Genomic DNA, 115,343 nt, shown 5'->3' on the forward strand with positions numbered 1-115,343 from the left:
ATTTTCCGTGAGTGCTTTTTTGATGAAGCCTGGTAACTTTTGGAGAACTGTACTGCTAACTATCCGGCAATTGAGACGTGTGTTGGTTGGTGCTCAATAATCGGCATCCACTGCGACACAATGTTTTCCGGGCTAAAGTGGCTGGCGCGTTCCAAACTTTGATGGGCATAGTGCCGGCGCAAATCGGTTTGGTTAATCATTTTCTTGAGGTTAGCCACAAAATCCGGGACATCCTGCGCTTTGGTCAGCAGGCCATAGTCGTTGTTGCCAAGGTATTCGCGGGAACCGGTATTTTCCATGGCAACAACCGGTAACCCTGAGGCCATAGCTTCGCCGATAACCAGCGGCATGCCTTCCCAACGCGATGTGGACACGAAGATTGAAGCGGCACGGTAATGATCACGCAAAGCCTGATCTTTTAGCGGTCCTTGATAAATAAGCTTGTCACTGACGTTAAAGTAGTCGATCAGGTCATAGAAGTTTTTCATGTCTTCATCGGTACCAGCGCCGGCAATTGCGATCTTCCAGTCGTCCGGAAGTGAAGCGGCTGCCTCAAGCAAAAAGTCGATTCCTTTGTGGGCGATGGCGATTCGGCCGGTGAAGGCGATGCGGTGGGCGTTTAGATCAGCTTCACCAGTAGGAACAAGGGTGAGCGGATTGTAGATTTTAACGGTACGCGGATTGAAACGCTTATAGGAATTCAAATCGCTTTCGGTTAACGTAACGAGTGTATCGACAGCTTGCAAGCCACCTTCGAACTCAGCTTGCATCTGGACATAGTAATCTTCCATGTAAGTAGCGTAGTTATTGTGCATCCAGCCAATGAGATTAACGTCTGGCAAAGCCCGTTTAATCAGCGGAGCAAAACTCGTTGTTAAACCTGCTGGTAAGATAACTGTTTGAAAATGCTGATCCCGAATCGTCGTGATCAAATCCGCAATTTGGTCATGATAGTGGGTGTATGGGTCACTACCAAAAAAGTTTAAAAGTTTAGGATCGGTTGGGCGCGGTGCGATGAGCAGAGGTGCGTCCAACTCAAAGTAGGCAGGGGCATCTGCTAAAGTATAAAAACTAACATCGTAGTGCTTGACGAGGTCGTTACCTAAAACGGTTGAAGCGCGTTTAACGCCATCCATGACGATATTTTCTAGAACGATCATAACTTTCATAAGTGTTCGCCGCTAAGATCAGCGGCTCCCCCCTTTCTTCTGAGTACGTTACGAGCTGACTGCAGCGTCCAGTCGAAGTGGCACAACTACTAAAAAAATAGTAGCGGGGTCATAACAGTTTTTGGTTCTTTTGAGAAACTGTTTATATTATCATACGCGCTTTTTATTAGTAAGTGCAAGTTTTTCTCACAACCGTTGATTTATCAAGGGCTTCGAGCGCTTGTTTCATTTAGAAAAAAGGGATTATGATAAGTGGCTGAATTGTTTGCGTTCTGTTTCACGTGTAACTGCAACGTAAGCTAAGGCGTTACTTATCTATCTTATAACCTAAATTGAAAATTCACAAGAAAATTTTTTTGCTTTTCGACTGTAACCGGCAATTTAGTGAGCGCGAGCCAGCGTGTTTAGAAACCGGAGTGTAAGCGGCCTTAAGCGTGATGGCCGGGTTTTGGCCATTGCGCTTAAGGTCCTTACACGCAGGTTTCTGCGCCGGGGAGCGCGTTATGGCCGTAAGCTAGAACATAAGCGGCCTCAGACGTAATAGCCCAGTTTTAGCCATTGCGTCTAAGTCCCTTACATGCAGTTTCTGCATCGGGCTCGCGCTTTATGGTGAGATGCTGTCATCGGAAGCGGGCTTTTATGCTGATTTTCCAAAATGGCGCAAAGGATGCTCTAGGACTTGTGTTGTTAAAGATCAAGTCCAGTGTTCCACGTGAAACAGCCTCGTGCTATGATTTATGTTTTTTCGAGCGCTGCCACCAGTAACGATCATGTACAAGTTGCTTAGTGAGTGCTTTCCAATGAGGTCGCAATATGGCTGTGTTAACCTGCAGATTGCCAAAAACCTTTTCTTCATAAGCCTTCGTTAAGTTAAACATATGCGCTTGCTGGCCTAATCGTTTATCGATGGTCTGAGCATAATCATCAAGCGACTGGTTCACGGGTCGTTTCTTGACCCAACGTAACGCCCGAAGAAGTATGCGATAACGCGCCGAAAAGTTTGTCGATCCCAGTCCGATTCCTAATATCAGCATGACGAGCGCTGGTAACTGCCAGACACTTATCAACAGTAGAGCTAATAGGATGATGAACAATGATTTTTTTAGCCAATTTAGGCGGCTGAGAGACGGCCGAGATTGTCGTTTCGTTTGTTTGGACACTGTACTGGCGGACACACGCGAACTGGACGAGGATGAATTGCTAGTGCTGGACGGTTGAACGCTTTCAGTGCCGCTGTTACTAGGACTTGGAGGCGTAACATTTTCATCGGGAGTTGCCGGGTCACTGAAGCCTGGTGTTGGTTCAAATGGCAGCCAGCCTAAGTTGTCGAAATAAACTTCCGGCCATGAATGGGCATTACTGTTGCGAATCACGTATCTTTTCTGATTTCCGGAACCACCGAGCAATGTGCCAGTGTTGAATCCCTTAGCCCAGCGCGCTGGCAAGCCGATACTGCGACATAGTACGACCATTGCCGAGGAGAAGTTATCACAGTAACCGATGGGGGAATCAAAAAGAAAATAATCCACATAGTCTCGGGTTGGCGGGGTGCGGCGTGCATCGGTTTTTGAATACGTGAAGCGCGGATCTGACTTGAGATAATTTTGGATAGCCAGTACCTTTTCGTATGGGGTCGTGGCCTTGGCGGTGATTTTCTTGGCAAGTGTTCTGACCCTTTTTGGCAAGGTGCGTGGCAATTGTAGATAACGGGACGCAACCTTTTGACGGGAACTGGTCGCCGCGGCCAATTGTGCTGCTGAGATCTGTTTTGGTTGCACCTGAATGTCCAATCGCTGAAAACGTGCTTGGTCGGTTGTTTGCATGCGGCGGGTTTCCGGATTGAGCAAAAAATCGGTCGTGGGATCGGGTTGGCCGCCGGTGAAGGTCAATTGACCATAAGGAAGCGGTAAATAGGTTTTACCACCGTTGAAAGTTAAGGTTGTACTTGTGGCAGGCCCGTAATCGATAGTGGCCGCCGAGTCGCGCATGGTGGCACCGTCTAATGGCATACGCTGGTTTTGATCAGCGCCAGCCTGCCAACCAGTACCGGTATATTCTGCATCAACGGCAACGCGATAATAACTGGCTTTAGCACTGGTTGCCGTGAAAACCGGAGTGGGGTCATCGTAGACCGGTCCTCCCAAAACGCGGCTATTTTCCGTAAAGCCCGTTCGTCCGGGACCGTTGATATAAGTCTCAATACCGGCATAAAAACCACGCTGATTTAACCGGTCACGAAAAGGAATCGACACATTTGCCAGCTGATCATTTAGTGGGGTCGCTGATGAAAGCCAAGCGAGGCCAAGCGTTAGTCCGCTTATGAAGACACATCCCAGTAAGAACGGGCGCCAATGATCAGCATAAAGGTGGAGGATCGCCAATAAACCGGTTACTAGAGCGAGCTGAATGAATTGAATGGTTAATTTGCTGCCGTTAAAAATGTGCACGGCCACCAGATAACTAAGAACGATGGCAATAGCGCCAGGATAGAAACGAACCACAACCGTTAACAGCAACAGAAAAGCCACCAACGTGATCACCAGCGTCATGCTGAGGACGGTTGGAACATCGACGCCGCCAGCCTGCACGAATTTTCCGGTTGCACTGGTAAAGGTGTGTAAATACGCCGTGAACCACGAAACGCCAAATGGCTGCTTCAGCGGCAGTACGCCCCAAAGCCCACCGATTGTCGTGCCGCAGCCCAATAGCAGCCACCATGGCCATTGGCGCGGTAGTAGCACGGCCAAAAAGTCAATCAGACTCATCATCAGGATATAGACGATTAATGCGCGTGGGTGGGCGATTGGATTGATAGCAGCAAAAGGTTCTAAGAAAAGCGCAAGCAGCCACCATGATAACAAAACTGCTAAAAGTCGTTGCAGCCACTTAGGCATGGTCGCCACCTCCTGACAGTGTTGCCACGGTTGTCACCGCCGGAGCAAGTGCTTGTTGAAACGGGATAGCGGTTGCAGTGTCGGCAGCGAGAATTAGGTAGGCGCGTTGGTGACCCGGGGTGGATAAGTCATGCAGCCATTCGATATTGGCACTGCCCTTAGGTTCAAACCCTGCAAGCAAAGCATCTTGTTGGCCACGAAAAATACGCGTGAGCCGCTGATCCAGCAAAAAGCCACCCCACTAAAGATTCCGGTATCCATTAAGCTTGCAAACAAACTTAGTCCCGCTTCAACAGATAGCGAAGGACTGATGATGAGCAGCAAGGTCCAAGCGGTCTGGCTTTCATGTTCATCATCGTGCACGATTAATGAATCAGCGTGGGCACTGATTTTCCAAGCAATTTGCTGAATGTTATCACCCGGGAAATAATCACGGAAATTTTTGATCCGATCACTCGGCAGACCTGCTTCCGAAGCGGCCATTTTTTGAACAAAATGGTCGGCCATCCGCGCAGCAGCTTCAGGCTGACGGGCAGGGCCCACTGTTAGCGGCGCTGTGAGCTGTAAGGGTAGTGTTTTGCGGAACCAACCAAACCAATCGGTCACGGTCACGCTGAAAGGAAGTTGGCGATAAACACCGCGGGGTAATTGTAACGTGATTCTGGCTGTTCGCTGACCGCTGGGAAGGTGCCAAGTGCTGGTTTTAGCAGCATCTAATAAAATTAAATTAGGCAGCCATTTGCCTTGGGTCAGAGTAAAGAAACGCCGAGCTGGCCGGTTGGCAATTAAAGTGGGATTGTCAGCGGTAAACTTAAGGCGCCGGCGCAATGGCAGTAATAAGGGAAGAACGAGGAGCAGCAACAACACGAACACAAACTCGCTGACAAACCAACTTGTCGGCGAATTAAACGCCATGCCAAAACAGATTAGGCAGGCAAAAATGGCGATAAGGGCACTGTTCAGAAAAACGTTACGCCAATGCATGGGTTCACCTCCGAATTGGAGCGGCGGTATGCTGAAGAATCTCGGTTAACAGATCGGCTGATTTTAAAGTCGGGTCTTTAAGAATCAAGCGGTGGCCAAAGACGGGAATGATCAAATGCTGAATGTCAGAGGGCTTGACGAAGGATCGTCCGTTGAGCAGGGCAAACGCTTTTGCTGCTGACACTAAAGCAATCCCACCACGCGGACTGATGCCTAGTCGAATTCGCTGATCGGCGCGGGTGGCTTGAACCAGCTTCAGGACATAATCGGCAATGGCGTCAGTGACTGTGATGGTTGGTACGATTTGTTTAGTTGCAGCCAAGCTAGCCGCATCAAGGACGGGTTTCAAATTTGCAATCATGGTTTGCCGATCAGGACTGACAAAGAGACTTTTTTCTGCGGCCGCATCGGGATATCCCAGGGATAGGCGTAACATGAAACGGTCTAATTGCGCCTCTGGTAACGGATAGGTGCCGGCGTAATCGGTGGGATTCTCCGTTGCCATGACGAAAAAGTCAGGCGGAAGCGGATAAGTGCGACCATCGACAGTAACTCGGCCTTCACCCATGGCTTCCAGTAAAGCGGCTTGGGTTCTTGGTGTGGCGCGATTGATCTCATCGGCCAGCAAAACGCTTGTGAAGATTGGCCCGCGTTGAAATTCAAATGCATTGGTGGCCCGATTGAAGATTGAGGTACCCAGAACATCGCTAGGCAGCATATCAGGCGTAAATTGAATCCGGGAAAAGGGTATGTCCAAGGTTTTGGCGATGGTTTGAACGAGGGTGGTTTTACCAACCCCGGGAATATCTTCAAATAAGACATGGCCGCCAGCTAATAAAGCGGTAAATGCCAGCAAAATCGGCATCGGTTTACCAACGACGACTTGTTCGACCTGTTTGCGCGCTGCGTTAAAAGTTGCTTGTGCTTCGCTGATTTCCATCACGATCACGACACCTCCATGCGGCCATTATTCAGTAAAATTGTAGAAACAGCAAGTCACAAGCTGAGTCCGTCAGGGGCAACCTTTTTGCTTCTTTCTGCAGTGTGGGCAATCAGTCAAACCCATGCTGATGTTGTTGGCGGTAATCTTCTCAATAGCGCCTTATTTCAGCGTAGGGTATACTATAGCCTGACCCCATAAGCAGACTGATTGGAGGGGACCATATGAAAAAACGGTTGACGTATCACTTGGATGTTATCGGGCATTATTTGTTAGTAGGCTGGCTCTTGTTTATTGCGATTACCATTATGGTGAGCTTACTTACCTACATTGTGATGGACGCGAACCCGGCGTTTATTCACCAAATTGTGACCGGATTGTCAGACAAATTTGCAGAACCAAAAGACAATCTCCATGCTTTTTGGATGATCTTGCTTAATAATGAACGCGTTGCTTTGGGCCTGATGCTAATAAGCATGATCCCGATTCCATTTCTTTATTGGCTTTCGTATGTGGTGACATGTGCGTCAGTCGGCTTAGTCATGGGCGTTTATGCAGCCAAGATGGGTCTCAGCGGAGCACTAGCCGCATTTGCTTTGGGGATTCTACCACACGGCATTCTTGAAATGAGTGCTTTGATCATTGGTGTGACCCTTGCAGCACAAGTCAATCGTGCACTGCGCCAGTCGATCAAGCGTTTCTTTTCTGATGCTCATTATGAAAAGTCACCGCTGGATGTCAAAGCCATTGCCTTACAATATGTTTGCATCGTCGTACCAATGATTGCAGTGGCAGCGTTGATTGAAGGTTTTGTGACCCCGGTACTTTTGCGACTGATTGTTCATTGATAGCTGATGGATGTTTGTCTTGAACCGAGTGTCAATCTTTTTTGGCAACATAAACTAAAGCGAATGAGTTCTCCTAAAGTTTAAGGAGACTCATTCGCTTTTTAAATGATTCGTGGGCCACTTTTCAATAAGTGCCCGTTTTGAAAAATAAGTACTTAATGTTTCTCGTGGAACATTAAGACCATTCTGATCGAAGCAAGGAGTAGGTGTTCACGTCAAGAAAGTCGCCATTGTGATGCGGATCTTCCTGACGTAAAATGCCATCCAAATGAAACCCGGCTTTTTCGGCGACGTGATTGCTGGCGTCGTTGGTGACGGCTGCATTCAGTGTCAGCTTATTAAGATCGTAGTCATGAAAAGCAATATCAGCCATGGCTTCGACTGACTTATGCATGATACCTTTGCCACGTGCAGATGATGTCAGCCAGTAACCGATATCGGCCTTATGATGAAGGGTGTGATCAATGGTATTGAGACTGATAATACCAACCGGGGTATCAGCTTGGTGAATGACCAAATGCAGCGCTCGTTGTTCACCGAAGCTTTTCAAGGTGGCAGTTAAGAAATTGATTTCATCATCGGCAGTTAGCGTTGTGGCGACCCACGGCAGGTAAGCCATTAACGAATCGCGACTAGTTTCGATTTGCTCGAATAAAAGCGGACCATCAATTTCCGGACGAGGTAGTGCTAGTTTCAGGTCATAATCAATTAGGTAGCTAAACATGGCTTCATCCCATTTTCTTATTAGTTTCTCTTAGTATAAAACAATCTTCTTCTCAGTGCGCATGGACAAGCTTTCAGAAAATCGGTAGACTTGGTAGCTGTGAATACGGCAAAATGTTTTTGGGACTCAGTCATAAAGGGCCACTGCCGGATCACGATGGTTGATTTGTCGTGGTGTTAAGTAAATATGAGAAAGATGGTGTTTTCATGAAACGAGTTTGGAAGTGGTGCGTAGCCGGGGTGGCTGCGTTGATACTGACACTGAGCTTGGCGATGCCGGTATCAACGCAGGCGGCGAAGAAAACATATGTGATTGGAACGGATGTCACTTATGCCCCATTTGAGTTTGCCGATAAGCATAATCAGTATGTCGGGATCGATATTGATCTCATGCAGGCAATTGCCAAAGCAGAAGGATTTCGTGTCGACATTAAGCCATTAGGATTCAACGCAGCGGTGCAGGCATTAGAAGCCCATCAGATTGACGGGGTGATTGCCGGCATGCAGATCACGCCGGAACGTAAGCAGAAGTTTGCGATGAGTGATCCATATTATAAAACGGCCGTCGCAATGGCAGTCGCGAAAAACAGCGGGGTTAACCAGCTTAAAGATTTACGCGGTAAACGCGTTGCCTTAAAGACTGGAACCGCAGCCGCGGACTTTGCGATGAGCCTGAAGTCTAAGTATGGCTTCAGCACAGTGACATTTGATGATTCCAATAATATGTATCAAGACGTCATCACCGGCAATTCAGTGGCCTGTTTTGATGATAAGCCGGTTTTGCAATATGCCATTGCGACTGGTTTGAAGCTCAAACTTGCCGGACCTGAAAGTAAGGCCAGCTATTACGGCTTTGCCACTCAAAAAGGTCGCAGTGACGAACTTGATCAAAAGTTTAACGCCGGCTTGAAAAAGGTCAAGGCTGATGGTACTTATGCCAAGATTGTTGCCAAGTATCTTGGCAATGGTACACAAGCAGCGCAAAAGCAGACAAGCGCCAAGACCCAAGACACTGATCGGAGTTTTCTAGGTTTATTGCGGGAAAACTGGGGCACCTTGATGAACGGGCTGCGGGAAACCATGGTCGTGACCATTGTGGCTATTTTCTTTGCGACTGCCGTTGGGATCTTGGTTGGGTTGTTAGGTGTTTTACCGAATCGGTTTGCTCGCGGGGTGGCGACGACATTTATTTATATTTTCCGCGGTTTACCGTTGCTGGTGCTAGCGCTGTTCATTTACACCGGCGTACCAAGTTTAATCGGTTCCAAGATACCGGCGTTTGTTGCCGGGATCATCACGCTGACGCTGAATGAAGGGGCGTACACGGCAGCTTTTGTCAAAGGTGGTATTCAGGCAGTGGATGTCGGCCAAATGGAAGCAGCCCGCAGCTTAGGCTTACCATTTGGAAAAGCGATGCGGAAGGTCATCCTGCCACAAGGGATCAAGATTATGATTCCGAGTTTCATCAATCAATTCATTATTACGCTCAAGGATACTTCGATTCTGTCTATTATTGGTATTCTGGAATTGACGCAAACCGGGAAGATTATCATTGCCCGCAACATGGAAGGGTTCAAGATTTGGACCATGGTTGCGCTGATTTATCTGATTATCATCACCGTGCTGACATGGCTTAGCAACTGGGTACAACAACGTATGGAGGCCTAGACCGGCTACGTAAAATAATGTGACAAATGTAAGAAAAGCTAACATCAACGCTGGACAGCAACTATTTAGTTCCGCTAGCATAGGATAGTAAGTTTAAAAATCGAACTAGTACGAGGAGATGAGCTGCGCTTGGCCGCATACTTAAACAAGTAGGTGGCAGAACCAGACTCGGGCAGCAATGTACTGAGTGACGGTGGTTGGCGCACAACCAGTTATTTTTAAACTGGCGCATGCAATAACGGCCTAATGGGCTGGTAATCATTAGAAAGCGTGGTGTTTGGGTTGAAGCGGAAATGGCTGCTAAGTCTGCTAATCGCCTTACCTTTAATGCTCGGGGCATTAATCCCCGGCAAGACGGTGGCGGCAGCACAGAAAACATATACGATTGGAACGGATGTCACTTTTGCACCGTTTGAATTTGCCAATCAGGATAACAAGTATGTCGGGATTGACCTTGATTTGATTAAGGCCATTGCCAAAGAGGAAGGATTCAAGGTCGAAATCAAACCGCTGGGCTTCAATGCAGCGGTGCAGGCGCTTGAAGCAAAACAGATTGACGGTGTGATTGCCGGTATGTCCATCACACCAGAACGTAAGCAAAAGTTTTTGATGAGTGATCCGTACTATAAATCCGGCGTGGTCATGGCCGTTGCCAAGAAGAGTACGATCAAGTCGTTAAAAGATTTACGCGGCAAACGTGTTGCCATCAAGACCGGAACGGATTCGGCCGATTATGCCAATAGCATTAAACAAAAATACGGCTTTACGACCGTCACTTTTGATGACTCGAACAACATGTATCAGGATGTCATTACGGGTAATTCGGCGGCGTGTTTTGAAGATCAGCCAGTCATGCAATACGGGATCAATAACGGCATGGCACTGAAGCTTGTTGGTAAACCGGCACGTGAAGGTTCTTATGGGTTTGCAGCTTCTAAGAATAATCAGGCATTGATCAGCAAGTTTAATACCGGCCTCAAGAAGCTGCGGGCCAATGGGCAATACGATAAGATCATCGAGCACTACCTTGGCAATGGCAGTGCCGAATCGCAAAAGACCGCCGCTGGCAACAGTCAGACCACTGATCGGTCATTTATCGGCTTACTGAAAGCCAACTGGTCGACCTTGATGGGTGGCCTGCGTGAGACCATGGTCTTGACCATTGTCGCCATTTTCTTTGCTACTTTGGTCGGCATTTTGATTGGCTTCTTAGGCGTCATTCCAAATAAGTTGTGCCAAGGCATCGCAACAACATTTATTTATATTTTCCGGGGACTGCCGTTGATGGTTCTGGCACTCTTCATTTATACTGGGGTGCCAAGTCTCATCGGATCAAAAGTACCGGCATTCATCGCCGGGATTGTCACCCTAACCTTAAACGAAGGGGCGTACACGGCGGCGTTTGTTAAAGGCGGCATCCAAGCCGTCGATCCCGGACAGATGGAAGCGGCGCGCAGTTTAGGGTTGCCTTTTGGTAAAGCGATGCGCAAAGTCATTCTGCCACAAGGGATTAAGATCATGATCCCGAGTTTCATCAACCAGTTTATTATTACCTTGAAGGATACGTCCATTCTGTCTATCATCGGCTTACTTGAACTGACGCAAACCGGGAAAATCATCATTGCCCGGAACATGGAAGGGTTCAAGATTTGGACAATGGTCGCATTGATTTACTTAATTATCATTACCCTATTAACCTGGCTGAGTAACTGGGTTCAGAAGAAGGTGAAAGCATGAGTCAGTATCGAGTTGAAATGAAAAATGTCCACAAGAGCTTTGGCGATAACGATGTGGTCAAAGGCGTTAATTTAAACGTTGCAAACAATGAAGTTGTTGTCATGATCGGGGCGTCTGGTGCCGGGAAAAGTACCGTTTTGCGGATGATCAATGGTCTTGAAACGGTGACAAGCGGCGAGATCTTGATTGACGGTGAAGACATTGCGCATAAAGGAACGAATATCAATAAAGTTCGCGAAAAAATCGGCATGGTCTTCCAGCATTTTAATCTGTTTCCGAACATGTCGGTCATGGGTAATATTACGTTGGCTCCGATTGAACTAGGCATTGCCAGCAAAGAAGAAGCAACCCAACAAGCTAAGGAGATGCTTGAAGTGGTTGGCTTGACCGATAAGGCAGATGCGATGCCGGCACAGCTTTCCGGTGGCCAACAACAGCGGGTGGCAATTGCCCGGGCATTGGCTATGCATCCGGATATTATGCTATTCGATGAGCCGACCAGTGCCTTGGATCCGGAAATGGTTGGCGATGTCTTGGGCGTTATGCGCCGACTCGCTAAACAAGGGATGACGATGGTGATCGTTACCCACGAAATGGGCTTTGCTAAAGAAGTTGCTGATCGGGTGGTCTTCTTTGACAACGGTACGATCCTTGAGCAAGGGACGCCGACAGACATTTTCGAGCATCCCAAAGAGGAGCGTACTAAGAGCTTCTTAAATAAGGTTTTGAATGCCTGAGGTTATTCAAATTTAATCATAAGATATGCTAAAAAATCGGTTCGGGATATTATCCTGAGCCGATTTTTTGAGTGGTATTTTCGAAATTGCTGTCACATTTCCCGGGAAATAATCCGGATGCTTAGCAGAACATGGACGTCTCACGCCAAACCGTGGTCTAAGATACGATCCATGACGGCGGCGACACTGCCAGCATAGCCCATGCCGAACTTATCAAGGTGAACCATCAGATAATACAGCCGGTAGAATTCGAGCCTGAACTGATAGCCGGGATCAAGTGGATAAACTTCCTGATAGCCCGTGTAGAAGTCTTGGGTGAAGCCGCCGAAAACGGTCGTCACGCCGATATCGAGTTCGCGGTCGCCATACAAAGCGGCTGGATCAATTAACGCCGGCTGACCGTCTGCTGTGAACATATAGTTGCCACCCCATAAGTCGCCGTGCAATAAGGACGCCTCACTATGATGCTGATTAAGCGTTTTTTGAATGATGGTTCGCACCTGTTGAAAAGTTGTCTGATCGGTTGCTTGCCACAAGCCTTTTTGACGCAGATGGGCGGCGAGCTTGTCGAGGCGTTGATGGATGAATAAGTCAGCCCAGGAGTCGGTCCAGTCATTGGCAAACGAAACGCTGGTGCCGGCATATGGATAGTCGAAGCCAAAGCGGCCAGAGGGTTCGTGGTGTTGATGTAAGTGGGCAACCAAGTGACCGAGATCACGCTGCGAGCCACTGCCGCTGGTCAGGAAGCTAAGCAGCAGGTAGCCATCACCCTCAATGGTGCCATTAGCAATCACCCGTGGAGCCAGAATGTCTGCCTGCTCAAATGACTTTAACCCGGCAATTTCGCCGGCATAGAAATTGGCCGGATAGCCTGGTTGAACGAGTAGAAAATAAGGCTTTTCCGCGGTGTCAACCCGATACGCTTGATTGACATCGCCTCCGCCTACTGGTGTGATCGCGGTAATGTGTTGTAACGGTAATTGCTTAGTCCAAGCTGCTGTTAGCATACGCCTTCTCCTTTCATGGATGCGTTTTGGCATCGGATTTCCCTTTGACAAACAATGTTAGCTACTTGTCACCCTCAGCTTAAAACACTTTTAGCGATCATGCCAATCGCTTAGTCGTTGAGCAGGTGATAGACGAAACGTTGCGGGTCATCTAAGAAGTTACGCAGAAAAGTGATATGGTCGATTTGATCATAGTGCACGGGTGCCAAGGTGTTGCCTAATGCGAGCAGTTGGGCGTCAGGATAAGCCATCAGGATGGGGGAATGGGTACTGATGATAAACTGTGCACCATTTGCGACTGCGGTATGAATCAGGGCTAACAGGCTGAGCTGATTTTCCGGCGTCAAGGGAGATTCTGGCTCGTCTAATAAATATAAAGCGTTGGCGTGCAATCGCGCCCGAAATAAGGCCAGAAACGCCTGGCCGTGGGATAAAGTGTCTAAATCCACCTGATACAAATGTTTGATTGCGCTTAGGGTATTGAGATAGGGCAGACGCTCCAAACTTTGCGGGGCGAGATGTTCAAGTTGTGTTTGCGCGTACTTGATGCGGCCGCGGGTGGCGCGAATGAATGAAATGAAATCATCGGCGCGAAAGAAAAAGCCGGCTTTGGTCCGATATGTCCACGTTAGCTTAAGGTGGCGGGCCAAGGCGCGGCTATTGTCATACTCAGGGTCGTCTTCCAAAGCGGCACCACTCATGAGGATGGCATTGTAGTTGGCAGCGATCGCATTGAGCAACGTGGATTTTCCACTACCATTATCGCCGGTTAAAATAGTCACCGGACTGGTCAGGGTTAATTCGTGAAAATCGGCTTGCCAAGGTAAATTAAACGGGTAATCGCTGTGATGACGTGGTGGTGCGTATTCGATCTTGGTGAGTAGCAACGGTAAGACCCCTGACTTTTAAAGCGACTGATTAAGGCAATGGTTGGTACCAGCTCATGATGCGTTTAGCTAAATCGGCTTTCATGTACCGTGAACTGACACTCTGATCGTTATTGCCTTTGCGTATGTGAATTTCCAGATGCGCCATTTTTCGCGGTTTCATCCACAGCGACTGTTTGAAACTCATGGCTTGAATATCTTTCCTGCGCACAAAATAACGTTGCCGGGTCCAGGTTTCGCCCACTTGAATGACGAGCTGATCGGGGGCTGCGATGCCGATTGCTGCATTAGCCCCGGCATATTGGCCTTGTAAAGCAACGATGACGAGCCATAGCAAGCCAACCGGTAAGAGCCACAGCCACCAGCTGAGATGCAGCCATAAGGTACTGGCTAAGATAGCCGGCAAGACGATCAAGCCAAAATTACCTAGCACGATGTTTCGCACATAGTACCAGCGATGACGAGTCGGTATCGGCTCTAATTTAAGGGCGGCGGTTGGCAACCAGCTGATGAATGTTTGCATGGTCGTTAGCGCTTGTCGTTGCCTGATGACGGGCATCAGAACCAAATCATCGTTTTTTTCATCATCGGCAGCACTTGATGCCAGAAGTGCTTGAACCGTGCTGAGATGAAACCACTGCCGTAACACGCTTTGCTTGAAGCGTACGGCTTGGACGCGGGATAGTTGGGCACTGACGGTGTTGGTCTGAAAAAAGCCGCGACTGGTTTGCAATTCGTTACCGGTTCGATCAAGCGTGAAATGGTAATAGCGCTGCAAAATGTTCAGGTAGGAAATGGCAAAGCCGAGCACTAAGACGATAACCGTTAAGGCAATAATCAGATAAATGGCCAGTCCGGTTAGCGCGTGTTCAGCTTGCTTATACCAGCTGTCGGGAAGGTATTCCTGAACCTTTTGGACCAGCCAGAGAATCCCGGTAATGATGGGAATGAACCCAAGCGAAGTGAGTGCATATTGATTGAGATCATGCGCATTGATTTTGTAAGCAGCGTCTGGGGTTTTTGCCGCCGGTGTTACTTCGGTTTGCGCACCCTCAGTCGTAGGGTCACTAGCCGAAGCGGTTGGCGTATCAGTCAGCCCTTGCCGATAACGATTGATGGCATCCGCTACCGTGGTCGGAACGGCGGCGAGCATCCCTTCAGCCTTCTTGGATTCCTTCCCGGCAGTTTCAATAGAGACCTGCTCCAGGCCAAGCGGTTTTAAAAAGAACCACTGCCGGCGTTGAACGGTCTGAATACGGCCGTATGGGATGTGATTGATTTTTCGAATGAAGACTCCGCTATTGATGGTCAAGCCGTCTGGTGCGACTAAGTAGGTAAAGCGCAAATAATGCACGATGGACCAAAGCAGCGTTAATACCAAAATGCCTAATACCAGACTGATCCAGAACAAAAATTCTTGGGGCTTCATATCATTTTTCAAGATTGAAAAGCCGCCACTGACAAATAGCGGCCACCAAGCAATAAATGACATCAACCAATGAATGGGGATGGCAATGGGTGCAAGGCTTTTGGGTTTGTCATTCATTGCGCGCCTCCTGGGCCAGTTGTAGAATCTGATTTCGCAGTTGATCCGCAACCGATCGGGTAACACCGTCAATAACATGTGCCGTGCTGGCCGTTTCGATATTGACTTGCTGAAGTTCCTGCCATTGCAGCAGCGGCCCGGCTTCTAATGTCACATTTTGAATGCGGGCAATCGGAATGGCTTCATTTTTTTGAAAGAAGAAGCCTTTTTGTAGGAAAACGGCTGTGGGGGTAATGTTGTACCGCCAGAAACGGTAGCGATAGGGCACTAAAGCAAGACGGAAAATCAATTGTAAAATGGCAAATCCCATGGCGCCTATTGCTAACCATAGCGACCAATGCCAAAAATGCCACGCCGCAATCAAAAGTAAGCCGGCAATTAGAATGACCAAAGCCCAGATTGCGGCACTGGCACGCCAGATTCGTTGAATGGTGGCCGGTAAAGCCTGTCCTGTTTGTTCCATGTTGTTCGTCGCCTCCGTTTTCGTCAGGATAGCAGAAAATTGGTCTAAACGAAACCGTTTACGCTTCAAAAGTGTTGGAATAACGGGGGTTTTTTAACGAATGCCAGTCGAAACTGGGTGCACTCTTGTGAGATAATAGCCACGACGCGTTCACCGGCGCAGGAATCTGCGTGTAAGGACCTTGGTCGCAATGGCCAAAACCGGGCCATCACGCCCCAGGCCACTTACACGCCGATCCCTGAGCGCGCCGGTTCACGCTCACCATATAAAAAAATCCCCCTGTCATTGGTAGCATGCGTTGCTTACCGACAGGCGGACTTGTAAGAATGAAGCACCGTGATGGACAGTTAAACTAAGGGCGCATAAACGAATTCGATTAACTGTTTTTTCATGGCGATGTTGATACCGGTGATGGGCTGCTCGAGAATCTTTTGATATTCTTCGAGAACATCATAAGGCAGTGGCGTCAGTAAATTGAGATCATCAATCACGTCACTGACGCGGTCGGTGGTGCTGAGATCAACGAAAATGTCGATCTTGTTGAGGCAGTCGATTAATAAGTCTGTCATGCCAGCATCAGGTTTGCCACTTTGATCGGTGACGACAACCTGTAAATGATTGACTGGTGCATGATCGATCTGGACAAATTTTAAAGCCGAATAAATATTCATTGGCACACCTCGTCTTAGCTAGCTAAATAACATTGGAACTCGTTACTCCAATTTTAGGCATTTCGATAAACTTTTACAAGCCAGTTGTATCCTGGCGACAATGGATTCATAATGGGGAAAACAGGGATTATGATACTAAAAGGAGCGGAATATGGAGCTTAATATATCTGCACAGGCAGCAGCTCGGTTGGCGCCGCTATTACGCGCGGATCGGGTCTTGATTTTAGATTTAAATGATGGCATCGGCCCTTATTCGCGGTCGTATCACGATCCAACGCAAGCTAAATTCAGTCTGCTGATATTGCCGCGCCGTAATGTGCCAGATGTATTTGATGCGCACCTTGATTCCCCAGTCGGACCGGTGTTGATTAAGAGTTACACCTGTGGACTTTTTGATACCAAGACCGAGTTGACCGTTAATGGGGATGAATTTACTTTGTTGCGCGGAAAACCGCAACTTAATCCAAAGGTGCCGCTAAAATTCGTCTAGAATGGTCGCTTTCTGTTATGATAGCCCCAGCGATGACAACATGTGATCGTCGTTAGAAGGGGGCATTATCGATGGATCGGACAGCATTAAAAGATCAAGCTAAGGCGGAGTTGAATCCCAATTTCAGCTATTATTTACTTATTAGTTTACCGGCGTTGCTTTTGACAGGGTTGGCGGCAATTGTCCCGTTTCCAACGATTCAAGAAGCACATCACGGTGAATGGCAAATACTGGTAAAAAGTCGCCTCGATACAGTCACAGGTAGTCATATGAATGAATACTTGAATATGTGGCAATCAATTCTCATCTTTGTCTCGCTTTCAGGATTACTCTTGATGATTGGCGTCGGCTTTGCCATGATGGATGGGCTGCGCGGCCGCTCGGATCATCATTTTGGTTGGCGGCAGATGTTCAAAATATTTGAACGAGGCGAGTATTTTCTAGGCAGCCTGCTTATTGGTTTATTGCAGTGGGTGTGGGTCTTTCTGTGGACATTGCTACTCATTGTTCCGGGAATCGTCAAAGCCTTGGCATATTCGCAGGCACAGTGGCTTTATCGTGACGCCATTGATCGTGGGCAACCGATTGGCTATACCGAAGCGATTACCCAAAGCCGGCAGCTGATGGAAGGCTACAAATGGGAATTTTTCGTCTTGATCCTGAGTTTTCTCGGTTGGTGGCTGCTCGAACTGATCACATTTGGCTTGGCGGCTATTTGGGTCATGCCGTATCGAACTATGACCTTTGCGAATTTCTATCTCAAGTTGAAGGACAAACAAGCAGCATAACACAGCATAACTTGGTAAAAGAAAGCGGGATTGATTCTCGGCTTTCTTTTTTGTGAGCGCGAGCCGGCGCGGTTAGGGACTGGAGTGTAAGTGGCCTTGGTCGTGATGGCCCGGTCTTGGCCATTGCGACCAAGGTCCTTACATGCAGGTCCCTGCGTCGGGGAGCGCGTTATAGAAAGTGAGCGTGAGCCGGCGCGATTAGAAGTCGGAGTGTAAGCGGCCTTAAGCGTGATGGCCGGGCTTTGGCCATTGCGCTTAAGGTCCTTACACGCAGACTTTTGCGCCGGGGAGCGCGTTATGGGCGTAAACCAGAATATAAGCGTCCTCAGACGTGATGATCGGGATTTGACCATTGCGACCAAGGTCCTTACACGTAGACTTCTGCGCTGGCGAACGCGTTATGATAAAACAAAATCCCCTAGCTGCCGTGAGTATTGGTATACTGTATGTGGTTTCTAGATGATTGGTAGCCGGACGGGGCCGGTAAGTTAGCGGGCCTGTCCATGACACAACGCAATGATGGAGGGAATCATGATGAAGAGACGTTGGTTACTTGGTATTGCGACCGGATTGATGGCATTGGCGCTGACCGCTTGCAGCAGCGGCGGCAGTTCAGCACCCAAAAGCTCCAAGGGTCCGGTTACCATTACGTTTTGGCATCGCATGACCGGTAATTACAACAAGGCACTAGAAAGTTATATCAAGATTTTCAACAGTAGCCAGAAGCAGTATAAAGTTGTTGCAACTTCGCAAGGCTCTTATGATAATCTGCAAAAGAAATACTTAGCATCGGCCAAATCCAGAACGTTACCGACGATTGGGCAAGTGACGGACACGATTATTCCGGAATACGTTCATGACGGGATGTTGGTCAATATTGATCAGCAGGTGAAGGATCAGTTTTCTTCTGCGGAATTGAAATCAATTTATCCCGGGATCGCCACCAATCTGAAATACCATGGCAGCTATTATCAGATTCCGTTTGCTACTGGCACTCGGATCATGTTTTACAATAAAGACATTTTAGACAAGTATCATCTCAGTGTACCTAAGACTTGGTCAGAACTCGAAAAGATCGGGCAGCAGCTCAAAGGTGACGGTATCACCGGCGTTGCCTTTAATAAGAGCTATGACTTTGAGTTTGAAACGCTGGCTTATGATGCCGGCAACCGCCTGATTACCCCTAAGTATCAGGCCAAGATTGATACGCCGGCCAGCATTAAAGCGATGACGGCGATTACCAGCATGTTGCAAGACAAGACGGCCGTCACCGCTGGGTTGGATAACTACTTTAATGTGCCATTTGTCCAAGGCAAGATCTTCGCCGGCTTCGGTTCCAGTGCCACGATTCAGCAGATTGCAAGTACCGCACCTAAAGACATGCACTGGGGCACCGCGGTTATGCCGAGTTTTGAAGGCAAAGCCAGTTCGGTTCTAGGCAACAACGGCATTTCCGTATTCAAAGGGGCATCGGCAGCACAAGTCAAAGGTGCCGTTAAGTTTATGAAATTCTTGATGAGTAAGAAGATTCAGACGCAATGGGCCAAGGCGAGCGGATACGTGCCAGTTGTTTCGACCGCAACCAAATCAAGTGCTTATCAGGCATATCTGAAGGCCAACCCACCATATCAGGCTGCGATCAAGGCTTATGACGACGCCTTTTCATCAACCCCATTCATTGGCTATAACACCTATCGTAATAACCTTCTGGATGCCGTTGACCAGACCGTTTCCAAGAAGGCGGCACCGAAGACGGTTTTGACTCAGTTACAAAAGCAGGCAGAAACCATTTTGAAAGACAATCGTTAACGAACCGATAGAAAGTAGGCCATGTCCATGACGACATTCAAACGGATATTAAAACGCACCCTGATTTATACGCTGCTGGTCTTGGGCCTAGCCGTACTGATGACGTTTGGCTATGTCGGCTATCAAGACGTTACGGCTGGAAAAGGGTACCTGGCGCTGCGTTATCTTGTTTTGACGGCAGAGTCAGTCGTGGGCGGCTTTTTCCTATTTTTAATCGTTGTCAGTTTAGACACATGGCGAGAACATCGGGAAAAGAAGCGTGAGCAGGCAGCTTCAAAAGCAAATAAGCCGGTCAAACGGTGAATCTGTCACGGTTATACTTGAATACTAACCGGCACCAAAAACGCGACCCTCGGAAATTCAGGGTCGCGTTTTTGTATGCTTTTTTCAACTAAGAACCGCACGCACTTGAATCATCATACCCGATTCAAATAACGCTTCAGGAATTCCTTGGTGGCTTGTTGTTGCGGATTGCCGAAGATTTGATCCGGTGTGCCGGATTCGGCAATGACGCCATTATTCATGAAGACGACACGATCGGAAACTTCGCGCGCGAAGGCCATTTCGTGGGTCACGATGATCATCGTCAGTCCGGTATGCGCCAAGGCCGTCATGGTGTTTAACACATCATCGACCATTTCCGGATCAAGCGCACTGGTTGGCTCATCAAACAAGAGGACTTCAGGATCCATCGCCTCGGCTCGCGCAATCGCCACCCGTTGTTCCTGCCCGCCGGAAAGCTGATCCGGTTTAGCAGCAACAAACGGGTCCATGCCGACTTGTTTCAACAATTCCAAGGCATGTGTCTTGGCGGCAGCAGCATCACGCTTCAAAACGGTTTGTTGCGGCACCATGACATTTTGCAAGACGGTCATGTTGTTGAACAGGTTGAAACTCTGAAACACCATCCCAACCTTGGCACGATAGGTACTCAGCTTGACATCATCGCCTAGAATGCTCTTGCCATGAAAAAGAATGTCGCCGCCAGTAGGAGTTTCCAAAAGATTAATGTTCCGCAGCAGCGTTGATTTACCTGACCCGCTACGACCAATAATGGAAACGACTTCGCCTGCTTGAACATCGAGATTGATATCGGTTAGAACTTCATGGTTACCAAAAGCCTTTTTAAGGTTCTTGACTTGGATTAAAGGTTCGTTTGCCATCAGTTAGTCCTCCTTTGCCGTGCTGATCTTGGGTGTTTCGACCTGCATTTGATTGTTCATCACATTGTAATCTTTTGGACCATCGAGATGCTTTTCGATGAGACGGAATAATCGGCTGATGGTGAAGGTCATGATGAGGTAGATGCCACTCACAATCAGATACGTGTGGAAGAACTGGAAGCTTTGTCCGGCAATCGTTTCGCCGCTGAAGAACAGTTCGGAAACCGAGATGACGGATAACACTGAAGTATCCTTAATGTTAACGATAAATTCGTTGGTGACCGCGGGCAGAGAGTTGCGTACCGCTTGCGGTAGAATGACTTTCATCATGGTTTGCAGATGCGTCATGCCAAGCGCATTGGCTGCTTCAAACTGACCTTCATCAACGGAAATAATACCGCCACGGATAATTTCGGAAATATACGCACCCGTGTTAATCGAAACAATCAATAACGCCGCGGTTGTCCGATCCATGTTCAGATGCCAGGCTTGAGCCGCACCATAGTACAAAACCGCTGCCTGAACGATCATTGGCGTACCACGGAAGACTTCAATATAAACGGACAGCAGCCAGTTGATCACGGCCCGTAACCCACGCTGACCCAATTTCTTTGGCTTTGGCGTGGTTCGAATAATACCGACCAGCAAACCGATGATAAAGCCAACAAGTGTCCCGACCAAAGAAATCAGCAGCGTCATGCCGGTGCCGCGCAATAGCATGGGACCATACTGTTTCATAATCGCCATGAACCAGTTACCGCTTTTTTCGGTTGACGGCTGATTATCAACGGCTTCGTTCATCAACCGTGCCCGTTCTTTTGTAGAGATCGTAGCAAGCAACTCATTAATCTTGGCCTTATTAGGATCATTTTTCCGCAGGCCGATCGCTAAGTTAGTATCACTGGCATCGGTTTTAAATCCCTGACCCTTGGCAAAGTGGATATACATCAGATTCGGATTAGCACGTTCGGCCGTAATCCCTTCTGGCACTTCGGAAACATAGCCATCAATCGTGCCGGATTCCAAGGCCACACGCATGGCTGGAAAATCGTTCATCGCCGGTTCTTTGACAACGCCTTTGATTTGATTAATCGCCTGATAGTGATAGGTGCTCAGTTGGGCAGTAATCTTGGCGCCTTTGAAATCGGCAATACTTTTGGCTTTGGCATATTTACTATCTTTGCGAACGACCATCGTCAGGTTGGAAATATAGTACGGATTACTGAAATCGATGGTTTTGCGACGATCTGGCGTTGGCGACATGCCGGCAATAATGGCATCGATTTTGCCAGAAGTTAATGCAGGCGGCAGACCATCCCATGATGTTTTGACCACCACAACCTTCTTGTGCAACGCCTTGGCAACTTTGCGGGCAATTTGAACATCGTACCCGTTTGCGTATTCTTGGCTGCCTTGAATCTTAACCGCATTGTTGGCACTCGTTGTTTGCGTCCAGTTGAACGGTGCATAGCCGGCCTCCATTCCGACTTTAAACGTGTTGTCATCGCTGGCAGCACTGACAGGTGTTGCGGCAAAACTGCCAAGCAGGAGGCTCAATGCGAACCCTAGCACGCCTAAACGCGCAACCCAATGTTTTCTCATAAGTGACATTTCTCCCTTCTTGTAGTGGGAAATAGAGCTGGAACCAAAAAATCGACCTTTATTGATACCGCAATAAAGGTCGATTCCATCGATTTTAGTCATGAACCAGAATCATAGCGCCCCGAAGCAACCAGCTTCGACAGTCCATGGGTTATGCGCCCATGGCCCAATGCGAATCGTCCGAATACGATCCAACATTTCGGCGGCGGCACTTACGACTGGTTCAACATGACTCGGCACTCCCCAGTTTTCGTTGCCCACCGCAACCTCTATTTCTTGGTGGTGTATTTAAATGTCAAAAACGAGTGTAGCGGAACGGGGGCGGAATGTCAATTTTTGTGGAGTAATCGTAATCGCTAACTTGGTTTTTGTGCGATCAGAAGTTTATTTAAGAAAAGTTTGGACAAAAAGAAGTCTCCGCAGTAGAATTAAATCGAACATGTGTTCGGTTTAATTCGATGACAGACGTGTCACCTTAAAATTTGTAAAAGAGATTTTTAAAATGGCAGATGAAGCGGTACTGGCCGTTCAAAAATGGCTTAATAAGACATATAGCGGTGTTTCTGGCTTCACGACAGCGCCCGAGAACGGACAAACTGGATGGCCCACTATTTATAGTTTGCGGATGGGTTTACAACATGAAATTGGTATTAGCGCTATTGGTGAAGGATTTGGCGATGCAACCAAGACAGCATTAGCTTCGGTGGTAGGCAGTTTGAAGCCCGGTTATAAGGGCAATATCGCCCAGCTCATTCAAGGCGCCTTCTGGTGTAAAGGCATCAATCCTGGTAGCGACTTTAATCAGGACTTTTCTGATGCAACAGAGCAAGCTTTCAAAACACTACGCGGGTATTACCGCAAATGGTGTAGTTACAGTTAATCTTTTGGCGGCGTTGTTCGATATGGCTGCATTTACCTTGGTTACTGGGGGATCGGAGAAGGTTCGGTCAATGCAGCAATATCTTAATGGACGGTTCAGTAATATCATTGGCATTCTACCTTGCGATGGCATCTATCAACGTGACACTAACACAGCTTTGATTTATGCATTGCAAAGAGCTGAAGGGATGGCTGCTGATGTTGCAAATGGTATCTATGGGCAGAAGACAATTGACAATTGCCCTGTTTTATCTGAGGGATCAACAGATACTGACGCCGTTCGCATCCTACAATACGGTCTGTTAGTAAATGGTTTCACAGACATTCCGACTAATGGCCAATTCACCAGTGCAGTTGGCGATGCAGTGGCTGCCTTTAGCACAATGATGAACCTGGAACCAACCACAGGGAGAATCGCTGGTAATCGGGTTATTAAGGGGCTATTAACTAGCAATGGTGATACAACACGCGATTCAATCGCTTGTGACACATCTAAGCAACTGACGAGTTCTGATGTTGCATTGTTACGTAAATATGGTTTCAGCATTGTCGGGCGATATCTAACGGGGTCAGTAGGGAATGCTTTTACTCCTAAGAATTTGACTGCGTCTGAGATTAAATCAATTACCGATGGCGGCATGAGCATTTTTCCAATCTATCAAGATGGCGGCGCCGACATTAAATATTTCACCGAAACTCAAGGTGTGCTTGATGCAATGACGGCTGCTTCAACTGCACGAGTTCTTGGCTTTCCTAATAGCACTATTATCTACTTTGCTTGTGATGTTGACATTCTGGAAGGCGATATTGAGGCAACTGTGGTCGCTTATATGCGGGGTGTCAATTCAGGGCTTGCTAAATCAGGCTTTCGTGCTGGAATCTATGGCACGCGAAATGTTTGTGCACATGTCTTAAAAGCGGGATACGCGGTGCGCTGTTTCGTATCCGATATGTCAACGGGTTATTCAGGTAATTTAGGTTATGCAATGCCGTTGAACTGGAGCTTCGATCAATTTATTGAGTACAGCATTGGTGACATTCCAATTGATCAGGTTGCAACGGACGTCAAAATTAGTGACCCAGGCACGAAGACATTCACACCTGGTACTTTACCAGAATCAGCAAAAGTAGTTGTTGCTAATGACTTGATGAATGGCTTGATTGACGATTTGGTAAATTTCTCAGCAAGCAAAGAATACACGTTTCCAATGCCGATCCCAGGCGTAATCGCCACTTGGTCAGTAGATTTCACGGCTGGGAACGGCCCTATTGGTATTAAAGATGGCAAACTAGATAGTGTAGCATTGCAGAAAAAATTTGAGTCGAATTTTGGAAACATCAAAGATGCAACCAGTTATCAAGCTGTAATTGATCAGTCGAAGGTAATGCAAGTGGGGGCAAAGATTTCGCAAGGGTCAATCGATTACTCAATTAAAACAGACCAAATTGGGACAATCGAGTTAAATATCACCGTAAACGTTATCAAAGCTAAAAAGCTTTCAAATGTTGATGTGAATATTGCGGTTAACTGGAAGATTAAATTTCTGCCTATCTATTGGCAGAATCATCCTGAGGTTAAGGTCGCCGAGCGTCCAGTGTTTTCAACAGGTTTTTCCTTAGATTTAGCTGGAAATATGGGAACAAACTATCTTTCGGCGGCAACAAGTTTGGTCGCGACAGCGGTGATTGTTGGCGGGGCGCTTATTTTAGTGTTTGCCTAACAAAAGATAGGTTGGTGTGATACGGGAAGTTGAAAGAGGAGAAGAATTTACTGAATTGAAAAACATGAAAATGCAAAAAAGCATTGCTAGTAGAAATAATAATCCGACTATGTTGGCCTGATTTCGGCGGATGCTTGCACTTGGTTTAGCAGAATCAAAGAAGTCACAAAATTTTAGTTTGTATTTCTGTTGATGATACGCCTTAATTTGGCGTATCATTTTTTGCTGATCAGTTAGTTGGGCTAGGATCAAACTGATGATTCCGATTAACATGAAACAAATGGTAATGGCAATTAAGCCTAGATTAATTTGGTTTGAGAAATCATTCAGGTTTTTGAAAAAGAGAAATAAGCCAATAAAATAGCAACCAATCCCTATAAACGTGGTGAATTTAAACGCTTGTGATAAGCGGGCAATTTGATCATCTTCGGTTTCTAGGAATCTATACGGATTATGGAGGGGATCACCAAATACTTTCGTCAATAGTCTGTCATGGAGCTTAAACTTGTGCCGGATAAAGAGTGAATAAAAGGCACAGCAAAAGCTTGCGATGAGAAACAGTATGGCATAAATAACCCAACTATATAGTGAAAACATAGAAACGTCACTACCTTTCGAGCGATATCAAAAAATAACGGGAAGCAATTTTCTGATGGTAACAAAGTCTGCTTTTACCATTCAAAGAGTCTTTTGGAGTATGTCAATTGTCAGCATCTGTAACTTTAATGAAGACAATGATTTAAAATTAAGAACGTCAGGGAAGCTTAAAGGCCGAACCAAAATCAAGAGAATACACCAGGCGGACAGTGTCAGGAATAATATTGATCTAAACTAATACTGTGAAGAAATCCTCTAGAAATGTCTAAATAACAAGAATAGATTGCCATACTCAAAGGAAGTTTGACAGTTCGTAGCAGTGAACTCAATTCACCGTGAAAAAATTACCCAACATTTTGGTGGATAGTTTTAACGGGATAGAGGCTGCGTTAGATCAATAAAGAGGCAGAAAAAGGAAACTATCAAGAGGGCCGAACTGGTCATTCCCAGAGTAAACAGTCTCATGCTAATCAAAGGCTGTTTTGATCCGAAAAAATCCTTAACCGGAGCAGTTAGTGACCCTTTCGCTTTAAGATGTTGGTATTCCATAATTTGGAGTATCAACTTCTTTTTGCTAGTCGATTGAAGAAGAATATCAAATACCAACGTTAAAGACACAGCACATAAGGCGAAGGGAGCGGTTCTTATTAAAGGATGCCTGTTAAAGAGTTCCCAAAAAATTGAAAGCAAGAAGGCCAAACTAATGAAGTAACCGAGTCCAATAATAACCAGCATCATTCTTTGCAAATACGCCAATTTGCCTATTTTAGAATTATTTTGTTCTCTGAATCGAAAATAACCATCATCGGAACTTTTGAAAGCCTTTTTTATACTAATAGGATTAATCCTAAACTTTTTCCTTAAGTATCCAGAATAAACTGAAAGACAGATACTGAGAAATAGGGGGAAAATCGCCATTATTAACCAATTTACTGAAAAGGACAAGAGCATATCACTCGCTTTCAAGTTGGTCCTCGAGAAGACAGGGGTGCGGAAGCAACACTAGCATGCAGTGGTGTTGTTGTCGATCATAACACATCGTCACTCAATACAAGTACTAAGCCAGAAAAAGTAAGTGTAAATGCAGAGTTAATGAAGGTTAGGGATTGCTAGAAGCATAACAGTCGCAAAAATAGCGCTCTATAGACAAACTAGGTTGATAATGCTTAGGCTAAGGATACGAAAACCGACAGACGGCGCTTGACTGTCAAAAAAACTTTGAATCGGCATCGCGAAGGTTACCTTATTTTTTATTTGTTGATAGTGCTTTATCTGTAATGTCATTTTTTTCTGAGCGATGACGTTAAAAAGAATCCCTAGTCCAACAGCAAAGGAACTCACAATGATGATTGACCAAGGATTATCAATTGAATTATTGGAAATGACATCTGTGATGGTCATAATTAAAAGAACGAATGTAGCAATATCGGTAATTACAAAAAGAAGCAGCGTCACCTTTGACCAAGTTATTAACTGGCGTATCTTAGAATTGCTTTGTTTTCCAAATTGAAAGGGATTAGTTGGTGAATTACTAAAGGCCTTTTTCAGACTGTACGGATTGTAGTGAAACTTACGACGCAAATAAAACGTATAAACGGAAAGACTCCCACTTCCTAAGAGTAGCAACCAGATAAACGGAAACCAGTTTTCTACAAGGCCCAAAATTATCACACCCCTCTACGCGATTTCTTAATGTAAATGAGCACAAGTTGTTGATAAAGTGAATAACGGTGGTGCTAATCATAGCACGTATAGCGCTAGTTAGAATGTTAGAGGCGAAGTATTTTAACTTTTCTCTATACATGAAGGTGACAGCTGGCAAGGCTGAGACATTGTTAACCGATAATTAAAAGTTCAAGTTGGCAGAGTTAAGGTGCTTTATGACAATGCTATAGCTTCTGCTAAAGCCATGACGCATCGCTGCGAAGCTTAACCAACATTTGAAGAGTCATAGTCAGAGTTTAAGTCTGGGCAGCAATCGCTTTTACATATATGCGACTAAGAGCCTGAGCGAAAGTAGTAAAAAAGTTCCCAACGCTGAAGCAAAAGCTTGTACGAGCCACCTCTTTTTGGACTTAAAAAGGCTTACCAAGGTTCCTTTCTTTGCATAGGAGATAGCTGCAACTATATTAGCAACAAAGACCACGATGCACATAAAGATAATTGCGGAAAAAGTCCATAATATTTCACCGGTGATGAACAAGCTCATAAAAGCGCTATACGGGCCGGCTAATAGACAAGTCTTTATGAAACAGTATGCCAAGGGACGCATCTTGAGGGCGGGGTTTCTGGTGCTTAAAAAAGAAATCCAGGTTTGCGATTCTCTCATGGCTATTCTCCTTCGTTTTATTGATGTAAACGGTGTCATACTTGATTAAAACATATCATCAGGAAGATACAAGCAAAAAGATATTTTAAAAAATGGCAAAACGTGTTAAATTTGTTTAATAAAGTTCTCATAAAAGGGTCGGGTGCTGATGACGGAGGAAGCTATCAAAATCGGGGCCTATTTACGTACTTTGCGTCTCGAGGAAAATGATTCATTAGAAGAAATAGCGGCTGGGATCACAACGGCCGCTACTTTGTCACGGTTTGAACGCGGCGAGACACAGCTTAGTGCCGCTGTGGTTTTGAAACTGTTGACTCGATTTGACCAAGACGTGGCCTCGATTCAGCAAGGGTATCGGGCGCTCAATCAGGAGAACTTTTTTCAAGAAGTGGAACGGGCAACGGTAGCAGGTAAGTCGGCGTTGCAGGCGTTGGCGCAGAAGCAGTACCAGCTTTGGCGGCAAACGGGATTTGTCTTTTATCGCCTGAATCAGATTAATATTTTAGCCCATAATGAATTTTCCGATCCGAGCTTTCAGACCACTATGAAGATGAAGCATGATGTGATCAAGTATCTAAAACGGATTCGGCATTGGGGCTTGTATGAACTGGATCTTTTTGCGGCTACCTTGATGCTTTATGACAGTGAGCAGTTGGTTAATTTGGTGACCGGAATGGTTCTGGACTTGCCTGATACTAAAAGTCATCCGGTGCGGGATCAGTATTTGTGGGCTATTTTGACAAATAGCATTGCCTTGTTGATTCATCGCCGTGAGTTTGCGGATGCGACCCGTCTATGGCATATTGCGATGAACTTGGCAATACCGCCGGACGATCTTTATTCGCGGTTGATGCTGCGTTACCAGCATCAACTGCTGATGTATCATCGAGGTCAGCATCGGGCAGCCAAAGCCGAGATCGAAAAGTTGTTGGCGACATTGGCGTTATTAGATTCTCCTTTTTTCGCGCAATTGTTGACCAAAAGTTGGCAGCGGTTTCTTGAAGAGGAGGTGCGTTCAAGTTGACAATTGGCAAACAGTTTAAGTTGATGCGCAAAGAACGCAAACTTACGCTAAAAGAGGCTGCGGGCGATATTTTATCGGTATCGAGTCTGTCAAAATTTGAAAATGGAACGTCTCAGTTAGCTGCCGATCGATTTTTCCTGTTGCTGGATCGGTTGAACTTGGATTGGGATACCTTTACCCAGCCACAGTCCGATAATAAGCGACCGTTTTTGCACCGTTATTTAGTAGCCGTTCGCCACGGGGATGTGCAGACGCTGGCCGGAATCTTGCGGCAATTGCCATTAGCGAACACGAATCAGCGGCTACTTTTGCACCTGACTCTGCACAACCTGGCACCGGAGCGATTTTCGATTCTGGCTCGTGAACAAATGCAGGCACAGACGTTATTGTTAAAAACGGCGGCCTGGTCATTGTTACTACGCTTGATTGCTCTGCAGCTAGCTGCGGTGGTTCCTTTAAGTGATTTAGCGCAGTTGACGCATGCATTTTCGGTTCAGGTGCAAAGCCCGAATACCCCGCAAGATCACTTGAATCTGGCTAACCGGACTTTTTTGACCGCAACGCTGCGTTATATTGACGCGGGACGGCGAAAAGAAGCACAACAGACACTGGCCTTCATTAGACAGGCAACGGTTGGTGATTTAGGGGTTGAATTTCAGATTGCGTGCACCAAACGCTTATTGATGATTGATGCCCCTGATCGCCGAGTTTCGCTGCGCGGCCAACAGGAACTTGACGCGTTAATTGCCATGCTGCAGAAGATTGCAACGCCGGAATGGACGTCATCCTGGCTGCCGGCGCTGGAAGCACTGGCAGAAGCAAAACGCTGTGGCAAGGATGCTTAAAGCTGCGTTATGAAACAGTGTTTAGATCAAGCGTGACGTGTCAGTATTAAAGTGAGTGTTTACAGTTGAAAAGGACGTACTGCCGAGAGGATGGCGAGTGCGTCCTTTTTGGTGTGATATTGTGTTCCACGTGAAACGTCGCCAAGGAAGCTGGGCTTTTTGGCTGTTAACCACTGCTCACAGAAAAAGAGCGCTACTTTCAGGATCCGCAATGTTTTGATGAATAAATTTTAATAAATAACGCAACCATCGTTCCTGCCGCGGTTGATCCAAAATGTGTTCCAAACTAATGGCTTGCTGGCACAACTCAAAGCCGGCAGCTGTTTGGCCGGCGACGGCTTGATACCAGCCGCGAAGGAATAAAAGCAGTGCCGAATTGGCTAGATCATTGGCGTCATACAAAAGCCGTTCTGCAGTGGTAAGTGCTTTTTTGGCATCCGGCAGCTGGCGGGCATTGATGAAGACCGTAAAGGCGGAAAAGAGGGTTTTGACACGCAAGGTTCCGATTTGATTGAACGCACGATATTTTTCGGAGCGCTTGATCGCCAGCGGTAAAAGATTATGGATCGTCTCAACTGGCAAAGCGACCATCAGATGTCGAAACCAATACAGTTCAAAATAATTCCAGACTTCGACCGTGTACAGGTAGCTAACAACTGGTTTGGCAAGCGCCTGCAACTGGGTCATCGCATCTTCAACATTTGTAAATGGCGATGGCTGTTCAGGCGGCTTAACCCGATCAATCATGGTCAAGCGAAAAATTCGAATGGTGATAAATTCGAACTGGGTTTGGCGATTGTGATCCTGAGCGTAACGTTGCTGCCAGATTTTCTCTTGCTTAAGTAAATAGCGATAGTCGGCCAATGTTGGTTCTTCAGAGCTAAAGCGATCCTGAAAAGCAAGTACCGCTTCAAAATCGCGATGAATCAACATGTTGTAAGTGAACTCCGAATCCTTGAGCGGCGGGACAATTCCGGCTTGAAGATCGCGAATGAAAAGAAACTCCTCCACTGACATATTGATACGGAAAAGCAGGTGGCTGAGCCGGGAAAAGCTGATATTGGATTTGCCTTGTTCAAATTTACTAATAAACGCAGTGGAATTCTGCTCGTCTGCTACTTGTGCCAAGGTTTGGTGGTGATTAAGCCGCAATTGGCGAAAAACGGCGCCATCGGTTGGATCGATTTTTTCTACCATAGTGGAATTTCACCTCGGTGTTATTCTAGACTACCTACACTCAAAGTACAAACAAGTTCATCACGCAGTACAAAAAGGAGTGTGGTCGTCATGCATGAATACATGAACAATCATGGCTATCGGGCCATTTTAAACGCCAGTCTGTTAAGTGGCATTGGTGATAGCCTATACAATATCGTTTTCATTATCTACGCTGCTACAATGCCATTTAAAAGTCTGGCGGTTACCTTAGCCGCCATGGCGACAAGTTTACCGACGATGCTGTCAATGATCACCGGCAGTCTCGCGGATCGGACGCAAGCCAAAACCCGCCATATGGTAGCTGCGCGGATCGGGCAGATGTTGCTTTTCTGTGGTCTGGCCGGGATGATCGTGTTGCCTGCAAGCCTACCGTTATTCTTGGGGTTGCTTACCATCAACATCTTGTCCGATACGTTGGGGCAATATGGTAACGGTCTAACCTTGCCAATCTTGCACCGCTTGATTCCGGCCAAGGAACTAAATACGGCGATTAGTTTTCAGAGTGCAACGGGGACGACCGTGCAAATGGTCTTTCAGGCAGTGGGCGCCAGTCTGATTGTTCTGCTGGATCACAACTATGCACTGTTTGGGGCCATCAATGCCGTGACCTTTCTATTGGCGGCGGTTGTCTTGATCCGGCAAAATAAACGACTCAAGCAAGCCGAACCGCCTGTTGCAACCCACGTTCATCAACCGATTTTTAAAAACATCCGCAATGTGATCCGATTTCTGACAACGAATCACTTCTTGTTGGCAGTGATTATCTTTGCGATGCTGGTTAACACACTGGGCTCATCCGTTGACGGCTTGATGTCAGTCACGCTGGTTCAACAGCCGATGATGTGGCTGCGCAATTTCGGGACAACTGTTGCGATCATGAACATTATCTTTTCAGTGGGACTGATTCTGGGGGCGCTATTTGCAAAAGACGGCCTGCAGCGGCTGAGCACCTTTAAGCTGTTGGGCTTGTTGATGGCGGCCATGATCGGTTTAAGTTGCAGCTTCTTTCTTCTGCAGTCACTTTGGGCAGCGATGATCTTTAGTTTTGCAACCGCCTATCTTATGGGCAAAATCAATCCACGGCTTTCAACAGTGATGATGCGACTCGTTCCTGAGCGGCAGATGGGGACGACAGCCGGGGTCATTAATCTCGTCGCGCTACTCGGGATGCCAGTGGGACAAATGGTATTCTTCACAATTGCCAATGTCGTGAGCGCCGCAGTTAGCTGGATGGTCATGGCATGTTTGTCACTTATACTGTGTTTAGCACTTTTGGTGATGGGTAACCGCATTGCCGATCCGATATTTACCGATTTTGAAAGCGATCCCTCTAAGGCCTAGGAAACCTTTGCAATAATTGGTATCTACCAATTAGACCGATTTAAAAAAAATCTTTTTTGAAGCGTACTTGCAATGTATACGCTTCTTTTTTAGGTTTGTTTTTGAGTGAAAATGCTTGCATAGCTGTGCCCGGGACGTCATACTAAGCTATTGGGAAGCCTTGTTTTTTAAATTATTTTTGTTTTTAGCAGATATTATTTTCGAGGCAACCACAAATTTTTAGGAGGCGTAAAAATGGTCGGAATCATTCTTGCTAGTCACGGCCAATTCGCTGCTGGCATCAAGCAATCCGGTCAAATGATCTTCGGTGAGCAAGAAAAAGTCGAAGCTGTGACCTTCATGCCCGATGAAGGACCAGATGACTTGCACAAGCATCTCGAAGACGCGATCGCTAAGTTCGACCCAGATGACGAAGTATTGTTTTTAATCGATCTATGGGGCGGATCACCGTTTAACCAGGCAAACTCGATTTACGAGGAGCACAAGGATAAATGGGCGATTGTGACCGGGCTTAACTTGCCGATGTTGATTGAAGCATATGGCTCGCGACTTTCGATGGATTCTGCACAAGACATCGCAGCGCATTTGCTCGATGCCGGACGTGACGGAATCAAGATCAAGCCGGAAGCACTGGATAAAGTGAAGAAACCAGCTGCTCAGGCTGCTGCACCAAGCACGGCTAATGCTGGTCAACCGGGTTCATTCCAATACGTTTTGGCGCGGGTTGATTCACGTTTGCTGCATGGTCAGGTTGCAACGACCTGGACCAAGACAACGAACCCAACACGGATTATCGTTGTTTCTGATTCAGTTGCCAAAGACGAACTGCGGAAGAACCTGATTAAGGAAGCAGCTCCGTCTGGCGTTAAGGCGCATGTTGTGCCAATTGATCAGATGATTAAGCTGGCCAAAGATGACAAACACTTTGGCGGCCAGCGCGCATTGCTATTATTTGAAACACCGGAAGACGCCCTTCGCGCAATCGAAGGCGGCGTTCCAATCAAGGAACTCAACATTGGTTCAATGTCACATTCAGTGGGTAAAGTTCAACCTAACAAAGTGCTAGCATTTGATCAGAAGGATATCGATACCTTCCATAAGCTGGCTGATGATGGTGTGAAGTTTGACGTTCGCAAGGTGCCATCTGATCATCCGGATGACATGAATGCAATTTTGAAGAAAGCACAAGACGAACTGAATGCGCAGAAGTAATTTTTGAAACGGAGGAAGAAGACTCATGACTTTGAATTTTATTCAAATCATTCTGGTCCTCATCGTGTCATTCCTTGCTGGTATGGAAGGTATTTTGGATGAATTCCACTTCCATCAGCCAGTTATTGCGTGCACGTTGATCGGACTTGTGACCGGCAATCTGGCCCCATGTTTGGTACTGGGTGGCCAATTACAAATGATCGCTTTAGGCTGGGCTAACATTGGCGCGGCCGTTGCACCAGATGCTGCATTGGCCTCAGTTGCATCAGCTATTATTCTAGTTCTTGGCGGTCAGGGTACTAAAGGTGTTAGTTCAGCGATTGCGATTGCGGTTCCACTGGCGGTTGCCGGTTTGTTGCTGACCACCTTAGTACGTACCTTGGCAACTGCGATCGTTCATATCATGGACCGTGCTGCTGAAGAAGGCAGTTTCGGGAAAATTGATTTCTGGCAATGGGTCGCGATCTGCATGCAGGGCTTGCGGATTGCGATTCCTGCAGGTTTAATTCTTGCTGTTGGTGCCGGCCCAGTGCGGGCATTGCTTGAACAGATGCCTGATTGGTTAACGACTGGTCTTGGCATTGGCGGGGGCATGGTTGTTGCTGTCGGGTACGCTATGGTTATTAACATGATGGCGACTCGTGAAGTATGGCCATTCTTTGCGATTGGGTTTGTGCTGGCAACAGTTAAAGAAATTACCCTGATCGGCCTTGGTGCTATCGGTATTTCACTGGCACTGATTTACTTGGCATTGTCCAAGCAAGGCGGCGGCTCAGGTAATGGCGGTTCGAATAGTGGTGCCGGTGATCCTGTCGGCGACATTATTGATAATTATTGAAAAGGAGGTTGACAAACATGGCTGAAGAAGTTCATATCACAAAAGGCGACCGAATTAAGGTTTGGTGGCGGTCAACCTTCCTTCAAGGTTCTTGGAACTACGAACGTATGCAAAATGGTGGCTGGGCTTATACCTTAATTCCAGCACTGAAGCGTTTGTATCATACTAAGGAAGATCGTTCCGCTGCTTTGAAGCGGCACTTGGAATTCTTTAACACGCACCCATATCTGGCTTCACCGATTCTGGGTGTTACGATGGCACTGGAAGAAGAACGTGCTAATGGTGCCCCAATTGACGATAAAGCCATTCAGGGTGTCAAAGTCGGGATGATGGGTCCGCTGGCTGGTGTCGGCGATCCAGTGTTCTGGTTCACGGTTAAGCCAATTATTGGTGCGTTAGCCGCATCCATGGCGATGGCCGGCAATCTCTTAGGACCAATTTTGTACTTTGTTTTATGGAATGCGATTCGTATGGCCTTCCTATGGTACACGCAGGAATTTGGCTATAAAGCAGGTAGTAAGATTACTGAAGACTTGTCAGGTGGCTTGCTTGGTGAAGTTACGAAGGGTGCCACGATCCTTGGTATGTTTATCCTAGGATCACTGGTTAACCGCTGGGTATCCGTCAAGTTCACCCCGGTTGTTTCAAATGTTCCAAACCAAAAAGGTGCTTACATTGACTGGAGTTCATTACCAAGCGGAAAAGCTGGAGTTCAAAAGGCTTTAGAATTACAATCTCAAGGCTTGTCACTGACTAAAAACAAGGTTACGACCTTACAGGATAACTTGGATAGCTTAATTCCAGGTTTGATGGGCTTACTGCTTACCTTGTTCTGCATGTGGTTGCTGAAGAAGAAAGTTTCTCCAATTATTATCATTCTTGGTCTGTTCGTCGTCGGGGTTGTCTTCCACGTCATCGGTTTGATGTAAGATCAACCACCAAAAGTCGAACCAAGACTTCAAAAGCTCAGACACAAAGTCTGGGCTTTTGTTTTATAATGGAGAGCGTGAACCAGCCCGGTTAGAAACCGGAGCATAAGTGGCCTTGGGCGTGATGACCGGGCTTTGGTCATTGCGACCAAGGTCCTTATGTGCAGGTTTCTGGGCTGGTGAGCGCGTTTTGGAGGGTAAGTTTAAACCTCGCCAGAGATCCTTACATGAATGCAGCGCCACGAGCGCATTTTGGCGAAAGTCTCTCCAAAACCAATAAACCCAACAAGCAAGGCACATCAGCAAGCACAGTCAAGTTCAGTTTAAAAGGATGGCAAAAAATGGTTCAATCAATCAACACCAAATCCGAGTTAGTGATTGAAGGTACGGCCTTTATGGGAATGCCGGCCTATGGCAAGATCATGATCGGTGATAAAGGATTCGAATTTTTCAATGAAAAAAACGTACGTGACTTCTATCAGATTCCGTGGAATGAAGTGGACTGGGTCATTGCTTCCGTCATCTTCAAAGGTAAGTGGATCCCGCGCTTTGCCATTAAAACCAAAAAGAATGGGACGTATACGTTTGCAGCGAAAGATCCTAAGCGGGTTTTACGTGCCATTCGGGTGCACATTCCCGCCGAGCGAATTGTTAAGTCGTTAACTTTCTGGCAAGTCGTAAAGCGCGCCTTTACACGCAAGAAGTAGCAACGATCCCAGGCGTATAAGACAAAAAGACAGCTCACAGGACTTCTTTTTTGAAGGCTGTGAGCTGTTTTTTTATGGAGCGGTTTATTTTCACTGCTGGAAATCAGCAAGCGCCGGTTACTTTGTTTTGAAGTTTTTGAACAACTCATTGATCGATTCGTATTCTGCATCCCGTAGATCGACATCGAGCGCTTTAGCATTGCTGGCAGCTTGTTCTGGCAGGCGGGCACCGGGGATGACAACGGCAATGTCGGGGTTCTTCATGTACCAAGCGAGCATAATCTGCGCAATCGTTGCTTGATGTGCATCCGCAATGCCGTCAACTTCGCGAAGTGCGGCTAAAATTTCTTTGAATTCATCAGCAGAAAAGCGCTTCTTGAATTTGTCAGCATCGTCAGGCCCATATTTACCGGTTAACAAGCCCGAGGCAAGGGGGAAGTATGGGACAAAGCTGATCTGATGCTCTTTTAGATAAGGGAACAGCGTCGTTTCGGCATCGCGGTGGACAAGGCTGTAATGATCTTCCACAACATCAACTTGATCGTCTTGGTTGGCTTCTTTAATTTGATCAAGTGAGAAGTTGGAAACCCCGATAGCGCGAACTTTACCGGCTTTACGCGCATTGGCGACTGCATTGACCGCCTCCGCCTTATCGGTTTTGTCATCTGGAAAATGAATGTAGAAGATATCGAGATAATCGGTTTTAAGGCGCAACAAGGCGTCGTCAATTGCCTGCGTTAAGAACTTAGGATCGTTATTCGGTTTTAAATCTTGATGGGGATCTTGCGCGGCTTTGGTTGCCAAAACAATTTTTGCGCGGTCATAGCCTTGGATGGCCTGACCGATTAACGTTTCGGATTGGCCAAGACCGTACATATAAGCTGTGTCGAGCATCTCAATGCCATGATCCAGCGCCGTTTTCACAACCGCAAGTCCGTCTTCATCATGTAGATTCGGAAAAAGGTTGTGGCCGCCAACTTTATTGGTGCCTAAACCAAGTTTGCCGGTGATGACATGACTTTTTCCAATTGTTGTTGTGATTGCCATTTTGTGGCCTCCTCTTGTTGTCCTTCAATGTCAGTTTAAGGAATACGCATTAATCGTGCAAGCGCTACCGATGATCACTAGGGGCGAAAATACTGTGTTTGGCGTTAATGATAAGTCCGGCACCAAACATGAATAGGGTTAACCCTACTGTGATCCATAATAACAGATTCCATGAGCCGGTGGTTGTTTGAATAAAACCATAAAGCACAGGGCCAACTGCAGCAAAGAGATAACCGAGACTCTGCGCAAAGCCGGATAGACTGGCTGTTTCGTACGCATCGGCAGTTTTCTTCTGGAAGAAGACGATACAGATCGCAAAAGCCGCCCCGGAAGCCACGCCCATTAGTAAGGAGAAGACCACATTCAACCCGAAGTTGGCTCCGGGGATGAGCACGCCCAAAGCCCCTAATACAAAACCGAGCATAATTCCCCAAACGCTATAGGCCATGCCATGACGCCGCTCTGCGATAAACGGAATCGACAGGGTTGCCGGCATGCCGCTCAACTGAAAAATTGTTGCCAGGTTGCCCGCAGCCAGTTGCGAAAAACCAGCCGCATGCCAAAGACTAGGAAGCCATGTCAGTAATGAGTAATAGAGAAAACTTTGTAAGCCGAAAAATAAGGCAATCCACCAGGCTAACAGCGAACGGGACACGCGAACATTTCGCCGGCCAGTCGCGGCCTGATTTTTTACCGGTGCCAGCCGACGAAAGGCAAGGGCCCAGACTACTAAGCCAGCCACGCCGACTAAGGAGAAGGCAGCCATGGTGAACTTCATATGAAATTGTTGGTTCAATAGTCCTGCCAGTCCGGTTCCCAGCGATGCGACTAGCCCCATGGTCACGGTGTAGAGGCTGGTTTTGGCGCCAATCGACTGCGGAAACTGATCCTTGATGATCGCCGGCAGCAAGACATTGCCGCCTGAAATGCCAAAGCCGATGAGCAGCGTACCGATTACCAAGGCGATGAGACTAGGGATAATGCGAAGTAAGCTGCCAAGTAATAAAATAATGAGTGCAATAAGCAAGCTCCACTCATTACCGCGCCGATTTCCCATTTTGGCGATGAGTGGCGATGCTAATGCGAACATCAACAGTGGAATGGTGGTCAACATGCCAGCCATCGAAGCCGGTAACCCCAATGTGCGTTCAATGGTGGGTAGTAGCGGCGGGATCATGGTAATCGGCAGGCGCAGATTCGCACCCACCAAAAGTATGCCCCATGTGAGCAAAGTTGTTGATTGGTTCTTTTCCATGCGTCTTTTTCCTCCTCAAAAATGTGCCCAGTGATTTTATGCTATCACTTTTTTCAGTGAAGGGGAAAAGATGCCGGGGTGAAGACGGTTCGTCAGTTCTTCTCGTGCGCCTGCCAAGGTTTGATGGTGAGTGCGATGGCAATGGCACCAAGGAGCGCTAATCCGGCCGCAACGAGCATCGCAATCTGTAAGCCGACCATGAAAAATTCCGGGTGGTTGGCGGGATAGGTCGTGACCCGGCGCGCTGCCAAGTGACTCATGGTGCCAAATAAGACCGTGGTTGCTACCGCGGTGCCGCTTACCATGCCGAGATTGCGGGCTAAGGCATTAAAGCTGCCGGCAATGCCAAGTTGCGCTTTTGGCACTACTGACATGACCACGTCGCCAATGGGGGATTGAAACAAGCCGCTTCCGATGCCGATCAAAAGCGTGCTGATGATGTAGACAGTTAACGGGGCGTTGAGTTTGAGCGTGGCACCCAGCAGACTGCCGATTGCAATGAGTAGACTACCTAACAGCGCGACAGCAGGAACCTGCCATTTGTCCGCCAGCCATCCGCCTAATGGAGCAAAGAAGACCATCATCAACGGGTACAGCGACAACAGCGCCCCAACCGCACCCGGTGTGAGCCCGCGCGCGTCTTCAAGGTAAAAGGGCATCAAGACGGTACTAAAGAACTGAACCATGAAGATGAAGAAAACAGTCAAAACGCCGAGTGTAAAGATGCGGACCCGAAAGATACTCATGGGTAGTAGCGGAGCTGACTGATGATGCTCAAAGCCAAGAAACGCCACTAAGCTGATAAATGCCAACGCTAACGTGGCAAGAACGAGGGGATCACTAAAACCGCTTTGTTGCGCTAAGTTAAGTCCCCAGAACCCGCTGGCAATGGCGGTTGCTTGCAACACCATGCCGACGCCGTCATAAGCGCCGGGTTGGGGCCGACCATTGTCCATTGACCACAAGGAGATGCCCAGCGCGATCAAACCAATGGGCACATTAATCAGAAAAATCATCGGCCAGCTAAAGTGTGCCAGAATAAGTCCGCCAAGACTGGGCCCGGCAACCCCGCCCAGTGCGACAAAGGTACTCACGACGCCCATCGCCCGGCCACGTTCCGCCAAAGCAAAGGTGGAAGTCACGATGCCATAAGTGTTCGCTAACGTCATCGCCCCACCCAGCGCCTGCACCATGCGGCCCAACATCAAAAAGTTAAAGCCCAGATTAATTCCCGCCATCAAAGAACCAAGCACAAAAGTCCCTGTACCCCATTTGAAAATCCGGCGTTTACCAATGCGATCACCGAGTTTACCAAAAGGCAGCAGCAAAGCACTTAAAACAATCAGATATAACGACACAGTCCATTCCATCCGGCTAGCGGAGACATGAAGGTTCTTGGCCATCAGCGGGATTGCAATGTTAACGATTGAACCATCAAGATTCGTCATAAACGCAAAAAAGCCCAACGCAATCAGTAACCACCAGCGTTTAGACGTGGTTGTAAGATGTTGCATATGAAATACCTCCGCGACCCACCTATTATTTATGTGGGAACGATATTTTGACTGATCCGGCTAGAACAAGGCGTATGCGAAAAGAGAAATCGGCCTTAGAGACATATTTCGCCTCTAAGACCGATTCAACCTGTAAATCCTTGTAGCACCTTAAACTAAGCGCCCAGATTGATGAAGTCGCCTGACTCAAGCATCAATTTAACAAAATCCGGGACAGTCTCGGTTCGATTCCAGTCACGCTGCCACTCGCAAGCTAACTGGGCATTCGTGGTCAACTGAGCACCGGCTTGTTCGATGCGGCGCAATGCGGTTTCGTGCGCAATCGTTGATGTGCCGCCGACTGCATCAACAACAGGAAAGACATGGAAGCCTTCTGCTAAAGCATCAAGGGTTGGAAAAGTCAGACAGGCTTCGGTCCATAAAGCTGCCATAACCAGATTCTTGCGGCCCGTTGCTTTGACTGCTTCAACAAAGTCCTGATCCTGCCACGCATTAATCGATGTTCGATCAATACTCGGCAGATCACCAAGGACTTTTTTCAGATCAGGAATCGTGTCCTTATTCCGACCGCTTTTGACGTTAACAGTTGAAAGGATGATCGGCACTTTGTAGACTTGAGCCAACTTGGCCGTCATCACCACATTTTGAATGAGCGTATGGTGATTCATCGAGCCAATCGACTCAACTTGGGTCGGTTGGTAATCAATTAAAATCAAAGCAGAATTTTCCGGGGTTAACAGCTGATCTGTCACGGGATCGCGACGTGGATAACTTGTCATGAAAAACACTCCTTAGTGGGCGTCAACTGCGAAAACGACAGCCAACAGGTAGGCGATTTAAACCCTCAGCCCAATATGCTGTTCGGTCCTTACTTGCTAGCTGCCGTACCAGTTAACGCAGTCTCATGAATGCCAATACTTACCAAGAACATCATCACGCCATCATTCTAGTCCGAAACAGACGAAAGCAGTAATATTTTGCCCTGAGGAGGTTATACAACGTCTTTAAACCAAAATTCCGAAGTGGGCTAAGGTTTCAGTCGGAATAGCGCGCTTGATCAGAGTTTCGCTTGTTAAGATCGGCCAGTATTCGACTGACGACAGTGTCTTGTGATTGATCAGCCTGAATCAAGTGCTCATTGGGGACGCCCAGATAGTCATGCGGTCGAAACCACCGATGCATAGCCTCTGCGCCAAAAGCGGCTGCTTGCGGGCGGTGGGCGTGGCGTCGGAGAGTTTCGTCAAACGATAGATCAAAGTAGTAAACCAGACTTTGATCGGCAGTGGTCATGAGCGCTTTAAGCATTTGGCCATAGCGAGCCGCACTTAAGATACCCTCAACAATCACAATTTGTTGATGAGAAAACCCAAAACGGGCAATCAGATCAATCAATTCGATGTTAGGACTATTAGGCTTATCCTTTTCGGCTAACATGTCGCGGCGAACAACATCTTGAGAAATTAGCAGCGAGTTAGCCAGATGCTTACGTAAGGCCTTTGCGGTGGTTGTTTTGCCACTACCTGAATTACCTCGGAGGATAATAAGTTGTTTCATTAATCGAAGTACCCCGTTTCGTCAGCAATGAAATGGGCCAATGCGGCACGATGCTGCTGATTAAAAAGCCGCGGTGCCTCGCTTGGCGCAAAGTATTGCAACTCTTCAGTTTCATCGTTATCGGCACTAAGCTCGCCACCTAATTGTTTCACGAGAAACACCGGACAAAGCCATTGTGCAACATCGCCATTGGGATAAGTAAGGATGAGGTCACCATCAACCCCGAGCAAAGAAACAACCTTAACCGTTAAGTTCGTTTCTTCTTTAAACTCGCGAATCATGGTCTGTGCAGGCGTTTCACCATACTCAATGGTGCCACTGATAAGACCCCATTGACCTTTAAAATCGCTACGTTGCTGAAACAAAACCCGTCCCGCTTCATCAGCCAAAATACCAATAACCCCAGCCATAATCAGTGGCGTATGGCCAACTTTTGCACGAATCTGTTTAACATAATCTGCCAAGGGAAAACCTCCTAAAAAAAGTAAGCGCGAACCGGCGCGGTTAGAAGTCGGAGTGTAAGCGGCCTTAAGCGTGATGGCCGGGTTTTGGCCATTGCGCTTAAGGTCCTTACACGCAGACTTCTGCGCCGGTGAGCGCGTTATGGGCGTAAACCAGAACATAAGCCGCCATAAGCGAGCTGCCCGGTTTTGGCCATTACGACCAAGGTCCTTATGTGCAGGTTTCTGCGCCAGTGAGCGCGTTATGGGCATAAACCAGAACATAAGCAGCCTTAAGCGAGCTGCCCGGGTTTTGGCCATTACGACCAAGGTCCTTATGTGCAGACTTCTGCGCCGGTGAGCGCGTTATGGGCGTAAACCAGAACATAAGCGGCCTTAAGCGAGCTGCCCGGGTTTGACCATTACGACCAAGGTCCTTATGTGCAGACTTCTGCGCCGGTGAGCGCGTTATGGGCATAAATCAGAACATGAGCGGCCTTAAGCGTGATAACCGGGTTTTGACCATTGCGCTTAAGGTCCTTACACGCAGGTTTCTGCGCCGGTGAGCGAGCACCACCTGCAGCACCCAAAAACACAAATCACCAAACCTAGCTACAGCATACGCCAACCAGCCTACAGGTTAAATATGGTCTAACACCAGCACCAAATAAGTGTCATACTAAAATTTAGATTAACCTAGCTACAACTTAGATTATTTCCCGGGCAATAATTGTGGTATGTTGTTAACAAACATAAAAGAGGAGTGCTGAGGCATGACAGTAACGCTAAAACATTTTCAAACCGAGGATCTTGAAACGTTGTGGAAAGTTGCCTTTTCCGATCCCAATGCAGAATGGCACAAATGGAATGGACCTTACTTTAACGATAAAGTTCCGACACTGGAAGAGATGCAGGAGAATCAGGCTAATCAAACAGGGTACCAATGGGTGGCGAATCCTTTTGTCAATGGTATTTGGGTCGATGGCATTCTGGTTGGGGATGTATCTGCGCACTACGAAGATGGCGACTTGCAACGGTGGCTGGATTTAGGCATTGTGATTTACGATGAAACTTATTGGAGTAAAGGTATTGGCAAGCAGGCATTAGATCAGTGGATTGATCGTATTTTCGGACTCATTGATTTGCCACATCTGGGGATCACAACTTGGTCCGGCAATGAACGCATGATCGGCCTTGCCAAGTCTGTAGGAATGAAACAAGAAGCCCGCGTGCGGCAGGTTCGCTACTATCAGGATCGGTATTGGGATTCCGTGAAGTACGGCATCTTACGTGAGGAATGGCAAGCACAGCGGCAGTCAAAGTAAAATAAAGCAAGCAAAGAGACGACTTCAAGTGAGTCGTCTTTTTGCTTGCTTTGAATTTCTGGAAGGTATCGATATATCGAAAATTAGACACAACAAATAAGCCTTTGCAGGTGACTACAGTGTGTTGTCAGGCCTCTTTTTCGGCTAACCGTTTGTACAGTGCGACAATTTCTCCGGCTAGGTCGCGGAAGGTAATGGCATTCATTAAATGATCCTGACTGTGAACCATGAGCAGGGTGACTTTGGCGTGGTCGCCTTGCGCTTCAGCTGTGAGCATGCCGGTCTGGACGTTATGCGCTTCGGTGAGGAAATGATCCGATTCTTTTAGTTTATCGTCAGCCAGCTTGAAATCACCGGCCTTAGCAGCGTGAATGGCTTCAAAGGCTGAACTTTTGGCATTGCCGCCGTTCATGATCAAGCCCATAACGGTTTCAAGATTTTGGTCGTCTTCTGGCATCAGGCTTCCGCTCCTTTGCTGTCATCAATGGCTTTGAGTGAGGCCTTTAACGCTTTTTCACCGTTCATCAATCCGTAGTCCTGCATGTTGATGACACTAACCGGAATATCGAGGTCGCGTTTGAACTGACTTTCAAGATAACGGACTTGCGGGCCCAACATTAAGACATCTGGTTTTTCGCTTTCCAGTTTGTTGTCTGCATCAGAGGCAGCTGTAGCAAAAATATGAACCGAAAGTCCATCTTTTTCGGCGGCCTTTTGCATCCGCGTTACTAACATACTGGTTGACATACCAGCTGCACAAACTAACATGATCTTTTTTTCTGCCATGAAAATCGGCTCCTTTTTAAAAATAATGTAATCGTTTTCCGTTTCATGTGATATTATAATTCGTAGGTACAAATTTTACAAGCGCTTTCAGAACATTGTGCCGTGCTCATTAACCTGTCAGGTTGCGGATCATGCCGTTAGCGCGCAATGGCAACTGCCCGTGGCTGATAGGTTTGAAAATAAATGAACACTTTAAGTTTGGAGGAGGACTTTGATGTATCACGATATTGCCGAACAACTCATTCAAGATATTCTGGCTGGTCAGTATCCGGTTAAGCTACCGACTGAACAGGTGTTGATGGATCGTTATCAAGCCAGCCGCAATACGATTCGGAAGGCACTGGATGTGGTATTTGCCCATGGGTTGGTTCGCCGGGTTCAAGGTAGCGGGTACTATGTCATTGATCATTCGGCTCAATCCGATGCTGTCCTCAATATGTCGATAGGCTTTGATCAGACAGCCATGGTGAAAGGCGGACCGCTGACTTCCAAAGTGGTTAAGTTTGCGCTTATCCCCGCGACAGCAGCCTTGGCGCAACGAGGGAATGTCAGCCGCGGCGATATGGTCTATCAAGTCGTGCGGTTGCGCTATTTAAAAGGGCAATTGTACGACTTGGAAGAATCGTATTTTCCGCAAGCAATTGTGCCACATCTTTCAGCTGAGATTGCGGCGGGTTCGATCTTCACGTATTTGCGTAACACCTATGCCATGGTTGGAAGCACAACGGAAAATTATATCCAATCACGACCATTACCAGCCGAGTATGCCGAGTTGATGGCGATGTCGGCACAGACTGATCACCTGTGCTTAGACGGGATCAACTATCTAGCTAGCGGCAAAGTCTTCAACTTTTCCCGAACTTATTTTGTTTATCCGGGTCTAACGTTGTACTACCATACGACCAATATCGATTTGAATCGGTAGTTAAAACCGAAGTTGGTTCAAATGAAATCATTATGCGCTGGTGTGCCAAGAAGCGGCCAGCGTGCTTAAAACTCAAGGAGAGTGTACAAGATGAACGGACTTATCAATTGGCTCAATAAACATGTTGTCCCAATCGCAGCGCGTATCGGATCAATCCGGTGGCTGGTGGCCTTACGTGATGCTTTTATTGCGATCATGCCAGCCATGATGGCAGGGGCGGTTTCCACCGTGCTGAACGCTTTGATTCGGGATATTCCGACCCAATTTGGCTGGACCGGTTTCGTTAACTCAATGCAGTGGCTTATCGGCATTAACGCTGTTGTCTGGACCGGAACCTTAGCTATTCTTGGCTTAATCTTCTCATTCACGTTTGGCTATCAGCTCGCGGTGCAGTACAAGGTTGAACCTGTGACGGCAGGAATCGTCACCTTGGGCACCTTCATTATGAGCTTGCCGCAAAACTTCACCATGACGTTGAAGGCTGGGCTGGCAAAAGGTGCCGTAAAAACATTGACCGATGCCGGAGCGGTTGTTTCCGGTAAAGATGTCAGCATGTGGGGATTCTTCAACTTTGGCAAGTTCTTCGGGGCGTATGGTTTCTTCACCGTTATGCTGATGGGCGCGATTGCCGCAACTATTTACATCTGGTTGATGAAGAAACATATCACCATTAAAATGCCGGATTCGGTTCCACCGGCTGTTGCTAATGCATTTACCGGGATTGTACCGGCGGCGGTTGCCTTGTACGGCGTGGGTATTATCAACTATCTGTTTACTCAATTTGGTACGACCGTGATTGAATTTATCGCTAAAGTTTTACAAGAACCTTTGTTAAGTTTGAGTCAAGGTTACGGTTCCGTGCTGATTATGACGATTTTGGTTCAAGTCTTCTGGTTCTTCGGCATCCACGGAACCAATGTATTAGGACCGGTGCTTGATAGTATCTGGTTAACGGCGCAGTTGGCGAATATCAATGCCTTTCAGAAAGGCCAAGCACTGCCGTATCTGTGGACTCGCAATTCATTTGACTTATATGCCTGGATTGGTGGCGCCGGTTCAACCTTGCTACTGCTGATTGCGATTCTGATGTTCTCAAAGCGCGATGATCAGCGTGCAGTTGCAAAGCTGTCAATTGCGCCAGGGTTCTTCAATGTCAATGAACCGGTTATGTTTGGGATGCCGATTGTGCTTGATCCTATTTACTTCATTCCGTTTATTTTGGCGCCGGTAGTGATGGTTTCCATTGCTTATGGCGCGGTAGTGAGTGGGTTGGTCTCACCGATCAAGAATCAGATTGTCTGGTCGATGCCGCCATTTTTAAATGCTTTAGTTGCAACCATGGACTGGCGAGCAGTCGTGCTACAGGCTGTGAATATGATCATCGGCTTCTTAATCTATGTACCATTTGTTAAAGCAGCCAATCGAATTAAACCAGCCCAGCTTGCTGATTGACGGTTATAGGAAAAATTGTTTTAGAAAGGCGGTTTTCAGTTGAAAATTCAGATGACACTCAAGGTTCCGGCGGCGTTCATGTATGGGCAGCTGATTCGCTCGGCTCAGGCGGACATCAAGGCGCACACTGGGCGAGAAGTTCTGGTGGGCAGTCTTGATGGGTTCACGTACCAGAAGAAATGGGCGAATGGCATGACGGGAAAGCTGACGATTACGCATGCCATTGCCAATCAGCGTTACGCGTATGAACTAGACACTGACCGCGATCATTATCATGTGGATTATCAATTACGCGATCTCGGTGATCAGCAGATGCAGCTGGATTACACTGAAATCATTGAAGGCAAAACCGCAAAAGGCAAAGCCAACAATCGCACGGCCGGATTTTTATTAAACTGGCAACGCAAACATCGCTTTAAGAAGATGTCACGGCAAATGGCAGCACAGTATTTTAACTAAGAAGGGATTCTTGTGAAATGAAACGATTAGGTATCTCGCTTTATCCGGATCAAAGCAGTTTCGAGGAGAACAAAGCCTATCTTGATCTGGCACATCAGTATGGTTATACCCGCATTTTCACCTCACTCTTGCAACTGCTGGGGGAAGATGGTGAAGATCTGCTGGCTAAGTTTCGCCAGACAATCGATTATGCCAATCAGCTTGGGTTTAAGACGATCGTTGATATTAATCCGGCGTTGTTCAAGGAGCTGAAGATTAGCTATGACGATCTGAGTTTTTTTGAAACGCTTCATGTTTGGGGACTGCGGCTGGATGAAGGCTTCACCGGCGCGGAAGAAGCGCGGATGACCCGCAATCCCTATGGCTTAAAAATCGAATTGAATATGAGCCATGGGACCAATTATCTTGCGAGCATCATGGCTTATGATCCTAACCGCGATAACCTAATCGGCTGTCATAACTTCTATCCGCAGGCGTTCACAGGTCTGAGTGAGGCTATCTTTACCGAATACTCCCAGCAGTACCGGGAGTATGGATTGCATACCGCCGCATTTGTGTCGTCAGCCAGCGGTAAAATCGGGCCTTGGCCGCTGCATGATGGGTTACCGACAATGGAGTCTGATCGCCATCGCAACATTGCCAGTCAAACAACGCATTTGTGTCTGACCGGCTTGATTGATGACGTGATCATCGGTAATGCCTTCGCGACTGAAGCGGAACTCAAAACCGTTGCCGATACTTTCCTGGCGCCATACCCGATCTTGCATGCCGAAATGTTGGCAAGTATCACGCCGCTTGAAGAAAAAATAGCATTTGCCGCGCCGCATTTATATCGTGGGGATGCATCGGCGTATTTACTGCGGGATACCCAGCCTCGTATCACGTATAGCACGGCCAGTATTCCCGCCCACGACCATGGCCAACCCTTCAAACGCGGCGATATTGTGATCGTCAACGATGCGTATGGCCGCTATAAAGGTGAATTCCAAATTGTTTTGACACCATTTAGCGATGATGGCCAGCGGAATTTAATTGGCCATGTTGCGGCTGATGACGCAGATCTGTTAACGCTAATCAAACCGTGGTCAACGTTTAGTTTGCAAAAACGCACAAGGTAATGATTGAAGTCGTTGTGTCCTTGTTGATTCAAATGTCGTAAGGAAAGCAAAATCGGTCTTAGAGCGTCTTGCCACTCTAAGACCGATTTTATTTTGTCGTGATGCATAACTTCAAATATCGTTGCTTTACTTACATGGAAGGTGCCGCGTTTTCATGATCGGCAATGATTTTCTCATCGCGGGCAACTTCTTTCAAAACGTTGCTAACCGCTGTTCCACCAAGGGAGGTACGGCGATTGACGGCTGCTTTTGAGGTGAGTTCTGCGTAGACGTCTTCTTGGATTTGCGGTGCGGCTTCCTGAAGTTCGCTTAATGGCATTTCCTGAAGCGCCGTGCCGGTTTTGATGCCTTTTAGCACTAACTCGCCGACAATTGCGTGGGCTTGGCGGAAAGGAACGCCCTTTGTTGCCAAGTAGTCTGCCAGTTCGGTTGCATTGCTGAAGTCATGCGTTGTGGCGGCGGCCATGCGCTGTTCATGCACCGTGAGATCACTAAGCATGCCGGTGAAAATATGCAAGGAGCCAAGGATCGTGTTATAAGCATCAAAAATCGGTTCCTTATCCTCTTGCATATCCTTGTTGTACGCCAGCGGAATGGCCTTCATGGTGGTGAGCAGCCCCATCAGCGCACCATATACGCGCCCGGTTTTGCCCCGAATCAGCTCGGCAAAATCCGGGTTTTTCTTTTGCGGCATAATCGAGCTGCCGGTGGAAAAGTCATCGCCGAGTTCGATGTAATTAAACTCAAATGTTGACCACAAAATCAGTTCTTCGGCCATGCGACTCAGATGCTGCATCAAAATCGCGCTGTTACTGAGAAATTCCAGTGCAAAGTCGCGATCCGATACGGCGTCCAGACTGTTGTGATACAGCTGATCGAAGCCTAATTCCTGAGCCACAAGTTCGCGATCAATCGGAAAAGTCGTGCCAGCCAGTGCAGCCGCGCCTAATGGCAAGATGTCGGTGTGCTTTTGGGTAAAGTCGAAACGTTCCCAGTCGCGCTGGAACATTTCGAAATACGCCAACAAATAATGGCCATAGGTGATTGGCTGGGCGTGCTGCATGTGGGTGTAACCAGGCATGATCGTGGCGGCGTGGGCCTTCGCCTGACCAACGAGAACGGTTTGCAGGTTCGTCAAGGCCTCTTTAATAGCAGGCAGGCGATGTTTGAGCCATAGATGGAGGGCGGTCGCTACCTGATCATTGCGGGAACGAGCCGTGTGCAGCTTGCCGGCGACTGGCCCGATTTCGGCTGTCAGTAAGGCTTCCATGTTGAGATGAATATCTTCATTTTCAACGGTAAAATGCAATTTGCCTGCTGCCAGTTCTTTTTGCAGGTGATGTAAGCCAGCGGTGATCGTGTCGGCATCGGCTTGCGGGATGATGCCGGTTTTGCCTAGCATTTTGACATGGGCTAGCGATCCTTCAAGATCCTCTTTGGCCATTTGTTGATCAAAACTGATGGATGCGCCGAATGCATCAACCCAGTGCGCGGCTTTTTCGGTGAACCGGCCGCCCCATAGCTTATCAGTCATGTTGCTTTTCCTCGGAGTGAACATGGTTGACTTGCTCAAAGACAGTGGTCGGCAGCGTCCAAAGTTTGATGAAGCCCGCGGCCGCTTCCTGATCAAAGGAATCGGCACTGGTGTAGGTTGCCAGGTCTTCATCGTAAAGTGAGTTGTGAGTGGACTGACGCGCGACTGGGACGGCACTGCCTTTGTAAAGTTTCATCTTGACGGTGCCATTGACGACGGCTTGGGTTTTATCGATGAAAGCCATCAAAGCATCGAATAAAGGTGAGATCCATTGGGCTTCGTAAATCATATTCGTCAATTTATTCTCAATGGTTGGCTTGAAATGTTGGACGTCGCGTTCAAGCGTGAGGTTTTCCAGATCGTGGTGCGCCGTCATGATGACTGCTGCAGCCGGTGCTTCGTAGACTTCACGCGATTTGATGCCAACGAGACGATTTTCGATTTTATCAATCCGACCAATGCCATTTGCACCGGCGATTTGATTAAGTTGTTTGATCATGGCAGCCAGCGGCATGGGGTTACCATTTAATGCTACTGGGACCCCTTGTTGAAAGGTTAGATCAAGAAAAGTCGGTTTATCCGGCGCTGCTTCAGGGGCAACGGTCATCCCCCATGCGTCATCCGGCGCCTGATTCCAAGGATTTTCGAGAATTCCGGCTTCGTTAGCACGGCCCCAGAGATTGGCGTCAATTGAGTACGGTGACTTTTTGCCGATTGGGACTGGCACATGATGATCTTTGGCGTAATCAATTTCTTCTTCTCGTGACCAGTGAAAATCACGAATCGGTGCTTCGATTTTCATTTCGGGATCCAAGGCGTGAATCGCGGCTTCAAAGCGAACCTGATCGTTGCCTTTACCCGTAGAACCGTGCGCAATTGCGGTGGCATTTTGGGCGTGGGCGATTTTAACCAGATGCTCGATGATTAATGGGCGTGACAACGCTGATACTAACGGATAGTCGCCTTCGTATAACGCATTGGCCTTGATGACCGGCGCAACATAGTGATCGGCGAACTCGTCTTGGGCGTCAATGACAATCGAATCAATGGCACCGACTTTAAGCGCTTTTTGTTGAATCGCGTCAAAATCCGCATCCGGTTGACCGACATTCAAGACGACCGCAATCACTTCATAACCCTTGTCCATGAGCCAAGGAATCGCAACGGATGTATCAAGACCACCTGAGTAGGCTAGTACAATTTTTTCTGTCATGAAAATATATCCTCCCTTAATAAATGTGAGCGCGTTATGGCAGGCGTGCTAAAGCAAAGGTTAATTAAACCGTTTTTCAATCAGGCGTAGTAGTCGTGATAGGGTAAACGTCATGATGAAGTAAAGAATGGCGACAACGACCAGTGGTAGGAATGGTTTGAACGAGGCGCCTTGCACAACGGTACCTTCAAACATTAATTCGGTGGCACCGATAACGGACAAGACCGAGCTTTCCTTAATATCGGTGACGAACTCATTGCCTAATGCCGGCCAGATGTTCTTCATTGCTTGTGGCAAAATGACGTATCGCATTGCCTGGCTTTGGTGCAGACCCAAAGACCGAGCCGCCTCGGTTTGACCGACAGGGACGGAATTGATCCCGCCACGAATGATTTCAGCAACGTATGCGCCGGAGTTGATAGCCATGGCGATCGCGCCGGCAACAAATGCGCTGAGATCTAAACCGAGGATCTGCGTACCGAAGAAGACGATGAACGCTTGAACCAACAACGGCGTACCCCGAATAAACTCGATGTAGATGTTAGCCACCACTTTAGCCAGCCAATTGCGACTGAGTTTCATCAAGGCAAGCAGCGTGCCGATGATAGTTCCGAATAAGACTGTTAAGACCGCGAAGACCAAAGTATAAATAGCGCCGCGGATAAAGTAGTTACCGTACTTAGCCCAGAAGCCTTGATCCTGATCCTGTAGTTTGTAGGCGGCTTGCAGATAACTTTTGTATTTGGCGCCTTTAACTTTGCTGATCGTCTTGTTGACTTGTTTTAACAAGGCAGGCGATTGCTTGCTGACGGCGATGGCAGTTGGGGCTTTGTCAGTCGCAAAATGCGGGTCAATCACGGTTAAACTCGGTGTCCGGGCAACATAGGAGTCGGCAATGGTACTAGCCAAAACCCCGGCGTCCAATTTGTTGTACGAAATTTGTGCAACCACATCATTTGCTTTATCCAGGCTCGTGACTTTTGCACCGGGCAGTTGGGTCTTGGCAAGCTGTTCCTGCGTCGTTTGCTTTTGTGCCCCTACTCGTTTTCCGGAAAAGTCGGCAATCGATTTGTACTTGGCTTTATCGGCCTTGCGAATGACCATGACTTGCGTTTCATACAGGTAAGGGGTTGAAAAGTTAACCTCTTTTTCCCGTTCAGGTGTTTTGGACATACCGGAGACGATCAAATCAATCTTGCCGGTTTTTAAAGCCCCGATCAGCGCCGTGAAGTTCATTTCTTTGATTTGCAGTTTCACGCCCATGTCCTTAGCGATTTGCTTGGACATGGAAATATCTGCGCCGACGATGGTGTCAGCACCGTTAATCGTGGCGTGGAACTCCAATGGGGCGTAGTCGGCGGACAGACCAACGACTAAATAGCCGCGTTTTTGAATCGCCGCTAAGTCTTTGCTGGCAGCTGCCGTTGGAACCGGCTGATAACTGGTGAAGCCGACGATCATAGCGATCAGCGCAATGATCGCGACCGCCCAATGTTTGATTCCCCGCATATAGTTCACTCCTCATTAATGATTATGGATTGAATATATACTCATTGGAATGAATATGCAAGCAAAATGTTAAATATACAAAAATAATTCATTTTAATCGACCGCTTGCAGTCCGGCCAGAAACGGTCTGATAAGGTGCCAAAGCTTGTGGTTATCGCGAATATATGAGTTGTGGTTTTCGCCGGGGAGAATATGCAATTCGGCATTTTGAATCGAACTGGCAATCGAAAAAGTTTCTTTACGTGTAATCAAGTCGCGGCTGCCCGCTAGCACTAAGGTTGGCACGGTGATCCTATGCAGCATTTGCGGGGTGATTTGCGGTTCATGGAGCATCATGGCTAACTTAGGAGATGGCCGATGACCAGCGGCAATACGAAAAAGAATGCGCGAATACCAGCGTAAACCTTGAGGCGTCAGATTCGCCCCGGCAACAATCAAAGCGCCGACTTGTTCGGGGTGCCGAATTGCCAGCAACAAGGCAATAATGCCACCATCAGAAAAGCCGAGTATGATCGGTCGGGCTAACTCCAATTCAGTGATTAAAGCTGAAACGTCTGACGTCATCGCATCATAACTAAGTTGCTCCGTAGCCGAACTTTGACCGTGATCACGACTGTCCAAGGCAATCACAGTATAATGCGGGGCGAGATACGTGATTAAATCGGCGAAAAGGGTATGATCCTCACCGTTGCCATGTAGCAATATAATCGCCGGTCCGTGGCCGCTTTTTTGATAGTAGAGCTTCAGATGATCGTGGTGGAAAAACATAAAATAACCTCCAAAAATTCATGCGTGGGGTGTTAACTAACGGTAAGTAGCGGTGGGATAAGTTCCTTGTTTCGGGTTCTGGGATAGAAAGCAAGAGCTGGGGGGCTACCATCGCGGAGGCGGATCGAAGTAGCGGAAGTCACTTAAAGAGTAGACCGAGGAAGGGTTGACACTTTCCTAAACGCGCTCCCCGGTGCAGAAGTCTGCGTGTAAGGACCTCAAGCCTAAATGGCCAAAGCCCAGCCATTTAGGCTTGAGGCCACTTACACTCCGATTGCTAACCGCTCCTGCTCGCGCTCTTGCTTAAACGCGCTCCCCGGTGCAGAAGTCTGCGTGTAAGGACCTCAACCGCAATGGCCAAAGCCCGGCCATCACGGCTGAGGCCACTTACACTCCGACTTCTAAGCGCACCGGCTCGCGCTCTTGCTTTAAAACCGTTATACTATAGAAGTGTATCTTAAACCAAGGAGGGCCGATGATGGCGAAAAAAATCTTGGTCGTTGACGATGAGAAGCCTATCTCTGATATCGTCAAGTTTAATTTGGATAAAGAAGGCTATGATGTCGTCACTGCATATGATGGCGAAGAAGCCTTGAAGAAAGTTGAATCAGAATCACCTGATTTGATTTTACTTGATTTGATGTTACCGAAAATTGATGGGCTTGAAGTTGCCCGACAAATTCGTAAAGAACATGACACGCCGATTATTATGCTGACGGCGAAGGATTCCGAAATTGATAAAGTGTTAGGACTGGAGCTTGGGGCAGATGATTATGTTACCAAGCCGTTTTCCAATCGAGAACTTGTTGCGCGGGTGAAGGCTAACTTGCGCCGTACCTCATCAGCCAATGCTGCCGGCAGTGAGGAAGACGAAGCCAATCGTGAATTGGAAGTTGGCGATTTAACGATTCATCCGGACGCGTATACGGTATCTAAACGCGGTGAGAATATCGAATTAACCCACCGCGAGTTTGAATTGCTGCATTACCTTGCCCGCCACTTGGGACAGGTTATGACCCGCGAACATCTGCTACAGACAGTTTGGGGCTATGACTACTTTGGCGATGTCCGGACTGTGGATGTGACGGTTCGCCGCCTCCGCGAGAAGATCGAAGACAATCCGTCCCATCCTGAGTGGTTGGTGACCCGACGCGGCGTAGGCTATTATTTGCGAAATCCTGACGCTGAATAATTAGGAGCACCACTGTTGAATAAAAAGATTCGCTTCTTTCAGTCAATTCACTTTAAAATCGCGATCGTCTTTATTCTTTTGCTGGTCGTGACATTGGAAATGATCGGGGCCTATTTTGTTAAGACCTTAGAGCAGCAAAATATTGAACAGTTCAAGACGAGTGTTAACGTGGACAGCTATATTCAAGATAAGCTGGCCGCGGATTTGTTGCGCACCGATACCGACAATGCCAATGACGATATTAAAAGCACCTTGAGTCAGGCAGATATTGCCAATTCGGCTGATCTACAAGTGATTGACGCAAAAGGAACGATTCGCGGTGACAGTGATATTAACGCCCAGACTAATATTGGGCAAAAGTCAGCTAATTCCAACATTAAAAACACGTTGTACTCTGGCCAACAATACGAAGGCTATGAATATCGGGAGCGTACAGGATCGACTTATTACAAGGTTGTACCGATTAAGAATCCGAACGCAACCGGCGACAATAATTCGGTCATTGGCGCGATTGCCATTTCAGCATCAATGGAGCAAGCCTACGATAGTATTAATAAAATCGTTGGTATTTTTCTGATTTCCAGTTTAGTCGCTGGCTTATTGGGTACGTTACTTTCCATTGTCATTAGTCGCGCGATCACCCGGCCAATTGACGAAATGAAAAAACAGGCGATTCGGATGGCGCGTGGGGACTATTCCGGTCAGGTTCGAATTTACGGGCAGGATGAACTTGGCCAGCTTGCAGTCGCCGTCAATAATCTAAGTGTGCGTGTTGAAGAAGCCCAAGAAGCCTCCGAAGCGGAACGGCGCCGGTTGGATAGCGTGTTGGCTCATATGACCGATGGCGTGATTGCTACTGATCGGCGCGGTAATGTCATCATTATTAATCAGACCGCGTTGAGTTTTCTCAATACTAAAAATGAGGATGTTATTGGCGTTTCGATTTTGAAGTTACTCAATATCGCCAAGGATTATACTTTGCGTGACTTACTTGAGCACCAGACTGAATTGTTGTTGGATTTTTCGGAGCAACTTGATCATGATCTGATTTTGCGGGTTGATTTTAGCTTGATCCAACGCGAAACCGGCTTTATTTCGGGACTGGTCGCGGTTTTGCATGACGTAACGGAGCAGCAAAAGATTGATCGCGATCGTAAGGAATTTGTTTCCAATGTGTCACATGAATTGCGCACGCCGTTGACCTCAGTGCGTAGTTATATTGAAGCGTTAAGTGATGGTGCGTGGAAAGATCCTAAGCTGGCACCGCAGTTTCTAAATGTTACGCAAGAGGAAACTGACCGGATGATTCGAATGATTAACGACTTGCTGAGTCTGTCGCGTTTAGATTCCGGTACCAGTAAGTTCAACCTTGAAACCGTCAATTTAAATGAGTTCTTCAACTATGTTCTGGACCGATTCGACATGATGCTCAAGACGGATAACGAACACACCGGTGAGGCGCGGACTGCACAACCGTTGCCACAGCCGGATGGCCAAAAGAAGCGTTATTCGATTAAGCGGGAAATTACCCACGAAGATCTTTGGGTTGAAATCGATACAGACAAGTTCATGCAAGTGATTGATAACATCATGAATAACGCGATTAAATATAGTCCGGATGGCGGCGTGATCACAGCACGGTTGTTCCAGATGCACGATCACGTGATTTTGTCCATCAGTGATCAAGGGCTAGGAATTCCGCGTCAGGATCTGGGTAAAATTTTTGATCGCTTCTATCGCGTTGATAAGGCGCGCTCCCGCAAACAAGGCGGAACCGGTCTAGGCTTGGCGATTTCAAAAGAAGTCGTTGAAGCCTTACATGGCCGCATTTGGGTCGATTCACAAGAAGGCCGTGGCAGCACATTCTATATCTCACTGCCATACGAACCGATTACCGATGGAGGAGATGACTGGGATGAAGCTTAGTAGTTGGATTTTGCGCGTGAGTCTGATCGCCATGGTTATTTTAAGCCTCGTCTTTACGTCATTGATTTGGCGAAATCCATCGCGGCTGGAGCGTCGAAGTACATCGAACGTGCAGGTAACAACCGAAAACGATCCGAATGTTAAAAAAATGGAAGGCAACGTTTACCTGCCTAACCAAGTTTATTACACGCATCGTGGTCAAAAGCAGCTGCTATTTAAAGCCAATGCCAATATCGACCATGAAGTTCAACAAGCAATGGCGGATTGGCATATGACGCAGGTTAAAGCGGTGGGAAAAGTCTCGCCGGCTAATTATGAAACTTACCTTGAACAAGATGGCAGCCTGCAACTTATCTATCAAGACGTCATGAGTTTTAAACAATTTGAACAGTGGTTTTTTAGCAAGCAAGATCAAATCAAAGCCTCCGATTTTCACTTTAATCGGGTTTTGGTGAATTTAGATGGTGCGGTTAAAAAACTGACCTTAATTAACGATGCCACGCGGAGAGTTTACGAAGCCAAGTTAGCCAACGTCTCACAGGATCAGCTCCAAAAGCTTGTGACGACCCAGGTTACCCGCGCTTTTCCAATTGAAGAAAAGCGGTTAGGCAATCACGAAGTTGCGTTCTTTACGCAGCCAATCAAACTGCCGCCATATGCTTATCTGATGGATCAACAAAGTGCCAATTATTATGTCTCCTTGTTAATGCCATCGAAAACCGCCAGCAATGTCGATGCACGTGAAATTGGTGATAGCACGCTTTATACTGCGGGTTCGACTCGACGAATGACCGCTGATTCGGGAACCGGTGCGATTGAATTTGAAAACTATACGGCAACATTTCCTGACAGTGGATTAACTAATTTCCTGCACGCGACCTTCAAAGGACTTAGCGATTTGCAGATGACAAACCTGGCTAGTATGCGGTATTTTCAATATGATGCCAGCCGTGGCGAAGTGGTTTATAAAACCTATGCGCAAGGGTTCCCGATCTTTAATGTGGATCAAAAAGGTGATGTTACTGTTCGGTATACGCAGACATCACAGGAGATTAATTTCTCTAATACCAATCTGACGGTGCCGATTCCTACAAATCAACCGGCACAAACCTTACCGGCAACTGCTACCGTGGTGAATCAGCTAGTGGCTGCGGGCTATCGTGCCAGTCAGATTACGGATATCCTGATTGGTTACCAGTGGACCGGTAGTAGCAATGATCAGCAAGTGATCGATTTGCAGCCGACTTATTATGTTGAGATGAAAGGCGAATATCGGGATTATCAAAGCTGGCTGAATCATAGTAGCGATGCGTCTGCCAATGCCGCTAGCGGCCAGACTGCGACGCCGAGCAATGATGATAGTAGTGCGAGCGAATCTGAGCCAACGCAATAACGGATCTTTAACTAACTGACAAGCTAATAAACTGCTTGCTGAGGGAGGCGATTTTGTGGATTTTCGACGGATTGAATGGATCTTTCTAGTTGTGTTTGTCGGCCTGAATATTTTCCTGGGAATTAGCTATTTTCAGGCGCAGCAGGTTGACTTGGCAACGATTAAAAGTGGCGATGCGGCAACCATCACGGACATTACGCGCGATCAAATTAAGCTGCCGCGTTTAAGCAAAAAGACACCCAAAGGCGATTATCTTGCAAGTCAAGCCAACTCAGCATTAACCGCGGCACGCACGAACCTGGTGAAGCAGCAGGTTTCCATTAGCGAAGGCGATTATCAGGAATTGCAAGCCAATCTGGATGTGCCCATAACGTTAAAAAAGAATCAGGAACTGCGCCAGATGAAGACTTTTGTTAAAAACAATGTCTACCATGGCAAGGAGTATGAGTATGCACCGGCGCTCTCTAATGACGAACGCGTGGTGTTTGCCCAGCATCCCCAAGCCGGACTGATTTACGATCGGCGTGCGGCAGTGACATTGCATGTATCCGATAATCGTCTGGTTAGTTATACGCAGACTTATCTGACCAAATTAAACATTTTGCGGGATCATTTAAGCTTGATGAGTGAACAGGATGCTGTCATTGCTTTGTATCGTGACAATGATATCCCTAATAATTCGGCGATTGTGTCCACACAGTTGGCTTATAGTTACCTGCTTGATGCAAAAGGCAGTACGGTTTATGTCCCGGCTTGGTACATTGGCGTCAAGAATCGCTCGACCGGGAATGTCACGGTAAAACGTGTCAATGCGATTACTCGAACAGTTATGAAAAACCGTAATGACAGTTAAGTGGTAGAATGGACGGCAGTGAGAGCCGATTGCCTAGATCAGGCAGTTGACTAAATGGTAAAAAGTTTGGAGATGGTGATCGTGGGCGAAGATTTTGGGATGCGTGTCAGTGTCCTTGCCAGCAGCAGCTCTGGTAACGCAACCTATATTGAAACGCCTGGTCACAAGGTGTTAGTGGATGCCGGTTTATCAGGCAAGAAAATTGAAGCGCTGATGAAGAGCATCGGCAGAGATCTAACCGATGTTGACAGTGTTTTTATCACGCATGAACATAGCGATCATGTGCGTGGTGTAGGCGTGTTGGCGCGACGTTATCCGCAGCTCAACGTTTATGCGAATGCCAAGACGTTTGCAGCTTTACCAAAAAGTGTGGGCAAAATTCCTGAAGCACAGCTGCGGTTGTTTGATATGGGGACAACTTTGACGTTAGGTGATTTAGATGTGGAAAGTTTTGGCGTTTCGCATGATGCTGCCGCGCCTCAGTTTTACCAATTTCATCATGACGGCAAGGCCTTCACTATCCTAACCGACACGGGCTACGTTTCAGATCGGGTTGCCGGGACGATTCGCGATGCCGATGCGTATGTGATGGAATGCAATCACGACCTTGAAATGTTGCGGACAGGTCCGTATCCGTGGCCGTTGAAGCAACGGATTTTAAGCGATCAAGGGCACCTGTCCAATGAGGATGGTGCGGATGCTTTGATGGATGTCATCGGTTTGCGGACGAAGCGGATTTATTTGGGGCATTTATCACCGCATAACAACAATAAGCCACTGGCGCATTTAACCGTGGCGTCGTTGTTGGCACAACAAGGTCTGGCGGTGGATCATGACTTTCATATTTATGACACTGACCCGGCAGTTGCCGACCCATTGTTTGTTGTGTGAAGCGGTTTGAAAGCAGTTTTAGCAGTGTGAAAAAACGGACGACTTAGATGGGAGCATGTAAGCTGGCCGGTTTTTTTGTGGGTTGGGGAGGGTGTTCGTCGTAGTTTGCGCTCGTTGTAACGCGTTTACTGGTGTGGGAGTCTGCATGTAAGGACCTTGGTCGCAATGGGTAAGCTCGGGTCATTACGTTCGAGGCGCTTGTGTTCTGGTTTATGCCCATAACGCGTTCGCCAGCGCAGAAGTCTGCGTGTAAGGACCTTGGTCGCAATGGCCAAAGTGCGGCCATTACGTCTAAGGCCGCTTATGTTCTGGTTTATGCCCATAACGCGTTCGCCAGCGCAGGAGTCTGCGTGTAAGGACCTTGGTCGCAATGGCCAAAGTGCGGCCATTACGCCCAAGGCCGCTTACACTCCGACTCCTAAGCGCTGGCTCACGCTCACCATAACGCGCTCACCGGCGCAGGAGTCTGCGTGTAAGGACCTCAGTCGCAATGACCAAGCCCGGGTCGGCCACTTACACTCCGACTCCTAAACGCGCCGGTTCGCGCTCACTAAAAAATACGATGTTGTTCATAGTTTCGTCAAAATCGTCACTTACAATAATCTGTGTAAACAGGGTGAGTTAGAATGCCCGTAAGGAGGAAACCGTTATGGATAACGGAAGTCATAACTTTCAGGAGACGCCACAGGATCAGAAGCCGCAACGGTCGGCGGAAAAACCGAAGAAGAATGGTTTGAAGCAGACCGCAATTGTTGCTGTTGTGGCTGCCTTGATTGGTGGCGGTGTTGGTGGCGGTACTGCCTATTGGGCGATCAACCATACGACAAGCCTTGGCGTGACCGACACCTCTGGTAAAGCCGGAACGACCAAGATTTCCAATGTTTCAGTCAATCAAAGCAGTGCTTCAGAACAGGCTTTTGCAAAGGTTAAAGGCGCAGTCGTCTCAGTTGTTAACATGCAAAAGGCTGAAAGTAACAGCGATGGGCTGGATACTTTTGGCGGGCTTGAAGGCATTTTTGGCCAGGATAACCAAAATAACAGTAGTTCGAGCAGTAGTTCATCAAGTCTTGAAGAGGCCAGCGAAGGTTCTGGTGTTATTTATCAAAAGAAAGATGGCAAGGCTTATATTGTCACCAATAACCATGTGGTGAGCGGTTCGGATAAGCTCGAAGTTATTTTGAGCGATGGAACCAAACTGACAGCCAGTTTAGTCGGAACCGATTCAACGTCTGACTTGGCGGTTTTGACAATTGATGGCAGTAAGGTTAACACAGTTGCCAGCTTTGGCGACTCTAGCAAGATTGAAGCCGGGCAAACTGTCTTGGCAATCGGGTCGCCGCTGGGCTCACAGTATGCTACCAGTGTGACGCAAGGGATTGTCAGTGCGAAGAGTCGTACCGTTGATGTGACCGATAGCAGTGGTAACACCACCGGACAGGCAACGGTTATTCAAACGGATGCCGCGATCAACTCAGGGAACTCAGGTGGCCCGTTGATCAATCTGTCAGGTCAGGTTATCGGAATTAATTCAATGAAGCTATCCGGAAGCTCGAGCAGCAGTTCTGAAGGAGCAACGATTGAAGGGATGGGCTTCGCGATTCCAAGTGATGAAGTCGTTTCGATCATCAATCAATTGGTCGAAAATGGTAAAGTTGTTCGGCCAGCGCTAGGCATTGAAGTGCGCGACTTGTCCACCGTTTCTGCCAGTCAGCAAAAATCCGTTTTGAAGTTACCTGAAAGTGTTACCGGCGGGGTCGTTGTCGGCGGCTTTACCAGTGGCAGCAGTGCCAAGGCGGCAGGATTGAAACAGTATGATGTCATCACTGCGCTGGATGGTGTCAGCGTCTCCAATACCGCTGCGCTACACACGCAACTTTATAAGCATAAAGTCGGCGACACCGTCAAACTGACCTTGTATCGTAAAGGTGAGCAGCAAACCGTATCTATAAAACTTTCACAGACAACAAGTGATTTGAAGAATTAAATGATGAGAGCCTCGATTAAAAGATTCGTCTTTTGATCGAGGCTCTTTTGCGCTTTCAGCGAAATTAGTCGAAAGCGGTTTCTTCAGAATTTCACGAAAGTTTTAGCGCTAATCTGTGGAAAAGTTCAAGTAAAAGATTTGTCAAGAGTGGGTAACTTTTGCGTAAAAAGATGCCCTAGCCTGTGGATAACTCTGTGGATACTGTTCATAACTAAGATTTCCGGGTGTGAGTAAGTTGTCCACCAAACTGGGGATAACTTGTGGATAAACTTTTTTGACTTGTGACAAAACGTTTGTTCCCGGCTGCTGGAGCGGGATTAAGCGGCTGAACTTTGTGAAATCGAACAATTAAAAACTGTGGATGAACGGTGTCGAAAAATTTTTTACTTGAATTTTTTGAATCGTCTATTTAGTGTCAATGGGCATACTTAATACTATATTTTGGGCCTTGAGTTTTGAACATGTGGATAACCGGTGTGGACAACCTGTTGTTTGCTGCGAAAAACTTAACATTTGACTTCGGCTGCGGAAGTGGTTACGATGAAATAGGTAAAAGAATTGTGCACAATGTATTTGAAAGGATGGTCCGTCATGAAAATCACGATTAAACCAGCTGCAGTGACGTACTTGAACGAGCACGTTGCAAAGGATCAACATTTGTTTCTGGCATTAGATGATGGCTCAAGTAAGTATTCGAAACTAGGCGGCTCCTGTGCTATTGGCAATAAGTACCAAATTGTTGTGACCAATCAGGACGACCAAGACTATGCATTGCCACTGGAAAATGATGCGGGCTTGAAGCTGACCACAGGCGATCTGGAAACCGATTATTTCGGAAGCGGCCTGACGCTTGATTTTAAAAATGCTTCGTTAGCCTTGCGTGATGATAGTGGTATTTTAGACGGTGCCGTTACCCTTAATCAGGTAACTTCAACACCGCAAAATGATGACAAACGCCGTGAGGAAATGAAATCGCTAGGCGGCAAGATTTGTTAATGTACGATCATAATCCGCTGAACCTGTAAAACGACAAACAATCAAAATAGCAGAAAATTCAAATTAGCACTCTAACATGACGAGTGCTAATTTTTGTGTTATACTAAAGATGTTCGGAAGAGGAAGTCGTAACCTTCAAAATGAAAGGAAGTTTTCGATGATGGCTAATGATCTTATGCGGCGGAATGATTGGTTGAATGATCCATTCTTCAATGATTTGGGACGGCATATTTTTGACAGCTTTACGCCAACTCGTGGGGTTGACAACAGTCGCCTGCTGAAAACGGATATTCAGGAAAATGACGAGTCATATGTTGTGAAGGTTGATGTACCTGGGATCGAGAAGCAAAATATCAATTTAAGCTATGACCATGATGTTCTCAGCATTGCAGTTAAACATGAGGAACAGGCTGATCATTCAGACAAGGAGGGCAATATGCTAATGTCTGAACGCAGCTATGGCCGCATGAGCCGCAGCTATCGGTTGACAAGCGTTGATGAAGGTAAGATTAGTGCTAAAGTCAGTGATGGCGTTTTGACCATTGATTTACCAAAGATGGCAGCCGAGCAGCAGGATGGGCATCAGATTACGATTGATTGAATCGGATCTGTTTGTCTAGTATGAATACCTTGAGGAGCCGGATCGGGAAACTGATCCGGCTCTTTTTCGAGCGTGAGCAGGGGCGCTTAGCAATAACTAGCTACCGGTCATTTGATCCTGACGAACAAAGTGACAGCAGTAGCAGCTTCTTCAGAGCAGATGAGGTCACTGAAAACAGGAAATAAGTTCAAATTGATGATTCGTTTCGCTGTAAAAGCGTATAATAGAAGTTAAACATTTAGGATAACCGAAAAGAGAATTGTCTAGGTGAAGGCCTAGAAAACAGCTCCGAGCTAACACTTGCTATCCTCATCGTTTACTGAGTTAGCCTAGACTGAATTATATCGGTTACAGGATTTGAACGTCCAGATTATATTCGTTCTAAAAAGGGTTGCATTTTTAAATTGTAATGGTTATAATTGGGGTACTTAGGAAAAGGGAGTGGCAACAATGAAGAAGAACTGGCAGCTTATGATGGTGCTTGTTGTGAGTGCTGTGGCGCTGGTCTTTGCGTTCATATTAAAACAGCCATTGATTGCTCAGGGACTGATTACAGTCATGGGGTCAATTATTGCTTTGATTATGTTCGGCGGCATGGTCAAGACCATTCGTTCAGGTAATTTCGGGGTTGATTTGTTAGCAATTACGGCGGTAGTCGCCACTTTGGCAGTCAGTCAGTATTGGGCAGCGATGATTGTTTTGCTGATGCTGACTGGTGGGGACGCCTTGGAAAGTTATGCTGCGACAAAAGCCAGCAGTGAACTGAAGCAGTTATTAGAAAACGCACCAACGACAGCTCATCGGTTGGTTGATGGCCACGTTGAAGATGTTGACGTTGATGCCGTTCAAGTGGGCGAGACGATTTTGGTTAAGCCTCAAGAAGTTGTTCCAGTCGATGGTACGGTTTTGGAAGGCGAGAGTTTGGTGGATGAAGCCAGTTTGACCGGTGAATCCAAACCAGTTGCCAAAAACGCAGGTAGTGACATCATGTCTGGGACGATCAACGGGGATTCGGCATTAACCGTTAAAGTTACGCAGCGAGCAGAAGACAGTCAATATCAGGGAATCATTAAACTTGTTAAGGAATCCGAAGCTCGTCCGGCTCATTTCGTCCGGATGGCAGACCGGTATGCGGTACCATTTACGTTAGTTGCTTATGTCATTGCCGGATTGGGTTGGTTCTTATCTGGTGACCCGGTTCGGTTTGCGCAGGTACTGGTTGTCGCATCGCCTTGTCCATTGATTCTTGCGGCACCGATTGCCATGGTTTCGGGTATGAGTCGCAATAGCCGTAACGGGATTATTGTGAAGTCGGGGACTACCCTTGAAAAATTGAGTGACGCTCGGACTTTCGCTTTTGATAAAACCGGAACCGTCACCCGTGGTATTTTGAAAGTCGCGACAGTTTTACCGCAAGCCGGTTTTTCCCAAGATGAGCTTTTGAATCTAGCTGCCAGTGCAGAAGGCCAATCGACCCATATCTTGGCGCGCTCGTTGACAGACGCAGTGCCAGCAGCAGATCGGCTGCCGGCAAGCGAGGTCAGTGAAGCAACTAGTTTCGGTGTTTATGCAACCGTTGACGGGCATAAGGTTAAAGTCGGCAAGGCTGAGTTCGCCGATGCAAAAGACACTTTGGATACAACGGCGGTTTATGTCAATGTCGATGGCCAATATGCCGGTGCCATTACTTTTTCCGACCAAATTCGGCCTGAAGCAAAAGAAACCATGACCAAATTGCACGAATTAAACGATGCCAACTTGATCATGATCTCTGGTGACCAACAATCCATTGCCGATAAGGTCGCTCAAGAAGTCGGTATTGACCAAGTGTATGCTGAGCAATTGCCGCAGCAAAAGATTGAAGTGCTGGACAATGTGCCTAAGGATGATCGTCCCGTTGTCATGGTGGGTGACGGGGTCAACGATGCACCATCGCTGGCGATTGCCGATGTTGGGATTGCCATGGGTGCACATGGCGCAACGGCTGCCAGTGAGTCAGCGGATGCGGTGGTGTTACGCGATGATCTAGCAAAAGTGGCAGCAGCAACCTTGATCGCCAAGGAAACCATGGTCATTGCCAAGCAGTCAGTGCTGATCGGGATTGCGATTTGTACCGGATTGATGCTCATTGCCAGCTTCGGCGTCATTCCAACGATTATTGGCGCCATGTTGCAAGAAGTCGTCGATACGGTCACCATTTTATATGCGCTGCGGGCACGTAATGGCTTGCATCGGCAGGCGTTGGTTGATCCGGTTCGCGCAGAAGCACGTGCTTAATTAACAATTTAAGATCAAGAGATTTCAGGGTCCAATCAGATACGCGCGATATAAGCGCATCTGATTGGACCTTTTTTTGGTGCAAGTAGCTTTTTGCAGTAAGGTGACCGATTTTATGTCATCAAGGGTTGCTAAGCTGCTACAAAACATAATTAAGATCTAGACTGTAACGGGTAAAACTTTGATAGTAATGGGATAGTGACTCGGGAGCGCCCGACAATTCCTAGTGAGTCAAAAGACATTGCTTAGTGGGCATATGGGAAGCCACATAAGGATAACAGAGCAATTAAATCCCTTGTCTGGACTGCTAATTGATGGATCCAGACAAAAGAAAAATGCCGTCATCCAAGTCAGATGACAGCATTTTTATGAAAACGAATGATCAATTAATTTGCTTGACTAGAAGCTTGATTGGCATTGGAACTTGGTGAAGAGGCAGTACGACTGGAACTGCTTGAAGCACCGGTACTGCTACTTGCGGCGGCACTACTGCTGCTAGTTTGACTGCCGCTATCACCGTTTGGCCCCCAAGTCCACTGGTAAGAGCCATCACTCATGGTGACTGACTTGACGGTCATGTCGTCAACAGATTTGCCTTGAACCTTAATAGCGGCGACAGCATCATCGTAAGTTTTGTAAAGGCCGCCACTAAGCACGGTTGTCAGGGGTTCAATGCTACCCGTTGAAGCAGGGGTTGATGATGACTGACCTTGATCATCAGAAGCTGAAGTGCTGCTGCCAGCTGGGTTGCTTGAGGACGGCTGGCTTGATTCAGCTGGTTGCTGGCTGGAGATGCTGGATGGTGTCTTTTGACTTGAAGGTGTGGATGTTGTTCCCGCGCCACTAGCTGGTTCATCGTCACTGGCAGCCGATTCCCGACCAGTTTGTTGGCTCTGACTGCTTGCACCTTTTTGATTCATCGCAACATCCGAGTCGTTACTTTCTTGGGAATTTCTCGCTACTTGAACTAGGGGAAGAACGTTTTTGGCAAAATCCTGATTCTCAACATTTTCGACGGCATTGACGGCAAGATCAATGCTGTCGCTGCTGAGGTTTGCCTTTGGATGTTGCATATTCTGGTCTTGGTATAACTTTTGAATTTGGGCAATGGCCAGTGACTTCTTGTAAAGCTGATTGACTTGTTGTTGGTAGTCAGCCGCAAATTCAGGTTTGGTATTCGCGATTGCTTTGTAAGCTGCGTTGGCACGGGAACCGTCTTCAGCAATCTGAGCCAGATTACCGTTTTGTGTTTTTACGGTTTCTTCAATCGTCAGCATATGGCTGGCAGCGTCAGCGTCCTGTTTATCTTTGAGGACAACTTTCTTCTGATCGCGATCATCCACATTCTGAGCTAATTGCTCAAGCTTGGATTGCGTAGATGTCACTGCATTCTTAGATAGGTTTTTGGCTGGAAAGGCGCGTTTCGTGGATGTGTATAGTTGGTTAGTTTGTTCCGTTGCCGCTTGGACGGCATGTTGTGTAAATGAGGTATCGATCGTATTCCGCATCCCATAGAAAACGGTCAAGTACCCTGCAATCAAGGTGCCGACCAAGACTTGGAAAATATGTTTTCGCTTCATTGATGCCACCTCCAATATCCTAATGGTACGGGCTGGACTTAACAAGACCATTGCAAACAGGTCACGAAATGGTTCTTTTTTGTTACACATTAATATAGTTGTAATATAAGGGGTTTACTAGTTGAATGCAAGTTTGGTAAGGTGAAGCAAAACTTGCGAGCCCTTGACTTTATTAACGTTGTCTAAATTTAAAAAAATTTTTTCAATATTTTGTTGTCTGGCGCTTTAGCTAAAAAGTTCGTCAGGCTTTTTAGTTAAATATCGCTTGACAAATAACCTGACAAACGGTTAGAGTTGCAAGTAATCAAATAACCGTTCATGCAAACCTTTGAAGTGGAGATCAAGCTGATGGTGCACGCACAGAGAGCCGGCGTTGCTGAGAGTCCGGCCGAACGCAAGTCAGTAAATGGACCACTGAGGGTTCCCCCGAAAGCACCGCGAGTACGGGGAAACGTGTTGGCATACGTCAGTTGTCGCCGGGGTGTTGGCCCCGGGCTAAGCGTGATCATAAACTGCCAAATGACACAATACCTAGGCGCAGTCTCATGATCAAACTAAGGTGGCACCGCGGGAAACCGTCCTTAACAAGAAGTTTGTTATGGGCGGTTTTTTTGTGTGAGCGCGAGCAGGAGCGCTTAGCAATCGGAGTGTAAGTGGCCTCTAGCCTAAATGGCTGGGCTTTGGCCATTTAGGCTAGAGGTCCTTACATGTAGATTGCTGCGACTGCGAGCGCGTTATAGAAAGTAATCCCCAACCAACCAAGTGCCCAAAATAGAACCCCCTCCGTTCCCGCGAGTTCTTTCCCGCAAACGAAAGGCCCCTATCCAAAGGCACCCAGCTACCCCAAGCCTCACCATCCGCACAGGCGCGCCTCCTTCGTCTGTGCCAAGTTCCACCACCAAAAATACTTTCACGAGGTGTACAAAATGAAAAAGCAATTCTCACTGGGATTCATGCTCCTAGGCGTCACCATCCTTTTAGCCGCATGCGGCCAATCAGCAAAAGCAGCAACCAACCAGCGAACACTTAACGTTGCAGTCAGCACGGAAGCCAGTTCGCTTGATCCGGCCCACGCGGTTGATGCAACCAGCGGCGGGATCCTTCAGCAGATCATGACGCCGCTTTATGATCACGATCAATCCGGCAAAATCATTCCGGCAATGGCCACAAAGGTTGTTAAGCCAACCAACAATGGCAAGACCTACACGCTGACGTTACGGCGCGATGTCAAATGGAGCGATGGGACACCTGTGACCGCCAAGGATTTTGTTTATTCTCTCAAGCGTATTGTTGATCCCAAGACTAAAACCGAATTCGCGTATCAATACGATGCGATCGCGAATTATCAGGATATTGTCGCTGGAAAAAAGTCACCGGATACTTTGGGCGTTTCCGCACCTAGTAAGTACGTACTCAAGATTCAGTTGAGCCAGCCAACCCCTTATTTTTCCAGTCAGATGACCGGTTATTATCCAACCAATGAAGCTGCCGTTAAGCGTTACGGCAAGAAGTTTGGCACTGCTGCCGACAAAATTGTGACCAATGGCGCTTATAAAATTAAGCATTTTGACACGACCAGTGACAGTTGGAATTATGTCAAAGACCCGAATTTTTATGCGGCTAAGTCGGTGAAAATCAATCATGTACACGTCAATGTTTTGAAAGATTCCAGTACCGTTGATAATCTTTTCGCTACAGGCAAGCTGGATGATGCACCGTTATCAGGCAACTTGATCCAAAAAGAAGCGGACAATCCGGCACTGAGCAAAACGCCTGCTGCAAATATGAATTACCTGCAACTCAACACCAAGAATCCGCAACTGAACAACGTCAACTTACGGCGTGCCATTTCCGCGGCCTTGGATCGCCAAGCCCTCACCAGCAAAGTCTTGCAAGATGGCTCGCAACCAGCTAAGGCATTTGCCCCTAAAGGATTAGCAACCAATCCGACGACAGGTAAAGATTTCACCAGCGACGCCAAAACACCGCTAACCTATTCACCGACTAAGGCAAAGGCCTATCTCAAAGCAGCTTTGAAGGAGCTTCATACCGACAGCATCAGCTTTACGATTCTCACTTCCGATGTTGGTACCGATAAACAAGTGGGCGAATATTTACAAAGCCAGCTCACCAAAGTACTGCCGCAACTCAAAGTTACCGTGAATAGCTTACCGAAAATGACGCGGATTCAGCGATCACTGAATGGCAAATTCGATGCCGTCTTGATGAGCTGGAATTCAACGATTCAAGACCCCTCAGATTATCTAAACACCGCCACTGCTGATAATATTTCAAACTTTTCGAAATTTAGCGATCACGAGTATACAACTTTAATGAATAAGGTGAACGATACTAATGGCCAAACCGCAACCGCACGCTATCAACAAGAACTTGCTGCCAATGCCCGGGTAATTGACGTGGCCGGTTACATTCCTGTTTATCAAAGTGCCAACAGCCGCCTGATTAACACGAAAGTTGGCGGCTTGCATTACAGCATGTTGCAACCGGCTGAATACCGCTATGCATACTTCAAATAAATTAACCAGAAAGCAGGTGTCACGATGACGCTTCCTATGCAAGACTTTTTAACTCAATATCTTCGACTGCAGTCCGTTTCACTGGCGGCTGAAAATCAGATTCCCGAAACCGCAGCCTTTTTAAAGCAACAATTTACTGACCTAGGTGCCACCACCAGTCGAATTCTACAGACGGATGGTGCCAATCCGGCAGTGTATGCAGTGTTTCCCGCCCAAACAGCGGAGGCCCCGACATTACTCTTCTATAACCACTACGATGTCCAGCCAGCCGAGCCGTTGCAGCTTTGGAAAAGTGATCCGTTTGAACTGAAAATAACCGCCACTCATCTCTATGCACGCGGCATCAATGATGATAAAGGTGAATTAGCAGCGCGACTGGCAGCGGTTGCCCGGTTGCAAGCACAAGGCGGGTTGCCATGTACGATTAAGTTTCTGGTTGAAGGCGGAGAAGAGCAAGGCAGTCCCCATCTTGATGACCTATTGACTCAATATGCCGATCTGCTTGCTGCTGACTTTTGCTTGTGGGAATCAGGCGGACGAAATGAGCAAGGTAAATTTCAAATCTCTTTGGGTGTCAAAGGCGGCGTTGCATTTCAGATGAGTGTCAAGACTGCTGATTTCGATCTTCATTCCAGTTTCGGCGCGGTGACGGAGAATCCGGCATGGCGGTTGGTTCAGGCGCTGGCAACTTTGAAGAATGCTCGAGATGAAATCACTATTCCGCATTTTCTTGATGCGATCAAACCTTTAACGGCGACCCAAAAGCAACTCATTAACCAAGCTGACTTTGATTATGCAGCCTTTGCCAAGAATTATGGGATCACCCGTCCGGCTACGGTGCCAGACGATCAGATTAAAGAAGCCTTGTACAATCGCCCTAGCATGACCATTAACGGACTTTCAAGCGGTTATGAAGGTCCGGGCATTGGCAAAACGATTCTACCGCATACAGCTTTGGCCAAGATTGATCTGCGGCTGGTTCCGGACCAGACGCCAGCCGAGACGGTGCGACTGGTCAAAGCCGCACTCATAGCAGGCGGCTACGCGGATATTGAGGTCTCGGACTTTCTCGGCGAACCGCCATTTCGCACCGATCCTGACGACCCATGCGTGCAAACAGCAGTAGCATTGGCGCGTGACACTTATGGCGATGATGATGTCCAAGTTGAGTTAAACTCCCCTGGCAGCGGGCCAATGAAATATTTTTATGATATTAATCATGCGCCGATCATTTCCTGTGGCATCGGTAATGCTAACTCGGCCGCGCATGGTCCAAACGAAAATGTTGCTATTGCGGATTACTTAGGATTTATCGATTATCTAACGCAACTGGTGACTAAACTAGCAGCTTAGTGACGTTCTGCATGCTGTCCGTCATAGGCCATAGCAGAAGTGGCATACAAGTGATCCAGCCTGTGATCATGACAACGAAAAAAAGCCGGGTATCGGCGCGGTGACAATTTGGTCGCGCTGGTATCCGGCTTTTTGATTTTGATACGATTTTATGGCAACTGGCCTGAGGAACTAGCCGAACTGGCAGCTGAGTTGCTTGGCACGCTTTGACATTGTTCAGATTCGTTATTAGAAGCTGATGAAGATGCCGATTCCTGACTGCTGGTGGATGCTGACGGTGTGCTACTCGTGCTTGCACGCGAGGCGGAACTTGATTCGCCTGATGTTGATGATTCAGATGAACTGGCTTCACTCGTTGTCTGATCATCGGTTGCTGCTTGTTGGGCGGTGGCGATGATTGGCAGCATTTGATCGGCAAACTGTTGATTATTCACATGTTCAAGGGCAGCCAAAGCGGTTTGCACTTGGGCAGCACTAAGACCGACTTTTGGCTCCTTGAAGTCGGGATCATCAAATAAGCTGGCAATTTTTGCAACCGCCGCTTCCTGATCGGATAACTGTGCCACGCGTTTTTGATAGGCCTGAACAAACTCAGGCTTTTGAGTGGCCAGTTCGGATAAGGCCTGCTGTGAATCGCTTGTTAAGGTATTTAAGTCGGATAAGTTAGTGGTGGTTTGTGCAACCGCTTTTTTAACGGTTAGCATATGTTTGGCAGCATCGACATCAGCTTGGGCACTGGCAAGTTTGGCGGCGTATTCAGGTTCCGTGAGCTTTTGCCGCGCTGCATGTAACTTGGTCGCGACCGCTTCGATCTTTTCTTGACTAAGCTGGTCTGCCGGTAATTGGTGTGCCTTATCCTTGAATAATGTGTCAACTTCTTCGGTGGCAGCTTGAACGGCTTGGGCTGATTGGGTATCAGTCCACATACTATGCATGCCGTAGAATAAGGTAAAACATCCTGCGGTCAGCGTGACGACGATGATCGAAAACAACGTCCTGCGCTTCATGGTTATCTTCCTCCTGAGTCCGCGAACGAACCGCTTCATATGCGGAAATGAAGGACGCCAGACAAAACTTTGTCTGACGCCATCGTGCGGATTAAATGCGCTTCGTTCTTTAGCAAATCCTAATTCTAGCACGTTCTTGGGGAAAAGCAATGAAAACGCATACATTTCATGTGTTATTTATTATGTAAGTGCCCAAAGACTTTTTTCCAGTGCACACTATGGTTACCTAGTGTCACGGTATCATCTATTTTAGCGAATGGTCAGCCAGTAGCCCGCACAGCCGAGAATCAATAAACCAATTAAGTTGAAGATTGTAAAGCCGACAAAAAAGCGCGCGTGCGGCCGGCTGCCATAGATCATGTATTGTTTGAAGACAAGCAAATTCGCCATTGAACCAACCAGCGTTCCGACGCCGCCGATGTTGGAGCCGTAGAACAAGGCTTCAACATAGCCAGTGAACCGCGCTAAAAGAACTGTTGACGGCACATTGGAGATTGCCTGGCTTGTGATGATGCTGCTGAAATAAACAGACGGTTCAGAGTTGATAAGACTAGACAGAAAATGTGTCACCCAAGGAATTTGACGCACTACACTGACGATAATGAAGAAGCCGGCAAACGTGAGCACGACCGCATAATCAACATCTTTCATGTCTTTAGGATCCAGCGCTACGGACAACCCAATGGCTAGAATTGCACCCAGCCAAGCCGGAACAACACCAATGACGCCGGCAAAAACCACACACGCAACGGCAATGGCAAACAGGGTCGGACGCATCTGGATGTGAATATGTTCAGTCGGTACTTTTGGCACTGGGACATTACGCAAGAATAAACTCAATAGCACTAACACCAGGAAACTGCACCCCAACAGCGGAATGGACCAACTAAAGAACTTTTGGAGATCGATTTCGAATTGGTGCATCAAGAAGATATTGTGCGTATTGCCAAATGGCGTGAAGGCGCTACCAAAATTGGCAGCCATCCCGATCAAGGTTACTGGAAGAATTTCCGGCAGTTGGTATTTCTTGGCTACCCGCAGATATAACGGCACCAAGGTTAAAACCGTCACGTCATTGGAAAGAAACATACTGGCAAAAATCGCCAGAAAAATAAACCACCATGTTAACTGACGCGTATTGTTTGCTCGCGAAGTTAACCGATAAGCCCAGTAATCAAGAATATGTAGGTGTTCGAAGATTTGAATCACCGTCATCATGGCAAGAATTGACCATAATGTGGCAAAACTTATGTCGCTTGCTTTAGGCCGTCCGATGAATAAACTTATGACGACCAACAAGGCGGTGATCTGCAGGACCCGATCTTTGATCAGACGCTGAATAACAATCATCAATTTACCTCATTTGAAAAAACCTCAACTTGTATATTTTGCGCTAAAAACCGAACGATGACAATAGGCAAACGCCGCAAAACGTCTGGTATACTTGAAAAGGATAAGTTGCCGGTTGATTAATGACGTGATAAAGGGCTGAGTTGTATGAACATTAAGATCATTGGTGTGGGTAAGCTGAAAGAGAAGTATTTTCGCGACGGTATTGCGGAGTATTTAAAACGAATGGACAAATTCGCAAAAGTCAAGATTGTCGAGGTGGCCGATGAAAAGGCGCCAGAGAATCTTTCCGAAGCCGAAATGGCGGATGTGAAAGCCAAGGAAGGCGAGCGGATTTTACATAAGATTAAAGACAAAGAATGGGTGATCGCCTTGGCCATTGAAGGCAAACAGCGACCTTCCGAAGTTTTTGCCAAAGAAATTGCCGATCTTGGTACATACGGGCATTCGGATATTACCTTCGTGATCGGCGGTTCGCTTGGCTTGGCACCAGCCGTGATGAAGCGGGCCAATGATACGCTTAGTTTCGGCAAGCTGACCATGCCGCATCAGCTAATGCGGTTAGTACTAATGGAACAGATTTACCGGGCCTTTATGATTAATATCGGCAGTCCATATCACAAATGAGTGTGAAGATTCGTCAAAGAATATGAACAGAAAGGGTTATGTGATGACACCAGAAGCTTATTTTACGGAGGCTAAGCAGGCTTTGAACCTGCCGACAACAACCACTTTACAAAGTGCCTATCAATTCGGCGCTGAAGCAGATAAGTTGGCGGCGTTAGTCCTTGCAGGCAAAAAAACGGCAACGGCCAGTGCGCGGGATTTGTACGCAGCAGATGAACCATTGCCTCAGGTTGGCGCTTATGACGTGATTTTAAATGGTGCAGATGAACCGGTTTGTGTGACGTATACAGATGCGGTTGAAGTGCAGCCCTTTTTAGCTGTCAGTGCCGATCACGCTTATCGCGAAGGTGAAGGCGATCGGAGCCTGGCATATTGGCGCGAAGTCCATCTGGCATTCTTCAAAAACGAATACGCGGCAGAAGGGAAGCAGTTTGACCCGGAAACGGCGCGGATTGTGCTTGAGTCTTTTCATGTGGTGTATCCGCTTTGATGTAGCAGTATTTATTGATGCCGAAGAAAAAGTCTCCAATTGCGGAGACTTTTTCTGTACGAGTTAATAGATCTTCACAGCCGGCAGGTCCAACCTTTTGCCAGTGATGATCCCGTTGTCAATCAGGCAGTTGAAGACTTGTTGGCCGAAGAACGTTGCACTTTTGGCATCAGAACGCCGCTAGCAACCATAACTTTTCATTAATCGTCACCAGCTAGTCAATCCTTGTGTTAAGTTAGTAGCAACCGGGATTTTGAAAGCGAGGTGAGCTGATGCAGATGAGTGAAAAGCTTGAGTTGCAGGTTAAAGCGGCCATTGCCCAGGCATTAGATTCTGGGGATCATATGATTAGTTTCTATCGAGCGCGTAAAAGCCAGTCCATGTACGTGATTCTTGGCCATTCGCAGGACCAATATTTGCCGATTCGGGTCAGCAATCATCGTTCTTTCAGCGGGTTTCAAAAAGTGCCGACATTTGTTTTGCGCTCACAGGAACAATTGACGGCTGATTTGACGGCGTTCCTGAAGACGGCACCATGGCTGACCTTTTGCTATCGGGATTTTTTTGTCTTGTCACTGGTAAAATATGGGCATCACCATCGGACAACCTTTCAAATCGATGACAGCTATGCCACGTTTTCCCAAGAGTCGCAAGCGATGATCTTTTATCAGCTGATTCAGTTGGGTAAACGACCGCGCGTGATGATGAACGGGTTGTCAGCCGATCTTAATCAGGCACTTGGGCAACTGTATGGAACTGATTTAATTGGCAGCTTTACCAGCCAAAAGTCCCTTCTGGTGTACCTGACAGAAGGTGGACGGCGGCTGTTGGATATTTATGCTTGCCAGTATATCGAGCAATTTATGGAAGACTATCACGAAACTGACTGGCACAATTTACAGTTGCCGGCTGCTTGCTTGGCGTCTGAACCGGATCAGGATTAAGCGGATACAAGGGGCGCATGGACACGTCAGGTTTCTGGAGGGGGATGGCAGTATGCTAAAGATCAGGCGGTTTCGGTCGGAAGATGCCCAAGAAGTGGCCGCGGTTGTTGCCCAGACGCTGAGAATCTCAAATCGCGCGGATTACTCGCAAGCTTACTTAGAGGCAAGTATTCAGCGAATGAATCCGACTTTCTTCATTGAAAAGGCCAAGCAGACGCATTTTTACTTAGTGTGTGATGCGGATAAAATTGTAGGCACCGGCGCCATCGGACCTTACTGGGGCAGTGAGACGGAATTTAGCTTTTTTGACATTTTCGTGCTGCCAGCTTATCAAAAGCGTGGTATTGGAAAATTGATCATTCAGACATTGGAACATGATCCCTATTTTAAAAAGGCACATCGGGTTGAAATTCCCGCTTCGATTACTGCTGTGAACTTTTACCGCCACATGGGTTACACGTTTAAAAATGGGGATGCGACGGTGGATGATCAACAGCTTTATCGATTGGAAAAGTTTCCGCAGCGGCAGTAGCACTGTTCTGCATGAGTTGAAACTAGTATCGGTTGGCGTCACAGTGAAAGGGCGGATTTGAAATGGAAAAGATTACGAATTTTCGGTCACTTGGCGGGTATCGGAATGCGAATGGGCAAGCGGTTAAAGCTGACTTGATTTATCGTTCCGGTCAGTTGTTTGAACTGGATGAAGCGCAGGAACATTATTTAGCTAAAGATCTAGGCATCAAGCAGATTGTTGACATGCGCAGTGCCGATGAGCGTGCCCAGTTTCCGGATACCGTGTGGCCGGGCGCCGATTATACAGTGTTGGACATTTTAAAAGACGCCACCGCCAATAATGCCAGTCTCGGCCGTATGATTACCGAGCAAGGCAGTGTCCGCGAAAATATGTTGGCAACGTATGAGCAGCTGGCAGTAAGCAGTTCGGCTCAAACTGGTTATCGCGCATTGATTCAAGCGTTATTGGTGCCAGATCGGCCAACGATTTTTCACTGTTTTGCCGGCAAGGATCGGACCGGAGTTGGCGCTGCGATTATTTTAGAAATCCTCGGTGTATCTGATCAAGACATCATGGCGGATTATCTGCGGACTAATCAGGAACGTAAAAAAGCCAACGAAGAAATTCTCGCTGGCTTAAAAAAGCAAGGGTTTGGCGAGCAGAAACTACAGGCCATTGGCGAAGCGTTAACGGTGGATGCAGCGTATTTGCAGCGTTTTTTCCAGGTGGTGACAGAACATTTTGGCTCTTTTGATCAATATTTATATGAGGGGTTGCAATTATCAGCAGCTGAAATTAATCGGTTTCGAGATCTGTATTTAACGAAATGACGGTGATGATGTGATGCCGATTAAGATCGTGTTCACTGATCGTGACGGGACAATTGGAGGCGCTGGTCATGATTCAGATTCAAAAAGCGACTTTAAAAAGCGACTTTAATGCGGTTCGGCGGGTCTATTACGTTACCTGGCAGGTAGCTTATCGCAATCTGATGCCTGCGAGCTTTTTGAAACAACTGAGTCCGGCCAGCTGGCATCCTGAGCGCCGCTGGCAAAACACGTTCCTAGCAATTGACGACATTGCCGGCATTGTGGGTGTTTGCAGTTATGGACCAGCGCGCATGGCAGAACGTGCTGAGTGGGGCGAGCTCTACTCGATTTATGTTTTGCCAGCGTTTCAGCGGCAGCATGTTGGCGAACGCTTGCTCAACGCCGCGCTCAAGGAACTTGATGTGACTTATACGAATGACTATGTGCGCGTACTTGATAACAACCGCGCGGCGCAAGCATTTTACCGCCGTTTTGGCTTCATTGAAACTAAGACGATCCTTGAAGATGCGACGAAATTTGGCACGATTCGGGAACTTGTTATGGTGCGGAAGCCGGCACAGTAATCGGAGGAAACAACCTGCCTCTGCTGATAACCTGCCTATCTTTTTGCATGCACCTATCCCGAAAACGGAAGCAGGGATCTTTTTACCTACCACTCAGGGAACTTAATGGGGCGCGCGGGGCAGACAAAGTGTCAATCATCAGGTAGATTAGAACTATTATACAAAAGTGATCCTAATATCACTACTGACGGAGGGCATATGGAAATTATCTTAGTTCAGGGCTTAGGGCAGTCTGCCGATGTTTGGCAACCGGTTCAAAAGCAGTTACGGGTGCCCAGTCGCACGTTTGATGTATTTGCCGGACTAACGCCAAACGACTCGCTGACATTGTCGATGCTCAATGACAAACTGGCAAGGGATCTACAAAAGAATCAAACCCCGGTTATTTTGTGCGGTCTGTCTTTGGGTGCTGTTTTAACGCTAATGCAACTTTGCCACCCAGCCACTAAAATTGTCGGGGCCTTAGTTAGCGCACCGCAATACTCACCGCCAAACCGATTATTGATGAAGGCGCAAGATGCGATGTTTCGATTTCAACCAGATTCGGCATTCGCTGATCTAGGTGTTACCAAATCGCAAGTACGTACCTTGACTGATTCGCTGATGCAACTTGATTTAAGGGCAAAGTTGGCAAACGTCGCCGTCCCGACCACGATCTTATACGGGTCTCGCGACTGGGCTAATCGCGGTGCAGCCAAGCGCTTGAACCGGTTAATGCCGCAAAGTCAACTTGAGGTTCTAGCAGGCGGGCATGAGTTGAACATCACCCCACCCCAAGCGTTTGCGGAGGCGATACAGCAGGTGGTTGAACGGGTAAAATGATTTGATGATCTCCAGGCGAAAGAAGAAGCATCAATAGTTGACGTCTAGTGTGAATTGGCAGTAGATTAACGCTAGGAAAAGGATCGTGGCGCCGTTCGATACTTTTACTAGGAACTTAGCTCGCATGTCAGGTTAACAAGCCACTTGCAACGACAACGAGTTGGCTCGCACGATTTGAGGTGGTCACCATGATGTTCGGTGATGTCATTAACGTTTTATTTACGTCTGTTGTTATTTTATGGATCGTTAAAACCTCCAAAGGCAAAATTGATCATCGCACCAAAGAACTTATCGCAATTGTGATTGGTTTGATCATCATTGGAAATCTGGCCGGGTTCCTCATTGTCCAATCCGGCAGCCGCTGGGCACTGACCTATACACTTTCATTTGTTTTTGTTCAGTGGGTCATTCTCTGGTCTTTTGCACGGAATTTCTAAAGTGTTTGACAGGGTTCACTGACTCTGTAGCAATTAAAAAGCAATCGCTCGTCAGTTTTTGGAGACGAGGCGATTGCTTTTTAAATACCCATTATGTCCAAGTACCTGGCTCATGGATTTGATAGTGCTTTGAAAATTGTTCTTTCGTGACAACACGATGATTTGTAACGTCTAGATAATCCCCTAAATAACCGATCGAAGTGATGCCGAACATAACACCATGATCATGGAAAATATCGGCTTTTTCGTTTTGCAAGCTTGGGATCATGGGTGAATACAAACCGGCCATGACAATTCGAAGGCGATCATCTAACCACGTAAGGTAATTTTGATCAAACGCCTCTTGCACCCAATCAGGACGCTGGTTCGTTTTGCTGATTTGCCAGACCGTGGCGGGATGATGTTTATAAAATGCCTGCATAGGATTAGACCTCACTTTAAGATAGTTCGTTACTTCATCGGAAAATAAATGTGGGAAGACAGTATCGAATATGAAGATACCATTGATGACTCGTCGCCATATTGTAAACCTGAAATAACCAGAAAAGAGAAGGAGAACGCGCTGGTAGTTCTAGACCCTGATCATTTTTTAAAGTCAGCGTTAGGATTTTACGATTTGTCAATGAAGCGACTGATAATTCTGAATGAAGTCTCATAATATATAGCCGAGGATGAAGCGGTTGATACGCTCAAAAAAATTGACTAAGGAGATCGAACTATAATTACTTTCGCCTTACCCTATGTTAAACTTTAATACACAAAAAGTAAGAATAAAGCTAGGGGTGGCACGTATGTCTTTGTCCCATAAAAAGTTCTTAGAAGCAACCGTAACAAGCAAAGGTCAAGTAACGATACCTGCCGAAATTAGACGGCGGAGCGGTATAAAGAAGAATACCAAGGTTCGATTCAACATGATGGAAGATGGAACAGTGCAAATGCGTGTTATAAAGGGGTGTAAAATGGAAGGCAAAGAGGAATTAATTACCACCATCCAGAATCTTATGGACAAATATAAAACCGGCATTGACTATTTGAAGGATAAGTAACGTGGAATGTTTAATAGAGGAACAATTGATAGCCGTCAATGTCGTGATTCAAAAAAGGAATGGCCAAGCCTCGGCGGTAATAAGCGGACAGCTTACATCGTCATCGTGCACGTCTAATTTGACACCCCCTAAAATATGTGAAAAGATAACTATTAATCGCAATTCAATAACCAGTCACTACCGGGTGACAGTATCGCAACCGCATTAGGTCTATGCAGCGGTTGCGGATACTGTCGCCTTTTTTATTGGGTAGCGGACGGGTTAAATGACAGGAGGAACAAGAAAATGCAGTGGTTTTATTTAGTGTTAGCAGGCGGATTCGAAGTTGTTTGGGCAACCTTTATGAAGTTATCTCACGGTTTTACGCGCCTGGGCTTTGCTTTGGCAACATTAGCCGGGATGATTCTCAGCTTTGGGTTTCTGGCATTGGCGGTGAAGCATTTGCCGTTGAGTCTGGCTTATCCGGTTTGGACTGGCATTGGTGCCGTGGGGTCGATTATTGTCGGGGTGGTTTTATTTAAGGACCAGTTACAACCGGCGACTTGGTTTTTTATTGCGTTGTTGGTCATTGGCATCATCGGAATTAAAGTGACGAGTGGCGATTAGGTGAGGATTTTCACCTTTTGCGTGCTAGACTTAAACCATTAACTGGAGGTGAGGTAATGTCACCGAATCGGATTATGCGTATGCTTCAAGCGGCAATTGTCGCGGATGCGTTTGGTGTGCCATATGAGTTCAAGCAACGTGGCACATACACTGTTGCTCCGGAAATGGTGGGCGGTGGTTTCTGGGAGCAAGCGCCGGGGACGTGGTCGGACGATACTGCTTTGACGCTGGCGCTACTTGATCATCTGACACACGCTGACAGCTATGCCAAATTGATGGATCGATTAACAGCTTACATGGAAACAGGTGCGTATACGCCAACCGGGCAGTTGTTTGATATTGGTAATGCCTGTGCTAAGGCCATTCGCACTTATGTTATTGAGCAAGCCGAGCCGACCATGTGCGGGGATCCTTCTGAGTTTGCCAATGGTAATGGGGCGTTAATGTGCCTGGCTCCGCTGGCAGTGGCATTATACGCTGAGCCGCGATTTGTCACGCGCGCCAAAAGTTATCGTGCCTACACCCAAATGACGCATCGCCATCCCCGCGCTGTACTTGGCAGTGTGATTTATCTCGAAACGTTGTGGCAACTGTTACATGGAAAATCGTTAACTCAAGCTTTAATGGCGGTGAACTTTTCACTAGTGGCTTTACCAAGCGATGAGCAGGCAGAATTACCGACTTTCAAGCGCCTGTTTGCCGCAGATTTCATGGCACTGCCGCAATCGGCGATCAAATCGAGCGGTTATGTAGTGGATTCGCTGGAAGCAGCCATTTGGGTCGCAGGCAACGCTACTGATTTCAAACAAGGCGTGATGACAGCAGCCAGTTTAGGCGAAGATACAGACACCGTTGCGACAATCGCGGCCTCTTTGCTGGCTGCTAGCGGAAAAGGCGTCATTCCGGAAGTCTGGTGGCACGCGATTGTAAACCGTGAGTTGGCGGAGTCTTACATGCGGCCGTTTGCACAAAAGTTTGCGTAAATGAACGAGTCAAATTAAAAAAGGTGTGAATACGACATGAATGAAGAAGCATCGTGGCTTGAAGAAAGTCACCTAGCAATGCATGGTTGGGATTTTAGTCACTTAAAGGGTCGGTGTGAAACCGAGTCGCTGCCATGGGATTATAGTGAGTGGGTACAGCAGCATCTCCGGTCTAGTGATGAGTGGTTGGATATGGACACAGGGGGTGGCGAGCTGATGCAGACGTTTAAACACCCGGTTGTTAAAACCTCGGTCACGGAAGGCTGGCAACCCAACATTGACTTGCTGAAGCGAACCTTGGTGCCACAAGGGGTGACGCTTTATGCCGATCCGGATGGACAAATGGCGCAGGTGCCAGATCAGTATTTTGATATCGTGACCAACAGTCATGGCGGCTTGCCAATTCCGGCGATTGCTCGGGTACTTCGCTCAAAGGGGATCTTCGTTTCGCAGCAGGTGGGCGCAACTAACAATTACTCGTTGTCACGGTTTCTAGATCCCGCGTATGTACCCGCTTTTCCTGACAATAACCTTCCGCAAGTATTGACGCAATTGCAGGATAACGGGTTTGAAATCTTGAAGGCAGATGCTGCGTTTGTCAAAATGCGTTTCACGGATGTTGGCGCGATTGTTTATTACGCAACGGTTATCCCGTGGGAGTTTCCAAACTTTGACGTTAATCAGGCTATGCCAAAGCTGCATCAGCTCCAAGATATGATTGCCAGTGTCGGCAGCGTCACAACGTTTGAGGATCGGTTTATTGTTTTGGCGCGAAAAAAATAGCCAACTTTCTGCATTCGAAAGTGGCTACGGAGATACTCTGGTTACTTAGTCAACGTTTAACAGCGAGTCTACAGAAATTGAGGCCAGTTGGCTAGCATTCTCTGAAAAATAGTGAGAGCCAAAAAGTTAGCGTTCCCATAGCTTTTCTTGATTTTCTGCATCCCATTCACCGTTCTTGAATTTGCCGATGTGATCTTCGTAAGTGGCAATCTTATAAGCCAAAATTTTTCGTGTTTGTTGGAGTTCGGCAATTTTCTCGTCAAGCTCAATAAGTTGATTTTGTAAGATTGCCTTCTGTGCAGCATCTACTTGCTTGAGTGATGAGCCGTTGTTTGACTCGCGCTTTTTAGCAAGCTGCGTGAATTGCCTGAAAGCATCAATGCCCATGCCTGCGCGGCGCAGACTTCTTACTAAATAGATCCAGTTTAAATCGCGCGTTTGATAATCACGAAATCCCGAAGCTGCGCGATGAACAGGCGGCACAATTCCTGTTTTTTCATAATAACGCAACGTATCTGGTGATAAATCAAATAGGTCAGCAGCTTTTTTGATATTCATAATTTTGATCACTCACTATTTTTCGATTTGTGAAGACTGGCCAATCAATCTTAGATGTCTCTTTCTTGCAGAAACTTCACAAACATATCTACTGAGTCAGGAGAGTTGTGATCAAAGAATTGACTAGTATTGGTATCCAGTGTGGCAATTTGGGCTTTATCCTCATGGGTCAAAGCAAAATCAAAAATGTCAATGTTTTGAGCCATGCGCTCAGGTTTGACAGATTTTGCAAGACTGACGATGCCGCGTTCAAAGTTCCAGCGTAAGATGACTTGTGCCGCAGACTTGCCGTATTTTTTTCCAATGGTGGTTAAAGTTTTATTTGAGAAAATACCGTCTTTCCCTTCAGCAAAAGGTGCCCATGCTTCGAGTAGAACATGACCGCGTGCTTTGGCGTTCATTAAGTCTTGCTCGCGTTGGTAGAAGGGATTGATTTCGATTTGATTGACTTGAACTGGAGCATCTTGAAAAGCCACAATATCGGCCAGACGCTCGCTATTGAAGTTTGATACGCCAATCGCGCGAATCTTTCCCGCTTTTTGGAGATCGGCCAGAGCCTTGAAAGAGCCAAAAATATCGCCATAGGGTTGGTGGAGCAGTACTAAATCCAAATAATCCGTTTGTAGTTTTGTCAGTGAGGCTTCCACGGATTTTGCAGTCGCTTCGTAACCGTAATTGCTTAACCAGATCTTGGTCGTCAGGAAAATCTTATCACGAGGGATCTTGGTTGCGGCCAAGGCTTCCCCTACCTCAGCTTCATTCATATAAGACTGTGCCGTATCAAGATGCCGATAGCCGACATTCAAGGCTTCCAATACCGCCTGTTTTGTCTGATCTTGCGGAATTTGGAACACGCCAAAGCCTAGTGCGGGAATCTCGACACCGTTGTTTAATGTAAAAGTCTGCATTTGTAAAATCTCTTTTCTTTTTATTTGCTGACTTTGTTATAAACCTTGGAGCGCACTCCAAAGCAAGGGAAAAGTTAAACCGAATTGTTAGTTCCTTTTGGTCACCCAAGTGCAAACTTCATTCATTCAGATGTGCTGTATTGAGGATACGTTATTCAAACCCTGAACCACAGTTAAATGAGTCGTTTGGTTCCTGATCCAAGTTGTCCTCAATCAGAAGCTAATTCCTTTTCAATTGCCTGAACTTCGGCTTCATCATCAGCCACAGCGCCACTGGCTAAGGGATGACCACCGCCGCCGTGTCGGACTGCAAGCGTATTGATCTCCTTCGTTTTTCCGCGTAATTCAACGCGATATTTGCCATCTTGGCGTTCGGTGAACACGACCCAGCGATCAATGCTGGCGAGTTTGCCGATGTTGCCAACTGCTCGCTGTTCTTCGCCATACTGCAAACCGAACTGCTGGAGGATAGCTTGCGTGATGATCAGCGACCCGGCACCATTTGTAGTGATGTGGACATTTTCAAGTGCCCAACCGATGAGGCGGCCGACATTTTCCGGGAATTGATCTTCTTGGCGGCCGATTGCTGGAGCGTCGATGCCGGTGGCGAGTAAGTCGGCAGCGGCACGATGGGTTTGAGCGGTGGTCAGATCGTACAGGAAGCGGCCGGTGTCGCCAATAATGCCGGCATACAGAGCTGCGGCGGCTGGTTGCGTGAGCGTCAGGTGCTGGCTGTGTTGGGTCAGCAGCCACACCATTTCAGATGCACTGGAAGCGTTCGTGTCAACCCAGTTGATGGCGCCCAATGGTTCTTCTTCCAGATGGTGGTCGATTTTAATCACCATGGCCCCGCGCTCAAAAAGCGAACCTGCCACGCGTTCACGATTGGACGTATCAATCACGACGACTAACGCATGTTGATACGCAGCGGCAGGGACGTCTTGCTGCGGACCGATCCACGCCAGATCCGGTGCGGCTGGTCCGGCGGTGTAGATGGTTTTTTGCGGATAGGCCGCGCGCAGTAGCAAGGCCAGTCCGGTTTGTGAGCCAATTGCATCAGGATCAGGGTTAATGTGCCGGTGAATGATAATGGTCTCGAATTTTTCAAAAGCAGCAAGGATCTGTTTGATTTCGGTTGACATGTAAAGTAAGCTCCCTTGATAAAAATGTTTGCGGTGACAGTCCGTTGGCAAAAATCGTTGCCTGACACTTACTTCCTTAATCGTACCGGTCTCAAGGAAAAAGACAACTGCTATAATAAATGCAAGCAAACTTATTGGAGGCGGCGGCTTGAAACGACTATTGAAATGGGTAGCGGCACTTATCGGCGTGATGGTGCTGGCAGCAGGCGGTTATTTGATTTATCTTTTTACGACTTATTATCGTTTGCCAGACGATCAAGCGTTGAAGGTTAAGCATCAGCAAAGTGCGCAGTTTAAGCCCGGACAAACCTACACAGCGATGACGTACAACATCGGCTACGGCTCCTATCCGCCCAGTTATAGCTTTTTCATGGACGGCGGTAAGTATTCGCGTGCTTATAGCCAACAAGCCGTGCGGAAAAGCATCAATGGGGTGATCAAAACCACGCAGGCGCAGAAGCCGGACATCGCTTTTTATCAGGAAATTGATCCGGATGGCGATCGTTCGCGGCATGTGAATGAAGTCGAGATGGTGACGAATGCGCAACGGCAATACGCTAACGTTTACGGCCAGAATTACGATTCGGCGTATCTGTTTTACCCGTTTAATCAACCGATCGGCAAGGCTAAGTCCGGGATTCTAACCTTGAGTAAGGCCAAAGTCGATAGCGCCCGCCGCTACAGTTTACCGGTGGACACTGACTTCAATAAAATTATCGACTTGGATCGCGCGTTCACGGCAACGAAAACCACGGTGGCAAACGGTAAGCAATTCATCATGGTGAACATCCACATGTCCGCCTTCACGCCCAATGTCAAAATCCAACAGGCACAGTTCGCCAAGTTATTTAAATATATCAATCATGCCTACCAGCAAGGCAACTACGTCATGGTGGCAGGTGATTATAACCACCGGCTCTTGAAAAACACCGCCGAAATCTTTCACACCAAGGACTTAGACGAAACCTGGACGCATCTGTTTCCTAAGTCAAAGTTACCAGCCGGCTTTTATATCCCGACAATGGGACTGGCAGCGGCGAAGGTACCATCAGTACGCGCGTTGGACCAGCCGTATAAGCCGGGAAAAAGTTTTGTGACCTTGATTGACGGCTATATTCTGTCGCCAAATATCAAAGCGGAAAGTGTCCATGTTGTGTCGACCGGATTTCAGTATTCTGACCATAATCCGGTGGTGTTGAAGTTCCAGTTGAAGTAAAACCTCGCTAAAGTTATTGCATACGATTAAGCACGGACTATTTCCGGTCTCATAGGAAAGTAGCCCGTGCTTTTCTTTCTGCGGTCATTCTGTTTATTAATACTGACTGATAAAAGTTTCGGCAGGGGATTTGCTTCATGCCCACAGACGAGACTAAGGGATTACTTATGATGTCTGACCAGATTTCCAATTAAAAATAACAGCAAAAAGAAGACAAAAGCCCCAGCTAATGTGCGGAGGAAAAGGTAGAGATAGGTTTGAAGCGACGCACTTTCTTTAGTGAAGGTGTCCCAAAGTATCCGAATGAATATTAACGGGATGATGATCACTGAAAATTTAACGGATGCTGAAAAAGATTTCGACAGAACGTTCTTCATGGATATCTCCTACCCTTAAAAAATAAAACACAATGTAACCGCTCGCATATGGAAAATAGCAAATATATTTCTGACCGTCAATTAATTGTTCTTGCTACCATATTTTGGCAATGGGCAGACTTTAACCGCATACAGTTTTCTATGGCTGTTTAACCAATGCAACGGGCTTACCAGTTGCGAATTGGTACACACGATTTTCCGTGTCCTCCTAGAAACAAAATTTCATTGTAAACTTATCTAACTCAAATACTTGAAATTGAGTTTCATATAGCGCCATAATCAGGTTGAGCAATGAAATCTTTGTAGGGAGGGGAAACATCATGGCAATATCTGCTTTTGCACTTATTTTTCTAACCATCTATGTTGGCTTGGCACAGCTTGATGCACTCTCATTGAAGATCGGATTATTTTCACCGGTGTTTGGTGGGGCGGTAACTGGTCTAGTCATGGGTGACTTGAAAACCGGCTTGATTGTCGGTGCGACTTTGCAGTTGGCAACGTTGGGGGTCGCTACTTATGGCGGCGCGACGATACCAGACTTTCTTTCCGGATCGATCATGGGCAGTGCGTTTGCCATTATGGCAGGGCGCGGGGCTGCCTATGGGATCGGGTTGGCGATTCCGATTGGCTTGCTGCTGACCCAGATGGATATTTTAGCGCGGATGACGAATACGATTTTCCAGCATCATGCGGATCGGTTGGCGGCTAAAGGCGATTATAAAGGCGTCGAGCGTAACAATCTTTATGGTATTATCCCGTGGACAGTTTCGCGGATGTTACCGGTTTTTGTCGGCTTGTTCTTTGGCTCTGCGGTGGTTAAGGCGATCAACGCTTGGATTCCGACGTGGTTGATGACCGGTTTGAAGACGGCCGGGATTATTTTACCGGCTATGGGGATTGCGATCCTGATGCGGTATCTGCCGATTAAACGATATTTTCCATACTTCATTCTCGGCTTTGTGTTAATGGCTTACTTTGCAAAGTCGTTCTCTTTGCTGGGCACGGCGTTGGTTGGCTTCGTCTTCGCGGCGTTACATGTCTTAGATGCTAACGAACGCAAGCACAATGGCAACGGTAGCAATGGCCCGAGCAAGCCAGATAATGGCGGCAGCGGTGATAGCGATGATGAGGAGGTCGAGATCGATGTCTGAGTTGAAATTAAGTAAGTTAACCAAAAAAGATCTTAAGCAGATTTTCATCCACAATGTCTTAGGACTTCAACTGGGCTGGAACTACGAAAAGATGCAAGGCTTGGGTTACGCTTATTCGGTTATGCCAGCGCTGAAACGTTTATACAAAGATGATCCGGCAAAAATGAAACAAGCCCTCAATATGGAAATGGGCTTCTTCAATACCACCCCGCAAATGGCACACTTGATTGTCGGTGCGGATGTGGCCTTGCAAGATCAATTGGGCATGAACGATGAAAATGAAAAAGCGATTACCGGTTTGAAAACAGGGTTAATGGGTCCGTTTGCCGGCGTTGGCGATACGATTTTTGTCGCGATTTATAATGCGATTATCTATTCTATTACGGCATATTTGGCCTTATCGAATCAACCGATTGGCCTGCTGATTCCTGTAATTGGCTGTTTGGTTATTTTATGGGTGCGGTGGAAGTTATTTAATGTCGGGCTGGCTCAAGGGACACGGTTGGCGACGACTTTTGCCGATAGCATGGCGACTTTCACGGAAGGTGCTTCGATTCTCGGCTTAACCGTTGTTGGTGCGATGATTCCTGCAGTTATCAATTACAAACTCGATTTAACCTATAAAGTCGGCAAAGTCACGATGAATGTGCAGGATATGCTGGATAAGATCATGCCTGCTTTGATACCGCTGGCGATTGCCTTGTTCTCTTATTGGATTTTGGGACGCAAGCATATGAACTCGACTCGGCTGATTTTTGTTTTAATCCTCATCGGCATGGTTCTCGGCAACTTAGGCGCGATTTTCGGCTGGATTGGCAGCTTAGTTTAAGGACGCTTTTCAAAAGAAGATCCGCCAGCTTGTTAAGTACTAACGTGAAACGGCGATCAGCACACATGCTGAGTTCAAACGTTATGGTGAAAGGAAGATTCGAATGACAATTGTGGCAGCACGCGTTGATGAACGGATGATTCACGGCCAGGTGGCGATGGTGTGGACCAATACGGTGGGCGCTAATCGGCTGATGGTCGTCAATGATGCGGTGGTTCGTGATGACATGGCGATTCAAGGACTGAAGATCGCCCGACCTGCAGGGAAAAAGTTGGCGATTAGCTCGGTTGCCAAGGCGATTGAAAATTTGCAAAATGGCAAGTTTGCCGCTGATCAGGTTTTCGTCATTACCCGCAATATTCCGGATATGGCGAAGTTAATTGACGGTGGCGTGCCGATCACGTCTTTTAATGTGGGTAATCTGTCTGAAAAGCCGGGGTCAAAGAAGATTAAGCCATCAGTGGCGGTGACTGCCGATGATATTGCGATTATTCGGCGCTTACTCAAGCAAGGGATTACCATTACTGCGCAGATGGTGCCCAATGAGAGTAAGACCTCGATTGCTACTTTTATTGATAAAGTCGAATGAAGGCACTTTTAGCGAAGGTACAGGCGCAATTGCCGCAATTAAGTCCGGTGAATCGCGCTTTGGCCGACTATGTGTTAACCGATGCCGAGGCCTTTATCGCTCAGACAACTGCGCAGATTGCCCGGGCTAGCGGCGTGTCGGCAGCATCGGTGATTCGGTTTGTCCGGTTGTTTGACTATCCGGACTTGCAATCATTTAAACTCGCCTTGGTGCGGGATACGCAAGCCCCTGCGCTGACGCCACTCGATCCGCTTGTTCAGGATGATGATGATTTGCCAACGATGATGCGAAAATTGAGTCAGACGGCGATTGCGGCAGTTCGCGATTTACCGGACGAGCTGGATCAAGCGGCAGTTCAAACGGCGATTACCACATTACGCCATGCGCGGCATATTTATCTTGTCGGCATGAGTGCGTCGGCGTTAGTCGCCCAGGATTTATATTTAAAACTCATTCGGGCAGGGTATCTGGCTATTTTTGACGCCGATGCGCACACGGCATTAGAGCGCGTGTATTATACAACGGCGGCTGATGCGGTGGTGGTCTTTTCCTATAGCGGGCTGACGAAAGAAGTCGTGTTGGCAGCCCAGCAAGCGCGGCGGAATCAGACACCGGTGATTGTCGTGACGCGTGCCGAGCCAAGCCCATTGCGCGATGCGGCCAGTTGTGTGATTGCCTTGCCGCCGACCGAGCCGTTGTTACGAATCGGAGCCGTGACGTCAATGTTTACGGAGACTTATGTTGCCAATATTCTTTTTCTCGGCGTGGTTCATGGCGAAATTAAGCAAACCGAACAGAATTATCGGGCAACATCACAATTAACTGGAGAGTTGAAGATTCGAGGGGATAAATATGTCAATCGCAGACTTAACAACCGAGCAACGAAATCCCGCCAGCATGCACATCGACACCATGACGACGCCGGAAATCGTGGCGCTGATTAACCATGAGGATGCCAAAATCGCCCCGGCCATCGCTACGCAAACAACCCAGATTGCCGCGGCGATCGATGAAGCCAGTCAGCGCTATAATCGCGGTGGGCGGCTGATTTACGCCGGTGCCGGTACATCCGGGCGGCTAGGGGTTTTGGATGCTGCGGAATTGGTACCAACTTATGGGATTCCACCAGAACGAGCAGTGGGCTTGATTGCCGGCGGGATGGGAGCCATGTTTAAGTCAGTTGAAGGCGCTGAGGATTCAGTTGAGCTTGCCGAACATGATCTCAGGAAGTTGAACCTGAATGCCAACGATACGGTCATTGGCATTGCGGCTTCTGGACGGACCCCTTATGCCATTGGCGCGTTGACGTATGCGCAACAAGTAAAGGCGTTAGCAATATCCGTAACCTGCGTGGCCGCCAGTTTACTTGCCAACCATGCCGATATTGCCATTGCCCCCGTGGTCGGTCCGGAAGTCATTACCGGGTCAACGCGCATGAAAGCCGGCACCGCGCAGAAAATGGTGCTGAACATGCTTTCGACTGGCGTGATGATTCGGGCGGGCAAAGTTTTTGGTAACTTAATGATTGATGTGTTGCCAACGAATGCCAAACTGGTGGATCGCGCGCAACGCATTATTGCCGAAACAACTGGTGTCGGCGCGACTCAGGCGGCATCTTTGCTAGAGGCAGCTGCACACAAGGTTCCGGTTGCGATCGTGATGGCCAAAACCGGTCTGGATGCTGCTGCGGCGACCCAAGTGCTGGCTGCTCATGATGGCGTGATTAGTGATGTTTTGACCGCTTGGGAGGCAGCGCATGGCAAAAGCGTCTGAACCGCAGTCGTTGTTGGCACCGATTACCGCAGCAATTCAGCAGCAGGCAGTTTTCGGCGTGGCGTTTAGTATGGTCGGGGCGGACGAGAATGCCGTGCATTTTTTAGGCTTTCAAGGGACCGGTGCCGACCATTTGCCACTGATGCCTCAGAATCGGTATGATCTGGCATCGTTAACCAAAGTCGTCGGCACGACAACACGCTTGCTACAATTGCTGCTGGCGGGGAAAATTCAGCTGGATCAGCCGACTGGATCGCTGGTCAGTGGATTGCGCTACCCACAACTCACCATCGAACAGCTCATGTTGCACCGCAGCGGGTTACCTGCTGACGTCCCTAACGCGCATGCACTTGATCGAGCAGGGTTGATTCAGGCCGTCAAAACGATGGCGGCAGTTGCCCCGCCAGACACCACCACCCTGTATTCTGACTTGAACTTTATATTACTAGGCTGGGCAATTGCGGCAGTGGATGGGTCACTCGCCGCCAGCTTGCATCAGCATGTTTTTGAACCTTTGGGGATGCAGGCGACCGGTTATTGTCCGCAAGCAGTGGCACCAAGCAATTTTGTGCCGACTGAAAATGTGCCAGAACGCGGTGGGGTTTTACGTGGGACGGTTCACGACCATAAAGCGTTTTTGCTTGACGGGGTTAGCGGTCACGCGGGTTTATTTTCAACGTTAGGCGATCTGACGACTTTTACCCGGCTGTTGGCTGGTTTGCCAGTGTCGCATGGTGAGAAGGTTTTACCTCCGGCGGCATTTTCGTTGCTTGAGCGTTACTGTGTTGGTGGGCGGACGTTGGGCTGGCGCTGCTGGGCTCAAGGTCGCCATCAATATTGGCACACTGGGTTCACAGGTACTTCGATTGCATTTGATCGCGATACGCAGCGTGGCTTTGTTTGTTTAACTAATCGAATTTATCCGAGTCGGACGCACCGCGCTTGGTTACACATCCGCCGGGAACTGCTGACTCAATTTTTCGGGATTGAAACTTCCTGGCCGGATTAGGTTGGGCGTTACTTGGTTGGCTCTTGGCAGGACGACCATGCGTGGGTGTATGATCGATAGTAACTTGGGTTAGTCATCACCGCTTGTCGCAAGTGATGGTGGCTGGCTTGCGATCGGAGATAATGTGAAATGGCGCATGACCACTTAATTGCACAACTTGATCAGCTGCAGCAACAGTTTGGTGAATCGCACGCTTTGTTACTTGCTGATGAGCGGCAGGTGCTTTTTGGTACGCGAACCGATGTGCTTTTCCCCGCGGCGAGTTTGATTAAGTTGGGGATTGCTGCCTATGTTAAAGCGCAGGCACAAGCCGATCCCAGTCAGTGGCAGCGGAAAGTAGTATTACCACGGCCGGTTGGCGGCGCAGGGGTACTGCGGTTCATGGCCGATTCATCCTGGTGTGTGCGCGATTTGGTGACTTTAATGTTGATGGTTTCAGATAATTTAGCGGCCAATGCTTTGTTGAAAACGTATGGGCTAACAACGGTGGGGCGATGGTTGGATCAGCAGTTTCCGGGCGCCAAATTAAACCGTGCCTTGATGCAGCCGCATACCGACAATGACAACTGGATCTCGGCCGCAGCAACGTGGCGTTTATTGCGATCCTTATTGACCCCACCGTGCCGACCAGCTGACGGTGACTGGTGTGCCCGTGCCCTGCGTCATCAACAGAATCGTACCAAGTTGCTGCTGGCACCAACCATGAAGAATTTTGTTGGCTGGACTGCGGGGAAAACTGGTGAATTGCCGAATTGCGAACACGATGCGGCTTGTTTTGCGGCTGAGGGTGAACAATTGTATGCAGTTGTTTTGACAACGTTTGATCATCAGCGTGAAGCGGCCGTGCGGTTTAATCAACAAGTTGGTGCGTTAATCGTGGATGACTTTCAGCAGCGCCGGAGTCGACTACACTGAAATATAAATTGAGTTGGCAGCGGCTTAAGCTCCGCCTGGACACAAGCGTCTTGTTCCATGACTTTGTGTGCAGGCGGGGTTTTATTTTTGTAGCAATTATTATAATATGATTAATAATTATTATGGAAAAATGAGGAAAACGAAGGAGTGCTGACAGCCTATGCAGGTAGCCCACGCAACCAGCCCGGTTCTGATTACAGATCGGGAATCCAATCTTCAAATTGGTAAAGATTTCACTAGCAACCTAATTGGCTCATTGAGTGGCGGCATGTTTTCGTTTGGGATGGGGTTGATGCTGCTGAATCAAACGCACCTGGCGATCAGTTTCGGTTTATCAACAATTGTCGGGCCGCTGGTTAGTTTGCTTCTGTTTGTTCCTATGGGCAGCATTGTTGATCGTTATCCGCATCGAAGTATTCTAATCGTAAGCAATCTGGTGCGTTTGCTGGGGCTAGGGCTGTTCGCGTGGGCGCTACCGGGGTTTTCCGGCGTGCAAAAACTTGTTCCGGTTGTTCTTTTTGCCATTATTGACTACATATGCAGTGATTTCAGCTCAACTGCCTATGCCGCTTCTGTCCATGAATTGGTTAATGAACGGAAAATTCAAAAGTTAAGCTCACTAACATCCACGGCTGGCTCCATTTCCTCGATTTTTTCACCGATGTTGGGCTTGGGACTTTACACGCTTGTTGGGTTTGAAGCCTTTATTTTCGTGGAAATGGTTTCGTCAACGGTCTCGTTTTTGATTATGCTGACGATGAAGTTTCATGTGACCAAGCGGCAGCCGACCGCGAAAAATGACGCTGCCAGTCGGCCATTGGCAATGTTTAAACAAGGTATGGCTTATGTCAAAACGCGTCCATTGGTTAAGGGGGTCATCATGGTTGGCGTGGTTTTGAATTTTAGCTTCACCAGCGTCACGGTTGGCATGCCTTTTGTCATCACGAATACGCTGCATCTGGGCAGTGCACCGATCGGGTATCTGGAAACCGGTTCTGCTATCGGGATTTTGATTGGCAGTTTGTTTATGAGTACGATCAGTGGTGAGAAACGGATTCGCCTTAAGATTCTCGGGCCGGTTTTAGCGGATTGTGTGCTTTTGATCGCATTAGGCGGCGTGTTTAATGTTGCCAAAACAGCCAGTGGCGTGACGATTCCCGGCACGATTCTGATGATAGTGCTAGGATTCTTGATCGTGATTCCTAACATTGTCATTCAGGTGGAAATCCAAAAAACGGTCCCGACTTCTTTTTTGGGCCGGGTCAATACCACGTTGATGACGATCAATAATTCGGTGACCCCGGTGGCAACCTTCTTTTATACGTTCCTGTTTCAAAACATCGCGAAGAATTACCTCGTCTTTGTATACAGCGGGATTGTGGCGTTGCTTTACATGATTGCTATCACACCGCGAATCTTGCGGGTGTTCGTTCAGGAAGGCATTGAATAGTAGTAGTGGAGATTACTTTTGTGGAAAAGCGTTGGTGAGCGGAATAGCAGTCGTTCACCAACGCTTTTTGCATGGCTATCAAGCTGAATATGGCCGCGGATGAAGCGTTAAATTGAAAAATTTCAAGCTGGAACGATACGTTTTACAGAATGCTTACATAATTAATACATCGACTTGACACTGATCTTTACAAAGGCTTGGTAGTCTCAGTGTAAGGAGTTGATGAGGAATGAGTATTCGACTAGCAAATGTGTCAAAGGATTTCGGCAACACCAAAGTACTATCCGACATTTCCGTCGAGATTGAGCCTGGCGAATTTTTTGTTATGGTTGGGCCATCTGGTTCCGGTAAAAGTACGCTGTTGCGGATGATTGCCGGTTTAACCAGTGTCACGGATGGACGGATTTATTTTAATGAACGCGATGTGACGGATTTGCCGCCAAAAGATCGCAAGCTGGCGATGGTTTTCCAAAACTATGCGCTGCTGCCATTCATGAACGTTGCTCAAAACGTCCGCTTCGGCTTGGAGAACCAGGATTTAACCGATGATGAAAAAAACAAGCGCGTGGATTGGGCGTTGGACTTGGTGCACTTGACCGATTTGCGTGATCGGAAACCAAAAGAGCTTTCTGGTGGGCAACAGCAGCGGGTGAGTCTGGCGCGTGCTTTGGCAACCAAGGCGCCGGTGGTTTTAATGGATGAGCCGTTGTCAAACCTTGATGCCCAGTTGCGAACCGAAATGCGTGAAGAAATTGCGCGGTTGCATCGTGAAATTGGCATGACCTTGATTTATGTTACCCACGATCAAGTCGAAGCGATGACCATGGGCGATCGGATTCTTGTGTTGGACGATGAAAAGATTCAGCAACTAGGCACCCCGCTGGACTTGTATAATCATCCTGCCAATGAATTTGTTGCCAAGTTTATCGGCAGCCCAGAAATGAATCTGCTGCCAATTACGGTTAGCGATGAAGGCGATCGCTTTAGCATTGGCGATACTTTCTGGACTGACAATGCGTTTGTCCTTCCGTTTGACTTGCCGGCTGGTTCCTATCATCTTGGCATTCGGCCGGAGAAGTTGGTACCGGTTTCGATTGCCAACCCGGATACCATTACAGCCAAGGTGAAGAGCTTGCAACAGCTTGGCAATGACACCTTGATTTTCTGCGACTTTGATGGCCAGTCATTGGTCAGTCGGGTACCGGAACAGTTCACCGTAGCGGTTGGCGCTGAGCTTAATTTATTACTGCCGGCTAATGCCGATGAATGGCATCTCTTTAATATTGATGACGGTGAGCGGATTGCCGTGGCGCCAGTTAAGGAGGCGGCCGCTTATGGAGCTTAATAAGGAACTTAATAAATCGACGGCCAAATCGCAAGGCAAGCTCGCCGCAACGATTCGGGAAAATAATAAGCCAGCATTCTGGTTTTTGATGCCGTCACTTTTGATCCTAACTTTATTTACCTTTTATCCCATGGTCATGACGGTGTACAACAGCCTTTTTGCAACCAACATTCGTGGCGAATCAGCTAAGTTTGTCGGACTCGGTAACTATCTTGATATTTTCAAGGATCCTTTATTCCTGAAGAGTCTGACGGGCACTTTAGTCTATGTCGTTGCCTTTGCTTTGGCGACCATCGTTCTTGGTGTTATTTTGGCACGTTTGGCAACGATGAAGTTACGCCGGATCAGTTGGTTCCAGACGGCATTTGCCGGTACGATGGGCACCAGTGCCGCCGCTGCTTCGATTCTCTGGCTGTTCTTGTTCAATCCGTCTGTTGGCCTCGCCAGTTTTGCCTTAAAAGCGCTGGGCGTCACCAATGCCAACTTGTTGGTTGATCCGACCGGTGCCATGATTGTCATCGTTTTGGCCAGCGTCTGGATGGCATTGGGTTTTGCCTTTCTGATTCTTCTGAGTGCGTTTCAAAGTGTGCCGCCAGAATACTATGAAGTTGCTGACATTGCTGGTTGGTCACAATTCAAGCAGACGCTCAAGATTACGGTTCCGATGATTTCGCCAACCCTGTTCTTCTTGTTTGTGGTTGAAATCATTGATGGGTTCAAAATGTTTGCCCAGATTGACTTAATTACAGGCGGCGGTCCTAACAATGCCACGAATTTCCTAGCATATAAGATTTATCAAGATGCCTTTGCTTTCCACAACTTTGGAACGGCCAGTGCGGAATCCATTGTGCTAACCGTCATTATTGCCTTGGCCACTTGGGTTCAATTCCATTTCACAGAACGGAAGGTGTATTACGCATGACACATGTCAAACACGGAGCACGTTATCTTTTATTGACGGTGGTTGCGGTGATACTTTTATTCCCGATTCTGTTGGGGATTTGGGCATCGTTACTACCGACAAAAGATATTGCGGCGGGGAACTTCTTATCCACCAATATCTCGCTTAATAACTATTGGCAGGCATTTGTCACCACACCGATTATTCGCTATATGATTAACTCGTTTGTGACCGCCGGATTAATCACTATCGGCCAATTAGTTTTATGTACACTTGCTGCTTATGCCTTTGCGTTTATGAACTTCCGCTACAAAAAGCAGTTGTTCTTTGCCTTTTTGATCACCATGATGTTGCCGTTTGAAGCCCAGATCATTCCTAATTTTCAGACGGTAAAAGCACTCGGCTGGCTGAACAATTATGCTGGCTTGACGATTCCATTTTTCACTTCAGCATTTGGGGTTTTCATGTTGCGTCAAGCCTTTTTGCAGATTCCAACCGACTTGGTGGACTTTGGTAAGTATCTTGGCCTTAGCCGCCTCCAGTTTCTTTGGAAAATTGCGGTGCCATATAGTCGCAGCATGTTGATCACCTTTTCCCTTTATACGTTCCTGACCCATTGGAACCAATACCTGTGGCCGTTGATTACGACTTTCTCGGATGATTTCCGGCCAGTTCAAGTCGGCTTGAAGCAGTTACAGGCGGAAGATACGTTCGCCAACTGGGGGATGGTGATGGCCACGGCGATCATTGTGTTGTTACCAACCTTGGCACTGTTGCTTATTGGCCAGAAATTCTTCAAGCGTAATTTGAATGCAGGGGGGACGAAGGGTTGAAAACCACATATAAGAAGATTATTGCGATAGTCGCAGCGATTGTTGTTATTTTCGGACTTGGCTTTTTCTTCACCCACCAACAATCGGCCAGTGCTGCTGATAACAACGGGCGCACGACCATCACGTTTTGGCACTCGATGAATGGCCCGAATGAAAAGGTTCTGGAAGGCTTAGTCGATCAATTTAACAAGAGTCAGACCAAATACACGGTTAAGCCGATTTACGCCGGCAGTTATGAATTGTCGATTATGAAATATGCCAATACGGTCGGCAGTAATGTTTCGCCTGACTTGATTCAAAGTGATCAGGCCAACCAGTCTATGATGATCGGCTTGAATTCAACGGTACCGGTACAAAAGTTCATTGATCGTGACCACTATGATTTGAGTCAATTGTATCCAGGGGTGACAGCCGCTTATAAAATCAATGGTAAGTTAGCTTCCATGCCATTTAACTCCTCCAGCTCGGTTATGTACTACAACCAGAGCCTGTTTAAAAAGTATGGTATTCCCGATTTGCCACTGTCACCGACGTATAGCGACGTGACCAAGGCAGCGGTTGCGTTGACTCAAAAGAGTAAAGGTGCGGTCAAAGGGATGACGATGCAGATCTATGGCTGGCTGCCGGAAGAGTTGGTTGCCAATCAAAATTCACTTGTCGTCAACCACGATAACGGCCGCCAAGCGATGGCAACCAGTGCCACATTGAACTCGCCGGAAATGGTCAAAAGTATGAATTGGCTGCAAGACGTGATCAAACAAAACGCCTTCCAAAACTTTGGGACCGGATCAGCAGCTGCTAACAACCAGAGCGCGGCGTTTTTGGCGCAAAAGGTCGGCATCTTCATGCAAAGTTCTGCTATGTTAGGACAGTTACAAACGAACGCCAAATTTAAATACGGCGTGACCTTCACACCGCATCCGGATGGTACCAAAGCGAATGGTGTAGCGATTGGCGGCGCAAGTCTATGGATTACTAAGGACAAACCAACCGCTGTCCAAGAAGGGGCTTGGCAGTTTATGAAGTATCTAATGACGCCTAAGTCTCAAGCAACATGGCAACTCGGCACGGGCTATTTTGCGGTTAACCAAAAAGCCAACCAAGTAAAGAGCTTGGCTGATGCAATTAAGAAAAACCCTGCTTTAGCGGTTCCGATTGAACAACTGAACCAAGGTCATATCAATGCGGCCACAGCAGGTGCGTTCTTCAGCAATATCCAAGAAGAACGGCAAAATGTTGAATTGGCTATGCAACAGATTTATGGCGGTGCCGATGTTAAGAAGGCTTTAGATGAAGCGGAAGCCGATACGAATACGGCCATTTCAAAGACCAATTCCGTCAGTGGCAACCTGCTGGACTACAAGCGTTAAGTTGCCAGTTGCATCCATATTGCCCAACGACCGTAACCCGCGTATGATCAAGATAACGTTAGACATCATTATCGCAAAGGAGCTGGTCGTGATCATGCCAAAAGTCTATTTTCTCTGTACAGGGAATGCCTGCCGCAGTCAAATGGCAGAAGGATTTGCCAAAAAATTGCTGGGGCGTCAGTGGCAGGTGAAAAGTGCCGGCATCGAAGCACACGGCCTAAATCCACTGGCGGTTAAGGTCATGGCAGAAAAAGGCATCGATATTTCGCAACAGCAATCAAAAGTGCTCAAAGAAGCCGAACTGCAGCAGGCTGATTTGATTGTGACACTCTGCGGGGATGCGCGGGATCGGTGCCCGGTGACACCGCCAACCGTTCGCCGTTTGCATTGGCCGCTGGCGGATCCAGCAGCGGCGAGTGGTTCGCAAGAAGCGGTGTTGGCGGTTTTTCGCCAAGTCCGCGATCAAATTGAAGCTCATGTGCGGGCCTTGAAAGCAGACGCCTGATATAGCTTGGCGCAGACGGTTTTTGATCAGTAAAGTATGCGAAATGGAGGCTCATGATGACAGTAGCAATTTATGGACATCGCGGTTATCCGGCGCGTTTTCCGGAGAATAGTTTGCAAGGATTCGAATATGCCTGTGAGCATGGCATCGATGGCATTGAAACCGATGTGCAGATGAGTGCGGATGGGCATCTGGTGATCATGCATGATGAACGGGTTGATCGTACAACCGATGGCACTGGCTGGATTGCGGATTTAACCCGGACGCAACTAAAAGGGATGCGGCTGGCCAATGGCGAACACATTCCATCGCTTCGGGAAGCATTGACGGTTTTAAGCCATTATGACGTGATGGTTAACATTGAGTTTAAAACCGGCAAGATCCGCTATCCGGGCATTGAGGCGCTGACGCAAGATTACGTTGAGCAGTTCAATATGCAGGATCGCGTCATCTACTCCTCATTCAATCACGACAGTATTAACGTCATTCATACCCTTGCGCCGAAAATGAAAACGGCTTGGTTAACGAGTCGGGTTCTAACCGGCGCCACCTTACCATCGTATTTGGAAGCCGTCCACATTGAACATTACAACAGCCACCTCAACAAAGCCCAGCGCGTCTGGACAGTTGATGATCCGCTGAAAATGAAACAACTGATGCGCGAACGTTACGTCACCGGGATCATTACCAATCGTTTTGAAGAAGCAATGGATATGCGCGACTTGGTGGCCAAAGAAGCTAAGGCGCCGGTTTAAAATGCAGCTCAAGGCGATGTTTAATTCACGAAATTAAAAAACTGCTTTGGAAGCAATCTTGCTTTCGAAGCAGTTTTTGATTTTTATACTCAAAATAAGAAACGCCTAAAAACACGCGCCCTGATCAATTTTGATGATGTTCATCAATCAATTTCTGTTGTAACGCTGCCAATTTCGGCGTGAGGTAAACCGGATAGAGATCCGGATTAACGAGCCGTTGCGTTGCTTCTGGTAAGTGTCCGAGTGCTGTTTGCATATGTTTTTGAATGGCAAAGACATCGGTCGTGAGCGGCTCTTGTGCTTGAGGGAAGACCGGTTTTAATAACGGTTCGGCAGTGAAATCGCGTAAGGTGACTTGCGTTTGGGTAGCCAGCGGGTTGGCATTGACCGCGGCAATTTCTGCAGGCAGGTTTTCGTCAGCCAACGCAATGACATCCGCAAAAGCCGTTTGATCATCACAGTGATACAGGCGATAAACCTGTTTATGACTTGGTAAAGTGGTCTTTTCTCGGCTAGCACTTACCTTGATTTTAGGAAGCCACTTGCCGTTTGCTTGCAATGCGGTCATTTTGTAAACACCGCTTAAAACCGGAGATGAGGCGCTGGTGATTAACTTTTCACCGATTCCAAAGTTGTCAATCGGTGCGCCTTCTTTAAGTAGGGACTGAATGACGGTTTCATCAAGCGCATTGGAAGCTGTGATTTTGGCATCGGGGAAGCCGGCGTCATCGAGCATTTTCCGGGCTTGTTTCGCTAGCTGGGTGATGTCGCCAGAGTCGATGCGGATACCAACCGGGTGATGGCCGGCTGCCTTGAGTTCCTTAAAAACGGTGATCGCATTGGGCACACCGGACTTGAGCACATCATAAGTATCGACCAGCAACGCACTGTTGTCAGGATAGACTTTAGCCCAGGCACGAAAAGCGGTGAGTTCATCGGGGAAGGCTTCGATCCAGCTGTGGGCCATTGTTCCGGCAGCCGGGATGTTGAAGCGTTGTGCAGCCAAGACGTTGGAGGTGCTGGCACAGCCGCCAATCACAGCAGCACGCGCTCCATAAACCGAGGCATCCGGTCCTTGCGCGCGGCGGGCACCAAATTCCATAACCGGCCGTCCTTCAGCCGCAGCCGTGATGCGCCGGGCTTTGGTTGCAATGAGTGACTGGTGATTGACGATGTTGAGCAGCAGCGTTTCCAGCAACTGGACCTGCATCAGCGGCCCTTGCACCGTTAACAGCGGCTCACGCGGAAAGACGGGTGTGCCTTCTGGTAAAGCCGTCACCGTGCAAGCTAACTTCATCGTTTTTAAATAGTCTAAAAATGTATCCGAATAAAGTTTCAACGAACGCAAATATTTGATATCTGCATCCTCGAAGTGAAAGTCGCGTAACGCTTCAACAACTTGTTGTAACCCAGCGGCAATAACAAAACTGCCATGATCCGGGACATTGCGATAGAAAATATCGAAAACGGCCTGGTCTTCATGCGGTAAGGTCGCACAATACCCATTGGCCATGGAAAATTCATAGAGATCCGTCAACATTGCTTGATTCATATTCATCTTTAAAAGCCTTCTTTATCAGTCCGTGGTTAATTAATCCGTTACTTCGGCGCCCAAAACATGTGCAAAGTGGTCCAGCGCCCAGTCCTGGCCAGCTGGCGTCAAAGCCGCAACTGCATTTTTATGGACGACAATTTGATAGTTGAGATTGTAAGCATCAACTGCCGTATGCAAAACGCAGATATCGGTGCAGACGCCGACTAAATGAACGGTGTCGATTTTGCGTTCACGTAGGCGCAGATCCAGCGGCGTTCCGGCAAACGCGGAGTAGCGGGTTTTATCAAACATGTTCACCCGTTCTTCATCTTTATGGGCCGCATACCAAGGCGCAAGCGAACCAAAGAACGCCCGCCCCCAAGTCCCGCGAACATTATGCGGCGGGAACAGTTTGCTTTCGGGATGATACGGATCGTGCGGTGTATGCACATCGGTTGGCAAGTATACCCAGCCATCTTGTTGCAAAAATTCATCAGCCAAAGCGACAATGTGAGGGGCCAACACTTGCCCAGCCGCGCCACAGGTCAAAGCACCTTTATCGGCAACAAAGTCATTAGTATAGTCAATAATGAGCAATGCTTCATTTGAATGAGCCATTATTGAGGCTTCCTTTCTAATTAAAGTAAAATTTACTTAAACTCACGTAGTATAAAAGTACATTAGACTTTTATTTGTTGTCTACGATACGCGGGTTCCGGGTATTTTTCAACTAGGCAAGTTTAAACAATTTAGGCGGACGGCCACTGCGCGTGCGATCATGGGCAGTGCCGACTTCAACAAAAAGATGCTGGTGCGTCTTTTTAAAGTTAGAGTTGTCAATGGCGGCCGCGGTCGTATTGAGAAAAGGCGCGTAAACTTCACGTGCTTCTTTTAAGGTGAAGGTGTGGCCGAGTACTTGCAAAATGCTGGGTTGATAATCAAGTTTATTGCGGATCCGGCGAATAGCGACACCTAGAATCCGCGCATGATCAAAAGCCAGATGCGCCGCCTGTTGATCTAACTGAAACGTGAGCGCACCATTTTGTAACTGATAATCGTTGGCAGTGGCGCTAAAAGCAAACCACCGCGCATCGGTTGCGCCATAACCGGGCCGTAACTTAGGCATCGTCGGCAGATATGTCATGTAAGTCAGCGCCAAAGCCCGCTCGCCGGGTGTGCGGGCCGGGTCCGTAAACGTGGCTAACTGCTCCGTGGATCCGCGATTGACATGCACGCCGATTTTATCGCGAATCAGCCTGATCGCCGCTGCATCAGCACTTTCGCGCACACGCAAAGTCGTTTCCGGTAGGGCCCAGTAGCCGGCGTAAGGATCATCCGCGCGATGAATCAACAAGATCTGCAACTGCCGGGTGGTACGCGAAAAGCTCCAGATAACGTTGGTAATGGTGATCAAAGGATGGGCAATAAATTCATCCGCCATAGCATCAATCTTCCTTTTTGTGGATAGGGTATGTACGGAGTTGATTATAGCAAAACGTGGTCGGGTTGGCTTGAGGCTGATGCATATAGGTTGGGGCGACTCTTCTTGCTAATCTCAAAAAATGGTTTTCGATAGATGGATTTTGTTTGACGGCAAGCTTGATTGTCAGGTAAAATAAAGAAGGTGAAAAGAGGCCACCGGGGTGCGACCCGATGACCTCGACGCGAGTTAGAAAGACTGGTGGTAGAAGCTAGCCGTTACGGTTAGCTTCTTTTAGTATCTTGGTTGCCTTGGCGTAAATCAAGTACGCCTGGGCTAAAACCAAGATGGCCAACGCTATTTCTAGCGTAACCCAACCCTCCGATCTTTCCTCTTAGCATGGCGATCACCTCCGGAAGTTAGAATGGTGAGGGGTGCGTGCCTTGCTAAATCGCTGCCGCTGAGTTATGACGTTTACCGTCTTAACTTGGCGGTGTTTTTGTATATATGATCATTAAACACATTGAAATGATAATGGGAGTTCTTTTTGAAATATTTTTAATTGGCATTAATCATGTTTTGATGCTATTGAGTATCACCATTTTATACCTTTAACTAAGGAACGCAAACTGAATCAGAGGCTACCAAGTTTCTGGACTTTTGCGCTTATCAAAACTGGTCCGGTGGTCAACATTTTAGTGATGGTGTACTATGTGAATGAAATGAGTTCAGTTCTCATTCGTATAAAATTAATAATTAAGCGCTACTAGTATAACTCTTGTTCTTAATTGTGCACCGGCAAAGCTTCGGGAAACTCGATGGCGTCAATATCTAGTTCACAACCCTAACAATAATTTAGTTTATATTTTCTGAAAAATATTTCCAGAAAATAGATTTTCGCCACTTTTAGACAATATTTTGTGGTTGAAGTAAACAAATGAATGCGGTTACAATCCCCTTGAGTGGTACCGACCACGTGGAGGAGCCACAACAATTTTTAGGGGGAGTTTGTCGATGCACAATGGAATGAAGACAGTGAAGGATCGGCCTCGGGTGCCGCGTTCACTGTTATATAGCAGCGCAGTTTTATCATTGACTGCGACTGTCGTGTATGTCAGTAGTACGGTTCCGGTAACGGCAGCTAAGGGATCCGAACCGGCTAAAAGTAGCGCGGTGAAGAAGGCCAGTACAAGCATGCTCAACATTGTGAATGTCACCAAACAAACGCATTATTTTGAAGTTACTTACTCCAACAACCTGAAGGCACGGGTGTTTATATTAGCGAACAATCAATTTCGCTTTTATGCTGATCCTTCAGGTAAGTTTGCTGCGCCTGCCCAATCGGAAAAAGGGCTTAACGCAAAAATTTTTACCAAGGAAATTGATGCATCGGCAGCTAAGGCGTTTGCGGCTGCTACGCTTGATCATAACGGTGATGGGTGGACGATCAAGACCGATGCGATTGCCATTGGATTTAATCAAGCAAATGCAACTCTGCAGGTTTCCCAGGGCTCAAAGGTGGTCATGGCCGAGAGTCAGCCGTTAGAAATTACCAACGATCATGCGACACAAGTGTTAAAACGTGGCACTGACCAGTTTTTTGGCGGTGGCACGCAAAATGGTAATTTCACGCTAACAGGTAAAAATGTCAAGATTGAAAACACGGGTAATTGGGTTGATGGCGGGGTGGCGTCACCGAATCCATTTTATTGGTCAACCGCTGGCTATGGCGTGGTGCGGAACACGTTTAAGCTGGGTAACTATGACTTTGGGGCTAGCGATGACGGCCAAGTAAAGACCACGCATCAGGAAAATCGGTTTGATGCAGTTTACTTTTTCGATGCGAAACCCTATGACTTATTGAAAGATTATTACGACTTGACGGGTGCACCGGCGATGATGCCGCGTTATGGCCTGTATGAAGCACACTTGAATGCCTATAACCGTGACACTTGGGTTCCGGTACCTGAAGGAACAAGCGGTGCGATTAAGTTTGAAGACGGCAAATATTATAAAGAATATCAGCCTGGGAAAATTCCTGCTGGCCAAAGTGGTATCAAAGAATCGTTGAACGGGGAGCTGAATAATTATCAATTTAGTGCTCGCGCCGTTATTGATCGGTATCAGAAAAATGATATGCCGCTGGGATGGTTTTTGCCAAACGATGGTTATGGTGCAGGCTATGGGCAGACCGATACTTTAGCAGGCAACTTGCAAAATCTTAAGTCGTTTGCGGATTATGCGGATCAGCATGGCGTTGCAACCGGGCTGTGGACGCAACAAAACTTGTCGCCAGTTGATCCGGCCAATCCGAAACCGGATGATCGTGATTTTGCCAAGGAAGTTGCCATTGGTGTCAAGGCCCTGAAAACTGACGTGGCCTGGGTCGGGTCCGGGTATTCTTTTGGCTTAGATGGTCTGGCTAAAGCTGATGCGATGATGACGCAGGTCAAAGGCGATTCGTTGCGGCCGTTTGCGATTACGCTTGATGGCTGGGCCGGGACGCAGCGGTATGCCGGCGTGTGGACGGGTGATCAAACCGGTGGCCAGTGGGAATACATTCGCTTTCATATTCCAACGTATATCGGGACCGGTTTATCCGGACAGCCGTATGTAGGTTCCGATATGGACGGAATTTTTGGCGGCGGTAATCCGATCGTCAACACCCGCGATTTTCAGTGGAAAGCCTTCACGCCGATCCAGCTTAACATGGACGGCTGGGGTGCCAATCCCAAAACGCCATTCTCGTTTGATCAGCAAACAACGGCGATCAATCGTGCTTACAACAAGCAAAAGACCATGCTGATGCCTTACAACTACACGGCGTCTGCGCAAAGTGTCTTTGATGGTAAGCCAATGGTGCGCGGTCTGTTCCTTGATTATCCGAACATTCCTGAGGCATATACCGATCTGGTCAAGTACGAATACCTCTGGGGCGATAACTTCCTTGTTGCGCCGATTTACCAAAACACGGCGGCTGATGAAAAGGGAAACGATGTACGTAACGGCATTTACCTCCCTGACAAGCAGCAAGTTTGGATCGATTATTACACCGGCAAGGAATATCGTGGCGGTCAGGTCTTAAACAACTTCGAAGCGCCGATTTGGAAGTTGCCGGTTTTCGTTAAAAAAGGCGCCGTGATTCCAACCACGCCCGCACACAATACGCCCAAAGCATTTGACCAAACCAAGCGGCAGTTTCAGATTTTCCCGGCGAGTGGCAAAAACGATTTTACGGTTTACGAAGATGACGGCATTTCGAAAAAGTATCTAAAAGGTGCGCATGCCCAAACCAAGGTTACCAGCGAATTGCAAAAGGATCAGTTGACCGTGAACGTTGATCCTCTGACAGGTGATTACAGCGGCTTAAATCCAGATCGAGCCACTGAATTTGCCATTCGAACGAGCGGCAAGCCGGCTAAAGTTACGGCCAGTGTTGGCGGACAAACGGTTAAACTGACCGCCGTCGATAACCTCAAAGACTTTACTGCAGGCGAAAATGTTTATTTTGTTAATAAACAATATCATACGAATGATTTCTTGGATCAACTTGCAGATAAGTCGATTGACCAGAACTTTTTACAAGTTAAGCTGGGAAAAACCAATGTTAAAAGCAATGCGATCAAGCTCACCGTGGACGGTATCAATGCTACTGATGATCCAACCACTGAAGCATTACCCGAGAGCGATGAAGTAGCAGTGCCGACCGAGATCAAGCAAAATGATCAGACCACGACCGATACAACTGTGGGCATTGACTGGAAGCCGGTGAAGGACGCGACAAGTTATGACGTCAAGGCAGATGGCGTTGTTTACCGCAATCTGACCAAGCCGGAATTTCTGCTAACGCCGGTGAAGAGCCAAACCAAGCACACGTTCCAGGTACGCGCAGCAACGGCCAAAGCGGTTTCTAAGTGGAGTAACGAGCAGACTTTCAGTTCCAAAGATAATCCGCTGCGGCTTGCCGTCAAAATGAGCAATCCGCAAGTCACATCACCGATTACCGGTGTCGCTACTTGGCAAGGAAAAGACACCGCGGCTCATCTTTTTGATCAGGATCTGACTACGATGGCGCACAGCAACTGGTTCACCACGCCGCCTAAGCAATCAGCAACACCGATGACGATTACCACGGAACTTGATGGCGTTTACGACTTGGATCATGTGACTTATGTTCCGCGTGAAGACGGCGGTAACGGTACTTTGTCAGCATTGAAAGTCGAAACCAGCCTTGATGGGATTCACTGGCATCAAGCAGGTGAAGGCAAAGGTTGGACGTGGGATGGCAAAGACAAGACAATCACTTTTGACAAAAATGAAAAAGCCCAATATGTCCGCTTTGTGATCCCTAAAGGCACAAGCCGCGGCGATTTTGTTTCAGGACGGGAATTGCTGCTGTTTAAACGGGATGGCTCAAGCAAAGCGGTGTTGGGTGATATTACCAATGACGGACGGGTGAATGAAGACGATCAAACGTCGCTTATGAACTACGCGGGCTTAACGGCCAACATTGACAGTGATTTCAACGGTTATGTTCAAAACGGCGACCTGAATCGCAATGGGGTCATTGACGCTTTTGACATCAACTATGTCATGACCAAGCTAGGCAAAACGCCGGTGACGAAGCCGGATGAACAAGCACCAGCCGGAACTTTGGCACTTGAAGCTGAAAAGCAAACGTATCTGCCGGGAGAAACGATCACCTTGAATCTGCTTGGCAAGGATCTAGCCAACGTCAACAGCCTCTTTGCCCGGGTACCGCTCACGAATCCGAATGTCGAGTTAGTCAAAGTTGAACCGACCCAAGCGACAGCCCAGATGGTTAACTTCAGCAAGACGCGAACGCATGGTGATAACAGTCGCGATCTCTATCTGATTTTTGCCAATGAAGGCCAGCAGAAGCGCTTGTCAGGCGATCAAAAGTTAGCGACCATCACGTTGCGAGCCAAAACCCGCATGACGAAAGCGGCACTCAGCTTTGCGTTAAGTGATCCAATGTTAACCAATCAGTGGGGTCCGGAAAACTTGCCGCAAGTACCGGCACCGATCACCATTTTGCCAGCGGATACGAGCGCGCTGGATCAGGCTAAAGCACAATTAACCGCCTTAATTGATGGCATTAACGCACTCGATCCGAAGTTGTTTACCACAGTTAGTTGGCAGGCGGTTGCAGCTCAACGCGATAAAGCGAGCCAAGTTCTCAACGTTGATAACGTAACGGTTGATGCGCTCAATCAAGCTTATGCGGACCTGAAGCACGCTTTGGGCAAACTCGAGGCTGACCGCGGCGTGACTCAGGATCAGTTGAAAAAGTTAATCGAAGCTGCTGAAGCGTTAAAAGCTGACCAGTATACGGCGGAGAGTTTTGCAAAATTGACGGATGCTGTTGCTACAGCCAAACCAGTCTCTGCCGATGCAAATGCAACCCAAGCGCAAATTCAAGCGGCCATCCAGGCAATTAGCAATGCGTGGTTTGCACTGGAAGTGAAGCAACAACCGCAAGCCACGGCGCTAGAACAATGGGTTAAAGTAGCGGCCAACCTAAATGCTGCCGACTACACGCCAAACAGCTTTACCCAACTCACAACCGTTTTGGATGAAGCGAAAAAGGCACTAACGGATCCAACAACGTCTGCGGCGACACAGCAAAAGTTGGCCGATCAACTTCAGGGAGCCATTGACGCTTTGGTACCACGGGCCGATAAACAATCACTCGCTGCACTTGTCAAAGCGACAGAAAAACTGAAAGCTAGCGACTATACCGCAAGTTCCTATGCCAAACTGCAAACAGCTTTAAAACCGGCACGTTTGGTTCTGAATGATCCCAATGCTGCTCAAGCTGAAGTTGGAAAACAGGCCGATGCCTTAATGGCGGCAATGCTACAACTTGAAAAGCAACCGGACAAAACCGAGCTTGTCAGCTTGATCACCAAAGCAGCCGAGTTTAAAGCGGAGACATACACTGATGTCAGTTTTGCCGACTTGCAAACAGCTTTGGCCCAAGCGCGGGCGGTTAACAAGGATTCAGAAGCAGCGGTGGCTAAGGTTGAAGCCGCAGTTGCCAACCTTAAAGCCGCCATTGATCACCTGGTAAAGGCGGCACCAACGCCAGAGCCGGGTAAGGATCCTGGCAATCCACCAGTGCCAACGCCGGAACCGGGCATACCGCCAAAAGACAAGACTCCACAACCGCATGCGGGTTTCAACGGCGAATCGGCAGACACGCACAAGTCAACTAAGGATCGCGATCAGATGCCGAATGCCGGTGATCGGGCTCAACCGGTGTTAGCTGTTCTCGGCGCAACTTTAATCGGACTGCTAGGTTACGTCAAATTGCGTCAACATCACAAGAATAACGATTAAGACGTTGCCATTTAGGCCAATAAAAGGTTGACACCGCAAATCACGGTGCCAGCCTTTTTCTTTGTGACTGTGGTTAGGAGTCGAAGCAGAAGCAGACAATCCGTGGTCACTTGCGATCTTAACGCTTATGCGTAGAAACGGACGAAGGCTCCAAGGGTTCTGATGCAAATGATATTATGATAATCTAATGATAGAAACAGATTTCCACGACCGTTATTTAAACGTTCCTGAATAATCGTAAAATGGTTTAAAACCTTGATATATCAAGTGTGCTAGCAAGTGTAGCTAGGCTTTTCGTACAGGAGCCGTGTATGTTTAGAGGGGGAGCAGAATGACCACTTCGGTTTTAGGCAATCACTTAAAGGCGTTACGACTGACAAGACAGCTTACGCAAGCGCAAGTTGCCCACCAGCTTTTCGTTTCGCGAAAAACCGTTTCAACGTGGGAAACCGGCCGACATCAGCCAGATTTGCAAACGGTTTGTCAGCTAGCTGATTTTTACCAAATAACCGTTGACGAATTGCTGAGGCCAGTCCCATCCAAAGCCACCAAGAAAACCTCGGCGCGACCAGTCACTTTTCTGGGACCGGCGCTTGCGATCATGATTATTGGCCGCTTGGGTTATGTTGCGCGACCGGAAATGTTATTGCTGACAGACTTTGTACTCGGCTTTTTGGGAGGTCTCTTACTAAGCTGGTGGCAGCAATGGTTAAAGCCGCAAGTCTTACATGGTCTATGCGTTTTTCTGGCAGCTGTGCTGTTCAGTCTGGCGTGGCAAAATCTATTCGCCATGGCGTTTGGGTTGCAACTTGTTTACATGGCAACTGCGATGACATTACTGCTTCCCTTAATCGGCGCTAGTTTGCAAAAACTGGACCGTACTTTCAAAACCTTGAGATAAAAGGGGGCAATAGCTTTGAAACATAAGGGACTCTGGATCACGAATATCGTTTTGGCAATCGCTATCAGCGGTATCGGCATCAGGATCTTGATGAGACGCGTGGATGGTGCCGGCCATGTTGAGACCGCGGCATCACGTTTAGCGGCATTAGCCGTGCTGGTCGTTTTCATTTTGATTATTGCAATTGTGGAAGGCATATACTTGTTGATCAGCAGACGCCACGGATGATTGTCAGAAGCATGAACTTAAAAAGATTGCCGGTCGTGTATCGGCAATCTTTTTAAGTTAAGCTTTCTTTGCTTTAAACCGGCATTAGCTGCAATTTTGCTACAATGATCGCAGGAGGCGAGGGCATGCCAAGCGAAGACTTGAACTTGTTATTGGGCCAACTGCAGGCTATTGCGCAGTCTGGTCGTTACTATACAAAAGATGTGTTTGATCGGGAACGTTACGATCAATTAGCGGCTATCACCAAGCAACTGATGCTGCAATTGAGCGATGCGACCCCTGAGCAAGTGCGCTTATTTGTGGATCAGGATATCGGTTATGTAACGCCCAAGGTTGACGTGCGGGCGGTAACGTTTATTGAGGATCGCCTTTTGCTGGTGCAAGAGCGGGCAGGTGGCACTTGGTCCATTCCCGGCGGCTGGGCGGACTTGGGTTATAGTGCTGGTGAGATTGCAGTTAAAGAAACCCGCGAAGAAGCTGGCTTAACGGTCAAACCAACGCAACTGCTCGCGGTTTATTCGGTCCGGAAGCGTGACTATGCACCGCAAAGCACGCAGGATGTATACAAGTTTTTCATTGCCTGCCAGCCGGTGACGCAAACATTAAAGACAGGCGTCGAAACCGAAAATGTCCGCACTTTTACCCGTGAGGAGGCGTTGGCGTTACCGCTGTCACTGCAGCGTAATTTACCGGCGGATATCGAGATGGCGTTTGCTGCCCATGCGGATGCGGGGTGGGTGACGCAGTTTGATTAGATGTTGTGAAGGGCGGGTAGTGCATAGTAAGGAATCATTAATAACCCCGAGATGAGAGTGTTCCCCGTGAAACATTCCGTGTCTGGCCAGTTTTCGTGGAATATCACAGAGAAGCCTTGCAATTAGCTGAAAAAATACTATGATTTTGCTTAAACCTTTTCGAAAGCAGGGATGTCCATGCCAACACCAGTTCATGAAGAAGTGATTCGTCCGATGACAGCTGCAGACGATGCACCAGTTGCCGCACTCATTCGGGAGTGTCTGAAAGCCGCCGATCTTGACCGCCCGGGTACAGTTTATTTTGATGCTGGACTGGATCACTTAAGTCAGTTTTATGCGGCAGAGCCAAAGCGGAATTACTTTGTGGCCACGCAAAATGGTCGCGTTCTTGGCGGGGTTGGCATTGCGGAGTATGACCCGACTCACGGTGTTGCTGAATTGCAAAAGTTCTATGTTCACGGTGATTTGCAAGGTCACGGCATTGGTAAGCGTCTGTTGCAGCATGCCTTGGATTACGCTCGGCAAGTCGGGTATCAGTCGGTTTATCTTGAAACTTACCACACGCTTAAAACCGCCGTTCATGTTTATCATGAGTTTGGCTTCACTGATTTACCGCGCCCACTTGTTAATGCACAGCATCAGTTGATGGATCAGTTTTTGGTGAAGAAGCTTGGATAATTACGCTATAAATTTTGTGATTTATAGGCTTAGGGCTACACAGTTCACTGAGTTTAGCAATGCCGTCAATGAAGCCTTGTAGATCGGTTAGAAGGAATTGGCGAGTTTGCGCAGTGAATGCTTTTGTATTCCAATATCATCGCCAAAGCCTGATTAATAAATCGATTTTGTACCTTAAATAATAAACATGTACACGTTTTCATGAATATGAGAACGTGTTTTTTATTTAAAAAAGATAAAGCGCTTGCATAAGAGATAAATGGCTTTTATATTTAACTTGTTCACAGAGGTACCCTGTGATACACGGTTGTTCTATGATGTTCGTAAACTAATAGAAAGATGGCGGGAAAATGAAAATTGATATTGACAAAACGTCTATGATTCCAGTTTACGAACAAATTGCAAATAGTTTGCGAGACATGATGTATGGCGGAAGTCTACAGGATGGAGACCGTTTAGACTCTGAGCAGAAGATGTGTCGCAACCTTAATGTCAGCCGTGGAACTGTTAGAAAAGCTATTGATATTCTACTGAAGGAGGGTATGGTCAAAAAGATTCATGGGAAAGGAACCTTTGTCAGTAACCCAAACGTTGAGTACTCGTTGAATGATCAGTTAATGTCATTCGCTGAGTCGCTCGATAATCAACACTTAAGTTACACAACACAAGTTATTCAGCAGGAACTACGACCCGCGACCGCGAAAATTGCTGATATGCTCAAGATCCCTATTGATAGTCAGTACTTGTATTTAGAACGATTGCGATCAGTTGCCGATGATAAGTTAATGTTAATCGAAAATCGCATTAATATTACGCTCTGTCCGGGAATTGAGAAGGTCAATTTTAACAACATTAGCCTTTTTAATGAGATTGAAGAACTAGCAAAAAGAAAGATTAGCTTTGCCCGCAGTACCTATGAAGCACTTACGATTGGCACGGAACGTGGGAAACTTTTAGAGCTTCCTTCTTCCACGCCGGCTTTAAAAATGCAACAGACAGTGTATCTTTCTGAAAAAGAACCAGTCGAATACGGTTCCGTCTGGTTAAAAGGAAATAAGTACTTTCTCACAACAACTTTGCAAAGACGATAGGAGGAATTGAACCAATGCCATTAGTAAATGGATTCGATTTGATCAAAATTATTAAGGATCGGCACGTTGTCGCAGGAGCTTTCAACACAACTAATCTGGAGACAACCATGGGTATACTTCGAGCGGTTGAAAAAAGCGGCATACCATCTTTCATTCAAATTGCCCCGACAAACATCCCCGTTTCTGGATATGGATTTATTAAAGATATGGTTAACCGATTCGCAAAACAAATGGATACACCCATTGCCTTACACTTGGATCATGGCAAGACTTTTGATTCTGTCCGCCAAGCCGCGCGTGCAGGCTTTACATCGGTGATGACGGATAATGCCAAATACGATTATGAAGAAAATATTCAACATACGTATGAAGCTGTTCAGTTTGCCAGAGGCTATGGAATTCCTGTTGAGGCCGAGTTAGGGGCAATTGCTGGTAAAGAAGATGACGACGTAACTGAAGGCCATAACAAGACTAATCCAGAACAAGTTGTTGATTTTGTTGAACGTACTGGTGTGGATCTGCTAGCTGTTGCAGTTGGTAATGTTCACGGATTAAATCTTGATCCTAACATCGATTTTCCCCTATTGGAGAAGATTCACGCTATCTGCCCAGTTCCGCTAGTGCTACATGGCGCTTCAGGCATTCCAGATGAGCAAATTGCCCAAATGGTTGACAACGGGGTCGTTAAAATCAATGTTGCCAGTGATTTGCGGCGCGCCTTCATCCAATCTGCTGGTCAGGATTATCAAAAGGATCCAGAGAGGTTTGATCTTGTTAACGTATCGCTTGACGCAGAAAAGGCTATCGAAGATGTCGTCTATCATAAAATTTGCGTCATGAACAGCAATTCACCAACAGCCGTGCGATAGGAGAGGTTTAAATGTCAGAACAAACATCAAAGAAGATTGCATTTGGATCTTCTTTTGTTAAGCATTTTACGAAATCGGTTACATTTGAAGGCGCTATCGATGCACTATCATTAAATTTACTAGATCGAAAGCTTGTAACGGTAGATTATCCACAGGCAGTAAAAGATCGAGAGAAAAAATTTCCAACAGGATTACCAACATCCCCAATAGGAGTTGCAATTCCGCATACAGATCCTCAGTTCGTTAACCAAAATGCAGTTTCCGTTGGCATTCTTGCTGAGCCTATTGAGATGGTCGTCATGGGGACGACTAATGAAATTATCCCAGTATCAGTCATCTTCTTGCTCTCGCTGGCCCAGTCAAACAAACAGCTTAATATCCTTAAGCGAATTATGCGTGTTGTCCAAGATCAGACGAAATTGAAAAAGTTTATGACATCTACAGATGCTGAGATAGCAACAGAAGTTCAAAATGCAATTTTGGAGGGATTAGAATGACTCATTCAGGAAAGAAAAAGACGATTTTATTTGTTTGTGCTACAGGGATCGCGACGTCGACAGTTGTTGCAGAGAAAACAATGGACTTTCTGCATGAACATGGATTAGATGCCAACTATACGCAAACAAATGTGGCTTCGTTGCCAGAATACGATCAAAAAGATGCGGATCTTATTGTCGCAACAACGAACGTTCCGTATGAAACCGAAATTCCGGTTATTCGAGCTTTGCCACTTATTACTGGAATTGGTGCAGATAAAGTGCTGGAAGATATTAAAAAGCATATTGAAGAATAGAGGGAGAAAGCATGTCGGAACTCGCCGATCAACTAAATAAAATTGTTCAATATATATTAGGTATGGGTGCAACAGTCATGTTACCACTCTTCCTCTTCATACTTGCCCTTTGTTTTAGAGTGAAATGGACAAAGGCTTTACGCTCGGCATTAACTGTTGGGATCGGTTTTGTTGGCATTAATGCTGTTATGACGATTTTATCAGATAATGTTGGCCCCGCAGCTAAGGTTATGGTTAAACACATCGGTCTGAGTCTACCCAATGCAGACTTGGGATGGCCGGCACTATCCGCGATCACTTGGGGGCTTCCCATTGCGCCTTTCGTCATCGTGATGACAATTGTCATTAATATTATTATGTTGGGGATGAAGTGGACTAAAACTGTTGATGTTGATCTTTGGAACTACTGGCACTTTGCACTTGCAGGAACATTGGTTTACTACGTGACGGGCAATTTCTGGTTGGGAATACTTGCAGCTGCAGTGATTACGGTGATTGTCTTTAAACTGGCTGACTGGGCAGCACCATTAGGCGAAAAATATTTTGGCCTTGAGGGCATTTCATTGCCAACCGTTTCATCAATTACTTTTTGGCCCATAGGCTTACTGGGAAACTGGGTTATTGATCATATTCCTGGCTTAAACAAAATCCATATTAACCCTCAGACAATTCAGAAGCGCTTTGGTATCATGGGTGAACCAATGATGATTGGAACCCTTCTCGGGATTCTGCTTGGTGTGTTAGCTGGTTATGATGTTCGTGGCATACTCCAAATTGGTGTTAATTTAGGCGCCGTCATGTTTATCTTGCCGCGGATGGTCCGAATCCTGATGGAAGGCTTGATGCCTATTTCTGAAGCGGTTAAAGATTGGCTGAATAAGCACGTCAAAAATAGCGGAGAGCTATACATCGGATTAGACATTGCTGTGGCAATTGGTAATCCTGCAGTCATTTCTACCGGATTGATTCTGACCCCAATTGCAGTTGTGCTTGCTTTCTTCTTGCCAGGTAATGGCACAATGCCGCTGGCTGATTTAGCGAATTTGGCCGTTTTCGCTTCCATGATCGTTTTAGCAACTAAAGGAGATGTTTTCCGTTCGCTTCTTATTGGGATACCATGTCTAATTGCAGATCTATATATTTCCTCAGCATTAGCAGGGACAATTACGAAGATGGCGCAAAACGTCAATTATTCTGGCGCTAAAAATTCGGCCGTAACGAGCTTTCTTGATGGTGGGAATCCACTACGATATTGGTTAGTTAAGATCTTTGAGTTTAATCCTGTTGCACTCGGCTTGATCCCGGTAATTGGGTTGATTATTTGGTGGTTATACCGAGTGACAAAGAAATCGGTCTTTGGTGAGGCAGATAGTCTTGACGAATCTAACAATTGATGTTGGTACCACTAACACCAAAGTCTCACTTTGGTCAGAGCAAACGAACATTCAGCCCATTCAGCAAGTAAAGTTTGCAACGCCTAAGAATAAAGTGGATGATTTTGTCGACTTTGACACTGAAAAATTATTGAAACAACTTATGAATTCAATTCGGCAACTAGTAAAAGCGGCACCAGATACGATTCAAATGATTTCGGTCGCGAGTGTTGGCGAGTCCGGTGTTTTGATCAATGAACTTGGTCAATTGGCGTCTCCTATGATTGCTTGGTATGACAATCGTTCTGAAGAAATTATTAACAGGTTATCCTCGCAGGAAAAAAAGACCATATATGAGGTAGTCGGTTTGCCACCGCACGCGCACTATTCTGCCAGCAAAATCAAGTGGCTGCTTGAGCATAGTGTTGATGCAAACCGACGATATACGTGGTTATGCATTCC

At 47.3% G+C, this 115,343-nt stretch carries 107 protein-coding genes, 1 pseudogene and 1 riboswitch (1 of these 109 running past the window's edge); of the genes and pseudogenes, 71 read left to right on the forward strand and 37 right to left on the reverse strand.

What is annotated here, in order from left to right; all coding sequences use genetic code 11:
• Nucleotides 1–59 precede the first annotated feature (59 nt).
• From ACWP87_RS04400 to ACWP87_RS04415, 4 genes and pseudogenes are all read right to left on the reverse strand, one after another.
• Nucleotides 60–1,169 (reverse strand): glycosyltransferase family 4 protein, encoded by a 1,110-nt coding sequence (locus ACWP87_RS04400; protein WP_005687913.1) that lies wholly within the window; start codon nt 1,167–1,169, stop codon nt 60–62.
• 728 nt (nt 1,170–1,897) lie between these two features.
• A complete protein-coding gene (locus tag ACWP87_RS04405; protein ID WP_005687911.1) occupies nt 1,898–4,063 on the reverse strand; it encodes a transglutaminase TgpA family protein in 2,166 nt (721 codons plus the stop codon).
• A pseudogene (locus ACWP87_RS04410) lies at nt 4,056–5,047 on the reverse strand (DUF58 domain-containing protein). The gene ACWP87_RS04405 and the pseudogene ACWP87_RS04410 overlap by 8 nt, the downstream one beginning before the upstream one ends.
• Nucleotides 5,048–5,051: 4 nt before the next feature.
• Nucleotides 5,052–5,987, reverse strand: coding sequence for an AAA family ATPase (locus tag ACWP87_RS04415; RefSeq protein ID WP_005687907.1), 936 nt, complete (start codon nt 5,985–5,987; stop codon nt 5,052–5,054).
• Between the two features lie 224 nt (nt 5,988–6,211).
• On the opposite strand from ACWP87_RS04415, the gene ACWP87_RS04420 reads away from it, so the two are divergent.
• Nucleotides 6,212–6,835: a stage II sporulation protein M gene (locus ACWP87_RS04420; RefSeq protein ID WP_005687905.1), complete on the forward strand. Its 624-nt coding sequence runs from the start codon at nt 6,212–6,214 to the stop codon at nt 6,833–6,835.
• 175 nt (nt 6,836–7,010) lie between these two features.
• On the opposite strand, the gene ACWP87_RS04425 is transcribed toward ACWP87_RS04420, so the two are convergent.
• Nucleotides 7,011–7,559 (reverse strand): GNAT family N-acetyltransferase, encoded by a 549-nt coding sequence (locus ACWP87_RS04425; protein WP_005687904.1) that lies wholly within the window; start codon nt 7,557–7,559, stop codon nt 7,011–7,013.
• A 206-nt stretch (nt 7,560–7,765) separates the two neighbouring features.
• Here ACWP87_RS04425 and ACWP87_RS04430 point away from each other — a divergent pair, with 206 nt between their 5' ends.
• The 3 genes from ACWP87_RS04430 to ACWP87_RS04440 all read left to right on the forward strand — a co-directional run bounded on the left by ACWP87_RS04430 (nt 7,766) and on the right by ACWP87_RS04440 (nt 11,700).
• Nucleotides 7,766–9,226: an amino acid ABC transporter substrate-binding protein/permease gene (locus ACWP87_RS04430; protein WP_015765110.1), complete on the forward strand. Its 1,461-nt coding sequence runs from the start codon at nt 7,766–7,768 to the stop codon at nt 9,224–9,226.
• 327 nt (nt 9,227–9,553) lie between these two features.
• Complete coding sequence (locus ACWP87_RS04435) at nt 9,554–10,963, forward strand: amino acid ABC transporter substrate-binding protein/permease (protein ID WP_171972140.1); 1,410 nt, start codon at nt 9,554–9,556, stop codon at nt 10,961–10,963.
• A complete protein-coding gene (locus ACWP87_RS04440; RefSeq protein WP_005687898.1) occupies nt 10,960–11,700 on the forward strand; it encodes an amino acid ABC transporter ATP-binding protein in 741 nt (246 codons plus the stop codon). The genes ACWP87_RS04435 and ACWP87_RS04440 overlap by 4 nt, the downstream gene beginning before the upstream one ends.
• 140 nt (nt 11,701–11,840) lie before the next feature.
• Here ACWP87_RS04440 and ACWP87_RS04445 read toward each other — a convergent pair whose 3' ends face one another.
• The 5 genes from ACWP87_RS04445 to ACWP87_RS04465 all read right to left on the reverse strand — a co-directional run bounded on the left by ACWP87_RS04445 (nt 11,841) and on the right by ACWP87_RS04465 (nt 16,274).
• Nucleotides 11,841–12,707, reverse strand: coding sequence for a fructosamine kinase family protein (locus tag ACWP87_RS04445; RefSeq protein ID WP_005687896.1), 867 nt, complete (start codon nt 12,705–12,707; stop codon nt 11,841–11,843).
• Nucleotides 12,708–12,817: 110 nt separating this feature from the next.
• Complete coding sequence (locus ACWP87_RS04450) at nt 12,818–13,594, reverse strand: AAA family ATPase (RefSeq protein ID WP_005687895.1); 777 nt, start codon at nt 13,592–13,594, stop codon at nt 12,818–12,820.
• Nucleotides 13,595–13,625: 31 nt separating this feature from the next.
• Nucleotides 13,626–15,140 (reverse strand): PH domain-containing protein, encoded by a 1,515-nt coding sequence (locus ACWP87_RS04455; protein ID WP_005687893.1) that lies wholly within the window; start codon nt 15,138–15,140, stop codon nt 13,626–13,628.
• The gene (locus ACWP87_RS04460; RefSeq protein ID WP_005687891.1) at nt 15,133–15,603 is read right to left on the reverse strand and encodes a PH domain-containing protein; all 471 of its coding nucleotides are present in this window, start codon (nt 15,601–15,603) and stop codon (nt 15,133–15,135) included. Before ACWP87_RS04460 ends, ACWP87_RS04455 begins: the two co-directional genes overlap by 8 nt.
• 347 nt (nt 15,604–15,950) lie before the next feature.
• Complete coding sequence (locus ACWP87_RS04465; RefSeq protein ID WP_005687889.1) at nt 15,951–16,274, reverse strand: hypothetical protein; 324 nt, start codon at nt 16,272–16,274, stop codon at nt 15,951–15,953.
• Nucleotides 16,275–16,425: 151 nt separating this feature from the next.
• Here ACWP87_RS04465 and ACWP87_RS04470 point away from each other — a divergent pair, with 151 nt between their 5' ends.
• The 4 genes from ACWP87_RS04470 (at nt 16,426) to ACWP87_RS04485 (ending at nt 19,664) form a co-directional block, all read left to right on the forward strand.
• Nucleotides 16,426–16,764: an iron-sulfur cluster biosynthesis family protein gene (locus ACWP87_RS04470; RefSeq protein ID WP_005687888.1), complete on the forward strand. Its 339-nt coding sequence runs from the start codon at nt 16,426–16,428 to the stop codon at nt 16,762–16,764.
• Nucleotides 16,765–16,835: 71 nt separating this feature from the next.
• On the forward strand, nt 16,836–17,552 hold the full coding sequence (locus ACWP87_RS04475) for a DUF975 family protein (RefSeq protein WP_005687887.1): 717 nt from the start codon (nt 16,836–16,838) through the stop codon (nt 17,550–17,552).
• A 531-nt stretch (nt 17,553–18,083) separates the two neighbouring features.
• A complete protein-coding gene (locus ACWP87_RS04480) occupies nt 18,084–19,361 on the forward strand; it encodes an ABC transporter substrate-binding protein (RefSeq protein WP_014570210.1) in 1,278 nt (425 codons plus the stop codon).
• Nucleotides 19,362–19,388: 27 nt separating this feature from the next.
• Nucleotides 19,389–19,664, forward strand: coding sequence for a hypothetical protein (locus ACWP87_RS04485; protein ID WP_005687885.1), 276 nt, complete (start codon nt 19,389–19,391; stop codon nt 19,662–19,664).
• 113 nt (nt 19,665–19,777) lie between these two features.
• On the opposite strand, the gene ACWP87_RS04490 is transcribed toward ACWP87_RS04485, so the two are convergent.
• Nucleotides 19,778–20,524 (reverse strand): amino acid ABC transporter ATP-binding protein, encoded by a 747-nt coding sequence (locus ACWP87_RS04490; protein WP_005685051.1) that lies wholly within the window; start codon nt 20,522–20,524, stop codon nt 19,778–19,780.
• A gap of 3 nt (nt 20,525–20,527) precedes the next feature.
• Nucleotides 20,528–22,135, reverse strand: coding sequence for an ABC transporter permease subunit (locus ACWP87_RS04495; RefSeq protein ID WP_014570209.1), 1,608 nt, complete (start codon nt 22,133–22,135; stop codon nt 20,528–20,530).
• A 97-nt stretch (nt 22,136–22,232) separates the two neighbouring features.
• Nucleotides 22,233–22,406, reverse strand: a riboswitch (Lysine riboswitch).
• A 222-nt stretch (nt 22,407–22,628) separates the two neighbouring features.
• Here ACWP87_RS04495 and ACWP87_RS04500 point away from each other — a divergent pair.
• Together ACWP87_RS04500 and ACWP87_RS04505 are read left to right on the forward strand one after the other, a co-directional pair.
• Entirely contained in the window at nt 22,629–23,006 is a 378-nt protein-coding gene (locus ACWP87_RS04500; protein ID WP_014570207.1) for a hypothetical protein, read from the forward strand.
• Between the two features lie 22 nt (nt 23,007–23,028).
• Nucleotides 23,029–24,726: a glycoside hydrolase domain-containing protein gene (locus tag ACWP87_RS04505; protein ID WP_014570206.1), complete on the forward strand. Its 1,698-nt coding sequence runs from the start codon at nt 23,029–23,031 to the stop codon at nt 24,724–24,726.
• Here ACWP87_RS04505 and ACWP87_RS04510 read toward each other — a convergent pair.
• Both ACWP87_RS04510 and ACWP87_RS04515 read right to left on the reverse strand, forming a co-directional pair.
• On the reverse strand, nt 24,712–25,323 hold the full coding sequence (locus ACWP87_RS04510) for a hypothetical protein (protein WP_005685046.1): 612 nt from the start codon (nt 25,321–25,323) through the stop codon (nt 24,712–24,714). The genes ACWP87_RS04505 and ACWP87_RS04510 overlap by 15 nt on opposite strands.
• Before the next feature lie 1,140 nt (nt 25,324–26,463).
• Entirely contained in the window at nt 26,464–26,985 is a 522-nt protein-coding gene (locus ACWP87_RS04515) for a hypothetical protein (RefSeq protein ID WP_005685042.1), read from the reverse strand.
• A gap of 815 nt (nt 26,986–27,800) precedes the next feature.
• On the opposite strand from ACWP87_RS04515, the gene ACWP87_RS04520 reads away from it, so the two are divergent.
• Both ACWP87_RS04520 and ACWP87_RS04525 read left to right on the forward strand, forming a co-directional pair.
• Nucleotides 27,801–28,676, forward strand: coding sequence for a helix-turn-helix domain-containing protein (locus tag ACWP87_RS04520; RefSeq protein WP_005685040.1), 876 nt, complete (start codon nt 27,801–27,803; stop codon nt 28,674–28,676).
• Complete coding sequence (locus ACWP87_RS04525) at nt 28,673–29,521, forward strand: helix-turn-helix domain-containing protein (protein ID WP_005685039.1); 849 nt, start codon at nt 28,673–28,675, stop codon at nt 29,519–29,521. The genes ACWP87_RS04520 and ACWP87_RS04525 overlap by 4 nt, the downstream gene beginning before the upstream one ends.
• 177 nt (nt 29,522–29,698) lie before the next feature.
• On the opposite strand, the gene ACWP87_RS04530 is transcribed toward ACWP87_RS04525, so the two are convergent.
• Nucleotides 29,699–30,718: an Rgg/GadR/MutR family transcriptional regulator gene (locus tag ACWP87_RS04530; RefSeq protein WP_005685038.1), complete on the reverse strand. Its 1,020-nt coding sequence runs from the start codon at nt 30,716–30,718 to the stop codon at nt 29,699–29,701.
• Nucleotides 30,719–30,808: 90 nt separating this feature from the next.
• On the opposite strand from ACWP87_RS04530, the gene ACWP87_RS04535 reads away from it, so the two are divergent.
• The 5 genes from ACWP87_RS04535 (at nt 30,809) to ACWP87_RS04555 (ending at nt 35,766) form a co-directional block, all read left to right on the forward strand.
• A complete protein-coding gene (locus tag ACWP87_RS04535; RefSeq protein ID WP_014570204.1) occupies nt 30,809–32,080 on the forward strand; it encodes an MFS transporter in 1,272 nt (423 codons plus the stop codon).
• A 234-nt stretch (nt 32,081–32,314) separates the two neighbouring features.
• Nucleotides 32,315–33,292 carry a mannose/fructose/sorbose PTS transporter subunit IIA gene (locus tag ACWP87_RS04540; protein ID WP_005685036.1) on the forward strand — a complete coding sequence of 326 codons (978 nt, stop codon included), beginning with the start codon at nt 32,315–32,317 and terminating at the stop codon, nt 33,290–33,292.
• Nucleotides 33,293–33,317: 25 nt separating this feature from the next.
• Nucleotides 33,318–34,130, forward strand: coding sequence for a PTS mannose/fructose/sorbose transporter subunit IIC (locus ACWP87_RS04545; RefSeq protein WP_005685035.1), 813 nt, complete (start codon nt 33,318–33,320; stop codon nt 34,128–34,130).
• Nucleotides 34,131–34,147: 17 nt separating this feature from the next.
• On the forward strand, nt 34,148–35,059 hold the full coding sequence (locus ACWP87_RS04550; protein WP_005685034.1) for a PTS system mannose/fructose/sorbose family transporter subunit IID: 912 nt from the start codon (nt 34,148–34,150) through the stop codon (nt 35,057–35,059).
• Between the two features lie 341 nt (nt 35,060–35,400).
• Nucleotides 35,401–35,766 carry a DUF956 family protein gene (locus tag ACWP87_RS04555; protein WP_005685032.1) on the forward strand — a complete coding sequence of 122 codons (366 nt, stop codon included), beginning with the start codon at nt 35,401–35,403 and terminating at the stop codon, nt 35,764–35,766.
• A 117-nt stretch (nt 35,767–35,883) separates the two neighbouring features.
• Here ACWP87_RS04555 and ACWP87_RS04560 read toward each other — a convergent pair whose 3' ends face one another.
• From ACWP87_RS04560 to ACWP87_RS04585, 6 genes are all read right to left on the reverse strand, one after another.
• Complete coding sequence (locus ACWP87_RS04560) at nt 35,884–36,813, reverse strand: aldo/keto reductase (protein WP_005685031.1); 930 nt, start codon at nt 36,811–36,813, stop codon at nt 35,884–35,886.
• A gap of 64 nt (nt 36,814–36,877) precedes the next feature.
• Entirely contained in the window at nt 36,878–38,068 is a 1,191-nt protein-coding gene (locus ACWP87_RS04565) for an MFS transporter (RefSeq protein WP_014570203.1), read from the reverse strand.
• A gap of 92 nt (nt 38,069–38,160) precedes the next feature.
• Complete coding sequence (locus ACWP87_RS04570; RefSeq protein WP_005685029.1) at nt 38,161–39,582, reverse strand: MFS transporter; 1,422 nt, start codon at nt 39,580–39,582, stop codon at nt 38,161–38,163.
• Between the two features lie 155 nt (nt 39,583–39,737).
• Nucleotides 39,738–40,361 (reverse strand): hydrolase, encoded by a 624-nt coding sequence (locus ACWP87_RS04575; RefSeq protein ID WP_005690622.1) that lies wholly within the window; start codon nt 40,359–40,361, stop codon nt 39,738–39,740.
• 256 nt (nt 40,362–40,617) lie between these two features.
• The gene (locus ACWP87_RS04580) at nt 40,618–41,136 is read right to left on the reverse strand and encodes a kinase (RefSeq protein WP_005685026.1); all 519 of its coding nucleotides are present in this window, start codon (nt 41,134–41,136) and stop codon (nt 40,618–40,620) included.
• The gene (locus ACWP87_RS04585) at nt 41,136–41,600 is read right to left on the reverse strand and encodes an NUDIX hydrolase (RefSeq protein ID WP_015765103.1); all 465 of its coding nucleotides are present in this window, start codon (nt 41,598–41,600) and stop codon (nt 41,136–41,138) included. Before ACWP87_RS04585 ends, ACWP87_RS04580 begins: the two co-directional genes overlap by 1 nt.
• Nucleotides 41,601–42,349: 749 nt before the next feature.
• On the opposite strand from ACWP87_RS04585, the gene ACWP87_RS04590 reads away from it, so the two are divergent.
• Nucleotides 42,350–42,901 carry a GNAT family N-acetyltransferase gene (locus ACWP87_RS04590; RefSeq protein WP_005685022.1) on the forward strand — a complete coding sequence of 184 codons (552 nt, stop codon included), beginning with the start codon at nt 42,350–42,352 and terminating at the stop codon, nt 42,899–42,901.
• A gap of 127 nt (nt 42,902–43,028) precedes the next feature.
• Here the strand turns inward: ACWP87_RS04590 and ACWP87_RS04595 are convergent, their stop codons facing one another.
• Nucleotides 43,029–43,358, reverse strand: coding sequence for a PTS lactose/cellobiose transporter subunit IIA (locus tag ACWP87_RS04595; protein ID WP_005685021.1), 330 nt, complete (start codon nt 43,356–43,358; stop codon nt 43,029–43,031).
• Nucleotides 43,358–43,687: a PTS sugar transporter subunit IIB gene (locus tag ACWP87_RS04600; RefSeq protein WP_005685020.1), complete on the reverse strand. Its 330-nt coding sequence runs from the start codon at nt 43,685–43,687 to the stop codon at nt 43,358–43,360. Before ACWP87_RS04600 ends, ACWP87_RS04595 begins: the two co-directional genes overlap by 1 nt.
• A 214-nt stretch (nt 43,688–43,901) precedes the next feature.
• Between ACWP87_RS04600 and ACWP87_RS04605 the strand changes: the two genes are divergently transcribed.
• From ACWP87_RS04605 to ACWP87_RS04620, 4 genes are all read left to right on the forward strand, one after another.
• Nucleotides 43,902–44,612, forward strand: coding sequence for a GntR family transcriptional regulator (locus tag ACWP87_RS04605; protein WP_005685019.1), 711 nt, complete (start codon nt 43,902–43,904; stop codon nt 44,610–44,612).
• Nucleotides 44,613–44,702: 90 nt separating this feature from the next.
• Nucleotides 44,703–46,064 carry a PTS sugar transporter subunit IIC gene (locus tag ACWP87_RS04610; RefSeq protein WP_005685017.1) on the forward strand — a complete coding sequence of 454 codons (1,362 nt, stop codon included), beginning with the start codon at nt 44,703–44,705 and terminating at the stop codon, nt 46,062–46,064.
• Between the two features lie 39 nt (nt 46,065–46,103).
• Nucleotides 46,104–46,523: a DUF3284 domain-containing protein gene (locus ACWP87_RS04615; protein ID WP_005685016.1), complete on the forward strand. Its 420-nt coding sequence runs from the start codon at nt 46,104–46,106 to the stop codon at nt 46,521–46,523.
• A gap of 17 nt (nt 46,524–46,540) precedes the next feature.
• Complete coding sequence (locus ACWP87_RS04620) at nt 46,541–47,641, forward strand: DUF871 domain-containing protein (RefSeq protein ID WP_005685015.1); 1,101 nt, start codon at nt 46,541–46,543, stop codon at nt 47,639–47,641.
• 130 nt (nt 47,642–47,771) lie between these two features.
• Here the strand turns inward: ACWP87_RS04620 and argH are convergent, their stop codons facing one another.
• The 4 genes from argH to ACWP87_RS04640 form a co-directional block, all read right to left on the reverse strand.
• Complete coding sequence (gene argH / locus ACWP87_RS04625) at nt 47,772–49,175, reverse strand: argininosuccinate lyase (RefSeq protein WP_005685013.1); 1,404 nt, start codon at nt 49,173–49,175, stop codon at nt 47,772–47,774.
• A complete protein-coding gene (locus ACWP87_RS04630; protein WP_005685012.1) occupies nt 49,168–50,388 on the reverse strand; it encodes an argininosuccinate synthase in 1,221 nt (406 codons plus the stop codon). The genes argH and ACWP87_RS04630 overlap by 8 nt, the downstream gene beginning before the upstream one ends.
• Before the next feature lie 60 nt (nt 50,389–50,448).
• Nucleotides 50,449–51,897, reverse strand: a complete 1,449-nt coding sequence (locus ACWP87_RS04635) for an ABC transporter substrate-binding protein/permease (protein WP_005685011.1) — start codon at nt 51,895–51,897, stop codon at nt 50,449–50,451.
• A 93-nt stretch (nt 51,898–51,990) separates the two neighbouring features.
• Nucleotides 51,991–52,665, reverse strand: coding sequence for an alpha/beta fold hydrolase (locus ACWP87_RS04640; RefSeq protein WP_005685009.1), 675 nt, complete (start codon nt 52,663–52,665; stop codon nt 51,991–51,993).
• 478 nt (nt 52,666–53,143) lie between these two features.
• On the opposite strand from ACWP87_RS04640, the gene yycF reads away from it, so the two are divergent.
• The 9 genes from yycF (at nt 53,144) to ACWP87_RS04685 (ending at nt 64,778) form a co-directional block, all read left to right on the forward strand.
• On the forward strand, nt 53,144–53,857 hold the full coding sequence (gene yycF / locus ACWP87_RS04645; protein ID WP_005685008.1) for a response regulator YycF: 714 nt from the start codon (nt 53,144–53,146) through the stop codon (nt 53,855–53,857).
• Between the two features lie 15 nt (nt 53,858–53,872).
• Nucleotides 53,873–55,783 (forward strand): cell wall metabolism sensor histidine kinase WalK, encoded by a 1,911-nt coding sequence (gene walK, locus ACWP87_RS04650; RefSeq protein ID WP_014570200.1) that lies wholly within the window; start codon nt 53,873–53,875, stop codon nt 55,781–55,783.
• Nucleotides 55,773–57,176: a YycH family regulatory protein gene (locus ACWP87_RS04655; protein WP_005685006.1), complete on the forward strand. Its 1,404-nt coding sequence runs from the start codon at nt 55,773–55,775 to the stop codon at nt 57,174–57,176. Before walK ends, ACWP87_RS04655 begins: the two co-directional genes overlap by 11 nt.
• Nucleotides 57,177–57,231: 55 nt before the next feature.
• Nucleotides 57,232–58,029 (forward strand): two-component system regulatory protein YycI, encoded by a 798-nt coding sequence (locus ACWP87_RS04660; RefSeq protein WP_005685005.1) that lies wholly within the window; start codon nt 57,232–57,234, stop codon nt 58,027–58,029.
• Nucleotides 58,030–58,101: 72 nt separating this feature from the next.
• Nucleotides 58,102–58,920 (forward strand): MBL fold metallo-hydrolase, encoded by an 819-nt coding sequence (locus ACWP87_RS04665; RefSeq protein ID WP_024305740.1) that lies wholly within the window; start codon nt 58,102–58,104, stop codon nt 58,918–58,920.
• Between the two features lie 649 nt (nt 58,921–59,569).
• The gene (locus ACWP87_RS04670) at nt 59,570–60,904 is read left to right on the forward strand and encodes a S1C family serine protease (RefSeq protein WP_005690646.1); all 1,335 of its coding nucleotides are present in this window, start codon (nt 59,570–59,572) and stop codon (nt 60,902–60,904) included.
• A 591-nt stretch (nt 60,905–61,495) separates the two neighbouring features.
• Nucleotides 61,496–61,900 (forward strand): iron-sulfur cluster biosynthesis family protein, encoded by a 405-nt coding sequence (locus ACWP87_RS04675; protein ID WP_014570198.1) that lies wholly within the window; start codon nt 61,496–61,498, stop codon nt 61,898–61,900.
• A 160-nt stretch (nt 61,901–62,060) separates the two neighbouring features.
• Nucleotides 62,061–62,501, forward strand: a complete 441-nt coding sequence (locus ACWP87_RS04680; protein ID WP_015765099.1) for an Hsp20/alpha crystallin family protein — start codon at nt 62,061–62,063, stop codon at nt 62,499–62,501.
• 450 nt (nt 62,502–62,951) lie between these two features.
• Nucleotides 62,952–64,778 (forward strand): heavy metal translocating P-type ATPase, encoded by a 1,827-nt coding sequence (locus ACWP87_RS04685; protein ID WP_014570196.1) that lies wholly within the window; start codon nt 62,952–62,954, stop codon nt 64,776–64,778.
• 386 nt (nt 64,779–65,164) lie between these two features.
• On the opposite strand, the gene ACWP87_RS04690 is transcribed toward ACWP87_RS04685, so the two are convergent.
• Entirely contained in the window at nt 65,165–66,358 is a 1,194-nt protein-coding gene (locus tag ACWP87_RS04690; protein ID WP_014570195.1) for a hypothetical protein, read from the reverse strand.
• A gap of 926 nt (nt 66,359–67,284) precedes the next feature.
• On the opposite strand from ACWP87_RS04690, the gene ACWP87_RS04695 reads away from it, so the two are divergent.
• Nucleotides 67,285–68,895 (forward strand): peptide ABC transporter substrate-binding protein, encoded by a 1,611-nt coding sequence (locus ACWP87_RS04695; RefSeq protein WP_014570194.1) that lies wholly within the window; start codon nt 67,285–67,287, stop codon nt 68,893–68,895.
• Between the two features lie 24 nt (nt 68,896–68,919).
• Nucleotides 68,920–70,248, forward strand: coding sequence for a M20/M25/M40 family metallo-hydrolase (locus ACWP87_RS04700; RefSeq protein ID WP_015765098.1), 1,329 nt, complete (start codon nt 68,920–68,922; stop codon nt 70,246–70,248).
• A gap of 149 nt (nt 70,249–70,397) precedes the next feature.
• Here ACWP87_RS04700 and ACWP87_RS04705 read toward each other — a convergent pair whose 3' ends face one another.
• Together ACWP87_RS04705 and ACWP87_RS04710 are read right to left on the reverse strand one after the other, a co-directional pair.
• A complete protein-coding gene (locus ACWP87_RS04705) occupies nt 70,398–71,255 on the reverse strand; it encodes a hypothetical protein (RefSeq protein WP_014570192.1) in 858 nt (285 codons plus the stop codon).
• Nucleotides 71,256–71,504: 249 nt separating this feature from the next.
• Nucleotides 71,505–72,605, reverse strand: coding sequence for an SLC13 family permease (locus ACWP87_RS04710; RefSeq protein WP_014570191.1), 1,101 nt, complete (start codon nt 72,603–72,605; stop codon nt 71,505–71,507).
• A gap of 147 nt (nt 72,606–72,752) precedes the next feature.
• Here ACWP87_RS04710 and rlmH point away from each other — a divergent pair, with 147 nt between their 5' ends.
• The 8 genes from rlmH (at nt 72,753) to ACWP87_RS04750 (ending at nt 77,832) form a co-directional block, all read left to right on the forward strand.
• Nucleotides 72,753–73,232, forward strand: coding sequence for a 23S rRNA (pseudouridine(1915)-N(3))-methyltransferase RlmH (rlmH, locus tag ACWP87_RS04715; protein ID WP_014570190.1), 480 nt, complete (start codon nt 72,753–72,755; stop codon nt 73,230–73,232).
• Nucleotides 73,233–73,275: 43 nt separating this feature from the next.
• Nucleotides 73,276–73,722 (forward strand): ASCH domain-containing protein, encoded by a 447-nt coding sequence (locus tag ACWP87_RS04720; RefSeq protein WP_014570189.1) that lies wholly within the window; start codon nt 73,276–73,278, stop codon nt 73,720–73,722.
• A gap of 272 nt (nt 73,723–73,994) precedes the next feature.
• Nucleotides 73,995–74,666 (forward strand): hypothetical protein, encoded by a 672-nt coding sequence (locus ACWP87_RS04725; RefSeq protein WP_005684990.1) that lies wholly within the window; start codon nt 73,995–73,997, stop codon nt 74,664–74,666.
• 52 nt (nt 74,667–74,718) lie between these two features.
• The gene (locus ACWP87_RS04730; RefSeq protein WP_014570188.1) at nt 74,719–75,198 is read left to right on the forward strand and encodes a GNAT family N-acetyltransferase; all 480 of its coding nucleotides are present in this window, start codon (nt 74,719–74,721) and stop codon (nt 75,196–75,198) included.
• 62 nt (nt 75,199–75,260) lie between these two features.
• On the forward strand, nt 75,261–76,010 hold the full coding sequence (locus ACWP87_RS04735; RefSeq protein ID WP_014570187.1) for a tyrosine-protein phosphatase: 750 nt from the start codon (nt 75,261–75,263) through the stop codon (nt 76,008–76,010).
• A 68-nt stretch (nt 76,011–76,078) separates the two neighbouring features.
• A complete protein-coding gene (locus ACWP87_RS04740; RefSeq protein ID WP_005684987.1) occupies nt 76,079–76,573 on the forward strand; it encodes a GNAT family N-acetyltransferase in 495 nt (164 codons plus the stop codon).
• 198 nt (nt 76,574–76,771) lie between these two features.
• On the forward strand, nt 76,772–77,395 hold the full coding sequence (locus ACWP87_RS04745) for an alpha/beta fold hydrolase (RefSeq protein ID WP_005684985.1): 624 nt from the start codon (nt 76,772–76,774) through the stop codon (nt 77,393–77,395).
• A 188-nt stretch (nt 77,396–77,583) separates the two neighbouring features.
• Entirely contained in the window at nt 77,584–77,832 is a 249-nt protein-coding gene (locus ACWP87_RS04750) for a hypothetical protein (protein WP_014570186.1), read from the forward strand.
• Nucleotides 77,833–77,923: 91 nt separating this feature from the next.
• Here the strand turns inward: ACWP87_RS04750 and ACWP87_RS04755 are convergent, their stop codons facing one another.
• Nucleotides 77,924–78,253 carry a hypothetical protein gene (locus ACWP87_RS04755; protein WP_005684982.1) on the reverse strand — a complete coding sequence of 110 codons (330 nt, stop codon included), beginning with the start codon at nt 78,251–78,253 and terminating at the stop codon, nt 77,924–77,926.
• Nucleotides 78,254–78,623: 370 nt separating this feature from the next.
• On the opposite strand from ACWP87_RS04755, the gene ACWP87_RS04760 reads away from it, so the two are divergent.
• The 4 genes from ACWP87_RS04760 to ACWP87_RS04775 all read left to right on the forward strand — a co-directional run bounded on the left by ACWP87_RS04760 (nt 78,624) and on the right by ACWP87_RS04775 (nt 81,250).
• Nucleotides 78,624–78,878 carry an AbrB/MazE/SpoVT family DNA-binding domain-containing protein gene (locus ACWP87_RS04760; RefSeq protein ID WP_014570185.1) on the forward strand — a complete coding sequence of 85 codons (255 nt, stop codon included), beginning with the start codon at nt 78,624–78,626 and terminating at the stop codon, nt 78,876–78,878.
• 285 nt (nt 78,879–79,163) lie between these two features.
• Entirely contained in the window at nt 79,164–79,484 is a 321-nt protein-coding gene (locus ACWP87_RS04765) for a DMT family transporter (RefSeq protein WP_005684980.1), read from the forward strand.
• Between the two features lie 56 nt (nt 79,485–79,540).
• Nucleotides 79,541–80,467 carry an ADP-ribosylglycohydrolase family protein gene (locus tag ACWP87_RS04770; protein WP_005684979.1) on the forward strand — a complete coding sequence of 309 codons (927 nt, stop codon included), beginning with the start codon at nt 79,541–79,543 and terminating at the stop codon, nt 80,465–80,467.
• Between the two features lie 36 nt (nt 80,468–80,503).
• Nucleotides 80,504–81,250, forward strand: coding sequence for a hypothetical protein (locus tag ACWP87_RS04775; protein WP_005684978.1), 747 nt, complete (start codon nt 80,504–80,506; stop codon nt 81,248–81,250).
• Nucleotides 81,251–81,376: 126 nt separating this feature from the next.
• On the opposite strand, the gene ACWP87_RS04780 is transcribed toward ACWP87_RS04775, so the two are convergent.
• The 3 genes from ACWP87_RS04780 to ACWP87_RS04790 all read right to left on the reverse strand — a co-directional run bounded on the left by ACWP87_RS04780 (nt 81,377) and on the right by ACWP87_RS04790 (nt 83,858).
• Nucleotides 81,377–81,808 (reverse strand): MerR family transcriptional regulator, encoded by a 432-nt coding sequence (locus tag ACWP87_RS04780; RefSeq protein WP_005684977.1) that lies wholly within the window; start codon nt 81,806–81,808, stop codon nt 81,377–81,379.
• A gap of 50 nt (nt 81,809–81,858) precedes the next feature.
• Nucleotides 81,859–82,716, reverse strand: coding sequence for an aldo/keto reductase (locus ACWP87_RS04785; protein ID WP_005684976.1), 858 nt, complete (start codon nt 82,714–82,716; stop codon nt 81,859–81,861).
• Nucleotides 82,717–82,925: 209 nt separating this feature from the next.
• Entirely contained in the window at nt 82,926–83,858 is a 933-nt protein-coding gene (locus tag ACWP87_RS04790; protein WP_005684975.1) for a DHH family phosphoesterase, read from the reverse strand.
• A gap of 148 nt (nt 83,859–84,006) precedes the next feature.
• Here ACWP87_RS04790 and ACWP87_RS04795 point away from each other — a divergent pair, with 148 nt between their 5' ends.
• The 15 genes from ACWP87_RS04795 to ACWP87_RS04865 all read left to right on the forward strand — a co-directional run bounded on the left by ACWP87_RS04795 (nt 84,007) and on the right by ACWP87_RS04865 (nt 98,876).
• Nucleotides 84,007–85,074, forward strand: a complete 1,068-nt coding sequence (locus tag ACWP87_RS04795; RefSeq protein WP_005684974.1) for an endonuclease/exonuclease/phosphatase family protein — start codon at nt 84,007–84,009, stop codon at nt 85,072–85,074.
• 697 nt (nt 85,075–85,771) lie between these two features.
• Nucleotides 85,772–86,602, forward strand: a complete 831-nt coding sequence (locus tag ACWP87_RS04800) for a PTS mannose/fructose/sorbose/N-acetylgalactosamine transporter subunit IIC (RefSeq protein WP_005684971.1) — start codon at nt 85,772–85,774, stop codon at nt 86,600–86,602.
• Complete coding sequence (locus ACWP87_RS04805) at nt 86,595–87,431, forward strand: PTS system mannose/fructose/sorbose family transporter subunit IID (protein ID WP_005684970.1); 837 nt, start codon at nt 86,595–86,597, stop codon at nt 87,429–87,431. The genes ACWP87_RS04800 and ACWP87_RS04805 overlap by 8 nt, the downstream gene beginning before the upstream one ends.
• 103 nt (nt 87,432–87,534) lie before the next feature.
• Nucleotides 87,535–88,020: a PTS sugar transporter subunit IIB gene (locus ACWP87_RS04810; RefSeq protein ID WP_005684969.1), complete on the forward strand. Its 486-nt coding sequence runs from the start codon at nt 87,535–87,537 to the stop codon at nt 88,018–88,020.
• Nucleotides 88,017–88,964 (forward strand): MurR/RpiR family transcriptional regulator, encoded by a 948-nt coding sequence (locus tag ACWP87_RS04815; RefSeq protein WP_005684968.1) that lies wholly within the window; start codon nt 88,017–88,019, stop codon nt 88,962–88,964. The genes ACWP87_RS04810 and ACWP87_RS04815 overlap by 4 nt, the downstream gene beginning before the upstream one ends.
• The gene (gene murQ, locus ACWP87_RS04820; protein ID WP_015765095.1) at nt 88,873–89,793 is read left to right on the forward strand and encodes an N-acetylmuramic acid 6-phosphate etherase; all 921 of its coding nucleotides are present in this window, start codon (nt 88,873–88,875) and stop codon (nt 89,791–89,793) included. The genes ACWP87_RS04815 and murQ overlap by 92 nt, the downstream gene beginning before the upstream one ends.
• A complete protein-coding gene (locus tag ACWP87_RS04825; RefSeq protein WP_005684965.1) occupies nt 89,777–90,802 on the forward strand; it encodes a serine hydrolase domain-containing protein in 1,026 nt (341 codons plus the stop codon). Before murQ ends, ACWP87_RS04825 begins: the two co-directional genes overlap by 17 nt.
• 129 nt (nt 90,803–90,931) lie before the next feature.
• Nucleotides 90,932–91,717, forward strand: coding sequence for a serine hydrolase (locus ACWP87_RS04830; protein WP_005684963.1), 786 nt, complete (start codon nt 90,932–90,934; stop codon nt 91,715–91,717).
• 160 nt (nt 91,718–91,877) lie between these two features.
• Nucleotides 91,878–93,167 (forward strand): MFS transporter, encoded by a 1,290-nt coding sequence (locus tag ACWP87_RS04835; protein WP_005684962.1) that lies wholly within the window; start codon nt 91,878–91,880, stop codon nt 93,165–93,167.
• Between the two features lie 229 nt (nt 93,168–93,396).
• Nucleotides 93,397–94,512 (forward strand): ABC transporter ATP-binding protein, encoded by a 1,116-nt coding sequence (locus ACWP87_RS04840; protein ID WP_005684961.1) that lies wholly within the window; start codon nt 93,397–93,399, stop codon nt 94,510–94,512.
• Nucleotides 94,502–95,434: a carbohydrate ABC transporter permease gene (locus tag ACWP87_RS04845; RefSeq protein WP_005684960.1), complete on the forward strand. Its 933-nt coding sequence runs from the start codon at nt 94,502–94,504 to the stop codon at nt 95,432–95,434. The genes ACWP87_RS04840 and ACWP87_RS04845 overlap by 11 nt, the downstream gene beginning before the upstream one ends.
• On the forward strand, nt 95,431–96,246 hold the full coding sequence (locus tag ACWP87_RS04850) for a carbohydrate ABC transporter permease (RefSeq protein ID WP_005684959.1): 816 nt from the start codon (nt 95,431–95,433) through the stop codon (nt 96,244–96,246). Before ACWP87_RS04845 ends, ACWP87_RS04850 begins: the two co-directional genes overlap by 4 nt.
• Nucleotides 96,243–97,616 carry an ABC transporter substrate-binding protein gene (locus ACWP87_RS04855; protein ID WP_005684956.1) on the forward strand — a complete coding sequence of 458 codons (1,374 nt, stop codon included), beginning with the start codon at nt 96,243–96,245 and terminating at the stop codon, nt 97,614–97,616. The genes ACWP87_RS04850 and ACWP87_RS04855 overlap by 4 nt, the downstream gene beginning before the upstream one ends.
• 94 nt (nt 97,617–97,710) lie before the next feature.
• Nucleotides 97,711–98,121: an arsenate reductase (thioredoxin) gene (arsC, locus tag ACWP87_RS04860; protein WP_005684955.1), complete on the forward strand. Its 411-nt coding sequence runs from the start codon at nt 97,711–97,713 to the stop codon at nt 98,119–98,121.
• Between the two features lie 56 nt (nt 98,122–98,177).
• A complete protein-coding gene (locus ACWP87_RS04865; RefSeq protein WP_005684954.1) occupies nt 98,178–98,876 on the forward strand; it encodes a glycerophosphodiester phosphodiesterase family protein in 699 nt (232 codons plus the stop codon).
• A 124-nt stretch (nt 98,877–99,000) separates the two neighbouring features.
• Here the strand turns inward: ACWP87_RS04865 and ACWP87_RS04870 are convergent, their stop codons facing one another.
• From ACWP87_RS04870 to ACWP87_RS04880, 3 genes are all read right to left on the reverse strand, one after another.
• A complete protein-coding gene (locus ACWP87_RS04870; RefSeq protein WP_005684953.1) occupies nt 99,001–100,434 on the reverse strand; it encodes a nicotinate phosphoribosyltransferase in 1,434 nt (477 codons plus the stop codon).
• Between the two features lie 33 nt (nt 100,435–100,467).
• Complete coding sequence (locus ACWP87_RS04875; RefSeq protein WP_005684952.1) at nt 100,468–101,028, reverse strand: cysteine hydrolase family protein; 561 nt, start codon at nt 101,026–101,028, stop codon at nt 100,468–100,470.
• 112 nt (nt 101,029–101,140) lie between these two features.
• Nucleotides 101,141–101,851: an NUDIX hydrolase gene (locus ACWP87_RS04880; RefSeq protein WP_005684951.1), complete on the reverse strand. Its 711-nt coding sequence runs from the start codon at nt 101,849–101,851 to the stop codon at nt 101,141–101,143.
• 993 nt (nt 101,852–102,844) lie between these two features.
• Here ACWP87_RS04880 and ACWP87_RS04885 point away from each other — a divergent pair.
• The 11 genes from ACWP87_RS04885 to ACWP87_RS04935 all read left to right on the forward strand — a co-directional run.
• Nucleotides 102,845–108,193 (forward strand): TIM-barrel domain-containing protein, encoded by a 5,349-nt coding sequence (locus ACWP87_RS04885; protein WP_014570182.1) that lies wholly within the window; start codon nt 102,845–102,847, stop codon nt 108,191–108,193.
• 331 nt (nt 108,194–108,524) lie between these two features.
• On the forward strand, nt 108,525–109,094 hold the full coding sequence (locus ACWP87_RS04890; RefSeq protein ID WP_005684946.1) for a helix-turn-helix transcriptional regulator: 570 nt from the start codon (nt 108,525–108,527) through the stop codon (nt 109,092–109,094).
• Between the two features lie 15 nt (nt 109,095–109,109).
• Nucleotides 109,110–109,322: a DUF3923 family protein gene (locus ACWP87_RS04895; RefSeq protein WP_005684945.1), complete on the forward strand. Its 213-nt coding sequence runs from the start codon at nt 109,110–109,112 to the stop codon at nt 109,320–109,322.
• A 125-nt stretch (nt 109,323–109,447) separates the two neighbouring features.
• Nucleotides 109,448–110,077 carry an NUDIX hydrolase gene (locus tag ACWP87_RS04900; protein WP_005684944.1) on the forward strand — a complete coding sequence of 210 codons (630 nt, stop codon included), beginning with the start codon at nt 109,448–109,450 and terminating at the stop codon, nt 110,075–110,077.
• Nucleotides 110,078–110,254: 177 nt separating this feature from the next.
• Entirely contained in the window at nt 110,255–110,755 is a 501-nt protein-coding gene (locus ACWP87_RS04905; protein WP_005684943.1) for a GNAT family N-acetyltransferase, read from the forward strand.
• 350 nt (nt 110,756–111,105) lie between these two features.
• Nucleotides 111,106–111,846 carry a GntR family transcriptional regulator gene (locus ACWP87_RS04910; RefSeq protein WP_005684942.1) on the forward strand — a complete coding sequence of 247 codons (741 nt, stop codon included), beginning with the start codon at nt 111,106–111,108 and terminating at the stop codon, nt 111,844–111,846.
• A 14-nt stretch (nt 111,847–111,860) separates the two neighbouring features.
• Nucleotides 111,861–112,715, forward strand: a complete 855-nt coding sequence (locus ACWP87_RS04915) for a class II aldolase (protein WP_005684940.1) — start codon at nt 111,861–111,863, stop codon at nt 112,713–112,715.
• An 11-nt stretch (nt 112,716–112,726) separates the two neighbouring features.
• Nucleotides 112,727–113,212, forward strand: coding sequence for a PTS sugar transporter subunit IIA (locus tag ACWP87_RS04920; protein WP_005684938.1), 486 nt, complete (start codon nt 112,727–112,729; stop codon nt 113,210–113,212).
• Complete coding sequence (locus ACWP87_RS04925) at nt 113,209–113,508, forward strand: PTS sugar transporter subunit IIB (RefSeq protein WP_005684937.1); 300 nt, start codon at nt 113,209–113,211, stop codon at nt 113,506–113,508. Before ACWP87_RS04920 ends, ACWP87_RS04925 begins: the two co-directional genes overlap by 4 nt.
• An 11-nt stretch (nt 113,509–113,519) precedes the next feature.
• Nucleotides 113,520–114,902 carry a PTS galactitol transporter subunit IIC gene (locus ACWP87_RS04930; RefSeq protein ID WP_005684936.1) on the forward strand — a complete coding sequence of 461 codons (1,383 nt, stop codon included), beginning with the start codon at nt 113,520–113,522 and terminating at the stop codon, nt 114,900–114,902.
• Nucleotides 114,883–115,343, forward strand: the 5' portion of a protein-coding gene (locus tag ACWP87_RS04935; RefSeq protein WP_014570180.1) for an FGGY-family carbohydrate kinase. It continues 1,012 nt past the right edge of the window; the window shows 461 of its 1,473 coding nt (coding positions 1–461); it begins with the start codon at nt 114,883–114,885; the stop codon falls past the right edge of the window. The genes ACWP87_RS04930 and ACWP87_RS04935 overlap by 20 nt, the downstream gene beginning before the upstream one ends.

Source organism: Lacticaseibacillus sp. 22, from assembly GCF_055413445.1.

What these genes read in the sequence shown, in the direction of transcription:
- ACWP87_RS04400 (WP_005687913.1), bottom strand. Translation starts at nt 1,169, where the DNA reads ATGAAAGTTATGATCGTTCTAGAAAATATCGTCATGGATGGCGTTAAA.
- ACWP87_RS04405 (WP_005687911.1), bottom strand. Translation starts at nt 4,063, where the DNA reads ATGCCTAAGTGGCTGCAACGACTTTTAGCAGTTTTGTTATCATGGTGG.
- ACWP87_RS04415 (WP_005687907.1), bottom strand. Translation starts at nt 5,987, where the DNA reads ATGGAAATCAGCGAAGCACAAGCAACTTTTAACGCAGCGCGCAAACAG.
- ACWP87_RS04420 (WP_005687905.1), top strand. Translation starts at nt 6,212, where the DNA reads ATGAAAAAACGGTTGACGTATCACTTGGATGTTATCGGGCATTATTTG.
- ACWP87_RS04425 (WP_005687904.1), bottom strand. Translation starts at nt 7,559, where the DNA reads ATGTTTAGCTACCTAATTGATTATGACCTGAAACTAGCACTACCTCGT.
- ACWP87_RS04430 (WP_015765110.1), top strand. Translation starts at nt 7,766, where the DNA reads ATGAAACGAGTTTGGAAGTGGTGCGTAGCCGGGGTGGCTGCGTTGATA.
- ACWP87_RS04435 (WP_171972140.1), top strand. Translation starts at nt 9,554, where the DNA reads ATGCTCGGGGCATTAATCCCCGGCAAGACGGTGGCGGCAGCACAGAAA.
- ACWP87_RS04440 (WP_005687898.1), top strand. Translation starts at nt 10,960, where the DNA reads ATGAGTCAGTATCGAGTTGAAATGAAAAATGTCCACAAGAGCTTTGGC.
- ACWP87_RS04445 (WP_005687896.1), bottom strand. Translation starts at nt 12,707, where the DNA reads ATGCTAACAGCAGCTTGGACTAAGCAATTACCGTTACAACACATTACC.
- ACWP87_RS04455 (WP_005687893.1), bottom strand. Translation starts at nt 15,140, where the DNA reads ATGAATGACAAACCCAAAAGCCTTGCACCCATTGCCATCCCCATTCAT.
- ACWP87_RS04460 (WP_005687891.1), bottom strand. Translation starts at nt 15,603, where the DNA reads ATGGAACAAACAGGACAGGCTTTACCGGCCACCATTCAACGAATCTGG.
- ACWP87_RS04465 (WP_005687889.1), bottom strand. Translation starts at nt 16,274, where the DNA reads ATGAATATTTATTCGGCTTTAAAATTTGTCCAGATCGATCATGCACCA.
- ACWP87_RS04470 (WP_005687888.1), top strand. Translation starts at nt 16,426, where the DNA reads ATGGAGCTTAATATATCTGCACAGGCAGCAGCTCGGTTGGCGCCGCTA.
- ACWP87_RS04475 (WP_005687887.1), top strand. Translation starts at nt 16,836, where the DNA reads ATGGATCGGACAGCATTAAAAGATCAAGCTAAGGCGGAGTTGAATCCC.
- ACWP87_RS04480 (WP_014570210.1), top strand. Translation starts at nt 18,084, where the DNA reads ATGATGAAGAGACGTTGGTTACTTGGTATTGCGACCGGATTGATGGCA.
- ACWP87_RS04485 (WP_005687885.1), top strand. Translation starts at nt 19,389, where the DNA reads ATGACGACATTCAAACGGATATTAAAACGCACCCTGATTTATACGCTG.
- ACWP87_RS04490 (WP_005685051.1), bottom strand. Translation starts at nt 20,524, where the DNA reads ATGGCAAACGAACCTTTAATCCAAGTCAAGAACCTTAAAAAGGCTTTT.
- ACWP87_RS04495 (WP_014570209.1), bottom strand. Translation starts at nt 22,135, where the DNA reads ATGTCACTTATGAGAAAACATTGGGTTGCGCGTTTAGGCGTGCTAGGG.
- ACWP87_RS04500 (WP_014570207.1), top strand. Translation starts at nt 22,629, where the DNA reads ATGGCAGATGAAGCGGTACTGGCCGTTCAAAAATGGCTTAATAAGACA.
- ACWP87_RS04505 (WP_014570206.1), top strand. Translation starts at nt 23,029, where the DNA reads ATGGCTGCATTTACCTTGGTTACTGGGGGATCGGAGAAGGTTCGGTCA.
- ACWP87_RS04510 (WP_005685046.1), bottom strand. Translation starts at nt 25,323, where the DNA reads ATGTTTTCACTATATAGTTGGGTTATTTATGCCATACTGTTTCTCATC.
- ACWP87_RS04520 (WP_005685040.1), top strand. Translation starts at nt 27,801, where the DNA reads ATGACGGAGGAAGCTATCAAAATCGGGGCCTATTTACGTACTTTGCGT.
- ACWP87_RS04530 (WP_005685038.1), bottom strand. Translation starts at nt 30,718, where the DNA reads ATGGTAGAAAAAATCGATCCAACCGATGGCGCCGTTTTTCGCCAATTG.
- ACWP87_RS04535 (WP_014570204.1), top strand. Translation starts at nt 30,809, where the DNA reads ATGCATGAATACATGAACAATCATGGCTATCGGGCCATTTTAAACGCC.
- ACWP87_RS04540 (WP_005685036.1), top strand. Translation starts at nt 32,315, where the DNA reads ATGGTCGGAATCATTCTTGCTAGTCACGGCCAATTCGCTGCTGGCATC.
- ACWP87_RS04545 (WP_005685035.1), top strand. Translation starts at nt 33,318, where the DNA reads ATGACTTTGAATTTTATTCAAATCATTCTGGTCCTCATCGTGTCATTC.
- ACWP87_RS04550 (WP_005685034.1), top strand. Translation starts at nt 34,148, where the DNA reads ATGGCTGAAGAAGTTCATATCACAAAAGGCGACCGAATTAAGGTTTGG.
- ACWP87_RS04555 (WP_005685032.1), top strand. Translation starts at nt 35,401, where the DNA reads ATGGTTCAATCAATCAACACCAAATCCGAGTTAGTGATTGAAGGTACG.
- ACWP87_RS04560 (WP_005685031.1), bottom strand. Translation starts at nt 36,813, where the DNA reads ATGGCAATCACAACAACAATTGGAAAAAGTCATGTCATCACCGGCAAA.
- ACWP87_RS04565 (WP_014570203.1), bottom strand. Translation starts at nt 38,068, where the DNA reads ATGGAAAAGAACCAATCAACAACTTTGCTCACATGGGGCATACTTTTG.
- ACWP87_RS04570 (WP_005685029.1), bottom strand. Translation starts at nt 39,582, where the DNA reads ATGCAACATCTTACAACCACGTCTAAACGCTGGTGGTTACTGATTGCG.
- ACWP87_RS04575 (WP_005690622.1), bottom strand. Translation starts at nt 40,361, where the DNA reads ATGACAAGTTATCCACGTCGCGATCCCGTGACAGATCAGCTGTTAACC.
- ACWP87_RS04580 (WP_005685026.1), bottom strand. Translation starts at nt 41,136, where the DNA reads ATGAAACAACTTATTATCCTCCGAGGTAATTCAGGTAGTGGCAAAACA.
- ACWP87_RS04590 (WP_005685022.1), top strand. Translation starts at nt 42,350, where the DNA reads ATGACAGTAACGCTAAAACATTTTCAAACCGAGGATCTTGAAACGTTG.
- ACWP87_RS04595 (WP_005685021.1), bottom strand. Translation starts at nt 43,358, where the DNA reads ATGCCAGAAGACGACCAAAATCTTGAAACCGTTATGGGCTTGATCATG.
- ACWP87_RS04600 (WP_005685020.1), bottom strand. Translation starts at nt 43,687, where the DNA reads ATGGCAGAAAAAAAGATCATGTTAGTTTGTGCAGCTGGTATGTCAACC.
- ACWP87_RS04605 (WP_005685019.1), top strand. Translation starts at nt 43,902, where the DNA reads ATGTATCACGATATTGCCGAACAACTCATTCAAGATATTCTGGCTGGT.
- ACWP87_RS04610 (WP_005685017.1), top strand. Translation starts at nt 44,703, where the DNA reads ATGAACGGACTTATCAATTGGCTCAATAAACATGTTGTCCCAATCGCA.
- ACWP87_RS04620 (WP_005685015.1), top strand. Translation starts at nt 46,541, where the DNA reads ATGAAACGATTAGGTATCTCGCTTTATCCGGATCAAAGCAGTTTCGAG.
- argH (WP_005685013.1), bottom strand. Translation starts at nt 49,175, where the DNA reads ATGACTGATAAGCTATGGGGCGGCCGGTTCACCGAAAAAGCCGCGCAC.
- ACWP87_RS04630 (WP_005685012.1), bottom strand. Translation starts at nt 50,388, where the DNA reads ATGACAGAAAAAATTGTACTAGCCTACTCAGGTGGTCTTGATACATCC.
- ACWP87_RS04635 (WP_005685011.1), bottom strand. Translation starts at nt 51,897, where the DNA reads ATGCGGGGAATCAAACATTGGGCGGTCGCGATCATTGCGCTGATCGCT.
- ACWP87_RS04640 (WP_005685009.1), bottom strand. Translation starts at nt 52,665, where the DNA reads ATGTTTTTCCACCACGATCATCTGAAGCTCTACTATCAAAAAAGCGGC.
- yycF (WP_005685008.1), top strand. Translation starts at nt 53,144, where the DNA reads ATGGCGAAAAAAATCTTGGTCGTTGACGATGAGAAGCCTATCTCTGAT.
- ACWP87_RS04655 (WP_005685006.1), top strand. Translation starts at nt 55,773, where the DNA reads ATGAAGCTTAGTAGTTGGATTTTGCGCGTGAGTCTGATCGCCATGGTT.
- ACWP87_RS04665 (WP_024305740.1), top strand. Translation starts at nt 58,102, where the DNA reads ATGGTGATCGTGGGCGAAGATTTTGGGATGCGTGTCAGTGTCCTTGCC.
- ACWP87_RS04670 (WP_005690646.1), top strand. Translation starts at nt 59,570, where the DNA reads ATGGATAACGGAAGTCATAACTTTCAGGAGACGCCACAGGATCAGAAG.
- ACWP87_RS04675 (WP_014570198.1), top strand. Translation starts at nt 61,496, where the DNA reads ATGAAAATCACGATTAAACCAGCTGCAGTGACGTACTTGAACGAGCAC.
- ACWP87_RS04680 (WP_015765099.1), top strand. Translation starts at nt 62,061, where the DNA reads ATGGCTAATGATCTTATGCGGCGGAATGATTGGTTGAATGATCCATTC.
- ACWP87_RS04685 (WP_014570196.1), top strand. Translation starts at nt 62,952, where the DNA reads ATGAAGAAGAACTGGCAGCTTATGATGGTGCTTGTTGTGAGTGCTGTG.
- ACWP87_RS04690 (WP_014570195.1), bottom strand. Translation starts at nt 66,358, where the DNA reads ATGAAGCGAAAACATATTTTCCAAGTCTTGGTCGGCACCTTGATTGCA.
- ACWP87_RS04695 (WP_014570194.1), top strand. Translation starts at nt 67,285, where the DNA reads ATGAAAAAGCAATTCTCACTGGGATTCATGCTCCTAGGCGTCACCATC.
- ACWP87_RS04700 (WP_015765098.1), top strand. Translation starts at nt 68,920, where the DNA reads ATGACGCTTCCTATGCAAGACTTTTTAACTCAATATCTTCGACTGCAG.
- ACWP87_RS04705 (WP_014570192.1), bottom strand. Translation starts at nt 71,255, where the DNA reads ATGAAGCGCAGGACGTTGTTTTCGATCATCGTCGTCACGCTGACCGCA.
- ACWP87_RS04710 (WP_014570191.1), bottom strand. Translation starts at nt 72,605, where the DNA reads ATGATTGTTATTCAGCGTCTGATCAAAGATCGGGTCCTGCAGATCACC.
- rlmH (WP_014570190.1), top strand. Translation starts at nt 72,753, where the DNA reads ATGAACATTAAGATCATTGGTGTGGGTAAGCTGAAAGAGAAGTATTTT.
- ACWP87_RS04720 (WP_014570189.1), top strand. Translation starts at nt 73,276, where the DNA reads ATGACACCAGAAGCTTATTTTACGGAGGCTAAGCAGGCTTTGAACCTG.
- ACWP87_RS04725 (WP_005684990.1), top strand. Translation starts at nt 73,995, where the DNA reads ATGCAGATGAGTGAAAAGCTTGAGTTGCAGGTTAAAGCGGCCATTGCC.
- ACWP87_RS04730 (WP_014570188.1), top strand. Translation starts at nt 74,719, where the DNA reads ATGCTAAAGATCAGGCGGTTTCGGTCGGAAGATGCCCAAGAAGTGGCC.
- ACWP87_RS04735 (WP_014570187.1), top strand. Translation starts at nt 75,261, where the DNA reads ATGGAAAAGATTACGAATTTTCGGTCACTTGGCGGGTATCGGAATGCG.
- ACWP87_RS04740 (WP_005684987.1), top strand. Translation starts at nt 76,079, where the DNA reads ATGATTCAGATTCAAAAAGCGACTTTAAAAAGCGACTTTAATGCGGTT.
- ACWP87_RS04745 (WP_005684985.1), top strand. Translation starts at nt 76,772, where the DNA reads ATGGAAATTATCTTAGTTCAGGGCTTAGGGCAGTCTGCCGATGTTTGG.
- ACWP87_RS04750 (WP_014570186.1), top strand. Translation starts at nt 77,584, where the DNA reads ATGATGTTCGGTGATGTCATTAACGTTTTATTTACGTCTGTTGTTATT.
- ACWP87_RS04755 (WP_005684982.1), bottom strand. Translation starts at nt 78,253, where the DNA reads ATGCAGGCATTTTATAAACATCATCCCGCCACGGTCTGGCAAATCAGC.
- ACWP87_RS04760 (WP_014570185.1), top strand. Translation starts at nt 78,624, where the DNA reads ATGTCTTTGTCCCATAAAAAGTTCTTAGAAGCAACCGTAACAAGCAAA.
- ACWP87_RS04765 (WP_005684980.1), top strand. Translation starts at nt 79,164, where the DNA reads ATGCAGTGGTTTTATTTAGTGTTAGCAGGCGGATTCGAAGTTGTTTGG.
- ACWP87_RS04770 (WP_005684979.1), top strand. Translation starts at nt 79,541, where the DNA reads ATGTCACCGAATCGGATTATGCGTATGCTTCAAGCGGCAATTGTCGCG.
- ACWP87_RS04775 (WP_005684978.1), top strand. Translation starts at nt 80,504, where the DNA reads ATGAATGAAGAAGCATCGTGGCTTGAAGAAAGTCACCTAGCAATGCAT.
- ACWP87_RS04780 (WP_005684977.1), bottom strand. Translation starts at nt 81,808, where the DNA reads ATGAATATCAAAAAAGCTGCTGACCTATTTGATTTATCACCAGATACG.
- ACWP87_RS04785 (WP_005684976.1), bottom strand. Translation starts at nt 82,716, where the DNA reads ATGCAGACTTTTACATTAAACAACGGTGTCGAGATTCCCGCACTAGGC.
- ACWP87_RS04790 (WP_005684975.1), bottom strand. Translation starts at nt 83,858, where the DNA reads ATGTCAACCGAAATCAAACAGATCCTTGCTGCTTTTGAAAAATTCGAG.
- ACWP87_RS04800 (WP_005684971.1), top strand. Translation starts at nt 85,772, where the DNA reads ATGGCAATATCTGCTTTTGCACTTATTTTTCTAACCATCTATGTTGGC.
- ACWP87_RS04805 (WP_005684970.1), top strand. Translation starts at nt 86,595, where the DNA reads ATGTCTGAGTTGAAATTAAGTAAGTTAACCAAAAAAGATCTTAAGCAG.
- ACWP87_RS04810 (WP_005684969.1), top strand. Translation starts at nt 87,535, where the DNA reads ATGACAATTGTGGCAGCACGCGTTGATGAACGGATGATTCACGGCCAG.
- ACWP87_RS04815 (WP_005684968.1), top strand. Translation starts at nt 88,017, where the DNA reads ATGAAGGCACTTTTAGCGAAGGTACAGGCGCAATTGCCGCAATTAAGT.
- murQ (WP_015765095.1), top strand. Translation starts at nt 88,873, where the DNA reads ATGTCAATCGCAGACTTAACAACCGAGCAACGAAATCCCGCCAGCATG.
- ACWP87_RS04825 (WP_005684965.1), top strand. Translation starts at nt 89,777, where the DNA reads ATGGCAAAAGCGTCTGAACCGCAGTCGTTGTTGGCACCGATTACCGCA.
- ACWP87_RS04830 (WP_005684963.1), top strand. Translation starts at nt 90,932, where the DNA reads ATGGCGCATGACCACTTAATTGCACAACTTGATCAGCTGCAGCAACAG.
- ACWP87_RS04835 (WP_005684962.1), top strand. Translation starts at nt 91,878, where the DNA reads ATGCAGGTAGCCCACGCAACCAGCCCGGTTCTGATTACAGATCGGGAA.
- ACWP87_RS04840 (WP_005684961.1), top strand. Translation starts at nt 93,397, where the DNA reads ATGAGTATTCGACTAGCAAATGTGTCAAAGGATTTCGGCAACACCAAA.
- ACWP87_RS04845 (WP_005684960.1), top strand. Translation starts at nt 94,502, where the DNA reads ATGGAGCTTAATAAGGAACTTAATAAATCGACGGCCAAATCGCAAGGC.
- ACWP87_RS04850 (WP_005684959.1), top strand. Translation starts at nt 95,431, where the DNA reads ATGACACATGTCAAACACGGAGCACGTTATCTTTTATTGACGGTGGTT.
- arsC (WP_005684955.1), top strand. Translation starts at nt 97,711, where the DNA reads ATGCCAAAAGTCTATTTTCTCTGTACAGGGAATGCCTGCCGCAGTCAA.
- ACWP87_RS04865 (WP_005684954.1), top strand. Translation starts at nt 98,178, where the DNA reads ATGACAGTAGCAATTTATGGACATCGCGGTTATCCGGCGCGTTTTCCG.
- ACWP87_RS04870 (WP_005684953.1), bottom strand. Translation starts at nt 100,434, where the DNA reads ATGAATATGAATCAAGCAATGTTGACGGATCTCTATGAATTTTCCATG.
- ACWP87_RS04875 (WP_005684952.1), bottom strand. Translation starts at nt 101,028, where the DNA reads ATGGCTCATTCAAATGAAGCATTGCTCATTATTGACTATACTAATGAC.
- ACWP87_RS04880 (WP_005684951.1), bottom strand. Translation starts at nt 101,851, where the DNA reads ATGGCGGATGAATTTATTGCCCATCCTTTGATCACCATTACCAACGTT.
- ACWP87_RS04885 (WP_014570182.1), top strand. Translation starts at nt 102,845, where the DNA reads ATGCACAATGGAATGAAGACAGTGAAGGATCGGCCTCGGGTGCCGCGT.
- ACWP87_RS04890 (WP_005684946.1), top strand. Translation starts at nt 108,525, where the DNA reads ATGACCACTTCGGTTTTAGGCAATCACTTAAAGGCGTTACGACTGACA.
- ACWP87_RS04900 (WP_005684944.1), top strand. Translation starts at nt 109,448, where the DNA reads ATGCCAAGCGAAGACTTGAACTTGTTATTGGGCCAACTGCAGGCTATT.
- ACWP87_RS04905 (WP_005684943.1), top strand. Translation starts at nt 110,255, where the DNA reads ATGCCAACACCAGTTCATGAAGAAGTGATTCGTCCGATGACAGCTGCA.
- ACWP87_RS04910 (WP_005684942.1), top strand. Translation starts at nt 111,106, where the DNA reads ATGAAAATTGATATTGACAAAACGTCTATGATTCCAGTTTACGAACAA.
- ACWP87_RS04915 (WP_005684940.1), top strand. Translation starts at nt 111,861, where the DNA reads ATGCCATTAGTAAATGGATTCGATTTGATCAAAATTATTAAGGATCGG.
- ACWP87_RS04920 (WP_005684938.1), top strand. Translation starts at nt 112,727, where the DNA reads ATGTCAGAACAAACATCAAAGAAGATTGCATTTGGATCTTCTTTTGTT.
- ACWP87_RS04925 (WP_005684937.1), top strand. Translation starts at nt 113,209, where the DNA reads ATGACTCATTCAGGAAAGAAAAAGACGATTTTATTTGTTTGTGCTACA.
- ACWP87_RS04930 (WP_005684936.1), top strand. Translation starts at nt 113,520, where the DNA reads ATGTCGGAACTCGCCGATCAACTAAATAAAATTGTTCAATATATATTA.